This window comes from Spirillospora sp. NPDC052269 (assembly GCF_040679435.1).
Classification (GTDB): domain Bacteria; phylum Actinomycetota; class Actinomycetes; order Streptosporangiales; family Streptosporangiaceae; genus Spirillospora.
In genome coordinates this window covers 326493-441835 of sequence record NZ_JBFAUU010000004.1, presented here as the reverse complement: position 1 = coordinate 441835, position 115343 = coordinate 326493, and the positions used below count along the sequence as shown (strand labels likewise).

Annotated in this window: 96 protein-coding genes, 1 tRNA gene and 1 pseudogene (1 of these 98 only partly in view); 62 read left to right on the top strand and 36 right to left on the bottom strand. The window is 71.1% G+C overall.

Annotated elements, in window-relative coordinates; translation table 11 throughout:
• Positions 1–605, bottom strand: the 5' portion of a protein-coding gene (locus tag AB0L06_RS10975; RefSeq protein WP_500230772.1) for an alpha/beta fold hydrolase. Its footprint begins 220 nt before the window's first position; the window shows 605 of its 825 coding nt (coding positions 1–605); it begins with the start codon at positions 603–605; its stop codon lies off the left edge, out of view.
• Positions 606–707: 102 nt separating this feature from the next.
• Here AB0L06_RS10975 and AB0L06_RS10970 point away from each other — a divergent pair, with 102 nt between their 5' ends.
• Together AB0L06_RS10970 and AB0L06_RS10965 are read left to right on the top strand one after the other, a co-directional pair.
• Positions 708–1448 carry a TetR/AcrR family transcriptional regulator gene (locus AB0L06_RS10970; protein ID WP_500230771.1) on the top strand — a complete coding sequence of 247 codons (741 nt, stop codon included), beginning with the start codon at positions 708–710 and terminating at the stop codon, positions 1446–1448.
• Positions 1438–2838, top strand: a complete 1401-nt coding sequence (locus tag AB0L06_RS10965; protein WP_500230770.1) for an FAD-binding oxidoreductase — start codon at positions 1438–1440, stop codon at positions 2836–2838. The genes AB0L06_RS10970 and AB0L06_RS10965 overlap by 11 nt, the downstream gene beginning before the upstream one ends.
• 9 nt (positions 2839–2847) lie before the next feature.
• On the opposite strand, the gene AB0L06_RS10960 is transcribed toward AB0L06_RS10965, so the two are convergent.
• Positions 2848–3510 carry a TetR/AcrR family transcriptional regulator gene (locus AB0L06_RS10960; protein ID WP_500230769.1) on the bottom strand — a complete coding sequence of 221 codons (663 nt, stop codon included), beginning with the start codon at positions 3508–3510 and terminating at the stop codon, positions 2848–2850.
• Positions 3511–3588: 78 nt separating this feature from the next.
• On the opposite strand from AB0L06_RS10960, the gene AB0L06_RS10955 reads away from it, so the two are divergent.
• On the top strand, positions 3589–4566 hold the full coding sequence (locus AB0L06_RS10955; RefSeq protein WP_500230768.1) for an MBL fold metallo-hydrolase: 978 nt from the start codon (positions 3589–3591) through the stop codon (positions 4564–4566).
• The gene (locus tag AB0L06_RS10950) at positions 4563–4979 is read left to right on the top strand and encodes a carboxymuconolactone decarboxylase family protein (protein ID WP_500230767.1); all 417 of its coding nucleotides are present in this window, start codon (positions 4563–4565) and stop codon (positions 4977–4979) included. Before AB0L06_RS10955 ends, AB0L06_RS10950 begins: the two co-directional genes overlap by 4 nt.
• Here AB0L06_RS10950 and AB0L06_RS10945 read toward each other — a convergent pair.
• Positions 4976–5629, bottom strand: a complete 654-nt coding sequence (locus AB0L06_RS10945; RefSeq protein ID WP_500230865.1) for a TetR/AcrR family transcriptional regulator — start codon at positions 5627–5629, stop codon at positions 4976–4978. The two genes, AB0L06_RS10950 and AB0L06_RS10945, sit on opposite strands and share 4 nt — an antisense overlap.
• 104 nt (positions 5630–5733) lie before the next feature.
• On the opposite strand from AB0L06_RS10945, the gene AB0L06_RS10940 reads away from it, so the two are divergent.
• The 5 genes from AB0L06_RS10940 to AB0L06_RS10920 are packed head-to-tail and all read left to right on the top strand — an operon-like array spanning position 5734 to position 12109.
• Positions 5734–6507, top strand: a complete 774-nt coding sequence (locus AB0L06_RS10940) for an enoyl-CoA hydratase/isomerase family protein (RefSeq protein ID WP_500230766.1) — start codon at positions 5734–5736, stop codon at positions 6505–6507.
• Positions 6504–8903, top strand: coding sequence for an NHL repeat-containing protein (locus AB0L06_RS10935; protein WP_500230765.1), 2400 nt, complete (start codon positions 6504–6506; stop codon positions 8901–8903). Before AB0L06_RS10940 ends, AB0L06_RS10935 begins: the two co-directional genes overlap by 4 nt.
• Positions 8904–8940: 37 nt before the next feature.
• Positions 8941–10713 carry an AMP-binding protein gene (locus AB0L06_RS10930; protein ID WP_500230764.1) on the top strand — a complete coding sequence of 591 codons (1773 nt, stop codon included), beginning with the start codon at positions 8941–8943 and terminating at the stop codon, positions 10711–10713.
• Positions 10710–11108, top strand: coding sequence for a hotdog family protein (locus tag AB0L06_RS10925; RefSeq protein WP_500230763.1), 399 nt, complete (start codon positions 10710–10712; stop codon positions 11106–11108). The genes AB0L06_RS10930 and AB0L06_RS10925 overlap by 4 nt, the downstream gene beginning before the upstream one ends.
• Positions 11105–12109, top strand: a complete 1005-nt coding sequence (locus AB0L06_RS10920) for a 3-oxoacyl-ACP synthase (RefSeq protein WP_500230762.1) — start codon at positions 11105–11107, stop codon at positions 12107–12109. The genes AB0L06_RS10925 and AB0L06_RS10920 overlap by 4 nt, the downstream gene beginning before the upstream one ends.
• A gap of 56 nt (positions 12110–12165) precedes the next feature.
• Here AB0L06_RS10920 and AB0L06_RS10915 read toward each other — a convergent pair whose 3' ends face one another.
• The gene (locus AB0L06_RS10915) at positions 12166–13569 is read right to left on the bottom strand and encodes an MFS transporter (protein WP_500230761.1); all 1404 of its coding nucleotides are present in this window, start codon (positions 13567–13569) and stop codon (positions 12166–12168) included.
• A 199-nt stretch (positions 13570–13768) separates the two neighbouring features.
• On the opposite strand from AB0L06_RS10915, the gene AB0L06_RS10910 reads away from it, so the two are divergent.
• Positions 13769–14899, top strand: coding sequence for a GDSL-type esterase/lipase family protein (locus AB0L06_RS10910; protein WP_500230760.1), 1131 nt, complete (start codon positions 13769–13771; stop codon positions 14897–14899).
• 19 nt (positions 14900–14918) lie between these two features.
• On the opposite strand, the gene AB0L06_RS10905 is transcribed toward AB0L06_RS10910, so the two are convergent.
• Both AB0L06_RS10905 and AB0L06_RS10900 read right to left on the bottom strand, forming a co-directional pair.
• Positions 14919–15920, bottom strand: a complete 1002-nt coding sequence (locus AB0L06_RS10905) for a DUF5954 family protein (RefSeq protein WP_500230759.1) — start codon at positions 15918–15920, stop codon at positions 14919–14921.
• Positions 15921–16023: 103 nt separating this feature from the next.
• Complete coding sequence (locus AB0L06_RS10900) at positions 16024–16989, bottom strand: bile acid:sodium symporter family protein (RefSeq protein WP_500230758.1); 966 nt, start codon at positions 16987–16989, stop codon at positions 16024–16026.
• Between the two features lie 120 nt (positions 16990–17109).
• Between AB0L06_RS10900 and AB0L06_RS10895 the strand changes: the two genes are divergently transcribed.
• On the top strand, positions 17110–17661 hold the full coding sequence (locus AB0L06_RS10895) for an RNA polymerase sigma factor (protein ID WP_500230757.1): 552 nt from the start codon (positions 17110–17112) through the stop codon (positions 17659–17661).
• Positions 17658–18674 (top strand): CU044_5270 family protein, encoded by a 1017-nt coding sequence (locus tag AB0L06_RS10890; protein ID WP_500230756.1) that lies wholly within the window; start codon positions 17658–17660, stop codon positions 18672–18674. Before AB0L06_RS10895 ends, AB0L06_RS10890 begins: the two co-directional genes overlap by 4 nt.
• Positions 18675–18839: 165 nt before the next feature.
• Here AB0L06_RS10890 and AB0L06_RS10885 read toward each other — a convergent pair whose 3' ends face one another.
• The gene (locus AB0L06_RS10885) at positions 18840–19619 is read right to left on the bottom strand and encodes an ABC transporter ATP-binding protein (protein WP_500230755.1); all 780 of its coding nucleotides are present in this window, start codon (positions 19617–19619) and stop codon (positions 18840–18842) included.
• Positions 19612–20529: an ABC transporter permease gene (locus AB0L06_RS10880; RefSeq protein ID WP_500230754.1), complete on the bottom strand. Its 918-nt coding sequence runs from the start codon at positions 20527–20529 to the stop codon at positions 19612–19614. Before AB0L06_RS10880 ends, AB0L06_RS10885 begins: the two co-directional genes overlap by 8 nt.
• Positions 20530–20647: 118 nt before the next feature.
• On the opposite strand from AB0L06_RS10880, the gene AB0L06_RS10875 reads away from it, so the two are divergent.
• The 6 genes from AB0L06_RS10875 (at position 20648) to AB0L06_RS10850 (ending at position 37151) form a co-directional block, all read left to right on the top strand.
• Positions 20648–21268 (top strand): TetR/AcrR family transcriptional regulator, encoded by a 621-nt coding sequence (locus tag AB0L06_RS10875; RefSeq protein ID WP_500230753.1) that lies wholly within the window; start codon positions 20648–20650, stop codon positions 21266–21268.
• A 98-nt stretch (positions 21269–21366) separates the two neighbouring features.
• Complete coding sequence (locus tag AB0L06_RS10870; RefSeq protein ID WP_500230752.1) at positions 21367–21618, top strand: hypothetical protein; 252 nt, start codon at positions 21367–21369, stop codon at positions 21616–21618.
• A 122-nt stretch (positions 21619–21740) separates the two neighbouring features.
• Positions 21741–23660: a CLIPPER-2 domain-containing protein gene (locus AB0L06_RS10865; protein WP_500230751.1), complete on the top strand. Its 1920-nt coding sequence runs from the start codon at positions 21741–21743 to the stop codon at positions 23658–23660.
• Positions 23661–23863: 203 nt separating this feature from the next.
• The gene (locus AB0L06_RS10860; protein ID WP_500230750.1) at positions 23864–27172 is read left to right on the top strand and encodes a CLIPPER-2 domain-containing protein; all 3309 of its coding nucleotides are present in this window, start codon (positions 23864–23866) and stop codon (positions 27170–27172) included.
• A gap of 230 nt (positions 27173–27402) precedes the next feature.
• Complete coding sequence (locus AB0L06_RS10855) at positions 27403–36408, top strand: CLIPPER-2 domain-containing protein (RefSeq protein ID WP_500230749.1); 9006 nt, start codon at positions 27403–27405, stop codon at positions 36406–36408.
• Positions 36405–37151 carry a L,D-transpeptidase gene (locus tag AB0L06_RS10850; RefSeq protein ID WP_500230748.1) on the top strand — a complete coding sequence of 249 codons (747 nt, stop codon included), beginning with the start codon at positions 36405–36407 and terminating at the stop codon, positions 37149–37151. The genes AB0L06_RS10855 and AB0L06_RS10850 overlap by 4 nt, the downstream gene beginning before the upstream one ends.
• 10 nt (positions 37152–37161) lie before the next feature.
• On the opposite strand, the gene AB0L06_RS10845 is transcribed toward AB0L06_RS10850, so the two are convergent.
• Positions 37162–37806, bottom strand: a complete 645-nt coding sequence (locus AB0L06_RS10845) for a LuxR C-terminal-related transcriptional regulator (protein WP_500230747.1) — start codon at positions 37804–37806, stop codon at positions 37162–37164.
• Positions 37794–38915: a sensor histidine kinase gene (locus AB0L06_RS10840; protein WP_500230746.1), complete on the bottom strand. Its 1122-nt coding sequence runs from the start codon at positions 38913–38915 to the stop codon at positions 37794–37796. The genes AB0L06_RS10845 and AB0L06_RS10840 overlap by 13 nt, the downstream gene beginning before the upstream one ends.
• 146 nt (positions 38916–39061) lie before the next feature.
• On the opposite strand from AB0L06_RS10840, the gene AB0L06_RS10835 reads away from it, so the two are divergent.
• Positions 39062–40270: a serine hydrolase domain-containing protein gene (locus AB0L06_RS10835; protein ID WP_500230745.1), complete on the top strand. Its 1209-nt coding sequence runs from the start codon at positions 39062–39064 to the stop codon at positions 40268–40270.
• 118 nt (positions 40271–40388) lie between these two features.
• Positions 40389–40883 carry a plasmid transfer protein KilB gene (kilB, locus tag AB0L06_RS10830; RefSeq protein ID WP_500230744.1) on the top strand — a complete coding sequence of 165 codons (495 nt, stop codon included), beginning with the start codon at positions 40389–40391 and terminating at the stop codon, positions 40881–40883.
• 62 nt (positions 40884–40945) lie between these two features.
• On the opposite strand, the gene AB0L06_RS10825 is transcribed toward kilB, so the two are convergent.
• The gene (locus AB0L06_RS10825; protein WP_500230743.1) at positions 40946–41569 is read right to left on the bottom strand and encodes a 2'-5' RNA ligase family protein; all 624 of its coding nucleotides are present in this window, start codon (positions 41567–41569) and stop codon (positions 40946–40948) included.
• Here AB0L06_RS10825 and AB0L06_RS10820 point away from each other — a divergent pair.
• The 6 genes and pseudogenes from AB0L06_RS10820 to AB0L06_RS10795 all read left to right on the top strand — a co-directional run.
• A pseudogene (locus AB0L06_RS10820) lies at positions 41544–41816 on the top strand (serine hydrolase); the annotation flags it as partial. The gene AB0L06_RS10825 and the pseudogene AB0L06_RS10820 overlap by 26 nt on opposite strands.
• A gap of 151 nt (positions 41817–41967) precedes the next feature.
• Positions 41968–42423 carry a DUF7878 domain-containing protein gene (locus AB0L06_RS10815; protein ID WP_500230742.1) on the top strand — a complete coding sequence of 152 codons (456 nt, stop codon included), beginning with the start codon at positions 41968–41970 and terminating at the stop codon, positions 42421–42423.
• Positions 42424–44738: 2315 nt separating this feature from the next.
• Positions 44739–45146, top strand: coding sequence for a hypothetical protein (locus AB0L06_RS10810; RefSeq protein WP_500230741.1), 408 nt, complete (start codon positions 44739–44741; stop codon positions 45144–45146).
• The gene (locus AB0L06_RS10805) at positions 45139–45960 is read left to right on the top strand and encodes an endonuclease/exonuclease/phosphatase family protein (RefSeq protein WP_500230740.1); all 822 of its coding nucleotides are present in this window, start codon (positions 45139–45141) and stop codon (positions 45958–45960) included. Before AB0L06_RS10810 ends, AB0L06_RS10805 begins: the two co-directional genes overlap by 8 nt.
• Before the next feature lie 122 nt (positions 45961–46082).
• Complete coding sequence (locus AB0L06_RS10800) at positions 46083–46316, top strand: hypothetical protein (RefSeq protein WP_500230739.1); 234 nt, start codon at positions 46083–46085, stop codon at positions 46314–46316.
• A 317-nt stretch (positions 46317–46633) separates the two neighbouring features.
• On the top strand, positions 46634–47851 hold the full coding sequence (locus tag AB0L06_RS10795) for a helix-turn-helix domain-containing protein (RefSeq protein ID WP_500230738.1): 1218 nt from the start codon (positions 46634–46636) through the stop codon (positions 47849–47851).
• A 231-nt stretch (positions 47852–48082) separates the two neighbouring features.
• Here the strand turns inward: AB0L06_RS10795 and AB0L06_RS10790 are convergent, their stop codons facing one another.
• Positions 48083–48463, bottom strand: a complete 381-nt coding sequence (locus AB0L06_RS10790) for a GntR family transcriptional regulator (RefSeq protein WP_500230737.1) — start codon at positions 48461–48463, stop codon at positions 48083–48085.
• A gap of 127 nt (positions 48464–48590) precedes the next feature.
• Between AB0L06_RS10790 and AB0L06_RS10785 the strand changes: the two genes are divergently transcribed.
• From AB0L06_RS10785 to AB0L06_RS10745, 9 genes are all read left to right on the top strand, one after another.
• Complete coding sequence (locus AB0L06_RS10785) at positions 48591–48932, top strand: SCO3933 family regulatory protein (protein WP_500230736.1); 342 nt, start codon at positions 48591–48593, stop codon at positions 48930–48932.
• Position 48933: 1 nt separating this feature from the next.
• Positions 48934–50274, top strand: coding sequence for an FtsK/SpoIIIE domain-containing protein (locus AB0L06_RS10780; protein ID WP_500230735.1), 1341 nt, complete (start codon positions 48934–48936; stop codon positions 50272–50274).
• Positions 50275–50351: 77 nt separating this feature from the next.
• Positions 50352–50573: a hypothetical protein gene (locus tag AB0L06_RS10775; RefSeq protein ID WP_500230734.1), complete on the top strand. Its 222-nt coding sequence runs from the start codon at positions 50352–50354 to the stop codon at positions 50571–50573.
• Positions 50573–51322 carry a DUF2637 domain-containing protein gene (locus tag AB0L06_RS10770; RefSeq protein ID WP_500230733.1) on the top strand — a complete coding sequence of 250 codons (750 nt, stop codon included), beginning with the start codon at positions 50573–50575 and terminating at the stop codon, positions 51320–51322. Before AB0L06_RS10775 ends, AB0L06_RS10770 begins: the two co-directional genes overlap by 1 nt.
• Positions 51323–51339: 17 nt before the next feature.
• The gene (locus AB0L06_RS10765; protein WP_500230732.1) at positions 51340–51729 is read left to right on the top strand and encodes a hypothetical protein; all 390 of its coding nucleotides are present in this window, start codon (positions 51340–51342) and stop codon (positions 51727–51729) included.
• Positions 51729–52019, top strand: a complete 291-nt coding sequence (locus AB0L06_RS10760; protein WP_500230731.1) for a hypothetical protein — start codon at positions 51729–51731, stop codon at positions 52017–52019. The genes AB0L06_RS10765 and AB0L06_RS10760 overlap by 1 nt, the downstream gene beginning before the upstream one ends.
• A gap of 104 nt (positions 52020–52123) precedes the next feature.
• Positions 52124–53512, top strand: a complete 1389-nt coding sequence (locus AB0L06_RS10755) for a replication initiator (RefSeq protein WP_500230730.1) — start codon at positions 52124–52126, stop codon at positions 53510–53512.
• 7 nt (positions 53513–53519) lie between these two features.
• The gene (locus tag AB0L06_RS10750) at positions 53520–53717 is read left to right on the top strand and encodes a helix-turn-helix domain-containing protein (RefSeq protein WP_500230729.1); all 198 of its coding nucleotides are present in this window, start codon (positions 53520–53522) and stop codon (positions 53715–53717) included.
• Positions 53717–55000, top strand: coding sequence for a tyrosine-type recombinase/integrase (locus tag AB0L06_RS10745; protein ID WP_500230728.1), 1284 nt, complete (start codon positions 53717–53719; stop codon positions 54998–55000). Before AB0L06_RS10750 ends, AB0L06_RS10745 begins: the two co-directional genes overlap by 1 nt.
• Positions 55001–55101: 101 nt before the next feature.
• On the opposite strand, the gene AB0L06_RS10740 is transcribed toward AB0L06_RS10745, so the two are convergent.
• Together AB0L06_RS10740 and AB0L06_RS10735 are read right to left on the bottom strand one after the other, a co-directional pair.
• Positions 55102–55175, bottom strand: a tRNA-Pro gene (locus AB0L06_RS10740).
• 102 nt (positions 55176–55277) lie between these two features.
• A complete protein-coding gene (locus tag AB0L06_RS10735) occupies positions 55278–56186 on the bottom strand; it encodes a metallophosphoesterase (RefSeq protein ID WP_500230727.1) in 909 nt (302 codons plus the stop codon).
• A gap of 101 nt (positions 56187–56287) precedes the next feature.
• On the opposite strand from AB0L06_RS10735, the gene AB0L06_RS10730 reads away from it, so the two are divergent.
• Positions 56288–56746 carry a GatB/YqeY domain-containing protein gene (locus tag AB0L06_RS10730; RefSeq protein ID WP_500230726.1) on the top strand — a complete coding sequence of 153 codons (459 nt, stop codon included), beginning with the start codon at positions 56288–56290 and terminating at the stop codon, positions 56744–56746.
• 116 nt (positions 56747–56862) lie between these two features.
• Here the strand turns inward: AB0L06_RS10730 and AB0L06_RS10725 are convergent, their stop codons facing one another.
• Positions 56863–59172 (bottom strand): penicillin-binding protein, encoded by a 2310-nt coding sequence (locus AB0L06_RS10725; protein ID WP_500230725.1) that lies wholly within the window; start codon positions 59170–59172, stop codon positions 56863–56865.
• A 339-nt stretch (positions 59173–59511) separates the two neighbouring features.
• Between AB0L06_RS10725 and AB0L06_RS10720 the strand changes: the two genes are divergently transcribed.
• Positions 59512–59823, top strand: a complete 312-nt coding sequence (locus AB0L06_RS10720; protein WP_026412288.1) for a WhiB family transcriptional regulator — start codon at positions 59512–59514, stop codon at positions 59821–59823.
• Between the two features lie 538 nt (positions 59824–60361).
• On the opposite strand, the gene bagB is transcribed toward AB0L06_RS10720, so the two are convergent.
• Positions 60362–61522 carry an ATPase BagB gene (gene bagB, locus AB0L06_RS10715; protein ID WP_500230724.1) on the bottom strand — a complete coding sequence of 387 codons (1161 nt, stop codon included), beginning with the start codon at positions 61520–61522 and terminating at the stop codon, positions 60362–60364.
• A gap of 148 nt (positions 61523–61670) precedes the next feature.
• Positions 61671–62666 carry an ATPase BagA gene (gene bagA / locus AB0L06_RS10710; protein WP_500230723.1) on the bottom strand — a complete coding sequence of 332 codons (996 nt, stop codon included), beginning with the start codon at positions 62664–62666 and terminating at the stop codon, positions 61671–61673.
• A 255-nt stretch (positions 62667–62921) separates the two neighbouring features.
• On the opposite strand from bagA, the gene AB0L06_RS10705 reads away from it, so the two are divergent.
• Positions 62922–63986, top strand: a complete 1065-nt coding sequence (locus AB0L06_RS10705) for a slipin family protein (protein ID WP_500230722.1) — start codon at positions 62922–62924, stop codon at positions 63984–63986.
• A gap of 135 nt (positions 63987–64121) precedes the next feature.
• On the opposite strand, the gene AB0L06_RS10700 is transcribed toward AB0L06_RS10705, so the two are convergent.
• The gene (locus AB0L06_RS10700) at positions 64122–65363 is read right to left on the bottom strand and encodes an MFS transporter (protein WP_500230721.1); all 1242 of its coding nucleotides are present in this window, start codon (positions 65361–65363) and stop codon (positions 64122–64124) included.
• A gap of 74 nt (positions 65364–65437) precedes the next feature.
• Between AB0L06_RS10700 and AB0L06_RS10695 the strand changes: the two genes are divergently transcribed.
• A complete protein-coding gene (locus tag AB0L06_RS10695) occupies positions 65438–65929 on the top strand; it encodes a MarR family winged helix-turn-helix transcriptional regulator (protein WP_500230720.1) in 492 nt (163 codons plus the stop codon).
• 78 nt (positions 65930–66007) lie between these two features.
• Here the strand turns inward: AB0L06_RS10695 and AB0L06_RS10690 are convergent, their stop codons facing one another.
• Entirely contained in the window at positions 66008–66937 is a 930-nt protein-coding gene (locus tag AB0L06_RS10690; protein ID WP_500230719.1) for an NADP-dependent oxidoreductase, read from the bottom strand.
• A gap of 151 nt (positions 66938–67088) precedes the next feature.
• Between AB0L06_RS10690 and AB0L06_RS10685 the strand changes: the two genes are divergently transcribed.
• The 5 genes from AB0L06_RS10685 to AB0L06_RS10665 all read left to right on the top strand — a co-directional run bounded on the left by AB0L06_RS10685 (position 67089) and on the right by AB0L06_RS10665 (position 70079).
• Positions 67089–67529: a winged helix-turn-helix transcriptional regulator gene (locus AB0L06_RS10685; protein WP_500230718.1), complete on the top strand. Its 441-nt coding sequence runs from the start codon at positions 67089–67091 to the stop codon at positions 67527–67529.
• A gap of 5 nt (positions 67530–67534) precedes the next feature.
• A complete protein-coding gene (gene sp36 / locus AB0L06_RS10680; protein ID WP_117357377.1) occupies positions 67535–67693 on the top strand; it encodes a Sp36 family protein in 159 nt (52 codons plus the stop codon).
• A gap of 2 nt (positions 67694–67695) precedes the next feature.
• Positions 67696–68157: a RidA family protein gene (locus AB0L06_RS10675; protein ID WP_500230717.1), complete on the top strand. Its 462-nt coding sequence runs from the start codon at positions 67696–67698 to the stop codon at positions 68155–68157.
• 134 nt (positions 68158–68291) lie between these two features.
• On the top strand, positions 68292–69161 hold the full coding sequence (locus AB0L06_RS10670) for an NUDIX hydrolase (protein WP_500230716.1): 870 nt from the start codon (positions 68292–68294) through the stop codon (positions 69159–69161).
• A 126-nt stretch (positions 69162–69287) separates the two neighbouring features.
• Positions 69288–70079: an MBL fold metallo-hydrolase gene (locus AB0L06_RS10665; protein WP_500230715.1), complete on the top strand. Its 792-nt coding sequence runs from the start codon at positions 69288–69290 to the stop codon at positions 70077–70079.
• A gap of 79 nt (positions 70080–70158) precedes the next feature.
• On the opposite strand, the gene AB0L06_RS10660 is transcribed toward AB0L06_RS10665, so the two are convergent.
• Entirely contained in the window at positions 70159–70845 is a 687-nt protein-coding gene (locus AB0L06_RS10660) for a Crp/Fnr family transcriptional regulator (RefSeq protein WP_026412280.1), read from the bottom strand.
• A gap of 483 nt (positions 70846–71328) precedes the next feature.
• Between AB0L06_RS10660 and nth the strand changes: the two genes are divergently transcribed.
• Positions 71329–72075 (top strand): endonuclease III, encoded by a 747-nt coding sequence (nth, locus tag AB0L06_RS10655; protein ID WP_500230714.1) that lies wholly within the window; start codon positions 71329–71331, stop codon positions 72073–72075.
• A gap of 95 nt (positions 72076–72170) precedes the next feature.
• On the opposite strand, the gene AB0L06_RS10650 is transcribed toward nth, so the two are convergent.
• Positions 72171–72743, bottom strand: coding sequence for a TIGR03086 family metal-binding protein (locus AB0L06_RS10650; protein ID WP_500230713.1), 573 nt, complete (start codon positions 72741–72743; stop codon positions 72171–72173).
• 388 nt (positions 72744–73131) lie between these two features.
• Here AB0L06_RS10650 and AB0L06_RS10645 point away from each other — a divergent pair, with 388 nt between their 5' ends.
• Positions 73132–73731, top strand: coding sequence for an NUDIX hydrolase (locus tag AB0L06_RS10645; RefSeq protein WP_500230864.1), 600 nt, complete (start codon positions 73132–73134; stop codon positions 73729–73731).
• A 154-nt stretch (positions 73732–73885) separates the two neighbouring features.
• Positions 73886–75085, top strand: a complete 1200-nt coding sequence (locus AB0L06_RS10640) for a MarP family serine protease (RefSeq protein WP_500230712.1) — start codon at positions 73886–73888, stop codon at positions 75083–75085.
• Between the two features lie 17 nt (positions 75086–75102).
• On the opposite strand, the gene AB0L06_RS10635 is transcribed toward AB0L06_RS10640, so the two are convergent.
• From AB0L06_RS10635 to acs, 5 genes are all read right to left on the bottom strand, one after another.
• Positions 75103–75621 (bottom strand): DUF309 domain-containing protein, encoded by a 519-nt coding sequence (locus tag AB0L06_RS10635; protein WP_500230711.1) that lies wholly within the window; start codon positions 75619–75621, stop codon positions 75103–75105.
• A 2-nt stretch (positions 75622–75623) separates the two neighbouring features.
• Entirely contained in the window at positions 75624–76547 is a 924-nt protein-coding gene (locus AB0L06_RS10630; protein WP_500230710.1) for an alpha/beta fold hydrolase, read from the bottom strand.
• Between the two features lie 13 nt (positions 76548–76560).
• Positions 76561–77025, bottom strand: coding sequence for a phage holin family protein (locus AB0L06_RS10625; protein WP_500230709.1), 465 nt, complete (start codon positions 77023–77025; stop codon positions 76561–76563).
• A gap of 136 nt (positions 77026–77161) precedes the next feature.
• On the bottom strand, positions 77162–78364 hold the full coding sequence (nhaA, locus tag AB0L06_RS10620) for a Na+/H+ antiporter NhaA (protein WP_500230708.1): 1203 nt from the start codon (positions 78362–78364) through the stop codon (positions 77162–77164).
• A 293-nt stretch (positions 78365–78657) separates the two neighbouring features.
• A complete protein-coding gene (gene acs / locus AB0L06_RS10615; protein WP_500230707.1) occupies positions 78658–80625 on the bottom strand; it encodes an acetate--CoA ligase in 1968 nt (655 codons plus the stop codon).
• 393 nt (positions 80626–81018) lie between these two features.
• On the opposite strand from acs, the gene AB0L06_RS10610 reads away from it, so the two are divergent.
• The 9 genes from AB0L06_RS10610 (at position 81019) to AB0L06_RS10570 (ending at position 93534) form a co-directional block, all read left to right on the top strand.
• Positions 81019–81819, top strand: a complete 801-nt coding sequence (locus tag AB0L06_RS10610; RefSeq protein WP_500230706.1) for a Fic family protein — start codon at positions 81019–81021, stop codon at positions 81817–81819.
• A 987-nt stretch (positions 81820–82806) separates the two neighbouring features.
• Complete coding sequence (gene ssd / locus AB0L06_RS10605) at positions 82807–83880, top strand: septum site-determining protein Ssd (protein WP_500230705.1); 1074 nt, start codon at positions 82807–82809, stop codon at positions 83878–83880.
• 25 nt (positions 83881–83905) lie between these two features.
• Positions 83906–85075: a TadA family conjugal transfer-associated ATPase gene (locus AB0L06_RS10600; protein WP_500230704.1), complete on the top strand. Its 1170-nt coding sequence runs from the start codon at positions 83906–83908 to the stop codon at positions 85073–85075.
• Between the two features lie 8 nt (positions 85076–85083).
• On the top strand, positions 85084–85782 hold the full coding sequence (locus AB0L06_RS10595) for a type II secretion system F family protein (RefSeq protein WP_500230703.1): 699 nt from the start codon (positions 85084–85086) through the stop codon (positions 85780–85782).
• A gap of 2896 nt (positions 85783–88678) precedes the next feature.
• The gene (locus AB0L06_RS10590; RefSeq protein WP_500230863.1) at positions 88679–89158 is read left to right on the top strand and encodes a type II secretion system F family protein; all 480 of its coding nucleotides are present in this window, start codon (positions 88679–88681) and stop codon (positions 89156–89158) included.
• Between the two features lie 324 nt (positions 89159–89482).
• Positions 89483–89677: a DUF4244 domain-containing protein gene (locus AB0L06_RS10585; protein ID WP_500230702.1), complete on the top strand. Its 195-nt coding sequence runs from the start codon at positions 89483–89485 to the stop codon at positions 89675–89677.
• A gap of 26 nt (positions 89678–89703) precedes the next feature.
• Positions 89704–90051 (top strand): TadE family type IV pilus minor pilin, encoded by a 348-nt coding sequence (locus AB0L06_RS10580; RefSeq protein WP_500230701.1) that lies wholly within the window; start codon positions 89704–89706, stop codon positions 90049–90051.
• A gap of 819 nt (positions 90052–90870) precedes the next feature.
• The gene (locus tag AB0L06_RS10575) at positions 90871–91407 is read left to right on the top strand and encodes an Rv3654c family TadE-like protein (protein ID WP_500230700.1); all 537 of its coding nucleotides are present in this window, start codon (positions 90871–90873) and stop codon (positions 91405–91407) included.
• 285 nt (positions 91408–91692) lie between these two features.
• Complete coding sequence (locus tag AB0L06_RS10570) at positions 91693–93534, top strand: hypothetical protein (RefSeq protein ID WP_500230699.1); 1842 nt, start codon at positions 91693–91695, stop codon at positions 93532–93534.
• A gap of 754 nt (positions 93535–94288) precedes the next feature.
• Here the strand turns inward: AB0L06_RS10570 and AB0L06_RS10565 are convergent.
• Complete coding sequence (locus tag AB0L06_RS10565) at positions 94289–97090, bottom strand: DEAD/DEAH box helicase (RefSeq protein WP_500230698.1); 2802 nt, start codon at positions 97088–97090, stop codon at positions 94289–94291.
• 256 nt (positions 97091–97346) lie between these two features.
• On the opposite strand from AB0L06_RS10565, the gene AB0L06_RS10560 reads away from it, so the two are divergent.
• Both AB0L06_RS10560 and AB0L06_RS10555 read left to right on the top strand, forming a co-directional pair.
• Complete coding sequence (locus AB0L06_RS10560; protein ID WP_026412268.1) at positions 97347–97700, top strand: STAS domain-containing protein; 354 nt, start codon at positions 97347–97349, stop codon at positions 97698–97700.
• Between the two features lie 16 nt (positions 97701–97716).
• The gene (locus tag AB0L06_RS10555) at positions 97717–98163 is read left to right on the top strand and encodes an ATP-binding protein (protein ID WP_500230697.1); all 447 of its coding nucleotides are present in this window, start codon (positions 97717–97719) and stop codon (positions 98161–98163) included.
• Between the two features lie 196 nt (positions 98164–98359).
• Here AB0L06_RS10555 and AB0L06_RS10550 read toward each other — a convergent pair whose 3' ends face one another.
• The 4 genes from AB0L06_RS10550 to AB0L06_RS10535 all read right to left on the bottom strand — a co-directional run bounded on the left by AB0L06_RS10550 (position 98360) and on the right by AB0L06_RS10535 (position 102157).
• Positions 98360–99664 (bottom strand): ABC transporter permease, encoded by a 1305-nt coding sequence (locus AB0L06_RS10550; RefSeq protein ID WP_500230696.1) that lies wholly within the window; start codon positions 99662–99664, stop codon positions 98360–98362.
• The gene (locus AB0L06_RS10545) at positions 99661–100392 is read right to left on the bottom strand and encodes an ABC transporter ATP-binding protein (protein ID WP_500230695.1); all 732 of its coding nucleotides are present in this window, start codon (positions 100390–100392) and stop codon (positions 99661–99663) included. Before AB0L06_RS10545 ends, AB0L06_RS10550 begins: the two co-directional genes overlap by 4 nt.
• Positions 100393–100532: 140 nt before the next feature.
• A complete protein-coding gene (locus AB0L06_RS10540; protein WP_500230694.1) occupies positions 100533–101627 on the bottom strand; it encodes a peptidoglycan-binding protein in 1095 nt (364 codons plus the stop codon).
• Positions 101624–102157 carry a hypothetical protein gene (locus tag AB0L06_RS10535; RefSeq protein ID WP_500230693.1) on the bottom strand — a complete coding sequence of 178 codons (534 nt, stop codon included), beginning with the start codon at positions 102155–102157 and terminating at the stop codon, positions 101624–101626. Before AB0L06_RS10535 ends, AB0L06_RS10540 begins: the two co-directional genes overlap by 4 nt.
• 163 nt (positions 102158–102320) lie before the next feature.
• Here AB0L06_RS10535 and AB0L06_RS10530 point away from each other — a divergent pair, with 163 nt between their 5' ends.
• The 4 genes from AB0L06_RS10530 (at position 102321) to AB0L06_RS10515 (ending at position 108147) form a co-directional block, all read left to right on the top strand.
• The gene (locus AB0L06_RS10530; RefSeq protein ID WP_500230692.1) at positions 102321–102977 is read left to right on the top strand and encodes a response regulator transcription factor; all 657 of its coding nucleotides are present in this window, start codon (positions 102321–102323) and stop codon (positions 102975–102977) included.
• On the top strand, positions 102974–104353 hold the full coding sequence (locus tag AB0L06_RS10525; RefSeq protein WP_500230691.1) for a sensor histidine kinase: 1380 nt from the start codon (positions 102974–102976) through the stop codon (positions 104351–104353). The genes AB0L06_RS10530 and AB0L06_RS10525 overlap by 4 nt, the downstream gene beginning before the upstream one ends.
• A 488-nt stretch (positions 104354–104841) precedes the next feature.
• Positions 104842–107331: a sodium-translocating pyrophosphatase gene (locus AB0L06_RS10520; RefSeq protein WP_500230690.1), complete on the top strand. Its 2490-nt coding sequence runs from the start codon at positions 104842–104844 to the stop codon at positions 107329–107331.
• 345 nt (positions 107332–107676) lie between these two features.
• Positions 107677–108147 (top strand): SixA phosphatase family protein, encoded by a 471-nt coding sequence (locus AB0L06_RS10515; RefSeq protein WP_500230689.1) that lies wholly within the window; start codon positions 107677–107679, stop codon positions 108145–108147.
• A 68-nt stretch (positions 108148–108215) separates the two neighbouring features.
• On the opposite strand, the gene AB0L06_RS10510 is transcribed toward AB0L06_RS10515, so the two are convergent.
• The 5 genes from AB0L06_RS10510 to AB0L06_RS10490 all read right to left on the bottom strand — a co-directional run bounded on the left by AB0L06_RS10510 (position 108216) and on the right by AB0L06_RS10490 (position 115253).
• Positions 108216–110558, bottom strand: coding sequence for an FUSC family protein (locus AB0L06_RS10510; protein WP_500230688.1), 2343 nt, complete (start codon positions 110556–110558; stop codon positions 108216–108218).
• Positions 110559–110793: 235 nt separating this feature from the next.
• The gene (gene serB, locus AB0L06_RS10505) at positions 110794–111999 is read right to left on the bottom strand and encodes a phosphoserine phosphatase SerB (protein ID WP_500230687.1); all 1206 of its coding nucleotides are present in this window, start codon (positions 111997–111999) and stop codon (positions 110794–110796) included.
• 96 nt (positions 112000–112095) lie between these two features.
• Positions 112096–113124, bottom strand: a complete 1029-nt coding sequence (locus AB0L06_RS10500) for an S-adenosylmethionine:tRNA ribosyltransferase-isomerase (protein ID WP_500230686.1) — start codon at positions 113122–113124, stop codon at positions 112096–112098.
• Between the two features lie 90 nt (positions 113125–113214).
• Complete coding sequence (locus tag AB0L06_RS10495) at positions 113215–114702, bottom strand: MFS transporter (RefSeq protein ID WP_500230685.1); 1488 nt, start codon at positions 114700–114702, stop codon at positions 113215–113217.
• A complete protein-coding gene (locus tag AB0L06_RS10490) occupies positions 114699–115253 on the bottom strand; it encodes an SDR family NAD(P)-dependent oxidoreductase (RefSeq protein WP_500230684.1) in 555 nt (184 codons plus the stop codon). The genes AB0L06_RS10495 and AB0L06_RS10490 overlap by 4 nt, the downstream gene beginning before the upstream one ends.
• Between the last annotated feature and the right edge of the window lie 90 nt (positions 115254–115343).

Below are 115343 nucleotides of genomic sequence, written 5' to 3'. Positions count from 1 at the left end.
GGCGCGGCGCTAAGGGCGGCGACAGGGATTCCGGCTTCCCAGCAGACGCGTTCGTTGACCGCGCTCGCGGCTGCGCGGAGCCGCGCCACGGTCGGTTCCATGGGAGGCAGGCCGACGGAGTCGGTCGCGGCGCGCAGCCACTGCTCCGGGGTCAGTTCGGGGAGGTCCGCGTACGCCTCGCGGTTGGCGCGGAGCGCGTCCGCGACCTGGGGATCGTCCGCCGCGGCCTGGTAGCAGCCCGGCTCGATCAGCGTGAGGGACCGGACGGCCTCGGCCCGGCGCGCCGCCGCGACCATCGCGCCGACCGCGCCGTACGAGTGACCGACCAGGTGTGCGCCGCCTTCGAGGAGTTCGGCGATGTCGTCGGCGTCGGCGAGGTGGTCGCTGCGGAACGCGGGCCCGGCGTCCGGGCTTCCGCCGTGCCCGCGGCGGTCCATCAGGACGAGCCGGAACCGGTCCGCCAGGCGGCGCTGCGCCGCGAACCCGGAGACCGGGTCGTCGCCCCAGCTCATCGATCCGTGGACGAAGACCGCGCGCGGCCCGTCCGGCGGCCCCAGGACGGTCGCCCGGACCGTGCCGGGCAGCGTCCCGTTCGCACGGAACATGATCTGACCTCCTTAAACGCCGTTCAATACCCTTGAACCCTGTATAGGACTCCCGAGGCCGCCCCGTCAACCCCCGGCGCCGGGGCCGGTAGCGTGGACGGCGTGCCGTCCTCTGACTCCGTGTGGCTCCGGCCGGACCGCCCGCCGCGCGACCGGCGGCTCGACCGCGAGCGGATCGTCGGCGTCGCGGTCGCGCTGCTCGACGCGGGCGGTCACCGCGAGCTGTCGATGCGCCGCGTCGCGGACGCGCTCGGCGTCACCGCGGGCTCGCTGTACTGGTACGTCCGCACCAAGGACGAGCTGCTCGAACTGGCCCTGGACCACGTCCTCGGCGAGATCGCGGCCGACCCGGACGAGACCGACTGGCGGCTCGCGGCCGCCGGGCTGGCGCGGAGCCATCGCGCGATGCTGCTCCGGCACCGGTGGGCGCTGTCGGAGCTGACCGTCCGGCCGAACCTGGGGCCGAACGCGTTCGCGCTGGCCGAGGCCGGGCTGCGGGTCATGTCGCGTGCCGGGTTCGCGGGCGACGGGCTGGACGCCGCCCTGGCCGTCGTGAACGACCACGTCGTGGGCGCGGTCGTCGCCGAGCTCGCCTGGCGGGACGCCCTCCGCGACGCCGGGACGAACTGGACCGAAACGGTCGGCGAGTACCTGCGCGAGGCGGTCGGCGGACACCCGCTGCTCGCCTCGCGGATGGCCGCGTCGGGCGACGCCGACGCTGAACGGGAGAGCGAACGGCGTTTCGCGTTCGCCCTCGACGTCCTGCTCGACGGCCTCGCCGCCCGCCGTCCGCAGAGCGATGACGACATGAGCGGTGAGAGTGGGGGACGTCGTGTCCGCTGAACGGTTGGGCCGGGCGCTGCCCGGGAGCACTCTGGTCACCGACCCCGACGTGCTGGCGAGCCTCGGGCGGGACGAGGCGGAGTGGGCGCCGATGGGGGCGCCGGTCGCCGCGCTGCGCGCCACGAACGCCGACGAGGTCTCGCGCGCGGTCGCGGCGTGCGCCGAGCTGGGGATTCCCGTGGTTCCGCGAGGTGCGGGGACGGGGTTGTCGGGCGGCGCGAACGCCGTGGACGGCTGCCTGGTGCTCGACCTGTCGAGGATGGACGCGATCGTCGAGATCGACACGGAGAACATGGTCGCGGTCGTCCAGCCGGGCGTGGTGAACGACGACCTGAAGGCGGCCGTCGCCGCGCACGGGCTCTGGTATCCGCCGGATCCGGCGAGCGCGCCGTGGTCGACGATCGGCGGGAACGTGTCGACCAACGCGGGCGGCCTGTGCTGCCTGAAGTACGGCGTGACCCGCGACTACGTGCTCGGCATGGAGGCCGTCGTCGGCGGTCCCGGCGGGGAGTACGGCACGCGGCTGAGGCTCGGCCGCCGGACGACCAAGGGCGTCGCCGGATACGACCTGACCGGCCTGTTCGTGGGCTCGGAGGGCACGCTCGGCGTGATCACCGAGGTGACGCTGCGGCTGCGTCCGGCCCGCCGGGACGCACCGCGCACGGTCGTGGGCGCGTTCGGCGACCTGGTGTCCGCCGGACGCGCCGTCGCCGAGGTCACCGCGCGCGGGCTCGTCCCGGCCGCGCTGGAACTGCTCGACCGGTTCACCCTGGAGGCGGTCGAGAAGTGGAAGCACCTCGGGATCGGGGCGGACGCCGAGGCGCTGCTGCTGGCGAGCATCGACACGCCCGGCGCGTCCGGCGACGAGGACGCGGCGGCGGTCGCGGCCGCGTTCCGGGACGGCGGTGCGGTCTGGGCCGAGCAGTCCACCGACCCGGTCGAGGCGGAGGCGCTGTTCCAGGCGCGCAAGCTCGCCTACCCGGCGCTGGAGCGGCTCGGCCCGCTGCTGACCGAGGACGTCTGCGTGCCGCGTTCGCGCGTCCCGGAGATGCTGGTGCGCACCGAGGAGATCGGCCGCAGGCACGGTGTCCTGATCTCGACGATCGCGCACGCGGGCGACGGCAACATGCACCCGCTCCTGGTCACCCCGCCCGGCGACGACGCCGCGCGCGAGGCCGCGCAGGCGGCGTTCGAGGACCTGCTCACCGCCGCGATCGAGCTCGGCGGCACGGTCACCGGTGAGCACGGCGTCGGCCTGCTGAAGCGGCACGGCATGCAGCGTGAGATGCCGCTCGGCGTCCGGGCCATGCAGAAGGCCGTCAAGGACGCGCTGGACCCGCTCGGCCTGTTCAACCCAGGCAAGGTCATCGGCGACGACCCCGACCTGTGACCGCGCCGGTCAGCGCGGAGGGTGCTCCGGGCTGACCGGCGAGCCCGGAGGGTTCTCGGGGCTGAGGCCCTTCAGCAGGACGGCCAGGCGGTTCTCCAGCGTCTCGGCCAGCGGGAAGGCGGCGCCGCCGGCCAGCCAGCGGCCCAGCGTGCCGAGGTAGGAGTCGTAGAGCAGCTCCCCGGCGACCTCGGGCGGGACGTCGGGACGGAGCTCGCCCCGCGTCCGGGCGCGTTCGAAGGCGGCCGTGAAGGGGACGGGCACGGTGGCGCCCTCGGTGAAGACGGCGTGCAGGATGCCGTTGTCGTGGAAGTCCTTGGTGAGGGCGTAGGCGCCGCCGGTGGGGGCGTTGTCGCCGTCGGCCCCGTTGAAGGACGCCAGGACGCGCAGCAGCGAGGCCAGCAGCTCGAACGGCGACGTGTCGGCGCCCGCGACGGTGACGAGCTCGGCCAGGCGCCGGTGGCGCAGCTCCACCCAGCCCCGGACGAAGTCCTCCTTGCGGGGGAAGTGGTTGAACGCGGTCTGGCGGCTCACGTCCGCGCGCGCGGCGATGTGGTCGTAGGTCGTCGCGGCGTAGCCCTGCGCGGCGAACAGCTCCAGCGCCGCGTTCAGCAGCCGCTCGCGCGTCTCGCGCCTGCGGCGTTCGCGCCGTCCCTCCGCACTCGTCACGGTCACCTCGGAAAGGGTACTTGCCCTCAAAGTTGTACTGGAGTACATAATTGTACTTGAGTACATCTTCGTGAGGGGTGGATCATGATCGTTCCGTTCCGCCGGGGGCTCTCCGAGGTCGCCGCCGGCACGCACGCCTACCTCCAGCCGGACGGCTCGTGGGGCTGGAGCAACGCCGGGCTCGTCGTGTCCGGGGGCGAGGCGCTGCTCGTCGACACGCTGTTCACCGTCCCGCTGACCCACGTGATGCTGGGGGAGATCGCGCGGGCCCTGCCGGACGTCCGGATCCGCACGCTGGTCAACACGCACAGCGACGGCGACCACTGGTGGGGCAACCAGCTCCTCGCGGACGCGTCGCGGGACGTCGGGGTCGTCGCGCCGGAGGTCGAGATCGTCGCGTCGGCGGCGGCCGCGGCCGCGATGCGCCGCGACAAGACGCACGAGCTGCTGACCTCGATGCCGCCGGACGCGCTGCCGCGCGTGCTGGCGCGGATGGTCGAGACGTTCGACTTCGCCGGCATCGTCCCGGCCCTCCCGACGCGGACGTTCTCCGGGGAGCTCGAGCTCAGGGTGCGGGAGCGGACCGTCCGGCTGATCCAGGTCGGGCCCGCGCACACGGCCGGTGACGTGCTGGTCCACGTCCCGGACGCCGGCGTGCTGTTCGCCGGGGACATCCTCTTCGAGGGCGGGCACCCCGTCGTGCACACCGGTCCGATCGGCAGCTGGATCGCGGCCTGCGAGCTGATCCTCGCGCTCGACGCCGACACGATCGTGCCCGGTCACGGGCCGGTCGTCGGCAAGCCGGAGGTGCGGCGGTTCCGCGAGTACCTGGTCCGGGTCCGCGACCACGCCGTCGAGTGCCACGAGGCGGAGACGCCGTTCGAGGAGGCCGTCCGGTCGATGGACCTGAGCGGGTTCACCCACCTCGCCGACCCCGAGCGGCTCATGCTCAACATCGGCGCGGTCTACCGCGAGCTGAACGGCGACGGCACCCCGGACGAGCACGAACTCCTCGCCCGCCTGGACGAGTTCGCCGCGCCCCTGGCCGGTGAGCGGGCATGAGCGAGCTGCACGTCGACGACCTGGTGCCCCTGCTCCTGCGGGCGGGGCAGGGGGAGATGCCCGCGCGTGAACGCGAACTGGCGATCCTGCGGATCACCTACCTCACCGAGACGGCCGGGGAGTGGGAGCGGCACGTCCGGCTCGGCCTCGACGCCGGGATCGGCGTCGACGAGATCGCCGCAGTGCGGTGCGGCCCGGAGCATCCCGACTGGTCCTGGGCGGAGGCCGTCCTGCTGCGCGCGGTGGACGAGCTGCACCACGACGCCGCCCTGTCCGAACCGACCCGGGAGCTGCTGGGCATCCACCTGGACCGGCCCCAGATGCTGGAACTGATCGCCGTGGTCAGCGTGTACGTGCTGGCCGGTTACGTCCTCGAGAGGAACCGCGTCCGGCTGGACGACCGCCTCAACTAGGGCGTGGCTCGGCGGTCCTTGGGGCGGACGCCGAGGCCGCGCAGGACGAAGACGTACAGCTCCTCGAAGACCTCGTCCGGGATCTGCCGGGGGCCGGACTCCTCCCACAGGATCCAGCGCATGCCGATGAGCTCGCCCACTCCCATCAACGCCCAGGCCAGGACCTCCGGGTCGGCCTGGGCGACCACGCCGTCCGCCATCGCGGCGCGCAGCGTCTCGACGTAGCCCTCGGCGATCCGCGCGTAGTGCCGGTGCATGGCGCGCGGCGAGACGAACTCGGCCGAGCGGATGATCCGGTAGAGCGCCGGGTGCTCGGCGGTGAACGTGAAGAACGCGGCGAAGCCGAGGCGCTCGCGCTCGGCGTGCGTGGCCCCCTGCCCGGACGCCTCCCGCATCGCGTGCCGGACGCGCCGGTTCAGGTCGTCCACGAGCTCGTCGAAGATCTGCTGCTTGCCCTCGAAGTAGAGGTAGAACGTGCCCTGCGACACCTCGGCGGCCTCGGTGATCTTCACGATGGACGCCTCGTAGTAGCCGAGCTCGGAGAACACCCGCTCGGCCGCGTCCAGCAGGCGGCGGCGCGTGCGCTCGCCGCGCCGGGACAGCGGCGTGCCCTTGGTGCTGGTCAGCGGCGTTTCGACCGGGTTCTCCATCACGCACTCCACGTTACAGGTGAATCACTTCTCATGTTGGTCTTGACCGGGATGTGTCGTGTGTCCAAGACTGCGAGGTGAATCACCTCTCATGTTGGAAGGCGGTGGCGGGTTTGCCGGTCGGACGGGAACGCGTCGGCCCGGTCGCGACGCTCACGCTGCGGCGGCCGGACCGGCATAACAGCCTGGTCCCGGAACTGCTGCGCGATCTGCTCGCGCGGCTGGACGAGGTCGCGGCGGACGACCGGGTGCGCGCCGTCGTGCTCGCCGCCGAGGGGCCGTCGTTCTCCACGGGCGGCGACGTCCGCGAGTTCGCCCGCCGTGAGGGCGACGAGCTCGTCCGCTACGCCGAGGAGATCGTCGGGCTGCTGAACGCGGCGGTGCTGCGGCTGCTGCGCCTCGACCTGCCGGTCGTCGCCGCCGTCCACGGCCGGGTGACCGGTGGGTCACTCGGGCTGGTCCTGGCGTCCGACATCGTGCTCGTCTCCCCGGACGCGTCGTTCGCGCCCTGGTACACCACCGTCGGCTACGGCCCGGACGGTGGCTGGACGGCCCTGCTCCCGCACCGGATCGGGACGGCCCGCGCGTCCGCCGTGCAGATCCTCAACGAGACCGTGTCCGCCGAGGACGCCGTGGCCTGGGGCCTGGCGCACCGGATCGAGGACGACGTCCGGAAGGCCGCCCGGGACGCCGCGCTCCGCGCCGCCGGGCAGCGCGCCGTCGCGGTCACCAAACGCCTGCTCAACGCCGACGCCCATACCGCCGGAGTGGGCGGGATCGCGGCCCGGCTGGACGCCGAGCGCCGCGCCTTCGTCGCGCAGATCGCCACGCCCGAGGCCCGCGAGGGCATGTCCGCATTCCTGGGAGGCCGTGCATGAGGATCCTGAGCAACCGTGTCGGAGCGGCGAGCCTGCTGGCCGCGCTGACCGCCGGACTGGCCGTCGCGCCCTCGCCGGCGCACGCGGCGACCGTGACGACGTTCGCCGACGAGGACCGGTCGTCCGAGCTGACCGGCGAGGCCGTCAACCAGAAGTACCAGTTCGACAGCCCGACGACCGTCACGACCGACAAGGACAGCATCACCGGCGATCCCGCCAAGGCCCGCGTGTACGTCGCGGACATGGGCGCGCACGTCATCCGGGTGCTCGACCTCAACGGCAAGATGATCGGCAAGCTCGACGACGGGACCGCGACGCTCGCCTCGGACAGCCCGGCCACGTCCGTCCCGAAGATCACCGCGCCGCTCGGGATCTCCTTCCTGTCGAAGTCGGAGGCCGGAGACGCCCGGCTCGCCGGGCTGTACGTGAACGACGTCGGCGTGTCCAAGCTGCACTTCTTCCGGACCGACCCGTCCGACCCGGCGAAGTTCCAGTACGTCACGTCCTACGGCACCGAGGGGACGGGCGGCGGCGACCAGCTGCGGATGCCGCGCAACCTCAGCGTCACGCCCGGCGGCTTCATGTACGTCTCAGACGAGTTCAACCACCGCGTCAAGGGCTTCAAGCTCGACCCCGCGACCTGGACGGCGCAGCCGGTCCTGACGATCGGCGGCCAGGGCGGTCCGATCATCCCGGGCACCGACAAGGACTACGGGACGAACTCCACCAACTACGACGACTACTCCAGCGCGCCGCTCAAGCGCGACGGCTTCCGCATCCCGCAGGGCATGACGTACTGGCGGTCTCCGGACGGCGGCCACACCTATCTCTACGTCGCCGACAACGGCAACAACCGCGTGAAGATCTTCCAGGTGGGGACGGACGGCGCGCTCACCCTCGTCGACATCCTCGGACGGTTCAGCAACAGCGGTAGTAGCGACCACCTGAAGCGCCCGCGCGGCGTCCGGACGGACGCGGCGGGCAACCTCTACATCGCCGACAGCTTCGGCGGACGCATCCTGAAGTTCGCCAACACCGGCGCCGGCGGGACGGTCGCCTACCGCTCGTCCAAGAGCGCCGACGCGCCCGCGACCTGGGCGTACGGGCACCTCGGCATCCACCAGGTCGAGATGCGGACGCCCGCCACCGCGCTCAACGAGGACCAGGCGTTCCAGCTCCCGAACGACGTCGTCCCGGTCGAGAAGCCGGACGGCACGCGCGTCACCGAGAACATCTGGGCGTGGGGCGTCTACTACACGGGCGCGAAGGTGCTGCTGGTCAGCGACACCGGCAACCACCGGATCAAGAAGTGCTGGGAGAACTCGACCGGCACCACGATCCTGCGCTGCTCGGTTTCGGAGGGCGTCGGAACGGCCACCAGCAACGAGTTCTGGGGCCATCCGCGCGACCTGCCCGGCCAGCTGCACGCGGCGGGCGCGCTGGACGACCTGCCCGCCCACGACGGCAAGCCGGAGTCGCTGCTGGTCACCGACGTCCCGAACTCGGTCGTCCACAACTACGGCCTGGACGGCAAGTACCTCGGCAAGTTCGCGGACGTCTCCTACGGCTCGACCGGCCTCAGCGTCGCGAACGGCGAGGTCGGCGTGCTCGTCGCCGCCGACGCCGCGCTGCCCTACCCCTACACGGGCGACAGCTCGCTGCGGATCTACGCGCCGGACGGCACGCAGAAGACCGTGTTCAACCTGTCGTACCGGACGTCCGGCGCGTCCAAGATGAGCTTCACCTCGGGGAACTTCCCGGTCGCGGTGAAGATCGACGGGACGGCCGTGTACGTCACGTCCAACGGCGGCTACCTGTACCGGTTCGACCGGAGTTCGTCCGACCTGACGCTCGCGTGGGTGAAGGGCGGCGCGGACGCGTCGAAGGGCACCGACTCCGCGGCGTCCGCGACCTGGAAGCTCGGCCCGAACTTCTACGGCGAGGGCGCGTCCGGCACGTTCGACCAGATCCAGGACGTCACGGCGGGCGGCGGACGCGTCTACGCGGTCGACCGCCGCAACCAGCGCGTCCAGGTCTTCGACGCCGCGACGGGGAACCACGTCGGGAAGATCGGCAAGGGCGGCGGCACCTACGACCACCCCGCGTCGATCACCGCCGACGAGTTCTTCCTCCCGACCGGCATCAGCCTCGCCCCGAACGGCGGCGGGATGCTCGTCGGTGACGGCTACGCGATGATCGCGCGCGACTACGCCGACCCGACGGGCCTGGCCCCCGGCGCGAACGGCCAGATCAGCCCCGCGTTCCGCGGCTACTACGTGGACACGCACCTCGGCACGCGGCCGGGCGGCATGTTCGCCGTCCAGCACGTCGTGCGGACGAGCGCGGGCGTCTTCGTGGACTCCCTGATCTCCAACCGCATCACCCACATCCAGTAGTTCCAGAAGCCGGTAGTTCCAGAAGGAAGACATATTCGTGGACATCCCTGACCTGCTCGGCGTGCGCGCGGGCCTGTCGCCGGACGCCACGGCCCTGGTCGACACGCTCAGCGGACGCGGGTTCACCTACGCCGAGGCGTCCGAGCGGGCCGCCCGCACCGCCTGGCGGCTGCGCGAGGAGCACGGCGTGCGGCCCGGCGACCGGGTGGCCGTCCTGTCCGGAAACCGGGTCGAGGTCATCGAGCTGCTCGTGGCCTGCGGACGGCTCGGCGCGCTGATGGTTCCGCTGAACTGGCGGCTGTCGGTGGACGAGCTGACCGTCGTCATGGCCGACTGCGCGCCGGTCCTGCTGGTCGCCGACGACGCGCGCGCCGAGGCGGCCGGACGGCTGAACGGCCGGTTCGCCCGCATCGGCGACCTGGCCGAGGACGCGGGCGGGGCCGTCGGCCCGAAGGCGTGGCACGGCGAGTCCGACCCCTGGTACCTGCTCTACACCTCGGGGACGACCGGACGGCCCAAGGGCGTGATCCAGACGTTCGGCATGGCCGTCGCCAACCACCTCAACATCGGCGTCGCCGTCGGCCTGACCAGCGCGGACACCACGCTGAACGCGCTGCCGACGTTCCACACCGGCGGCATCAACCTGTACACGCTGCCGACGCTGCTCGCGGGCGGGACGGCGATCGTCCAGCACGAGTTCGACCCGTCCGCCGCGCTGGAGCTCCTGTCGACCCGCGCGACCGCGTTCTTCGGCGTCCCGACGATGTACCAGATGCTGCGCGACCATCCGGACTTCGCCAAGGCGGACCTGGCGGGCGTCCGGTCGTGGGCGTCCGGCGGCGCGTCGATGCCCGTCCCGCTGCTGACCGAGCTGGCCGAGCGCGGGATCGTCGTCCGGCAGGGCATGGGCATGACCGAGACCGGGCCGACGCTGTTCCTCATCGACACGGAGAACGCGCTGGTCAAGGCCGGTTCGGTCGGCAAGCCGCAGCTGTTCACCGAGGTCCGGCTGGACGGCGGCGGCGACGAGGGCGAAGTGCTCGTGCGCGGGCCCGGCGTCACGCCCGGCTACTGGGGCCTGCCCGCCGAGGCGGCGTTCACCGCCGACGGCTGGCTGCGCACGGGCGACGTCGCGCGCCGCGACGCGGACGGCTACTACACGATCGTCGACCGCGTGAAGGACATGTACATCTCGGGCGGCGAGAACGTGTACCCGGCCGAGGTCGAGACCGTCCTGCTCACCCACCCGGACGTCCGGGAGGCCGCCGTCGTCGGCGTCCCGGACGAGCGCTGGGGCGAGGTCGGACGGGCCGTCCTCGTCACGGCCGCGCCCGTCACCGAGGACGGGATCCGCGCGTACTGCCGCGAGAGGCTGGCCGCGTACAAGGTGCCCAAGCGCGTCGAGACCGTGGACGCGCTGCCGCGCAACGCCACCGGGAAGATCCTCAAGGCGCGGCTCCGTCCCGAGACGTGGACGGAGGAGTTCACCGTCGAGCAGGCCGACTTCGACCGGTTCGCCGAGCTGAGCGGCGACGACAACCCGATCCACGTCGATCCGGAGTACGCGGCGACCACCGTCTTCGGCGGGACGGTCGCGCACGGCGTGTTCCTGTACTCCCTGATCAGGACCGCGATCCGGCGGCGCCGCCCGGGCGCCGACCTGGCCGCCACGACGCTGAGGTTCCCCGCGCCGACCCGCGCCGGGCAGCGCGTCACCGTCACCGCGCACGCCCTGGGGACCACGGTCACCGCGACCGTCGCGCGCGGCGACGGCACGACCGTCTGCGAGTTCGAAGGAGAGACCAAGTGACCCGGGGGAAGCCCGCGACCTGGTGGGACGGGGCCGTCGGCCGCCGCGCCGAGGTCACCCGCGCGTTCACCCGAGCCGACCTGGCCGGATACGCCGAGCTGACCGGCGACGAGCTCGGCGAGGCGGTTCCGGAGCCGCTGATCGCCGGGATGTTCTCCACGCTCCTCGGCACGTCCCTGCCGGGCAACGGGACGATGTACCTGAAGCAGCGCATGGACTTCCCCGGCCGGGTGGGCGCGGACGAGACCGTCCGCGCGGAGGTCGTGATCACGGCCGTCCGTCCGGAGAAGGCGCTCGTGGACCTGCGGACCGTCGCGTCCGTCGGCGACCGCGTCGTCTGCGAGGGCGAGGCGCTCGTCATGGCCCGCCAGCACCCGCGCGGGGAGGAGGCGTGAGCGTCCTCATCGCGGGAACCGCTTCCTACCTGCCCGAACACGTCATGACGGCCGCCGAGATCGCGTCCGCGAGCGGCGTCCCCGAGGACGTCATCGTCGACCGCTTCGGCCTGCGCGGCAAGCACGTCGCCGGGCCGGACGAGCACGTCAGCGACATGGCCGCGACGGTCGGCGCGCGCGTCCTTGCGGAGACCGGAACCGACCCCGCCGACGTGGACGCGGTCGTCTACTTCGGCTCCACCTGGAAGGACCACCCGGTCTGGCAGGCCGCGCCGCGCGTCGCCGAGCTGCTCGGGACGCGGCACGCGTTCGCGCTCGAACTCGACTACGTGTCCTGCGGGGCCCCGGTCGCGCTGCGCGTGTGCCGCGACCTGATGATCGCCGAACCGCACCTGCGGAACGTCCTCGCGGTGGGGGCGTGCCGCGAGTCGTACCTGCTCGACTACGCCAACCAGCGCTCGCGCTTCGCGTTCACCTTCGGGGACGGCGCGGCCGCGGCGCTGCTGCGACGGGACGAGGGCGTCGCCGAGGTGCTCGCCTCCGACATGGTCACCGACGGTTCGTTCGCGCACCAGGTGCGGGTCCCGGCGGGCGGCAGCGTCGAACCGGCCAGCCGCGCGACCGTCGACGCCGGACGGCACTTCCTGGACGTCGCCGACCCCGCGTCCATGAAGGAGGGCCTGGACAAGGTCTCGCTGCCGAACTTCCTCGCGGTCGCCGAGGGCGCGCTGAAGCGTTCCGGCCTCACACCGCAGGACGTGGCGCGACTCTGCGTCCTGCACATGAAGCGGTCGATGCACGGCGCGCTGCTCGACACCCTCGGCGTCCCCGAGGAGCGCACGCTCTACCTGGACGACACGGGCCACATGAGCGGCGTCGACACCCTGCTCGCCCTCGACCGGACGGCCCGCGCGGGCCTGCTGACCTCGGGCGACGTCGCGCTGCTGCTCGCCGCCGGGACCGGCTACACCTGGGCCGCGACCGCCGTCCGCTGGAACTGACCGACATGGGAAAGGCCCCGCCGATATCGGCGGGGCCCTTCGTGCGTCGGCCGGGCTCACCGGGCCTTGGGGAGGGCCTGCACAAGGGCCGCGGCGAGGACGTCCAGGACGAGGAGGAAGACCAGCCCGGCGGTGAAGGCGTGCGGGACGCCGCCGTGGGCGCCGTAGAAGACGACCCCGACGAGCGCGACGCCGATCGCGCCGCCCGCCTGCTGCGCGGTGCTCAGCACACCGGACGCGGCGCCCGCGTGCTCGGCGTCCACGCGGCTGAGGACCAGCGCGGGCAGTGGCGCCATGACCAGGCCCATCCCGGCGCCCGCGACCACCGAGCCGGGGATGATCCATGCGACCGTGCCGTGCATGCCCAACTCGGCCGAGGTGGCCGCGAGGATCCCGTAGCCGAGGGCCATGGCCAACGCGCCGATCGCGACGGTCTGCCGTCCGAGCCGTTCGGCGATGGCCCCGGCGCGCGCCGAGGAGACGAAGTAGCCGAGGCCCAGCGGGAGGAAGATCAGGCCGGACTCCAGCGCCGACAGCCCGCGTCCGAGCTGCAGGTAGAGGGCGAGGGTCAGGAAGAACGCGCCCGTGGTCATGGCCTGGACCAGTGCGACGAGCGCGCCGACCGGGAACGAGCGGTGGTGGAACAGCGCTGGGGAGACCAGCGGGTTCGCGGCGCGGCGCTGGTGCAGGGCGAAGGCGGCCAGCAGGACGACCGCAGCGCCGAGGCACTCCCAGGTCCACATCGGCCAGCCCTGCTCACGGCCCTGGACGAGCGGGTACACGATGGCGACGAGGCCGAGCGAGGCGAGGGCGGTGCCGATCGGGTCGAGCCGGGACGCGCCGTTCGCACGGGACTCCGGGACGAGCCGGGGGATCATCGCGAGCGCCGCCGCGCCGACCGGGACGTTGATCCAGAAGATCGCGCGCCAGCCCATCCCGAGCACGTCCGCCTTGATGAGGACACCGCCGATGAGCTGCCCGAACACCCCGCCGAAGCCCATGGCGACCCCGTAGGCGTTGAAGGCCTTCGCCCGCGCCGCGCCGGTGTAGACGGTGTTGAGGATGCCGAGCACCTGCGGCATCAGGACCGCCGCGCCGACGCCCTGCGCGACCCGCGCGCCGATCAGCATTCCGGCGGACGACGCCTCCGCGCAGGCGGCCGAGGCGAGGGTGAAGAGCGCGAGCCCGACGGCGAACATCCGGCGCCGTCCGTAGAGGTCGCCGAGGCGGCCCGCGGTGATCAGCCCGGCGGCGAGCGCGACGCCGAACCCGGCGACGACGAACTGGATCTGCGACGGGGTCGCGTGCAGGTCCCGCTGGGTGGCGGGGATCGCCACGTTGACGATGAAGAAGTCGAGGGTGGTGATGAAGATCCCGCTGAGCAGGACGAGCAGGGTCCCCCAGCCGGGGGCGGCGGCCGCCCGGGCGGGGGCCGATGGCGGTGCCGAGACGGCGGTCATGTCGCGCTCCTGCGAGTTGCTGTTTCGCTGATGACCGTGAGCCTGCCGCCGGACCCCGTGGCGCGGCGATTACGCGGGACGTCATGGAACGTCCTCAGATCTCGGCGGAATTCGCGACCGACCCCGGCCAACCGGGAATCAGCGCCGGTCGTCCCGGGTTTCCAAGGTCGACATTTGGGACGAACGAGGCGAGGCGTACATGTCGCAGCAGTGGGTGGCGGGCTTCCGCTCGGCCGTGATCAGCCCCTACGAGAAATTCCAGCTCGTGGAGCCGCGCGGGTTCGCGGACCAGACCGTCCGAGAGCCGCTGCTGCTGGCGGGCGGCGGCGAGCGGATCCGGGTCCGGCTGACCAACCGGTTCGGGCGGACCCCGCTGCGGATCGGCGCGGCCCGCGTCGCGCTCCAGGCGAAGACCGACGCGATCGTCCCCGAGACCGACCGCGAGCTGCGGTTCGACGGCCGGGCCGAGGTCACGATCCCGCCCGGCGGCGAGATCGTCAGCGACGAGGTGCCGCTGGCCGTCCAGGCGGGCAACCTGCTGTCGCTGAGCCTCTACCTCCCGGAGGAGACCGGGCTCGCGACCCACTCGCACATGCCGATGGAGCGTTCGTACTCCGCGTCCGGGAACCAGACCGCCGCCGTCGAGCTGGACGCGCCGGAGACCTTCGAGACGCGCGTCTTCGTGACCGGCGTGGACGTCCTCGCGCCGGAGGGGACGCCCGTCGCGGTCGCGTTCGGCGACTCCTGGTTCGGGGGGACGGGCACGACGGTCGGCGGCGACCACCGCTCGGTGGACGCCCTCAACGACCGACTCGACCGCGGCTGGGTCGTCAACCAGGGCATCGGGGGCAACCGCCTGCTCTCCGACGAGATCGGCGAGCGCCCGCTGTCCCGGCTGGAGCGCGACGCCCTGTCGGTGCCGGGCGCGACGCACGTCCTGATCCACTTCGGCATCAACGACCTCGGCTTCCCCGGCGCCTACGGCCTGCCGATGCCCACGGCCGAGGACCTGATCGCCGGGTTCACCGAGCTGGCCGTCCGCGTCCACGCCGCGGGACTGCGCGTCATCGCCGGGACGATCGGGCCGTTCGGCGGCGCGATCTACGAGGGCGTCAGCTCGCCCGAGGGGCTCGAGATCCGCCGCGTGGTCAACGAGTGGATCCGCACGGCGGACGTCTTCGACGGCGTCTTCGACTCGGCCCGCGCGGTCGAGGACCCGGACGCCCCCGGCTACATCCGCCCCGACCTGGACGCGGGCGACGGCATGCACCTCAACGACGAGGGCGCCCGCGTCATGGCCGGAGCCGTGGACCTCGCCGACCTCTGGTGACGCGCCCTCCGGGGAAGCGTCAGCCGTAGCGCTCCTGGTCGGACGGCCGGGGCGGCTCCGGGCCGTCCCGGCCGACGCGGATCATCCGGCCGATGCGGACGATCCGGAACCGCCGTGACTCACCGCAGATCGTGACGTTCCACTCCGGCCCGGGCCCCGCGTCGATCCGCGCCGCGGCGGACGTCCAGTCGGCGAGCTCCTCCTCGGACGGCGGGTCGCCCTGGAACTCGCGCAGCATCGGCAGCAGCTGGGTGAAGTGCCCGCTCAGCCGCTCCTTGGCGCTCGCCGGGCCGTGCCCGCCGGTCAGCGGCTCCCAGCCGCCCCCGGCCGTGACCTCCACGACCGAGAACGTCGGCGGCAGCATCACGACGCCCGGATGCGTCCGGCAGGCGTGCCGCGCCTCGGCCTCCACCTGCTCGGGCATCGTCCCCGGGATCGGCCCGAAGGAGGTCAGGTTCAGGCGCAGCTGCGCCTCCCAGAACCCGGCCGGCGCGGCCGGGTCGATCGGATGCCCGCGCAGCAGGGACGACTCGTCCGGCGGCTCGGCGTCGCTCGACCGCGGCGGCTCCATCCCGTCCGAGTTGATCAGGACGAACTTCTCGATCCGGATCATCCGGTAGCGGCGCTCGCCGATCTCCCACTCGTCCTTCGGCAGCTGCTCGCCGTCCTCCGGATCGAGCCGGCCCGCCGCCGCGAGCATCGCCCGGACGGTCGACGCGTCCCGCTCGCGCCGCACCCCGCGCGCCACCGGCCCCTCCACCGCACCGGCGGACTTGCGCAGCGTCGAGGCCAGGTCGACGCGCGCCGAGCACGGATCGCTCGCGCCCGTGCACAGCACCCACCAGCCGTCGCCGTGCTGCTCGGCGCTGCCGAAGTCCGGCGACCCGCCGGGCAGCATCTTGGGGAAGGCGCGGATCCGCTCCCCGAGGTCCGCGTCCCGCATCGCCGCCATCGGTTCCAGCTCCGTGCTGACGTTGATGGTGTCGAAGCCGCGCATCAGCGGGAACGCCCCGACGTTCACCGCCGGCCGTCCCGTACCCGAGTGTCCATGAACTCATGGTGACGCGACCCGTACCCTTCGTGCCCGCGAATCCGGGAAACGGTCAGGAACCCCGGAAATCCGGTCAGTCCTCGGCGGGACGGCGCGAGAACCAGGCCGCCACGAGCGCCCCGGTGACGTTGTGCCACACCGAGAAGATCGCCGCCGGGAGCGCCGCGAGCGGGCTGAAGTGCGCGGTCGCCAGCGCCGCGGCGAGCCCGGAGTTCTGCATCCCGACCTCGAACGTCAGCGCGCGGCCGCCGCGCTCGCCGAGCCGTCCGGCGCGTCCGGCGAGGTAGCCGAGCAGCAGCCCGAACCCGTTGTGCAGGACGACCGCGAGGAACACCACGCCCGCCGCCGAGGTGATCGTCCTGGCGCTGCCCGCGACGACGATCGCCACGATCACGCCGATCGCCGCGACCGACACCCACGGCAGCACCGGCGCCATCCGCCTGACCAGCCCGCCCGCGACCGTCCGCAGTACGAACCCGGCCACCACCGGGACCAGCACGGTCTTCAGGATGTCGGTCACCATCGACCCGGCGTGCACCGGCAGGTACTCGCCCGCCAGCAGCAGCGTCAGCGCGGGCGTGAACAGGGGCGCGAGCAGCGTGGACACGGTGCCGATCGACACGGCGAGCGCGACGTCGCCGCGCGCGAGGAAGGCCATGATGTTGGACGCCGTCCCGCTCGGCGCGCAGCCGACCAGGATCACCCCGGCCGCGAGCTGCGGCGACAGCCCGAGCGCGTTCGCGATGAGCCAGCCCAGGCCCGGCATGATCACGTAGTGCGCGACCAGCCCGAGACCGACCGCCCACGGCCTCCGCACGACGCCCCGGAAGTCCTGGCCCGTCATGGTCAGGCCCATGCAGAACATCACGACGCCCAGCAGGTAGGGCACCGCCTCCTTCCCGCCGCGCAGGGTGTCCGGCATGAGCAGCCCGAGCCCGCCGGCCAGAAGCACGAGGACGGGGAAGACGGTGACGGCGCGGCGCGCCCGGTGGTCGTTGGGCGCGGTGTCCCTCGGTGTGGACGTTTGTTCTGTCTGCACCCGTCTGAGGAAATCGGCTCCGCCCGGCGTGGCGCAAGACGAGTCCGGTGACCCTGACGTAATCCTGGGCCGCCTTCTCCGACTTCTCGGCGTTACGGCCCCGAGCAGAGAGGAGGTGGCGTGGACGAGCGCGAAGCCAGGTTCACCCGCCTCTACGAAACGCATTACCGCAGCGTGTTCGGCTATGTCGTGCTGCGCGTCGAGCGGCACGCCGCGGAGGACGTCACCGGCGAGGTGTTCGCGGTCGCGTGGCGCAAGGTCGACGAGATCCCGGACCGGGCGCTGCCGTGGCTGCTCGGCGTGGCGAGGAACCTCGCCCGGCAGTCGCACGGCGCCACCGACCGCACCCGGCGCCTGGTCGACCGGCTGGCCGTCCTGACCGAGACCGCGTCCCCCGGCCGGGACGCCGCCGACGGCGTCATCGCCCGCGACCAGGCCCTCGCCGCGCTGGCCGCGCTCTCGGCCAAGGAGGCCGAGGCCGTCACGCTGACCGCGTGGCACGGCCTCGACCCCGCCGAGGCGGCCCGCGTCGCCGGCTGCTCCAGGGCCGCCCTCCTTGTGCGCCTGCACCGGGGCCGCCGCCGCCTGGCCGCGGCCCTCGACGCGTCCGCCGCCGGGAGATCGACGCCCGAACCGACCGTCCGCCCCCGAGTCAGCACGGAGAAGCCGTGAAGAACGACCAGGTCACCGACGTGATCAACACCCTGAAGCCGGCGGTCGACGACCTCGCCGACGCCGCCTTCGAACGCCGCCCCGCCCCGTCCGTCCTCCGCGCCCACGCGATGACGGCCCACCACACCCACGTGAGGGCACCGTCGCGGCGACGGCCCGTGTGGCTTGCCGGTGCGGCGAGTGTGGCCGCGGCGGCCGTCGCCACGGTCGCGGTGTACTCCATGGGAACCGGCACCAGCCGGCCTGCGACGCAAACCCGGCTCACCGCCGCCACCACCTTCCTCGACAAGGCGGCCGACGCGGCGGCGAACCGGCCCAACCCGCGCCCGGGCCCGCACCAGTGGCTCTACATCTCGTCCACCACCGTGGGCACCGGGTGGCCGCTGCGGCACGACGCCCAGTGGCTCCGTGCCGACGGCAGGAAGCTGGCCTTCTTCCAGGACGGCAAGCTGATCCTGAAGAACACGACTCCCGGCTACAGCGTGCTGGCGTCGTACGACATGCTCGCCAAGCTCCCCACTGACCCGCACGCGCTGCTGGCCGAGATCGCCAAGCTGCCGTCCACCGGCCCCGGCGTCGGCGACGGCAGGCTGGTCCAGCCGATCCTCGGCGCCCCCAGCGTCACCCCTTTCCTCCGCGCCGGAAGCCGGGGCAGCAGCGAGTCCCTCAACCGGAGCAGCAGCGAGTTCCTGACGCTGGCCTACCTGATCTGGAACTCCCCGGTCGGCGCGCCCCCGGCGACCCGGGCCGCGCTCTACCGGGCGCTGTCGGAGATCCCCGGCATCACCATCGACCCGAACGCCCGTACCCTCACCGGCCGCCACGTCGTCTCCCTCAGCGGCCTCCTCTTCGACCCCAAGACCTACGAACTGGTCGGCTCCCGCTCAGTGGCGAACGCCGACCTCACCACCGACTGCGACGTCCACAACGTCTGCCACACCGTACGGCCCGGGACCGTGACGTCCGAGGATCTCAAGACAGTCCGCCACGTGGCCGCTCCCGGCGATCGCTGAACCGCTGACCCGTCACCCGCTCCCTCCTCGCCCGTGACACCCTGGGCGAGGAGGGAGAGCTGATTCTCGTCGAGATATGACCACGACCCGGGATCCGCGAGCAGGCCACCGCGTTCGCCCAGGCCCCTCGTCGGCTCACGGGCGGAAGTGGAAGCGCGGCCCCGCCTAGCGGCGTGCCTTGGCGAAGTCTTCGTAGGCGGTCAGGACCTCTTCGGTCGGGCCGTCCATGCGGAGGACGCCGGACTCCAGCCACAGCGTCCGGTCGCAGGTCTCACGGATGGTGCCGTTGTTGTGGCTGACGAGGAAGACGGTTCCGGCCTCCCGGCGGAGCTCCTCGATGCGCTCCTTGCTGCGCCGCTGGAAGCCGCTGTCGCCTGTGGACAACGCCTCGTCGATCAGCAGGACGTCGTGCGTCTTGGCGGCGGCGATGGAGAAGCGCAGGCGGGCGGCCATCCCGGACGAGTAGGTGCGCATCGGCATGTGAATGAAGTCGTCGCGCTCGTTGATCCCGGAGAACTCGACGATGCCGGGGTAGCGCTCGCGGGTCTGTTCTGGGGACATGCCCATGGCGAGGCAGCCGAGCGCGACGTTCCGCTCGCCGGACAGGTCGTTCATCAGGGCCGCGTTGACGCCGAGCAGCGACGGCTGGCCGTCGGTGTAGACGCGTCCGCGCTCCGGCGGGAGGAGCCCGGCGATCGCCCGCAGCAGGGTGGACTTGCCGGATCCGTTGGTGCCGACCAGCCCGACCGCCTCGCCCCGGCGCGCGACCAGGCTGACGCCCTTGACGGCGTGCACCTCGCGCGTCCCCGGCAGGGCGCGGCGGGTGGCGAGGCGTCCGAGCGCGGACGTGGCGCTGCCGCGTCCCGTGCCCGATCCGTGCACCCGGTAGACGACATGGACGTCCTCCACGATCACCGTGGGCGGAGGTTTGCGCTGCTCAGCCACGACCGTATGCCTCCTCGGCCTTCCAGAAGTAGACGTATCCGCCGATGCCGGCCACCAGGGCCCAGCCGAAGGCCAGCGCCCACACGTGCGCGGGCAGGCTGGACGTCGGCACCGAGCGCATCAGCGCGTAGCGCGTCAGGGCGATGTAGACGTGGGCGGGGTTGGCCTCCAGCAGCGCCCCGGCCCAGGCGGGCGCGTGCTTGGTGAGCGTGGTCAGGGCGTAGAAGACGCCGGAGAAGTACAGCCAGGTGCGCATGACGAACGGCACGAGCTGCGCGGCGTCGGTGAACTTCGCCCCGACGCGCGCCATGGCCAGCGCCAGGCCCATGTTGAACAGCGTCTGCGCCAGCAGGACGGCCGGGACGAGCAGCCAGCGCGCGGTGAGCGGCTCCCCGAACGCCAGGACGATCACCGCGAGCACCCCGGTGGAGAACAGCGTCTGCTGCAGCTGGTTGAGCGTCAGCGCGATCGGCAGGCACGCGCGCGGGAAGTGCAGCGCCCGGATCAGGCTCAGGTTCCCCTGGACCGAGCGCGTCCCGGCGAGGACGGTCGACTGCGTGAAGGTGAAGACGAACACGCCGGTGCACAGGTACGGGATGAAGTGCGCGACCCCGTGCCGGGTGCCCATGAGCACCCCGAAGATCAGGTAGTAGACGCCCGCGTTCAGCAGCGGTGTCATCACCTGCCAGAGCTGGCCCAGCTTCGCGGTCGCGTACATCGAGGTGAGCCGGGCGGTGGCGTAGGCCGTGACGAAGTGCCGCCTGGACCACACCTGCCGGGTGTAGTCGAGCAGGCCCGGTCTGGCCCCGCTGATCGTGAGGCCGTACCTGGCGGCCAGTTCGTGCGGCGGAAGATCGTCCTCGTCGGCCTCGGGGGACGGCGGTGACGTGCGGATTCCCGGATGGATCATGGTGCTCGCCTTCGGCACGATGGATAGAACGGTACCGTTTCGTCGCTTCGCTTTCACCGTAGGGCAGCCAATGGACGGAACGCAACCGTTCCGTCCACTCGGGATAGGCTCGGCGTCCATGACGACCCAGCCCCGACCTCGCCGCGCCCCGAGCGGAGCCGCCGTCCTGCGCGAGGACATCACCGACTCCCTCCGCGCCGCGGTCTTCGAGGAACTCGCCGCTTCCGGCTACGGCCGCCTGTCGGTCGAGGCCGTCGCGCGCCGCGCCGGGGTCGGCAAGACGGCGGTGTACCGGCGCTGGCCGTCCAAGCTGGAACTCGTCATCGACGCCGTCTCCGCCGTGGCGGCGCTGCGCATCCCCGTCCCGGACACCGGTTCCCTGCTCGGGGACGTCCGGACGTTGCTGAAGATCCTCAGTCGCGCGCTCCGGCACCCGCTGGCCGCCCAGATCGTCCCGGACCTGCTGGCCGAGGCCGCCCGCAATCCCGAGATCGCGCGGACGCTGGAGAAGGCGCTCCGCGACACCCAGCGCGACATCACGTCCAAGGTCTTCGGCAGGGCCGTCGAGCGGGGCGAGCTGGAAGGGGGCGGCGCCGAGACGGCCGGCGCGGACCTCGCGCTCGACCTGCTGACAGGCCCCCTCTACTGGCGGCTGACCGTCCTGCGCACCGCCCCCACCGGCGCCTACCTGGACGAACTCGCCGCCACGGTCGTCGCCACCCTGGCCGCCCGCCCCTGAGGAGCCGGTCCTTGACGATCAACGTCCGGGGCTGCCGGGACACCAACGACACGCAACCAATACCGGCCAACGTCGAACAGGTGTTCTAGTATGAGGCCATGCACCTCGACCAATCCGTCACCGCGGTGACCAACGCGTCAGGGCGGCCCGTCCGCCTCACGCGCCCGGACGGCAGCCACTTCGGCGTCCGCCGCGTCATGGCCGAATGGCAGCCGCCCGGCGCCCCGCGCCTCCTGCGGCTCCAGGTCACCACGCCCACCGGCGCCCTGGCCATCGCCGAGGTCACCGCGTCCGCCCCGGACGTGTCGGACCCAGCGCCCGCCTGGCGCCTGCGCCAGCTCTGGACCTGACCCGCTGGAGGGCGTCCGACCTGCGGAAACATGGCTTTCGCTTGCCCCTGAATGGGCCGCTCGCAACGATCTGTGGCGGATAGAGTGCGCCGCGTAGTGATCATGTCGGGCCTGGGGGAGTCATGGGCGGTCCACACCGCGGCGGAGTGTTCCGCCACCTGAACGGGACGAGAGCGTTCTTCGCCGCCGCGCTCTGCGGCGCGCTGGTGTCGACCGCGGTCATGCCCGCGGCGACCGGCCGGAGCAGGGCGGACGCGGCGACGCGGAAGCCCGTCGCCCCGGCCGCGGTGGCGCAGACCGAGCCACGGCTCGAGAAGTCCTTCGCGGCCAGTACGGCTCAGGTGGGGGACCGCGTGCGCATCTACTACACCATCACCAACACCGACGACCTGGGCTACAAGCAGAACCTGTCGTTCGTCGACACGCTTCCGGACGGCATGGTGGTGGCGAGCCCGATCGGCACCTACTGGAACTGCCAGAGCGGCGCCATCTGGGGCAACGGCGGGCAGGTCACCCTCACCGGGGGCATCATCAACGCGGGCGTGCGCTCCTGCCAGTTCGCCATCGACGTCACGGCGGTCCGTCCCGGCACCTTCACGAACGATGCCTCGAACATCACCGCCGTCGGCGGGATGCTTCGTCCGACGGGCTCCTCGACCATCGTCTTCAACGAGGGCCCCCTCGCCTCGCTCGCCTTGACGAAGTGGTCCGACCAGAACACCTTCAGCGCCCCGGGCCAGCGCCTCGACTATTGGTACCGCGTGACCAACGACGGGAACCAGCCCCTGACCAACGTGTACGTCCTGGACGACATTTTCGACCCATCGCAGGTCCACTGTCCGACCACGTCCTTGGCGCCCGGCGCGACGATGGACTGCCGCTCTCAGTACATAACGGCTCAGGCCGACGTGGACCGGGGCCACATCAGGAACACGGCGCTCGCCATCGGGTGGGATGCCGTCGAGGCCAGGTACATCGGGTCACCAGAGGCGAGCTACAACATCAACGGGCTCGTCGAGCCGTCGATGCGGATCGAGAAGGAGGCCGACACGGACCGCGTCACCGGCCCCGGCCAGGACATCACCTACCGGTACCGCGTCTTCAACACCGGGAACGTGGCCCTCAGCGATGTGGGTGTCTCGGACGATCTGGCCGGCTTGCCGCCGGTGACCTGCGAGGAGACGACGCTCGCCCCGGGCGGGTCCACGACCTGCACGTCCGTCTACCGGACGACCCGGGCCGACGCGGACCACGGATCGGTCCGCAACGCCGCGACTGCCCACGGCACCCCGCCGGGCGCGTCCGGACCCGTGGTGTCGACGCCCGCCTCCGTCACCGTGGCCGTCGAGCACGGCCCGGACATCGCCCTGACGAAGTCGGCCGACCGGGACTCCTTCTCCGCCGCGGGCGAGACGATCACGTACCGGTACCACGTCACCAACACGGGCAACGTCGACCTGAACCGCGTGGGGATCGTGGACGGCCTGCCCGGACTGTCCGGCATCTCCTGTGAGGCGACGACGCTGGCGCCCGACGAGAGCACGGACTGCTCGGCGACCTACCGGACGACCGGGGACGACGTGAGCCGCGGCTCGATCCACAACGTCGCGACCGCGCTCGGCACACCGGTGGGCGCCGAGGAGCCCATCACGTCGGCTCCGTCCGAGGTGACCGTCCACGGCACCGCCGCCAAGCCCGCGCTCACCATCCACAAGACGGTGCGTCCGAGGACGTTCTCCAGGGTGGGCCAGACGCTGCGCTACTCCTACCGGGTGACCAACGCCGGAGCCGTCACGCTCGATCACGTCCGCGTCGAGGACGAGCTGCGCGGCCTGTCGGCCGTCCGGTGCCCGAAGCGGACCCTCGCCCCGAGCGAGTCGATGACCTGCACCGCGACGTACCGCGTCCGCGCTGGAGACCTCAGGGCCAAGGCCGTGCGGAACCGCGCCATCGCACAGGGAACGCCGCCGGGAACGCGCGTTCCGGTGGCCTCCCGGCCGGCCGGGGCGGTGGCCTACGCGCAGGTTCCCGTGACCGGATAAGGCGGACACGACCCGTCCTCTCGACGGCACGCGAGGGCCTGCTCCCGATCGTGGGATCAGGCCCTCGGCATGCACTGAGTACCGTCACATCTTCGTCTGACCTGCGTAAACATGACTGCCATCCGGCCCCCAAAGGGTGATTCGCAACGATCTGTAGTGGGTAGGCTGCGCCGCGTATCGATCATGCTGGGCCTGGGGGAGACATGGGCGGTCCACGCCGCGGCGGAGTGTTCCGCCACCTGAGCAAGTCGAGAGCGTTCACCGCCGCCGTGCTCGGCTGCGTGCTGGTCACGACGGTGGCCATGCCCGCGACGACCGGACGGAGCCGGGCGGACGCGGCGACGAGGCGGCCTGCCGCTCCCGCCACGGTGCCGGGCATGCCGGGCATACCGCAGCCGGGCACTGTGGCGTTCAACGAGGACTTCGAGAACCGCCAGTCGCCCCTGCCGGTCCGGCTGAACGACTACACCGGCACGACCGGCATGACGTACACCGCCGACCAACCCTGGCTGGAGAACTGCAACGGCTGGATCGCCGCCTTCGCGGACCCGGCCGGCGGCAACGCGGCCGTCGCGCCCCAGGTGGCCGACTGCAATCCTCTGGGTGGCCCTGGCACCCCGGGGACCACGGCGTGGAACGACGTCCGGCAGCTCGCCCAGTCGCTGGGCGTCCTCAACGGGACGAGCCCCGCGAGTGCCAACCATGCCGTCAGTGCCTTCACCAACGGCCATATCAACAGCGGCAACCCCGGGCCGAACTTCATCGAGTTCCAGACGGGCTCGGAGATCCCGCTGGCCTCGTACGGCCGGTTCCTGACGTTCTCGGTGAACGCCGCGGAGATGAACTGCGCCGTGAGCGCGAACCACGCCCTGCTCGACTTCTACCTGTACCACGGGGCGGCGGAGACAAAGGTCGCCACCCAGTCGGTCGACCCGTGCGCCCAGGGGACGCAGCTCACACCGGGATTCTGGACGGAGACGTTCATCGGTGACGCGCCGGTGCTCTGGACCGACCCGTCGGTGGGCATCAAGATGCGCAACGCGCAGGGCAGCGGCGCGGGCAACGACCACGCGTTCGACGACATCCGGCTGCTGGACATCTCGCCGCAGCTCGACAAGCAGTTCGAGACCGGCTCGGCCCGGGTGGGTCAGCCGGTGCGCCTGACCTTCACGGTCACCAACACCGCCGACCTGCTCGCCAAGAACGGCTGGTCGTTCACCGACACCCTGCCGTCCGGGATGCGGGTGGCGAACCCGGCGAACGCCAGCACGGACTGCTCCGCCGGGACCATCAACGCCAATGCGGGCGACACCCAGGTCTCCATGACCGGCGGCGTCCTGAACGCGGGCCAGGCGTCCTGCCGGATCGCCGTCGACGTCACGTCCGACACCGCCGGAACCTTCCTCAACAACGCCTCGAACATGACCCAGCTCGTCGGCCTGAACCCGCCGGGCGAATCCGACGTCGTCTTCAACGAGCCCCCTGCGGCCTCGATCGACCTGGTCAAGACGGCCGACCAGGCGACCATCGCCTATGTCGGCCAGACCATCACGTACCGGTACCAGGTCACCAACACCGGGGAGACCGCCCTGGCCGACGTGGGGGTCGGCGACTTCCTGCCCGGCATCGGCCCGATCACCTGCGCCGCGACGGTGCTGGCGCCCGGGGCGTCCACGTCCTGCTTCGCGAACTACAGCGTGACGCAGGCGGACCTGGACCGGGGCTACATCCGCAACCAGGCGAACTCCTACGGGCGCGATCCCATCGACGGCCGGACCGTCACGTCGCCTCAACGGGACGTGACCATCCCGAGCATCGCGTCACCGGGGATCACGATCAACAAGCAGGTCGCCGAGAGCTCCTTCTCCTCAGCGGGCGAGACGCTCCACTACTCGTACGCCGTCACCAACACCGGGATGGTGACGCTGAACAACGTGGGCGTCGCCGACCCCCTGGCCGGCCTGTCGCCCGTCACCTGCCCGACGACGACCCTCGCGCCGGGCCAGAGCACGACCTGCACCGCCGTCTATACCACGACGCAGGCGGACGTGGACAGCGGCATCATCTTCAACGTCGCGAACGCGTACGGCACGACACCCGACGGCAGCTTCCTCTACTCGCCTCCGGCGGACGCCTACATCCCGTCCACGCCCAACCCGTCGATCGCGATCGAGAAGTGGGCCGATCCGTTGTCCTTCGACGCCGCGGGTGAGCCGATCTCCTACGGCTTCTTCGTGACCAACACGGGCAACCTGACCCTGAGCAACGTGGGGGTCGTCGACAATCTGCCGGGCCTGACGGGGATCACCTGCGACCGGACGACGCTGGGGCCGGGTGAGGTGGCGAGCTGTAGGGGCAACTACACGACGACCCAGGCCGACCTGGAACGCGGTTCCGTCGTGAACTATGCGGTCGCCCAAGGCTATCCACCGGCTTCGGCCAACCTGGTGGAGTCGCAGCCCGACTCCGTCGCAGTGGTGGCCCAGGCGGCTCCTGGCCTCACCCTGACGAAGACGGCCGACAGGAGCACCGTCTCCGCGGGCGAGACGATCACCTACCGGTACCACGTGGTCAACACGGGGAACGTGACCCTGAACGACGTCGGCATCACCGACACCCTGCCCGGCTTGTCGAGCGTCACCTGCGAGGCGACGACCCTGGCGCCGGGTGAGGACACCACCTGCACCGCCACCTACACGGCGACGCAGGCGGACGTGGACCGCGGCTCGATCCACAACACCGCGGTCGCCGTCGGCACTACGCCGGGCGCGACCGAGCCCACGGAGTCGGGGCCGTCCGAGGTGACCGTCGAGGCCAGGTCCAATGAGACGGGGATATCGGTGCGCAAGAGCGCCTCCCCGACGACGTTCTCGCAGGCCGGCGAGGAGATCCGCTACACCTACCGGGTGACCAACACCGGGCGGGTGCCGCTCAGCGGCGTCGGCGTCACCGACCGGCTGCACGGCCTGTCGGGCGTCTCCTGCCCGCAGACCGAGCTCGCGCCGGGCGCGAGCATGGACTGTACGGCCACCTACCGGACGACCCAGGACGACGTGAACCGCGGCTCGATCCGCAACGTCGCGACGGCGCACGGCAGGCCGCCCGGCTCCGACCAGCCCATCGAGTCCGGTCCGTCCGAGACGACCGTGCACAGCACCGCCAAGCAGGGGCTCACCATCCGCAAGACGGTCCGTCCGAAGACCTTCTCCAGGGTGGGGCAGCTGCTGCACTACGCCTACCGGGTGACCAACACCGGGACCGTCGCGCTCGACGGCGTCAGCGTCGCCGACAGGCTGCACGGCCTGTCCACGATCCGCTGCCCGCAGCGGACGCTGGCGCCCGGCGAGTCGATGACCTGCACGGCGACCTACCGCGTCCGTGCCAAGGACCTGAGGTCCCTGGCCGTGCGGAACCGCGCCGTCGCCGAGGGGACGCCGCCGGGTTCGCGCGTCCCGGTGGTGTCCAGGCCGGCCAAGGCGGTCGCCTACAGGCACATCCCGGTGACCGGCTGAGACCGGCGCGGTGACCGGCTGAGACCTGGCGCCGACCGTCCTTCAGAGAGCTGACGAGGGCCTGCTCCCGATCCCGGGACCAGGCCCTCGCCCCGTTTCTGTGGATGTTGTCCAAAACGCCCCTGACCAGCGAAAACATGCGGTCCTCCGGATTGTGGCGCGAAGGTTCCCCGTGATCGGTAGCGGGTAGATCACGCTCCGTATTGATCATGCTGGCGTCTGGGGGAGACGTGGGCGGTCCACATCGCGGGGTGTTCCGCGCGCTGACCAGGACTCGGGCGTTCACCGCCGCCGCGGTCTGCTGCGTGCTGCTGTCGACGGCGGTCATGCCCGCGGCGACCGGTCGGAGCCGGGCGGACGCCGCGATGAGAAGGCCCGTCATCCCGGCGACGACGCCGGGCATGCCGGGCGTGCCGCAGCCGCCCAAGGTGGCGTTCTACGAGGACTTCGAGAACCGCCAGTCGACCCTGCCCATCCGGCTGACCAGCTACACCGGCACGTCCGGCATGACGTACACGGCCGAGCTGCCGTGGCTGCAGAACTGCAACGGCTGGATCGCCGCCTACGACGACCCGGCCGGTGGCAACGCGGCCGTCGCGCCCCAGGTGGCCGACTGTGATCCTCAAACAGGTCCCGGCACCCCGGGGGCCCAGGCGTGGAACCACGTCCGGCAGCTCGCCCAGTCGCTCGGCGTTCTCAACCAGACGAACCCCACGAGCGCCAACCATGCCGTCAGCGCCTACACCAACGGGCATGTCAACAGCGGCAACCCCGGGCCGAACCACATCGAGTTCCAGACCGGACACGAGATCCCGTTCGCCGGGCCGAACGGCCGGTTCCTCGCGACCTCGCTGAACGTGTCCGAGACCAGTTGCGACGTGAACCCGAACCACGCCCTGCTCAACCTCTACCTGACCCAGGGGGCGACCGACACCCCCGTGACCAGCAGGCCCATCGACGCGTGCGCGAACGGACCCCAGATCTCACCGGGGTTCTGGGCGGGCACCTTCATGAGCGACATGCCGATGCTCTACAGCGGCACGAGCGTCGGCATCAAGATGACCAACGCCCAGGGCAGCGGCGCCGGCAACGACCACGCGTTCGACGACGTCAAGCTGCTGGACGTCACGCCGCAGCTCGACAAGGAGTTCATGGTCGACACGGCGCAGGCCACCCGCCCCGTGCAGCTGCTCTTCACCATCACCAACACCGACGACCTGCTCGCCAAGAAGGGCTGGTCGTTCACCGACACGCTGCCACCCGGCATGAAGGTGGCCTACCCGGCCAACGCCGGCACGGACTGCCCCGCCGGGATCGTCAACGCCAACCCCGGCGACACCCAGGTCTCCTTGACCGAAGGTCTCCTGAACGCGGGCCAGGCGTCCTGCAGGTTCGCCGTCGACGTCACGTCCGACGCCGCCGGAACCTTCCTCAACAACGCCTCGAACATGACCCAGCTCTTCGGCCTGAACCCGCCGGGCGAGTCGACCGTCACGTTCACCGAGGCCCCCGCGCCCTCGATCGGCATCCTGAAGGACGCCGTCCCGGACAACTTCACCGGCGCGAACCAGACCATCAACTACCACTACCGCGTCACCAACACCGGGAACACGACGCTGATCAGCGTGGGCGTCAAGGACGACCTGCCCGGCCTGTCCTCGATCACCTGCGACACGACGGTGCTGGGCCAGGGACAGAGCACGGACTGCACCGCGACCTACACGACGACGCAACAGGACGTGGACAACGGATATGTCCACAATGTCGCGTACTCCTACGGAAACGATCCCGTCACCCTTGAGCCGGCCGTCTCGAGTCCGGCGGACAACACCATCAGGGCCCCGGCCGAGCCGTCGATCGGAATCACGAAGGAGGCCGATCCCGACCACTTCGACGGGCCGGGCCAGGGCATCACGTACCGCTATTACGTCACCAACAGCGGGAACGTGACCCTCACCAACGTCGGCGTCGCGGACGACCTGGACGGCATGTCACCCGTGACATGCCAGGAGACGACGCTGGCGCCGGGGCAGAGCACGCTCTGCACCGCGGGCTATGTGACGACCCAGCAGGACATGGACGCCGGGTCCGTCCACAACTCGGCGATCGCGCACGGCTTCGCGCCCGGCGCGACGGATCCGACCGTGTCGCCGCCGGCGGACGTCACCATTCTGACCACCGCCAACCCGGCGATCGAGGTCGTGAAGTCGGCCGACCCGATGACCTTCTCCGCTCCCGACCAGATCATCATGTACCAGTACCACGTCACGAACACCGGAAACGTGACCCTGGACAATGTGGGAATCAACGACCCCCTCCCAGGACTTTCGGGGGTGACGTGTGATCGGCAGACCCTGGCGCCGAATGAGAGCACGGACTGCCACGCCTATTACGGAACGACGCAAGGCGATCTGAACAACGGCTCCATCAAGAACTCGGCGACTGCACTCGGCACAGCGCCCGGTGCGACCGAGCCCACGGAGTCCGGACCGTCCAGCGTCACGGTGACCGCCGAGGCCAACCCGGGCATCACCGTGGCGAAGTCGGCCGATCCGGACTCCTTCTCCGCCGCTGACCAGGACATCACGTACAGCTACCACGTCACGAACACCGGAAACGTGACCCTGGACAACGTGGGCATCACCGATGACCTGCCCGGCCTGTCGGGGGCCACGTGCGGCCAGACGAGCCTGGCGCCGGGAGCGAGTACCGACTGCACCGCCACCTACCGAACGACGCAGGCGGACGTGGACGCCGGTTCCCTTCACAATTCGGCGACCGCCCACGGAACGCCGCCCGGCGGCACGGAGATCGAGTCCCCTCCGTCCGAGGTCACCATTCTGGCCACCGCCACCCCGGACATCACGGTCATGAAGACGGCCGACCGTTCGACCTATTCGTCCGAGGGCGAGACCATCGCGTACGGCTACCTCGTCACGAACACGGGAAACGTGACGCTGGACAACGTCGGAATCACCGATGATCTGCCCGGCCTGTCATCGATCTCGTGCGATGCCACGACGCTGGCGCCGGGTCAGAGCACGGACTGCCACGCCACCTACACGGTGACCCTGCAGGACCTGCTCGCCGGTTCCATCCACAACACCGCGACATCCCACGGCTTCCCGCCCGGCGCTTCGGCGCCGATCGAGTCGGCGCCGTCCGAGGCCACCGTCAACGCCGTCATCAACCCTGAACTCACGATCCAGAAGACGGCCGATCCGACCAGCTTCTCCGCGGCGGGCCAGAACATCACTTACAGCTACCACGTCACCAACGGCGGGAACGTTCCACTGACCAACGTCGGCGTCACGGACGACCTGAACGGCCTGCCGCCGGTCACCTGTGCCACGACGACGCTGAACCCCGGTGAGAGCACGGACTGCTCGGCCGTGTACATCACGACGCAGGCGGACATGGACAGGGGCTCGATCTACAACGTCGCGACCGCGCACGGCACGCCGCCCAACGGCGTGCCCATCGAGTCCGGCCCGTCGGAGGCCACCGTCCTCGCCGTCCCGAACCCGGCGCTCAGCCTGACGAAGTCCGCCGACCCGCCGTCCTTCTCCGCCGCGGGCCAGGACATCACCTACAGCTACCACGTCACGAACGACGGCAACGTGACGCTCGACGGCATCAGCATCACCGACGATCTGCCCGGCGTGTCCACGGCCACCTGCGCGCAGACGACGCTGGCGCCGGGTGAGACCACGGACTGCACCGCCACCTACCGGACGACCCAGCACGACGTCGACTTCGGCGCCGTCTACAACGTGGCGACGGCGCACGGCGTCCCGCCCGGCGCGACCGTTCCCATCGACTCGCCGCCGGCGGACCTCACGATCTACGCGACCGCCAACCCGGCGATCACGGTCCAGAAGACCGCCGACCCGATGACCTACTCGGCGCCCGGCCAGACGATCACGTACGGCTACAACGTCACGAACACCGGAAACGTGACCCTGGACAACATCGGCATCGCGGACGACCTGCCCGGCGTGTCCACGGCCACCTGCCAGCAGACGATCCTGGCGCCAGGCGTGAGCACGGACTGCCACGCCACCTACGTCATCACGCAGGACGACCTGAACAACGGCTCCGTCCACAACACGGCGACCGCGCACGGCACCGCGCCGGGCGCGACGGTGCCCACGGAGTCCGGGCCGTCCGACGTCACGGTGACGGCCGAGTCCAACCCGGGGATCACCGTCGCGAAGTCGGCCGACCCGATGACCTACTCGGCGCCCGGCCAGACGATCACGTACGGCTACAACGTCACGAACACCGGAAACGTGACGCTGAACAACGTCGGCATCACCGACGGCCTGCCCGGCCTGTCCGCGATCACCTGCAACACGACGACGCTGGCGCCCGGAGAAGGCACGGATTGCACCGCCACCTACACGACCACCCAGGCGGACGTGGACGCGGGCTCCATCCACAACTCGGCCACCGCGCACGGCACACCCCCCACCGGAGGACCGATCGAGTCGCCTCCGTCCGACGTCACGATCTCCTCGACCGCCAACCCGGCGATCACGGTGCGGAAGACCGCCGAACCGACGACCTTCTCCGCCGTCGGCGACACGATCACGTACGGCTACCACGTCACCAACGACGGCAACGTGACGCTGGACAACGTCGGCATTGCGGACGACCTGCCCGGCGTGTCCGCGGCCACCTGCCAGCAGACAACCCTGGCGCCAGACGAGAGCACCGACTGCACGGCCACCTACACGACGACCCTGAACGACCTGATCAACGGCCAGATCCGCAACGTCGCGACCGCCCACGGCACGGCGCCCGGCGCGACCCAGCCCACGGAATCGGAGCCGTCCGAGGCCATCGTGTACGTCGCTTCCAACCCGGAGATCACGCTCGAGAAGTCGGCGGACCCGACGACCTACTCGGCGCCGGGCCAGACGATCACGTACACCTACCACCTCACGAACTCGGGCAACGTGCCCCTGGGCGGTGTGGGTGTCGTCGACAACCTGCAAGGACTGTCGGCGGTCACGTGCGGACTGGCGACGTTGAACCCGGGGGAGACCACGGACTGCGTCGCGACCTACGTGACGTCCCAGCAGGACGTCGACAACGGTTCCATCTTCAACGTCGCGACCGCGCACGGCACCGCGCCCAGTGCGACGGCGCCCACGGAGTCCGCCCCGGCGGACGCCACGGTGACCGCCACCACCAGTCCCGGGATCACGCTCCTGAAGACGGCCGACCCGATGTCCTACTCGGCCCCGGGCGAGACCATCACCTACGGCTACCACGTCACCAACGACGGCAACGTGACGCTGAACGACATCGGCATCACCGACGACCTGCCGGGCGTCTCCACGGCCACGTGCCCGGTCACGTCCCTCGCGCCGGGCGAGAGCACCGACTGCACCGCGACCTACACGACCACCCAGCAGGACGTGAACAACGGCTCGATCCACAACACGGCGACCGCGCACGGCACGCCGTCCGGCGCTCCCGTACCCATCGAATCGGGACCGTCCGACGTCACCGTGACCGCCGACGTCAACCCGTCGATCACCGTCCAGAAGTCCGCCGCCCCGGACTCGTTCTCGGCCGCCGACCAGACGATCACGTACGGCTACCACGTCACCAACACCGGAAACGTGCCGCTGACCGGCGTCGCCATCACCGACAACCTGCCCGGCCTCTCCGCCGTCACCTGCGGCGCGACGACCCTGGACCCGGGCGGGAGCACCGACTGCTCCGCGACCTACACGACCACCCAGGCGGACGTGGACGCGGGCTCCATCACCAACTCGGCGACCGCCCAAGGCACGCCGCCCACCGGCGGGCCGATCGACTCGCCGCCCTCGGACGTCACGATCTCCGCGGCCGCCAACCCGGCGATCACGGTCGAGAAGTCGGCGAGCCCGATGACCTACTCGGCCCCGGGCCAGACCATCACGTACCAGTACAACGTCACCAACACCGGCAACGTCACGCTGGACAACGTCGGCATCACCGACGACCTGCCGGGGGTCTCGACGGCCACCTGCCCGTCGACCACGCTCGCGCCCGGCCAGAGCACGAACTGCTCGGCCACCTATGTGACCAGCCAGCAGGACCTGAACGACGGCTCGATCCATAACACCGCGACGTCCCACGGCACCGCGCCCGGCGCGACCGTGCCCACGGAGTCCGGCCCGTCCGACGTCACCGTCACCGCCATCGAGAACCCGGGCATCACGATCGCGAAGTCGGCCGACCCGATGACCTATTCGGCGCCCGGCCAGACGATCACGTACGCCTACCGCGTCACGAACACGGGCAACGTGCCCCTGACCGGCGTGGGCATCACCGACAACCTGCCCGGCCTCTCCGCTGTCACCTGTGACCTGACAACACTGGACCCGGACCAGGCCACGGACTGCAGGGCCACGTACACCACCACTCAGGCGGACGTGGACGCGGGCGCGATCAACAACTCCGCGACCGCCCACGGCACCGCCCCACACGGGACGATCGAGTCGCCCCCGTCCGAGATCACGATCTTCTCGCCCGCGAACCCGGCGATCACGCTCGAGAAGTCGGCGGACCCGACGACCTATTCGGCCGCGGGGGAGACGATCACGTACGGCTACCACGTCACCAACACCGGCAACGTGACCCTGGACAACGTCGGCATCACCGACGACCTTCCCGGCGTCTCCGAGGCCACCTGCCAGGCGACCACGCTCGCCCCCGGCGAGAGCACGGACTGCGCCGCCACCTACCTCACAACCCAGCAGGACGTGCTCAACGGCTCGATCCGCAACGTGGCGACCGCGCGCGGAACGGCGCCCGGCGCGACGGCGCCCACGGAGTCCGGCCCGTCGGACGTCACCGTGACCCTGTCCGCGAACCCGGGCATCACGGTGCAGAAGACGGCCGACCCGATGACCTTCTCGGCCGCCAGTCAGACGATCACGTACGGCTACCGCGTCACCAACACCGGCAACGTCCCGCTGACCGGCGTCGGCATCACCGACGACCTGCCGGGCGTCGCCACGGCCACCTGTGCCGCGACGACCCTGAACCCGGGCGAGAGCACCGACTGCTCCGCCACGTACACGACCACCCAGGCGGACGTGGACGCCGGTTCGATCCACAACTCGGCCACGGCCCACGGCACGCCGCCCACCGGCGGGCCGATCGAGTCGCCCCCGTCCGACGTGACGGTCCTGGCCACCGCCGCCCCGGCGATCCAGCTCCTGAAGACGGCCGACCCGCTGACCTACTCGGCGCCCGGCCAGACCATCAGGTACACCTACCAGGTCTCCAACACCGGCAACGTGACCCTGGACAGCGTGGGCATCACGGATGATCTGCCGGGAGTGTCCGCGGCCGTGTGCCCGCAAACGACACTGGCGCCGGGAGCGACCACGGACTGCTCCGCCACCTACGTCACCACGCAGGGCGATCTGAACAACGGCTCCATCCACAACACGGCCATCGCTCACGGCACAGCGCCCGGCGCGACGACGCCAACGGAATCGGCGCCGTCGGACGCCACCGTCTACGCCGTCGCGAACCCGGGCATCACGGTGGCGAAGTCGGCCGACCCGATGACCTTCTCGGCCGCGGGTCAGACGATCACGTACACCTACCGCGTCACCAACACGGGCAATCTGCCCCTGACCAGCGTGGGAATCACCGACGACCTGCCCGGCGTCTCCGCCGTCACCTGTGACCTGACAACGCTGAACCCAGGCCAGAGCACGGACTGCACCGCCGCCTATCAGGTCACGCAACAGGACATGGCCAACGGCTCCATCCGCAACTCGGCCACCGCCCACGGCACGCCGCCCGGCGCGACGACCCCGACGGAGTCCGAGCCGTCCGAGGTCACCGTGACCGTCGCCCACCAGCCGAGCATCTCGGTGCGGAAGTCGGCAGACCCGGCGACCTTCTCGGCCGCCGGCCAGACGATCACCTACGGCTACCGCGTCACCAACACCGGCAACGAGCTGCTGACCAGCGTGGGAATCACCGACGCCCTACCCGGCGTCTCCGCCGTCACCTGTGACCTGACAACGCTGGACCCAGGCCAGAGCACCGACTGCGCCGCCACGTACACGACCACTCAGCAGGACGTCGCCAACGGTTCCATCACCAACTCGGCGACCGCCCATGGCACGACGCCCGAAGGCGAGCCGATCGAGTCGCCTCCGTCCGAGGTCACCGTCGAGATCGAGGCCATCCCTGCGATCACCGTCACGAAGTCGGCCGCCCCGACGACCTTCTCGGCCGCGGGCGAGACGATCACGTACGGCTACCGCGTCACGAACACCGGAAACGTGCCTCTGACCAGCATCGGAATCACCGACAACCTGCCCGGCCTCTCCGCCGTCACGTGCCAGTCGACAACACTCGCACTCGGCGAGGGCACCGACTGCGCCGCCACCTACGTCACGACCCAGGCGGACGTGGACGCGGGCTCCATCACCAACTCCGCGACCGCCCAAGGCACCGCGCCCGGCGCCACCGAGCCCACGGAATCGGAACCGTCCGAGGTCACCGTCCACGCCGGCGCCGCCCCGACGGCCGGGATCACGGTCCGCAAGAGCGCCGCCCCGACGACGTTCTCCCAGGCAGGCCAGGAAATCCGCTACAGCTACCGCGTGACCAACACCGGCGAGGTGCCGCTGACCGACGTCGGCGTCACCGACCAGCTCCACGGCCTGTCAGGCGTCACCTGCCCGCGGACGACGCTCGCGCCGGGCGACAGTGAAACCTGCACCGCCACCTACACCACCACCCAGGACGACGTGAACCGCGGCTCGATCCGCAACGTCGCGACCGCCCACGGCACGCCGCCCGGCGCGACGACACCAACACAGTCGGGGCCGTCCGAGGCGACCGTCCACGGCACCACCAAGCCCGGGCTCACCATCCACAAGAAGGTGCGTCCCAAGACGTTCTCCAAGGTGGGCCAGACACTCCACTACTCCTACCGGGTGACCAACACCGGAACCGTCGCCCTCGACAACGTCCGCATCGAGGACAAGCTGCACGGCCTGTCCGCGATCCGGTGCCCGAAGCGGAACCTCGCGCCGCGCGAGTCCATGACCTGCACCGCGACCTACCGCATCCGCGCCAAGGACCTCAGGAGCCTGGTCGTGCGAAACCGTGCCATTGCCAAGGGAACACCACCGGCATCCCGTGTCCCAGTGGCCTCCAGGCCCGCCAAGGTGGTTGCCTACGGCCACGTACCCGTAACCGGATGACGGACGAGACCATGGCGCAGCTACCCCAGGCACTTCTCATCGGCACGGCGGCGACAGTCACCGCCGCCGTGCTGGCAGCAGGCTTCCCCTCTCCCGCGGACGCGTTCCAGCGAGGGGGCACCGGAGGCCAGACCAAGGCCGCAGGCACACAGGTGGCCACGCTCAACACCAACGCGCACCGGTACGCCAGTCCCGGAAAGCGTGCGAAAGGCAAGATCCGGTCCCGCTGGTTCGGCCGCTCCTCCGCGCTCCCGGTGATCGAGACACGCCCCGGCTGGGTCCGCGTCCGCCTGGCACAGCGACCGAACGGCTCGACCACCTGGCTCCGCAACGAGGACGTGAAGCTCGGCAACACGCCCTACCGCATCGTCATCGACCTCTCCAGCAAGCACCTGAACCTCTACAAGGACGGCCGCCGCATCATGTCGGCGCCGGCAGGAGTGGGAGCTCCCGACGACCCGACCCCCACCGGCAGGTTCTTCGTGGCCTTCCGCCAGGGCCCACCCCGTCCCAACAACGGGTACGGCCCCTTCATCCTCGTCACGTCCGCCCACTCCCGCCGCATCTCCAACTGGGAGCGCTCGGGCGACGCCGTCATCGGCATCCACGGCCCCCTCGGCGGCGACCGGGCCATCGGAACCCGGGGCGCCCGCATCTCCCACGGCTGCATCCGCCTCCACAACAGATCCCTGCTCCGCCTCCGCCGCGTCCCCCCGGGCACCCCGGTGGACGTCGTCCGCTGACCCGCGACGGCTAGTCGCGGCTGAGGTAGGTGAGGACGGCGAGGACGCGGCGGTGGCCGCTGTCGTCCGGGGAGAGGCCGAGCTTGGCGAAGATGTTGCCGATGTGCTTGTGGACGGCGTTCTCGGTGATGACGAGCCGGGACGCGATCGTGGCGTTGTCCTTGCCCTCGGCCATCAGGCCCAGGACCTGGCGTTCGCGCGGCGTCAGGACGGCGATCGGGTCGTGGACGTCGCGGGTGAGGAGCTGCGCGATCACCTCGGGGTCCATGACGGTGCCGCCGGCGGCGACCCTCCGCACGGCGTCGACGAACTCGCTCACCCGGCTCACCCGGTCCTTGAGGAGGTAGCCGACGCCGCCGCGTCCATCGGAGATCAGCTCGCCGGCGTACTGCCGCTCGACGTACTGGGAGAGGACGAGCACGGGCAGGCCGGGGTTCTCGCGGCGGGCCCGGAGGGCGGCGTGGATGCCCTCGTCGCGGAAGTCCGGCGGCAGCCGGACGTCGACGATGGTGAGGTCCGGCCGGTGCTCGGCGACCGCCGCGAGGAAGCCGGGGGCGTCCTCGGCGATCGCGGCGACGTCGAACCCCCTGGACGTCAGCAGCAGCTCCAGCCCGCTGGAGAGCAGGACGTTGTCCTCGGCGATCACGACCCGCACGGCAGGCTCACCGTGATCGTGGTCGGGCCGCCGACCGGGCTGTGGACGCGGAACGTGCCGTCGAGCGCCAGGACCCGCCGCCGGATCCCGGCGATGCCGGTGCCCCGCGTCTCGTCCACGCCGCCGATCCCGTCGTCGGTGACCTCGACCGACAGCCGGTCGCCGTCGCGTGCGACGCGGACGGCGGTCCGGGTGGCCACGCTGTGCTTGGTGGCGTTGGTGATCGTCTCCGCGATGGCAAAGTAGGCCACGGCCTCGACCGCGGCGGGGACCGTTCCGAGCTCCCCGATGTCGAGGGTCGTGGTGATCGCCGACCGGGTGACCAGCGCGGTCAGCGCGCCGTCCAGGCCGCGGTCGGCGAGGATCGGCGGGTAGATCGTCCGGATCACCTCCCGAAGTTCCACCATGGCCTCCTCAGTCCCCTCGTGCGCCTCCCGCAGGAGCCTCTCCACCATCCGGGGGTCCTCGCCCAGCGACTCACGGACCACGCCCAACCGCATCGCGATGGCCACCAGCCGAGCCTGGGTGCCGTCGTGCAGGTCGCGTTCGATCCGGCGAAGCTCCGCGCCATGCGCGTTCATGGCCCCGGCCCGGGTCTCGGTCAGCGTCTCCACACGCTCCGCCAACCGCTCCGCGGCCGAAGGCATCAACAACGCAACGCAAATCCGGGCGTGCAGCCGCGCCAGCAGCGGAACCAGCCAGTACGTCAGGGCCGCCAAGACGACGAACTGCCCGACGCCCAAGGTCAACGCCGTCCCCCACCCGGACAGCGGAACACCGGCCCCGAAGCCGCCCGCGCGAGTGCCGTCCGGCAACGCCCACCAGAAGGGCACCGTGACGGCCGTGGCCACCGCGTTCCCGGCGCACAACACCGTGACGAGCCCGAACGACAAACTCGTCACGATCCAAGTGCACAACCACCCCAGCACACGCCAGGCGCCGACGCGGACGGGCCCGGACCCCGGAGAGGCCAGCAACCGGTCGGCACGGCCCCGATGCCAGGACGCCCAGGCGCGCGTCGTCGGCGGGACGACGAGGACGGGCAGCACGAGCAGGGCGACCGCGGCGGTGAGCAAACTCCCCAGCAGATAACCCAGACCACGCACCATGGCCGATGGTCGACCGCCCCCAAGATGGTTCATTCGCACAAGTTTGAGCCATGGCGTCCGATGTCGGCACTACAGCCAACTACCCCTTCTTCTCACAGGTGAGCTGTATCGTCCGCGTCCCGTCGCCAGACCTAGCGTCACCACCCATGACGACATCACCGACTCGGCGTGGCCGATCCCTCCTGGCCCTGGCAGCCATCGTGGCCGGAACCCTCTCCACCGGCTGCACGTCCGGCGCGAGCGCCGCCGGCGGGCACACCGACCAGAACCGGCTCGAGCGCGACGCCGCCGCGATCACCGCCCTCGGCGTGACGGGCGTCCAGGCCCGCCTGATCACCCCCGAGGGCCGGAACCTGACCGCCACCAGCGGCGTCGCCGACACAAGAACCCAAAGCCCGGTCTCCCCGGACGGCTACTTCCGGATCGCCAGCGTCACCAAGGCCTTCACGGCCACCGTGATCCATCAGCTGATCAGCGAGAACACGCTCCGCCTGGACGACACCGTCGAACGATGGCTCCCCGGCGCGGTCTCCAAGAACGGCAACAACGGCCGCAAGATCACGATCCGCCACCTGCTCCAGCACACCAGCGGCATCCACGACGACTACCCCGACTACACCTCGGCGGAGGACTTCCACCAACACCGGAACGACACCTACACGGCCGAGCAACTCGTCGCCAGGGCCATGAACCACCACCCGGACTTCCGGCCCCCCGGCAAGGACTGGATGTACTCCAACACCGGCTACGCCCTGCTCGGCATGATCATCCAGCGGGTCACCGGACACCCCTGGCACGAGGAGGTGCGGACCCGGATCGTCCGCCCGCTCGGTCTCCAGCACACCTTCTGGCCGGGCAAGTCACCCACCCTTCCCCAACCGCACGCGCACACCTACCAGCAGTTCAAGCCCGGTGAACCGATCGTGGACGTCACCGAGCAGGTCGCCCTGGCCAACAACGGAGAAGCCGGACTCGTCTCCACGACCGCCGACCTCAACCGGTTCTTCCGCGCCCTCCTCGGCGGCAGACTCCTGCCCCCGACGCAGCTGGCACAGATGAAGCAGACCGTCCAGATCAACAAGCGGTTCGAACCCCTCATGCCAGGCGCCCGCGACGGCCTGGGACTCTTCTCCCACCCCCTGACCTGCGGCGGCACCTACTGGGGCCACGAGGGCGGCGACCTCGGCTGGATCACCGCCACCGGCACCACCGCCACCGGCCGCACCGTCACCGTCTCCCTGACAGGCGTCCAAGCCAAGTCCCAGGACGACGTCGTCCGCATCTCACAGGCCGAGAACAAACTCGTCGACGACGCCCTCTGCGCGCCCCCGAAGCCCGACCACGCATCACCCTGACGCCCCGCCGCCGCCGACCACACGCGAAGCCGCAGCCGCACCGGTCGGCGAGGTCGGGCCGTCACCTCCCCAATGAAGGGACTGCAGGGGCCGCCTCAACCGTGTTCAACTATGCGATATGGGTGCAGCGGTAACGAGCCTGATCGCGGTGGTGGGAACTCTTCTCGGCTCCTTGGTCACGTACTCCTTCCAACGTCGGATCTCGGAACGAACAGAGAAATTCTCGTTGGAGCGGCAACTGCGAGAACAGCAAGTCTCGGTGCTGAGTGAATTCGCCCGTGCGGTGGCCGACTACCGAGGCGGCCAGACCGACCTCTGGCATCGCGCGAACGAGAACGCCGGCAGCGCCGCCCACGAGGAGGCACGCCTGCGTTCCCATCGGCTGCGCGCCGTGGTCAACCAGGAGTTGTATCGCTTGAAGATCCTGGTATCTGATCCAGCGCTGACCCAAGCCGCCGAGGCGGCGCTCGCATCCATTTGGAACCTGCCCGACCATGAAGATCGGCGGTCTTTCGAAGACGGTCGCTTGCAGTCCAGTCACGCCATCGATCAATACGTCCAGCTGGCCAACCGCTACGTCCAGGTCAGCTTCACCGGACGAGAGCCACAATAACCACGCACCAGCGCTCGAGACCGCAGAACCATTCGAACGGGTCGTAGCAAGACAGACCCGAGTCAGTCAGCGCTCCCGCAAGTGACGGCGGCCAGCGGCTGCCAGGCCCAGGACCGTTCGGGACCGATCTGGTTAACCAGCTCCAGCGTGTCGAGGGTGAGAGAACGGCGCGGTAGCCGTCGGCCAAGGGCGGTGATCAGCGGACCGGCAGGTCGTGAGGCCGTGCTGTAAGCCAGGGTGATGTGCGGAATCCAAGGCACCTGAGAGTCCAAGTCGTCTCGACCGGCGATGGCGCGGGACGCGGCCCGGACCGCATGGCGAAAAGGCCGCAGCGCCTCAAAGGGCTCGACGAGCAGAACGATGGCCTCGGGGTGGTAGGCCACGCTGCCGATCTCGACACGGGCGGGCGCGATGGCGGCGAGGCGCTTGCGCGTCTCACGGAGCACCTTCTCCGGGACCGTGTCGGAGGGTGGACCCACGACCATTGCGGTGATGTGAAGCCACTCCAGCGGGGTGAAGTGAAGATCGGCGGCGAAAGGCGCGAGACGCTCCTGGGCAAGCCGGGCCAGAGCGACGGCCTCGGGCTGATCGCCCACAAGGATGTGCCAGTAGAGGACTTCCTCACCCGGTAGTTGGTCACGGCGCTTCTGCCAACGGTCGATCATTCGGGTCGGCAAGGGGCTCACAGCTGCTCCTGCAGGACGTGAGGGAAAACGGCGGCGCTGCCCCATCGGCCATGCCGGCCTTCGTGCCACGCGGACGTCGGCCCCGGATGGTTATCTCCGGATCGCCAGCGTCACCAAGGCATTCACGGTCACCGCGATCATGCAGCTGGTCAACGAGAACAAGCTCAGCTTGAACGACACCGTTGAACGATGGCTCCCCGGCGTGTTGTCCAGGAACGGCAACAAGAGGCCGCAAGATCACAATCCGCCACCTGCTCCAGCACACCAGCGGCATCCACGACGACTACGGTCACGCGACGCCTGTGCCGCGACCGGTGGCCCCCGCCCGCCCATGGTCGACCGCGTGCCGCGGTATGGGGGCGACATCAGTGGAACGTATGCCGACCTAAGCTCGGAGTGTGATCTCCTTCGAGAATCTCCATGCGACGGATCTGTTGCGTCTGTGCCCGGAGGCGCAGACCTGGGGACGCGCCGAGGTGCTACGGCACACTGCGGAGATCATGTGCCATGTCGAGGCCGAGGTGAAGATCTTCGAGCGGGATGACACGATCTTCGCCGAGCAGGATGTTCCGGTCGTCCTGCTGGCGACGGAACTGGCGGCGTGGCGACGGGTTGCCGAGCGGTTGCGATCTGACTACCGGTCGAGTGATCTTCAGGGGCTTGAAGAGGGAGCCGTTCTCATCAGGAGCGACGGTGAAAGATGGTGCCTCGGCTCGGTCTTCGCGCCGGACGGTTGGACGCGTCCAATGTCGGGCGGCGACCTGGCTGCCCTGGTGGACTCTTTCGTGCAGCAGGTGATCAGTAGGAGTCGCGTTGAGCTAGGCCTCGACCTGGCACCACTCTTCGGCGGATAGGGCGGCGGGCCATTCGGTGATCAGGGCTCTGCCGTCGCCCCGGTCCTTCAACCCCAGGACCGTCGGAGAACCGCGGATTTGTGCCGACGGAGCGGGATCGACGACAGTCGGCCCGTTCGTTCCGGAGTCGAACGGGGGTCAAACGATCAAGGGGCCGGTCTCCTTGGAGACCGGCCCCTTGCTTCAACCTGTCGGGGTGGCGGGATTTGAACCCACGACCTCTTCGTCCCGAACTATCGGCAATCTTGGTTCAACGCCCTCGGTGCCAGGTCGGCGAGTGTGGGGACGTGCGTGCTGATGAGGGACTGTGAGCCTCTGTTGCTGTACTCCGGCGCTGTACGAAACCCGCCCTGACCAGGGGGGAGCGTCCGGCGAACTGAGTCGCTCATGTACAGCATCCGCGTTCCTCGGACCCTGCTCTTGCTGGCTGGTCTCGTCTTCGACGTCATCGTACGTGCCGCTACGTCCGCGAGCCGCACGGATGCGGAGACGTGAGGGCCGCGGCTTCCCTGTCCGCCCACATGGTTGGGGCCGGTCGATGGCCGTAGGCCACCCCGAAGGGGCGACCGAAGGGAGTCAGCCGGCGCCGTTGCGGCAATTCCAGATCAAGCGTCGCCAACGTAGAAGCCGCTGCCCGGAACCAGCCGTTCCCAGCCTGCGCGCTCGTCGTAGCCTGCGCACCGGTCCGGAGTGCTCATTCGCGCGGATGGCCCGTACCCCGTGACAGACAGATTCGCGCGAATGAGTGCTCCGGTGCGCGGGGGGCTGGGGGCTGCGAAGCCCCCGCTTCGGGCACGTTCAACCGGTCACGTCGGCTGGCTCGGTCACGTGCTCGTCGGCCTGGTCCTCGTCGCCGGATGCTGCTCACGTGCGGTGGCCATGGCGCGGACGGTGCGGGCATGGCCCCGGTGAGGTTCCTCCGCCTGGATGGCGGCCCGATCTGTGTCCAGGGGCGCCGTCAGCGGGCTTCGCGCCGGGACCGGCCCGGAGAGGCCGCACGCCCGGCGCGAAGAGCCGAGGGCGGCGGCCCCGGCGGCCCGCTTGCGGGCCGCCCTTGAAGACGTAAAGAAAGTTCTCATCCGGCCTGCGCCGAGCCCGCCGGAGTCGACATGTTGCCTGGTCAGCGGCCTGTGGTGTCAGTTTTCCTGCTTGATCGCATGATCGCCGGTCGTAGCTTCCGTGTGAGCGATCCGTAGCGGAGGGCGATATGGCCAATCCCAGGGCACGGCTGGAGAAGCTCGGTGCTGCTCTTGAAGCAGCGGGGCTGAGGACGCGTCTCGCGATGGAAGATCCGCCACTGCTGCACGTCAAGTACCTCGGACCTCCGGAGGCCCAGGAAACGATCGGGTGCGGCGAGAGGGACGGAGCGCTCTGGTTTCAGTGGGCGGCACAGGAGGTTCTGCTCGGTAGGGCCGACGACATCCCTGGTGCAGCTCAGCGAGTGAGCTACGTGCTGGGAGCGTGCGATGGGTGAGCGGCCGTTGAGTATGGCTGAGGCGGCGGCGTGGGCTCCGGCGGCGCGTGCGCTGGTGGTGGAGTTGGCCGCGCGTGGCCTTGCCGCGAGGGTGCTTGGGCATGGTGCGGTGTGGGCGCGGAACCCGGTTGGGGAGCCTGCCCCTGACGACCTCGTGGGCGCGGCGTTGTCGCCGGGGCTGAACCAGGAGGTGTGGTGCCGTCCGGACTGGCCGGATCGCCGGTTGTGGTGGTTCTGGGCCTGGTCAGGGCCGAACCGTGGCGACTCGCCGGAGTTGGAGCCCTTGTATCCGGCGACTGAGACGACGTTGACGGCGGACGCTATCGCGCGGGTGTTGGCGGTTCCGTTCGCTGACGGTGGGGCCTCGTGATGGGCGGCCAGTGGTCCCGTCCGTCCCCCGGCGAGGTCCCTCGCGATTCCTGCGGTCGAACGTTGGCCGGGGCGGTCGGTGGTGCCGGTGGTGGTCCTGGTGTGCGTGCTCCTGCGGCGGGGGTGAGTGCTGGGCAGATCGCGCGGGCGATTCAGGGGGAGTTCGGGTGGGTGGAGTCTGCGTGGTTCGGCGAGCACACGCGTACGTGGTGGGCGGTGGTGCGGGTGCGTGGCGGGTCGCGCCTGGTGGAAGCGATGAGTCCTCGGGAGTTGCGTGATGCGGTGGTTCAGGCGGACCGGTGGCCCTGGCCGAGTGCAGGCCCACGGGCCACAGGACCCCAGCCCACAGGAGCACAGCGGGCCGTCCGCCGTCCCCCCGCCTAGCGACCAGGCGGACGAGTTGCCGCCCGTTCAGCGGGACTCACCATCCGTCCCCGGGGAGCCAAGCGGAGCGCTGCCGCTGGCTGAGGCAGTGCTCGATGCGGCGTCGGAGCTTCGAGACGCGGTCGGCGCTCCGGTGCCAATGGAAACCGCAGGGCTCGTCCTCGACCTGATGTTCGGGGCCTTTGATCAGTTCCTCGGGGTCCTGTCGAGGATTCAGGACGCGATGCAGTCCGCCTATGACGCCACCGTGGCGACCGGCCCTGTCTGGGACGACGCGGACGCCGCGCGGGTGCGAGCCAAGGCGCAAGCGCTGAACGAGGCCATGTCGAACCTGGCCTCGTGTCGCGACACCCTCGGCGGCGCTCACATGCTCCTCAGCCACTCCACCTTCGCTCTGGCCGACTACACCGCACCGGGCGACATGACAGGGGAGACGGCAGAAGACCCGGCGGGAGATTCCGCCGGAACCGACAAGGAGGCAAAGACCGATGAGTGACATGCCGATGATGGGCACGCTGCGGGTCACGACGTGGAACCTGAACAACGGCGGGATCGACGGCGGCACCGACGACTCCCGGCTGCGGGGGATCCTGGAGCAGATCGCGGCGGTCGGCCCGCATGACGTGGTGTTCCTCCAGGAATGCAAGTGGAGACATGACGGGTCCCTGCGTCTCCACCAGGTCGCCGAGTATCTGGACATGTCCGGCGGCCGGTACTTGGTGGCCGCTCCCCTCTATGGGTGCGACCTCGCGATCCTGGTGCGGGAGACCAGCACGCTGCGTGTCGTGCGGGAGCGTCACGAGACGGGCGCGGGCCCGTGGTTCCACGCCCTGGCCCGGGTCGAGATCAAGATCGGGAACAGGACCGCGACACCGCGCCGCGTGGACCTGTGCGGGATCCACCTCGCGCCGTCCAACCCCAGTACCCGCACGTTGGAAGCCGAGATGTTCAACCTGCTCGGCAAGGTCAACGCGATCGCGGCCGGTGACTTCAACGCCCGCGCCCTGGCCGAACGCGACCTGCCCGAGGACCTGGACCTGTCCAACGGCAAGATCCTCCGCAAGCTCGACACCACCCCCGCCCAGATCATCGCCGCTGCGGGGTTCGTCGACCTGGGCGAACAGGCGGGCGACCTCACCCCCACCGTGGGGCACGGCGCCAAGACCAACGTGCCGCACCGGGCCGACCGCATTCTCACCAACATCGAAGGCGTCCAGGTCATGGAACACGCGGTGCTGTCCGCCGAGGTCGGCGGCCGTCGCCTGTCCGACCACGACGGCGTCACCACCCTGATCCGGGTCCCGCTGTGAGGTGGCCACGCATCCGACGGACCTGGTTTCAACGGGACGGCTCAGGCCCAGATATGGGCTGGATGCTCGAACCCGACAACTGGGAAGACGTAGAAGCCAGCGCACGGCGGGCACGCAAGGCAATGGCCGGATCCCCGGTCACGGCGGGCTGGGTCCTCGACGTCCAGCCTCACCAGGTGGAGGGATACATGGGCGTCTCGCTGTGGGTGACCCTGCTCGGCCTCGGGGGCCGGGTGAACGGACGCCGGATCTGGATCGAGGCATCCGCCATCCAAGACCTCCTGAACGTGGCCGACCGGATCCGCTCCCAGGAGTTCCGCGAGGCCATGGGCGACCTCGGCGACACCTACACCTGAGCCGGAGTCACCTGGCCTGACAGCCGAAGCCTGCTGCGGAATGTTCTTGACGATGAAGCGCGCTGCCCACGCGGCGCGCTTCATCGTTGCTTACGGTCGTCGTGCGGCTACGTGAGTCAGAAACCCGGCCTCCTGCGCCAACTTGTCCTTGGCGCGGCTCGCTCCGGCTGTGCTTCAGTGGTGCGTGTGACAGTTGGCAGATTTTCTGCGACGGGGTCTCTCCAGGTCAGAAGCACTGCGGGACTGCTGCTGTCACTTTTTCTGACAGTGAGGGTGGCAGCGGACCCTAACTTGCCAGTGTGGCGAAGGGAGTGCTCGTGTCGGAGCAGATGACCACTGGGCAACGGGTCGCTCGTGCGCGTCGTCGGAAGGGTTGGGATCAGGCGACGCTCGCGGACACCATGGAGCGCTCGGTCAGCTGGGTGACCAAGATCGAGAACGGGCGGTTGCCGCTCGATCGCGCCAGCGTCCTGGCGAAGCTCGCCGAGGCGCTCGATGTCGAGATTCCCGAGCTGACCGGACAGCCCTACCGGCATGAGACGGCAGAACTCGACTCCGGGCACGCGACGATCCCTGAGCTTCGGCTCGCGCTCCAGCAGGCCACCATGCCGGGTGGTGCCGCCCTGATCCGGGGCCGGGAGCCGAGCACCCTGGAGGAGCTTTCCGGTCAGGTGGCACTGGCAGAGAAGCTGCGGCAGGATGCGCGGTTCTCGGCGCTCGGCGACATCCTCCCTCAGATCATCACGGACCTGACGCTCCACACAGCCGACCGCACGGCACCGAACCGGGATCGGGCAGAGGCGCTGATGCTCCGGGCCTGCCACATGGCGCGCGTGACGTCCAACCTGCTCGGTCATCACGACCTTGGGTGGACGGCGGTTCAGCGGGAGCTGGTAGCCGCCGATCGAGTCGGCGCTCCCGAACTCGTGGCTGCGTCCGCGTGGGATCTGTGTGGGGTCTGGCTCCATGAGGCATCTCTGGACGGGGCCAAGTCCGCTGCCCTGGCCGCCCTGGACGACATCGACGAACACATGGGCTCAAGCGAGCCGACCCTTCAGGCGTTGTGGGGCGCTCTGCACCTGCGGGCCGCTGTGTCGTATTCGCGGCTGCTCAACCGTTCGGAGGCGGAGGCCCACCTCGGGGAGGCGGAGCGGGTCGCTGCCTCACTCCCTCCGAACGGGAACGTCTACCAGACGCAGTTCAACCGGGTGAACACGCGGATTCACGCCGTTGAGATCAGCCTCGAACTCGGCCGTCCGCGCGATGTCGTCTCCCGATCGGAGTTGGTAGAGGTCGCGGACATCGCCTCTGGGGAGCGTCAGGCGCACTACTGGACCTGCCGGGCGGCTGGGATGGCCATGAATCGCAAGGAAGACAAGGCGGTGGACGCGCTGCTGACGGCCGATCGGATCGCACCTCAGCACGTGCGCAACCGTCCCCTCGTCCGGAACCTGGTGCGGGACCTGCGGAGTAGCGGCAAGCACTCGAAGGGGAGGGAGATCAGGGCCTTGGCTGCCAAGATGGCGCTCGACTGATCCCGAGTCCGAAGCCTGTGACCCGCTTCACATCCCGTGCTGTCACCTTGCCGGGACGTTGGAGACCTACTCAGGAGTGGAAGCGCACCCATCGGTACACATCGGGAACGGTGATGGTCACGAACACTGGTCTTACCGAGATTGAGCGTCAGCGGTTGCAGAGGGAACTCGCGGAGATCGCTGCCGAGATCGCTGAGATTCAGCGGATGACGCAGAAGATCCAGGCTCGGGTCACAGGTCCTTCGTCCGCTCGTCAAGCTCGTCCAGCCTGATCCGCTGCTGCCGGAGACTCTCCCTGATCTCCTTGAGCTGGGCCCACAGGAGTGTGAACTCCTGGCTCGGCTCATGGGGGGAGTCTCCGGCTTCTTCATGCTCGGGCTTCGAGAGGACGACGCTCGGGCTTCCCTGCCTGCTCTGGATGAGGTGCTCCTCGCGGAGCACGGTCAGGGCCCGCTCCACGGTGGCCTTCGCCACGCCGTACCGGTCAACGAGTTGAGCGATCGACGGTAGGGGCTCGCCAACCGGCAAGCGGTCTGAGGCGATGTCGTTCCGCAGGTCATCGGCGATGCGTACGTACACCTTGCGCCGGTCCACGGACCCGTTACTTCCCATGTCAGCAGACTACCCGGCTGACGCAGGTACCTGCGTTCCCAGGAAACTTCCGGCCAAGTGCTTGACGTTCCTACTTTCCTAGGTAACCTATGAAAGTAGGAAGTCGGTTCAAGCCTGGAGGTTGGACATGCGCAACATCCCCGTCGACACCACGAACCTCGCGTTCGTCTGCGTCTCCCCGCCGCGCCCGAAGCTGGTCAACCAGGAAACGGGAGAGGTCAAGGTCGACAAGAACGGCGACGCCGTCTACCAGGTCGGCCTGTCCGCCGCGAACATGGAGGGCCGCGTGGACCTGGTCACCGTCGCCGTGACGGGAGACCCCGGCGTCACCCTCGGACAGGTCGTCACGCCGGTTGGCCTCGTCGGCTTCTACTGGGAGCAGACGATCAACGGGTCGAGCCGTTCGGGAGTGTCGTTCCGCGCGGAGCGGATCGTTCCTGTCGGTGTCGAGACTGCGGCGGCTGCCTGACATGAGCGAGACGACGCTCTACCTGGTGCTTGGGGTCCTGGCCGCTGCGGCGGCCGGGCTCTGGGCCTGGCGTCACTGGCACCCGCTGTCCTTCTGGTACTGCGTGGGGTTCCCGCTGCGGGCGGTCTGGGTCTACCTGACCTGGAGGGCCGTAGCCTCCGGCTGCAAGGTGACCCGTACGAAGCGGACCTGGCGATTCACACTGGACTCGCTCCCGGTCATCGGCACGGCAAGCCGTACGGCCGGGATGGTGGTCGAACGTCGGCGGTTCCGCCTGGTGGACGTCCAGCAGGCTCCCCGGCTTGGCCTCGTCCTGCCGACGCCGTCCGGTTGGCGGCTGCGGGTCAAGCTGCACGAGGGCCAGATCCCCAGCGACTACAGCGCGGTAGCGGAACGCCTGGCGCACTCCTGGAAGGTGCATGGAGTCCGGGTGTTGCCGCACAAGCCGGGGAAGATCACGCTCCTGGCGACTCGGCGCGACCCGCTGACGAAGGTCACCGCCAACAGTGCTCCTCCGACGCTCCTCGTCGTGCGGCCTGGCGTCCTGGAGAACGGGGAGCCCTGGGTCATCGACTTCCGGACCGTGCCGCACTGGATGCTGGTCGGCGCGACGCAATCCGGGAAGTCGAACCTCGCCAACGCCCTGATCAGGGACCTGGCTCCTCAGCCTGTTGGCATCGTCGGCCTCGACCTCAAGGGCGGCGTGGAGTTCACCCCGTACAAGCCGCGGCTCTCCGCCCTCGCCACGACACGGAAGGAGTCCGTCGAGCTGCTGGAAGACCTGGTGGACGAGTTGGGACGCCGGATGGACATCTGCACTGCCAACGGCGCGCGCAACATCTGGAAGCTGCTGCCCGACCTGCGGCCGATCCCCATCGTCGTCCTGGTGGACGAACTCGCGGAGCTCTTCCTGATGGCGGACAAGTCCGAGAAGGAGGAGGTCGCTCGGACGGCAACCGCGCTTCTCCGGATCGCGCAACTCGGACGTGCCTTCGGCGTCTTCCTCGTCCTCTGTGGCCAACGCATCGGCTCGGACCTCGGTCCCGGCGTCACCGCCCTGCGCGCTCAGCTCTCCGGCCGCGTCTGCCACCGCGTCAACGACCCCGAAACCGCCAACATGGCCCTCGGCGACCTGGACCCGGCGGCCCTGGAAGTGGCGCGCGCCATCGCTCCCGAAACCCCCGGTATCGCGGTCGTCGTCGGTCAGGACGGCACATGGCATCGGGCACGGTCCGTCTACGTCGCTGAGGAAGAGGCCGAACAGGCCGCCCGCGACTGCGCGCCGCTCGCTCCCACTTGGGACGAACTCCTCGGTCGCCCGGCGACCCTCAACGCCGCGTAACCCGCCTCACCCCTACGGCCTGGCGTGGGCCCTCATCACGCCACGTCCCTACCCGACCCATGCCTGAGGAGGCTCCTATGGCTGCTCGCCTCTTGTCCGTCGTGCCGTCCCAGCTCGCCAGCTCGGTGGCGATCGAGTGGGACGCAGACCCCGGCCTGCACCTCGCCCGCTGCGATTCCTGTGCCGCGCACCTGCGCTCCTCCTGGCTCGGCGCGGTGGAGGTGTGGGCCGAGGAGCACCGTTGCGACCCCGAACTTGCGACGCTCCTCGCGGAGACCAACCTCCGGAGGGCCGCCTGATGCGGCGTCTCGCCGGGGCGTTGGCCGACTCAGGGCCGGTGCTGATCCTCGCTGGGATCGCTGCGGCGGGATCGTTCACCCACATCCGCGATACCGCTCGCCAGCACGGTCAAGGCGGCTGGATGGCTTGGGCCGTGGCGGTCTGCATTGACCTGACCTGCGTCATGGCGGCCCGTGAGAGGGAGCGAGACAAGCGCACTGCCCGACCAACAGGGCGGCTGTCCTGGCCGACGGTCGTCCTGACTGGGGGCATCCTGCTCTCCCTCGCCGCGAACCTCGCTCAGGCTGACCGGAGCATCTGGGGGTGGCTCACGGCGGCCACCCCTGCCGGAGCCTTCCTCGTCGCTGTCTCCATGCTGGAACGCCGGGCTGCTGGTGCGAGCCGCGAGGCTGCTGGGGGCTCTCCGGTGTCGCTGGTGCCGCCCTCGTTCGGCAACGCGGAAGCCGAACCACCCTCGCCAATCCCGGCCCGCGAGGTCTCGCGTGCCACGGACATCCCGGCCGCTCACGACCAGGACGACCGCGAGAACGCGCCGGTGGAGACCCCCGTCCCAGCTCGGGCTACCCCTCGGCCGGCGGCGCCCACCAAGCCCGCTCCGGCAACGCCGCTGCTCGCCTTCGCTCGCCGCGTTGCCGACGAACACCACACCCAGCACGGACAGACGATCACCGCTGACGCCCTGCGCGCTCGTCTGGGTGTCTCCGACCAACTCGCCCGCGACCTGCTCGGCCACCTGGCCGCCGCCTGACCCAAGGAGATCACGCCATGACCGACCTCATTCGGCCCTACCAGCTCTTCGACCGCCTCGGCCTCATCATGGGCCTGCGCGCCCTGGCCACCTTCCTGGAGAACAACCCGGCTGTTCCGGTGCCCGGCGGCACCGTCGATCTGACGCACTTCACCCCGAGGGCCGTCAGCGACCCGTGTCAGCGGGCCCAGATCGACGCCATCGCCGCCCTCCTGGACGTCACGGCGGGGGAGTTGATCGAAGGCGGGCACTACGTCGCGGCCAAGCACTTCGGACCGGTCGCATACCGCGCGGTGTTCATCCCCACTTCCCACCGTCACGCTCACAGGGCGCTGATGTCGTACGCCGAGAACTTCGACCAGGCCACCGTCGAGGAGCGGAACGCCGAGCCCGGACGGGTCGCCTGATGGCCGCCGAGAAGGTCGCGGAGGGTTGGCGGCTGCGGTGCCGCTCCTGCTCCACCACCGCCCCCATCACCTGGACGGCCCTGCTCAGCAAGCGAACCGGCCCGAACTGTTCGGCCTGCGGAGCGGACGGAGTGACCGCCCAAGACGCCGTCACGGGTCAGGCGATCGCGTTCCCGCGCCCGCTGGTCCCGCCCGTCGAGTGGTGGCAGTGCTGCAACTGCGGCGGGACGGGCCTGGACGCCTACGGCGACGCCTGCTCTCACTGCGAGGGCCTCGGCCACTGCACCTGACTTCAGCCGCCCCCGGCGTGGTCGCACGAGCCGCCAAGCACATACATGCCACGTCGGGGGCCATCTCCTCAACCGCCTGTTGATCGGATTGGAGACACCCCATAGTGCCTCACCCCGTCGTCACACCTGATGACGCCCGGCTGATAGCGCAGATCCTCGACCGCCCGGACTTCGACCGCTGGGCCTCCCGTGCCCGATCCACGGGCGGGTGCTCGCAGCCGATCTTTCTGCACGGAACCGTGGACCACGTTCACACGGCGACGGGGGAGAGCCTCCACCACTACAGCACGGGCAGTGAGCCGGACGGCGCGCTCCCGGTCGCCTGCAAGACCCGGCGTGCGACGCGTTGCCCGGCCTGCGCCGAGATTTACCGCGCAGACACCTACCAGCTCATCCGCGCGGGCCTGGCCGGTGGCAAGGGCGTCCCGGAGACGGTGACCAAGCACCCGGCCGCATTCGTCACCCTCACCGCACCCTCGTTCGGCCTCGTACACGCTCGCCGGGAACGGTCCGGCGGACGCGTCGAACGCTGCCACGCCCGCCGCGACGCCGAGACATGCCCGCACGGCGTTCGGATGTCGTGCACCGCCAAGCACGCGGCAGACGATCCCCGCCTCGGCGCTCCGCTGTGCCCGGAGTGCTACGACTACTCGGGCTCGGTGCTCTTCAACGCTCTGGCGCCTGAGCTGTGGCGACGCTTCACGCTCGCGCTCCGTCGCTACCTGGCCAAAGCGGCGGGCCTGACACTCAAGGAATTCCGAGAGTCGGCGGTGATCTCGTTCGCCAAGGTCGCGGAGTACCAACGGCGCGGTGTTGTCCACTTCCACGCGGTGATCCGCTTCGACGGTCCTGCCGGACCACAGTCGTCTCCGCCGTCCTGGGCGACTCTCAACCTCTTGGAGGCGGCCGTCCGGCACGCCACGTCGGCCGTGTCCGTCGCCACCCCGGACAGTGCTGAGGTTCCTTCTCGCTCGCTGGCCTGGGGCTCCCAGGTCGACATTCGGGCTATCACCACCTCTGGTGCGCTGACGGAGGCGGCCGTTGCGGGCTACATCGCCAAGTACGCCACCAAGGCCGCCGAGTGCGTTGGCGCCCTCGACCGACGCCTTCACCCTGCCGAGGACCTGGCCGCGCTGCCGGTCACGCCTCACGCCCGCCGGTTGATCGCCGAGTGTCTCCGCCTCGGCGACCTGGACGAGTTCGCGGACCTGCGGCTCGTCCAGTGGGCTCACATGCTCGGCTTCCGGGGCCACTTCTCGACCAAGTCCCGCCGGTACTCGACCACTCTCGGCGCGCTCCGTCAGGCGCGCATCGACTTCGTCCGCCAGCAGCGTCCCGGCTGGCAGCCGCCCGATGAGCAGGCCGCCGAGATCGTCGTCCTGGCCGAATGGCGGTTCGCCCATCAGGGGCTCACACGTGGTGAGGCGCTCGTTACCGCTGCCCTCACCGGAAGACCCGTCCTCATCCCGTCCGCCTCATCACCTGCCGCTTAGGAGCCGCATGGACAGCCCCAACCTCATGGGCAGCCTCGTCCTCACCGTCGATGAGGCCGCCGAACGGCTCCGAGTGAGCCGCTGGACGCTCTACAACCTCATCCGCTCCAACCAGCTCCGGACGGTCAAGATTGGCCGCCGTCGCCTGGTCCCCGTGGAAGCCCTCGCCGATTACGTCGGACACCTCATGGAGGAGGCCGCCTAATGCCCAAGACCACGACCGCCACACCGGAGGAGCCGGACGGCCCGAAGAAGCGCAAGAGCCGGGGACGTGGACGCGCCAACGGGGAAGGATCGATCTTCCCGTACCGGAACGGCACCTACGCCGCTTACGTGTGGGTCACGACTCCGGCCGGTGACCGTAAGCGCCGGTGGGTCTACGGGAAGACCCGTGCCGAGACTCACGAGAAGTGGCTGAAGCTCCATGCCGAAGCGAGCAAGGGCGTTGTGGCCACCAAGGTCCCGGCCTTGGTCGAGTACCTGTCGTACTGGCTGGAAGAGGTCGTGGTCCCGCCGGACTTCGCGCCGCTGACCTGCTCGACGTACGAGACCCTCGTCCGGCTCTACATCGTCCCCGGCCTGGGCAAGAAGCGGCTCGACAAGCTCACGGTGCGGGACGTCCGGGCCTGGCTCAACGAGACCCGGAAGACGTGCCAATGCTGCGCTCAAGGCAAGGACGCCCGTCGCGACGAGAAGAAGCGGCGCTGCTGTGCGGTCGGCAAGTGCTGCGAGCGCGTCGCATCCGAGCGGACGATCCGGGACGCCTGGACGGTCCTCCGTAGCGCGCTGTCGAACGCCATCCGCGAAGAGCTGATCTCGAAGAACGTCGCGGCCCTGGTCCGCGTCTCCAAGCCGCGTTCGCGCAAGAACAAGCCCTGGACGGTCGAGGAGGCGCGGCAGTTCCTCGAATCCGCGCGGGACTCGGGGGATCCGCTCTACCTCGCTTACGTCCTGGTGCTCATCCTCGGACTCCGGAAGGGGGAGGTCCTGGGCATCCCGAAGGAGTCGATCGACCGTGAGGCGGCAGAACTCGACGTGTCGTGGCAGCTCCAGCGTGTTCGCCGCGAGCTTCTCCACCGCGAGACCAAGACGGAGGCATCGGACGCCAAGCTCCCACTTCCCGCCCTCTGTACGGCGGCGCTGAGCGCGCATGAGGCACGGCAGGAGCAGCGGAAGAAGGCGGCGGGCGACGACTGGACGGAGACCAAGTTCCTGATCACCACGCGCTACGGGACCCCGGTTGACCCCCGGAACTTCAACCGGGAGTTCACTGAGCGGTGCCGAAGGGCGGGAGTCCGCCTGATCAAGGTCCACGACACCCGGGCGACCTGCGCCACACTGCTCGCGGCCCTGGACGTGCACCCCCGCGTGGCCATGCGCATCCTGCGCCATGCCCAGATCGACGTGACGATGGAGGTCTACACACAGGCCACCGACGAGAAGACGGTGGAGGCGCTGAAGCGTCTTGGGGACGCGTTCAGGCTGTAGTCGTCAGGGCGCGTTGCTGTACTTCGCTGCTGTACGAGGGTCAAACGATCAAGAGGCCGGTTCTCCGTGTGGAGAACCGGCCTCTGACCTGCATCAACCTGTCGGGGTGGCGGGATTTGAACCCACGACCTCTTCGTCCCGAACGAAGCGCGCTGCCAAGCTGCGCTACACCCCGGTTGGTGGCTGCCCGGGAGTCGTACGTTCCTCCCGGCGCCTGAACCAACTCTAGCGGATGTCGGGGAGTGCTGTGGACGGGTTATTGGGGTGAAGTGGGTCCCTATGCCGGGTCGGGACGGGGGACGAGGGTCAGCAGGGTGGCCTCCGGAGGGCAGCAGAAGCGCACCGGGGCGGTCGGAGAGGTGCCGAGGCCGGCCGAGACGTTGAGCCAGGCGCCGGAGTAGGGGTGCAGGCCCTTCACGCGGGGGCGGTCGATGCCGCAGTTGGTGGCCAGGGCGCCGTAGAAGGGGACGCAGACCTGGCCGCCGTGGGTGTGGCCCGCGAGCATGAGGTCGTAGCCGTCGGCGACGAAGCGGTCCAGGTTGCGGGGCTCCGGGGAGTGCAGGACGCCGAGGTGGACGTCGGCCTGGGGGTCCACCGGGCCCGCGATCATGTCGTAGCGGTCGCGGTTGATGTGCGAGTCGTCGATGCCGCCGAACTCGACGTCCAGGTCGCCGACCTTGAGGCGGCCGATGCGGTTGTTCAGGTCGAGCCAGCCCGCGGCGCGGAGCGAGGACGCCAGCTCGCGGTACGGGAGGTCGGGCTCGCCGCGGCGCTTGGCGTAGTCGGACTTGCTGGTGCGCCAGACGTAGCGGAGCGGGTTCTTGAACGTCGGCGAGTACAGGTCGTTCGAGCCGAAGACGAACGCGCCCGGACGGTCGAGAAGGGGCCCCAGGGCGTCCAGGAAGGGGCCGACAGCGTCGCGGTGGCCGAGGGAGTCGCCGGTGTTGACGACGAGGTCGGGCTCCAGGGCGTCCAGGGAGCGGACCCAGTCGATCAGGCGGCGGCGGCCGGGGGTGAGGTGCGCGTCCGACACGTGCAGGACGCGTACGGACGGGCGGCCCGGCGGCAGGACAGGGACGTCGACCCGGCGTAGCCGGAACCAGTTCCGCTCCACCAGTGAGGCGTAGCCGAACGTGGCGGCGCCCGCGCCCGTCAGGGCCAGGGGCACGCTGTAGAGCTTTCGCACGGTTCTCCCTCCGGCGGATGGTCCCTGCCAATGGTTCCAGAGTCCTGGGCCACGCGGTAATCATGGTGAGGCCACAGGGGCCGAGCGGGCATCATGTGACCATGAGTGCCCTGAAAGAGAAGCTGGAGGCCGACCTCTCGGTCGCCATGAAGGCCCACGACAAGGTGCGCACCCGCACCCTGCGGATGGCGCTGACGGCGGTCAAGAACGAGGAGGTCGCCGGGAAGCAGGCTCGCGAGCTGTCCGACGACGACGTGGTCAAGGTGCTGACCCGCGAGGCCAAGAAGCGGCGCGAGGCCGCGCAGGCGTTCGCGGACGCGGGCCGGACCGAGCAGGCGCAGGCCGAGCGCGACGAGAACGAGGTGCTGGACGGCTACCTGCCCGCGCAGCTCAGCGACGTCGAGCTGACCGCGCTGGTCGCCGACGCGATCGCCGAGACCGGCGCCGAGGGCCCGCGCGCCATGGGCCAGGTCATGAAGGTCGTGAATCCCAAGGTCGCCGGGCGCGCCGAGGGGGGCCGCGTCGCCGCCGAGGTGAAGCGCCAGCTGACCCCGTCCTGACCCCGGACGCCCCCGCCGCACACCGGGTGCGGCGCTGGGAACGGCGCGGTGTCGAGAAACGTGGAGGCCCCGGCAGCGGAGCGCTGCCGGGGCCTCGTCGTGTCCGTGGCCGTGGATCAGAAGGGCCAGGGCCACCCGTTGGCGCCCTGGGTGGGCTGCCCCTGGCCGGGCTTCTGGTTCTTCGCGGAGCCGTTGCTCAGGTAGATGATGACGACGGTGTTGGTGTCGGCGTCCGAGCCCGCGCCCGGTGAGGTGGACGCGACCGTGCCCTTGGGCTGGTCGGAGTTCACCGGCTTCGGCGAGACCTTCACCTGGAACCCGGCGGACTTGAGCGCGGCCTGCGCCGCGCCGACCGACTGGCCCTTCAGATCCGGGATCTTGGTGGTGTCGCCGAAGTTCTTGGTGGGCGAGGTGAAGCCGGGGCCGGGCTTGCCCGCGAGGGCGCCGCGCATGGACCGGGCCCAGATCGGCGCCGGGATGTCGGCGCCGTAGACGCCGTAGACCGGATGCTGCCAGGGGCCGCGGAAGTCCCAGTAGGCGACCGCGGCGGCCAGGTTCGGGGTGTGGCCGGCGAACACGGCGCAGGTGAAGTTCTCACAGGTGCCGGTCTTGCCGGCGGCCGGACGGCCGATCCCGCCGATGTTCCTCGCGGTGCCCTTGGTGAGGACGCCGGTGAGGATCGAGTTGACCTCGTCCGCGACGCTGGAGTCGACGGCCTGGTGGCAGTCCTGCGCGGGGAGCTTCAGCGACTTGCCCTGCGGGTCGACGATCTGGGTGATGGCGACCGGCGCGCAGTACCGGCCGCGCGCGGCGAAGCCCGCGTAGGCGGCGGCGAGGTGCACCATGTCGATGTCGTTGGTGCCGAGCACCTGGGACGGGTTGGGGTCGAGCGGCGCGCCGGTGGCCTTGCGGAGGCCGAACTTCTCGGCCATCTTCACCGCGTTGCAGACGCCGACCCGCTTCTCCAGCTCGGCGTAGAAGGTGTTCACCGAGTGCCAGGTGCCGCTCTTGAGGTTGAAGTTGCCCGCCTCGGAGTCGCCGGCGTTGCTGACCGAGGGCCAGGGGCCGCCGCCGCTGAGCTTGCCGATCTTGCACATCGGATAGGTGACCGAGGTGGTCTGCGGCGAGTTGATCGTCGTGTTGACCGGGACGCCCTGGTCGAGCGCCTCGGCGAGGGTGAACACCTTGAAGGTCGAGCCGGCGGAGACGCCCGCGCCGCCGCCGTGCGCGGTGTCGGCCGCCAGGTTCAGGCTGGTGCGGCCCTTGGAGCCGCCGAACCGCTTGCTCTGCCCCACGGCCAGGAGCTTGCCGGTGCCGGGCTGGACCATCGCCTCGGCCGCGACCCGGTTGCCGCTCGGCGCGACGGTGCTCCGCAGCGCGGTGTCGAGGGAGTGCTGGGCGTCCATGTCGAGCGTGGTGCGGACGGTGTAGCCGCCGCGGTTGAGCTTGTTGACGAACTCGACCTGCTGCTTGCCGGGGAGCGACCAGTACTTGCCGTCCGAGAGCACGTTGAGCATCTCGTACTTCACGTACTCGCAGAAGAACGGGGCCTTGCTGGTCTCGCAGCCGCCGGTCGGGTCGGTGCGGTTCAGCTTGATGGGCTTGGCGACGGCGGCGTCGGCCTGCGCCTTGGTGACGTGGTTGAGCTGCTGCATGCGGCGCAGGACGGTGTCGCGGCGCGACTTGGCGGCCTGCGGGAACCGGATCGGGTCGTAGGCGTTCGGGTTCTGCGTGATGCCCGCGAGCAGCGCCGCCTGCTCCAGCGTGAGCTGGGAGGCGGGCTTGGTGAAGTAGCGCATGGACGCGGCCTGGATGCCGTACGCCCCCGCGCCGAAGTAGGCGATGTTGAGGTAGCCCTCGAGGATCTTGTCCTTGGACATCTTGCGCTCGATGTCGAGCGCGTAGCGCAGCTCGCGCAGCTTGCGGCCGGCCGTCGGGGCGGTCGCCTCCTGGTACTCCTTCTGGTTGCGCGCCCGGTCGACCAGGATGTTCTTGACGTACTGCTGCGTGAGGGTGGACCCGCCCTGCGTGCCGTCGGACTCGACGTTCGACGCCAGGGCGCGGACGGTTCCCTTGAAGTCGAGAGCGCCGTGGTGGTAGAAGCGGTAGTCCTCGATGTCGACCATCGCGGTGCGCATGATGGGCGTGACCTGGTCGAGTCGGACCGACTCGCGGTACCGGTCGAAGAAGGTCGCGATCTGGGTGCCGGCCGCGTCGTAGACCACCGTCTTCTCGGACGGTGGTGTCGAGTCGAGCTTGCTGTCCATGCTCTCGAAGTTCTCCGCGGCGTCCCGCGCCGTCATGCCGGTCGACCCGACCCCCGGCAGGACGATCAGCGCGACCAGGACACCGGCGGCGACACTCGCCGCGAGCAACCGGATCAGCGTGGAGAAGACGTTCCCCCGACCCTCGTTCGCATCATGCACCCGACTAGAGTACGCGGGACGACCAGTGCATTCGGGACGGGTTGCCCCGCCACGCCGCGATTTAGCCCGAACATGGTCCTCCCTACCGGTGCGTTCCCCTAGGCATGCCCCATGTGTGTGGCAACCGGGCGCATGGCTCACGCGTCAAGTACAGGTAACTAGTCCGTTCCGGCGGTATGGCCCCGGTGGGCTATATCGAGAATGGGCCCATCGGGGACTGTTGAATCGTCCCTCGCTTCCGTAAGTTCTTCCCCACGGCTTTCGTTTGGCGGCCTGACGTCCGCGCCCGTCTGGCCATAGAGCGCAAATCGACACAGACCCTAGGGGAGTGGGGCCAAGATGTGGATCACGGATTGGACCGCCCGCGCCGCCTGTCGTAACGCGGATCCGGACGCCCTGTTCGTGCAGGGTGCGGCGCAGAATCGGGCCAAGCTCATCTGCCGTGGCTGCCCGGTGCGGACCGAGTGCCTCGCCGACGCCCTCGACAACCGGATCGAGTTCGGTGTGTGGGGCGGGATGACCGAGCGGGAGCGGCGCGCGCTGCTCAGGCGGCGACCGGACGTGCACTCGTGGCGCGAACTGCTGGAGACCGCCAAGGAGGAGTACGAGCGGTCGGTCGACGGCGACGAGAGCGAACTCGTCGCGAGCTAGACCCGCGCCCCGCGTCCGGCGAGGGGGAGTTCGCGCAGCGTGCGGAGACGCGTTCCTGGGAGGGCGGTCGGCGGCAGCCGACCGGACAGGCTGATCCCGCGCACACGAACCCACCCGCGTATGAGAACCAGCGGACGTGGACGTGAACACCGCGGACGCGCGAGCGCCGGGCATCGCCCCGGACGTGGACGCGACCGCACCGGACGCGAGTGCTGACGACATGGCGCACGGCCGCGGACCCGAATCGTCCCCGAGACGGGTCCGCGGCCGTTGTCGTCCCTGGTCAGGCCGCGATTTCGGACGCACTCGAAAGAGAATGCGCGCCTTCCGCAACGTGCTCTGGCCGCATCCGGTCACGGGCTTGTGGTTTGTGCGCCGCCTGCTACGGGGAGCGCCGATCCGGCGCACATCACGACCAGGGGACGACGAATGCCCGGCGGGAGCCATTCGCCCGCCGGGCATTCGCCGTTAATACGGATGTATGCCGACGATTGCGGCGCGTCTCGAATTCCCCGGAAGGAACTCGTAAACCCCCAGGTCAGGCAGCCGGGGATCCGGTCGAGTGGCGTTCGCCCGCCAGGTCGGCGCCGACACGGCGGAGGCCGTCGAGGTCGTGGACGTCCTCGGCCTGGGCGGGGACGGCGACGACCGGGACGGTCGGGTGCGCGGACGAGAAGTGCTCGCGCAGCCGGGCCTCGCGCGCGGCGAGCTGGACGCGGGCCGTGTGCAGGCGCAGCAGGGAGGCGGTGAGCGGGTGCTCGCCGCGCTCCTCGAGCGTCTCGGCGGCGGCCTGGGAGCGCGCGGCGGACAGCAGGTCGTCGGCCTCGTGCACGCGGTTGACGACCAGTCCGGCGAGCGGCATGCGCTCCTCGGCGAGCCGTTCCACGAAGTAGGACGCCTCGCGCAGCGCGTCCGGCTCGGGGGCGGCGACGACGAGGAAGGCGGTGCCCGGCGTCTGGAGCAGCCGGAAGGTCTTCTCTGCGCGCTCGCGGAACCCGCCGAACATGGTGTCGAACGCGGCGACGAAGGTCTGCACGTCGCGCAGCAGCTGGACGCCCAGCACCTTGTTGATCACGCCGGTGAACATGCCGAACCCGGCGCTGATCACCTTGACCCCGAACCGGCCGCCGGTCTTGGCCGGGGCGGCGAGGATCTTCATGAACCGGCCGTCCAGGAAGCGGCCCATCCGCTCGGGCGCGTCGAGGAAGTCCAGCGCGTTCCGGGACGGCGGGGTGTCCACGATGATGAGGTCCCACGCGCCGGAGCGGTGCAGCTGGCCGAGCTTCTCCATCGCCATGTACTCCTGCGTCCCGGACAGGGACGAGGAGAGCGACTGGTAGAAGGGGTTGGCGAGGATCTGGCGGGCCCGGTCCGGGTCGGCGTGCGCCTCGACGATCTCGTCGAAGGTGCGCTTCATGTCGAGCATCATCGCGTGCAGCTCGCCGTCGCCGCCGACCTCGATCCGGCGCGGGCTGTTGTCCAGCTCGGACAGGCCCATCGACTGGGCGAGCCGGCGGGCCGGGTCGACGGTGAGGACGACGACGTCGCGGCCGCGGCGGGCGGCGCGCACGCCGAGCGCGGCGGCGGTGGTGGTCTTGCCGACGCCGCCGGAGCCGCAGCAGACGATGATCTTGGTGCGCGGGTCGTCCAGCAGCTCGTCGACGTCCAGCGCGGGCGGGGTCTTGGCGGTCGGGCTCATCAGGCAGTCTCCGTCGAACCAGTGGTCGTGCGGCGCGTCCGGACGCCGCCCTCCTCCTCGCGTGCCCGCGCGTCCGCCGTTCCCCCGCCCGTCTCGTGCGCGTGTGAGGGGCGCACGGGACAGGCGGACGAGGCGTACGGGCGCGGGGTCATGCGGCGCCTTGGGCGCGGAGGGACTCGGCCAGGTCGTAGAGACCGGCGAGGTCCATGCCGTCCGGGAGCAGCGGGAGCGTGTAGCGCGGGAGGTCGAGGCTTTCCAGTCGCTCCTTCTCGCGGGACTGGAGGGCGGTGCGGCGGGCGTGCTCGGAGGCCTCGGCGGTGAGGACGGCGGCGATCTGCTCGGCGTCGTGCTCCAGCCCGGCGGCCTTCACCCCGCGGACGATCTCCTCGGCGTCCAGCCCGCCCTCGGCGGCCGCGGCGAGGGCCTCCGGCGGCAGGACGGGCTTGTGCTCCATGTTCACGATCACGCCGCCGACCGGGAGCCCGGCCTCGCGCAGGTCGTGGATGCCGTCCATGGTCTCCTGGACGGGCATCTCCTCCAGCAGGGTGACGAAGTGGACGGCCGTCTCCGGGCTGCGCACCACCTTCATCACGGTGTCGGCGTGGTTGCGGACCGGGCCGACCTTGGCCAGCCCGGACACCTCCTCGTTGACGTTGAGGAACTTGGTGATGCGGCCGGTCGGCGGGGCGTCCATGACGACGGCGTCGTAGATGAACGAGCCGTCCCGGTTCCGCCGCCGGACGGACTCGGAGGTCTTCCCGGTGAGGATGACGTCGCGCAGGCCGGGCGCGATCGTGGTGACGAAGTCGACGATGCCGAGCTTGGTCATCGCCTTGCCGGCCCGTTTGAGGTTGTAGAACATCTCGAGGTACTCGATGAGCGCCTCCTCGGTGTCCACGGCGAGCGCGTGGACGTCGCCGCCGCCCGGGGCGACCGCGACCTTGCGCTCCTCGTAGGGCAAAGGCGGGACGTCGAAGAGCTGGGCGATCCCCTGCCGCCCCTCGACCTCAACCAGCAGTACCCTGCGGCCCCCTGCCGCCAGGGCCAAGGCGAGGGCCGCGGCCACGGTGGTCTTGCCCGTGCCGCCCTTCCCCGTGACCACGTGGAGGCGTACGCCGTCCCAGTCGGTGTCTCTCGCGCTCACCCGATCGACCATATCGTTCGCTCGGCAAGGACTTCAGAGCCCGGCTCCCGCTGCATAAGTGATCCCTGACACGATGCCCTCTCGGGGCGCGGACCGTTGTTTCGGACGTGCCCACGCGGTTAGCTGGGAAACGCGAACCGGACACAGGTCCGGCGTGCCCGATCACCGGGACCGGGCGCGGCGCGGCCGCGGGAGGCCCGGTGCGCGGGGGTCCGGACGTCGGACCCGGGCAGTTCGTCTGAAAGGTGGCCCGCCATGGAGGTGGTCCTCTTCCTCGTCATAGTGGTCGGGGTGCTCGCGCTGATCGGACTGGGGTCGTCGGCCCGGATCGTCCAGCAGTTCGAGCACGGCATCGTCTTCCGGTTCGGTCAGGTGCAGCGCGGCAGTGGGCTCCGCCCCGGCGCGGTGCGCAGGCCCGGCCTGACCTTCATCGTGCCGTTCGTCGAGCGGATGCAGAAGGTCAACCAGCAGACGGTGACCATGGGCGTGCCCGCGCAGGAGGGCATCACCCAGGACAACGTGAGCGTGCGGGTGGACGCGGTCGTCTACTTCCGGGTGGTGGACCCGGTGAAGGCGATCGTGAACGTGCAGAACTACGGCTACGCGGTGTCCACCGTCGCGCAGACCTCGCTGCGGTCGATCATCGGCCAGTCCGACATGCAGGAGCTGCTGGGCGAGCGCGAGAAGATCAACACGCGGCTGCGCGGGATCATCGACAACATCACCCAGGACCCGTGGGGCATCCTGATCGAGCGCGTCGAGATCAAGGACGTGTCGCTGCCGGAGGGCATGAAGCGGTCGATGGCCCGGCAGGCCGAGGCCGAGCGTGAGCGGCGCGCCCGGATCATCACCGCGGACGGCGAGTTCCAGGCGTCCAAGCGGCTGGCCGCGGCGGCCGAGATCATGTCGCAGGACCCGGCGGCCCTGCAGCTGCGCCTCCTGCAGACCGTCGTCGAGGTGTCGGCGGAGAAGAACAGCACGCTGGTCATGCCGCTGCCGGTCGAGATCCTGCGGTTCTTCGACCGTGCGGCCGGTCCGGCGGCGTCGGCGCAGAGCGGCGGCGAGAGCGGGCCGAAGCAGGACCTGAGCGAGCGCCTGGCCAAGGCCGAGCAGGACCTCGCCAAGGCCACCGAGAAGGGCTCCGAGATGGAGGCGGTCAAGGACGTCCCGCCCGTGCTGGGCCTGGACGAGCCGCAACGCCATGAGCTGGACGAATCCAAGCAGCACGAAGAGGAAGCGCCGGAGCTGACGCGTCCGGAGTACCCGCGCCCCATCGAGGGCACCGACGACGGGCAGTCGGACACCCGTCCTCCGCAGTAGGGCCCGTGGCGTCCCCGGTCTCTCAAACGCACCGGGGACGCCCACCCCACGCGCGCCCGCGGTCGTGCTGCGTGCACTCGCGGTCGGCCGGGATGGACGCCTGCCCCGTGCGTCCTGCCGCGTCTCGTGCGCGCGTTAGGCGGGTTGGTGCTCGAGGACTGGTGTGGGGTTTGGTGCGTCCAGGGTGAGGCGGCGGACGCCTGGAGCGGCCAGCGTGCCCAGGCAGGACGTGGCGACTAGTGCGGCTGCGACCAGGAGCGGGGCGCGCGGGCCCCATATGGAGGCCGCCCAGGGGCCGAGCGAGTAGCCGAGCGGCGCGGCGGCCAGGGACAAGAGCCAGTCGTAGGAAGTGACCCGCGCGAGGGTTCCGGCGGGGATGACGGTCTGGACGGTCGATTCCCAGGTCGGATTGAGGAATCCGAGGCCCGCCAAGGCTAGGGCGTAGCAGGGCACGAAAACCGGGGCTGGTGCATAGAACGCCAGCACGGTCAGCGGAATCGCGTAGGCGGCGAGCCCCACGTTGGCGACGGCCACTGGACGACGCGGTCGGTAGCGTCCCGCTATCAGGGACCCGATGACGAGCCCGACCGCGCCGGCCTCCGTAGTGACGATCCAGATGGTCTCGCCGCCGAGCCGCTGGATGGCGATCACCGGTGCGAGGGTGAGCATGACGCCCTGCGCGCCGTTCCACATCGCGTGCGCAACGAGGCTCGTCCAGTACCAGTCGCGCGAGCGGACCTCCTTCCAGCCCTGCATCAGGTCGGCGCGTAGGGAGGTCGCCGGTTCCTCAGTGGCCGGGGCCTTTCGCTGGATGCGCGCGGACGAGATCAGGGCGGCGCTCGCTCCGAAGGACACCGCGTCGAGCAGGAACGTCCAACCGGGGCCGATCGTCAGCACGAACGCGCCCGCGATGGCCGGGCCGAGCAGCCTGGTCGCGCCCGCGACGGTGCCCAGGAGCGCGTTCGCGCGGGGCAGGGCGTCCGCCGGGACGGTCCCGACGATCAGCGGTGACAGCGCGGGGAGGGCCAGCCCGGTCGCGACGCCGCCGACCGCTTGCGCGGCCGCCAGTTGCCACAGGGCCGGATGCCCGCTGAACAGCAGGAACGCCGTGCAGAGCTGGGCCGCGCAGGCGAGCGTGTCCGTGGTGATCGCGATCGGGCGGGCGCCCCGGCGGTCGGCCAGCACGCCGCCGAGGGGGAGCGCCACGAGCCGGGGGATCATCGCCGAGGCCAGCACGATCGCGAGCGAGGAGCCCGACCCGGTCACCCGCAGGACGGCCAGCGCCAGCGCGGCCGGGACGACGGCGTCGCCGGCGAGGGAGAGCGCCCGGGCGCCGAACAGCAGCCGGAAGTCCCGGCCGCGAAGGGGGTGCGTCATGGCGACCGAGATTAATTCGGCGCAGAACTATTCGTCAACGAATAATTCTGCGGGCGAACCGGTATCCTCTCCGCATGGCGAAGCGCGACCGGGTGGACGAGCACGTGGACCGGTGGACACCCGTCCTCCCCCACCTCGATCCCGACGTGGAGGGTGCGATCACCCGCATGCACAAGATCTCCGCGCACCTGCGGAAGATCCGGGAGCGGGCGCTCGCGGACCACGACCTGCAGCTGCACGAGTACGACACCCTCCAGGCCCTCGGCGGACGGGACGGCCGGGCCGCCCCGTCGCAGATCGCGGCCGACCTCGGCATCGCGCCCAACTCGGTCACCGGACGCCTCGACGGCCTGTCCGCGCGCGGCTTCGTCCGCCGCACCCCGTCCGAGGTCGACCGGCGCCGCGTGATCGTCGAGCTCACGGAGGAAGGACGCGCCGTCTGGCTCGGCGCGATGTCCTCCCAGGGCGACGAGGAGCACCGCATCCTCGCCGCCCTGGACCCGGACGAGCGCCGCCAGCTCTCCGACCTCCTCCGCCGCGTCATGCTCATCGCCGACGGGCGCTGAACATCGCCGACGAGGGCTGACCATCGCGGACGGGCGCTGACCAGCGCCGATTCGTCGTGATCGGCGCTGGTCGACTGCTCAGGGCTGGAGGACGAGGCGCCCCCGGAGGCCGCCCTCGGCGAGGCGGATGTGGGCCTTCGCGGCGTCCTCCAAGGGCAGGACGCCCGCGACGCGGGTCGTGAGGCGTCCGGCGTCCGCGAGGGCGACGAGGTGCTCGAGCTGTGCGGTGTCAGCGTGGAACCAGACGTTCTGGACGCGGGTCCCGCGAAGGTTCACCGGCACCGCGTCGCCGCCGTTGACGGAGACGAAGGCGCCGCGGTTCCGCAGGGCGTCCAAGGCGCGGACGCCGAGGCAGGCCGCGTCGAGGACGCCGTCCACCCCGCCGGGGACGAGGTCCCGGACGGTCCGTGCCAGGGGCTGGTCGCGTGCGACGAAGTGGGTGGCGCCCGCCTCGCGCAGCGCCGCCTCGGTCGACGCGGACGCCGCGGCGACCACGTGGAGCCCGCGCAGCGCGGCCAGCTGCACCGCGAACCCCCCGACGGCTCCAGCGGCGCCTGTGACCAGCACAGTCGCGCCGGGACGAAGATCCAGTAGGTCGAGGCCCTGGAACGCGGTCAGGCCGTTCAGGGGCAACGTGGCGGCGTGCGCGGCGTCCAGGGTCCGGGGCGCGCGGACGACGGCGTCCGCGGGAAGGACGATCGCCTCGGCGTACGCGCCGGTCGGCACGGGCAGCAGGTCGCGGAGGCCGACGACCTTGTCGCCGACGGCCAGCCGGTCGACGCCCGCGCCGACGGCGTCGATCTCGCCCGCCGCGTCCAGGCCGAGGCCGAGGGGGAGGTCGGGGGCCAGGGCGGCGAGGTGGCCCTCGCGGGCGGCGAGGTCCACGGGGTTGACCGTGGCCGCCTCGATCCGGATCCGCACCTGCCCCGCGCCCGGGACCGGCTCCGGGACGTCCGCGACCCGCAGCGTCTCCGGGCCGCCGTACTCCGTCACACTGATCGCACGCATGCCAAATACTCCCTGGTCAGAGGTTTGTTTGGGGAAAGGCCCCGGTGTTGACGAGCATGCGCGGAAGACTCGGCGGCCGGAAGAGGTTACTTCGGAGTGCGTACCCGACCCGGGGGTGCGGTGCGCGCCGGAAGCCGAAGGTGGGGGGACCATGGCCACGATGACCGCCGAGCAGCGCCGCGCGGAGGCGAAGGCCGAGTTCGACGCGTACATGGAGACGTGCCCGACGAGCCGCCTCATGGCCGTCCTCGGTAACAAGTGGACGACGATGCTGCTGGCCAGGCTCGCCGACCACGGCACGATGCGGCATGCCGAGCTCGCCCGGTCCGTCCCCGGGGTCAGCGCGAAGATGCTCACCCAGTCGCTCCGCGCGCTGGAGCGGGACGGCCTGGTCACGCGGCACGTCACGGCCGCGGTCCCGGTCCAGGTGGACTACACGCTGACCGTCCTCGGGGAGAGCCTGATCCCGATCGTCGCGACCGTCCAGAGCTGGGCGGACCGTCACATGCCCGACATGGAGGCCGCGCGCGACCGCTACGACGGCGCTCGGGCCGGGCAGGCCGTTCCGGCCCCCACGCGATCGCTAGGCTGAGCGCCATGAAGAAGTGGGAGTACGCGACCGTTCCTCTGCTGGTCCACGCGACCAAGCAGATCCTCGACAACTGGGGCCAGGACGGGTGGGAGCTCGTCACGGTGCTGCCCGGCCCGAACCCGGAGAACCTGGTGGCCTACTTCAAGCGCGAAGTGGAGCCGTAAGCGTGAGCACTCCCGAAGAGCGGATCACTCAGCTGGGGCTCGAGCTGCCCGAGGTGGCCCGGCCGCTGGCCGCCTATGTCCCGACCGCCCGCACCGGATCGCTGGTCTACACGGCCGGCCAGCTGCCGCTCGTCAAGGGCGAGCTGCCGGTCACCGGAAAGGTCGGCGCCGACGTCACCCCCGAGCGGGCCGCCGAGCTGGCCCGGATCTGCGCGCTGAACGCGATCGCGGCGCTGAAGGCCGAGGTCGGCGACCTGTCGCGGATCGTGCGGATCGTCAAGGTCGTCGGGTTCGTCGCGTCCGTCCCGGACTTCACCGGCCAGCCGCAGGTGGTCAACGGGGCGAGCGACCTGCTCGGCGAGGTGTTCGGCGAGGCCGGCGTGCACGCGCGCAGCGCGGTCGGCGTCGCGGTCCTGCCCAAGGACGCGCCGGTCGAGGTCGAACTGATCGCCGAGATCTCCTGAGCCCGGCCGCGGGGATCTCCTGAGCCCGGCCGTGGAGGTCTCCTGAGGCCGGTCTCCGGGGTCCTCTGATCGCCGAGGCGGCCCGTCCTTGATCGCCGCGCCTCCGGCCGCACCACCTGGACACCCTTGACGGAATGTCATTCGGTATGCCCGAATGGGGCGTCATGAACGGGTTGAGGTTGCCGGCGGAGTTCCGGGAGCAGATCGAGGGCATCGCGGCCGGGACGATCGAGCCGGTCCGGCCGCGGCACGCCGCCACGGTGGTCGTGCTCCGCGACCACGCCGAGCACGGACTTCAGGCGTTCATGCTGCGCCGCGTGGGCTCGATGGCGTTCGCGCCGGGCGCGTACGTGTTCCCCGGCGGCTCGGTCGACCCGCGCGACGGCGAGGCGAGCCCGGCCTGGACCGGGCCGTCCCCGTCGGAGTGGGGCCGGGCCTTCGGGGCGGACGAGCCGCTCGCCCGCGAACTGGTCTGCGCGGCCGTCCGGGAGACCTTCGAGGAGACCTGCGTCCTGCTCGCCGGGCCGACCGGCGAGTCGGTCGTGGACGACACGCGTGGCGACGAGTGGGAGCGGGGCCGCAAGGCGCTGCTCGACCGCTCCCTCTCGTTCGCCGGGTTCCTGGACGAGCGCGGTCTCGTCCTTCGCTCGGACCTGCTGCGTCCCTGGGCGCACTGGATCACCCCCGCGATCGAGCCGAAGCGCTACGACACGCGGTTCTTCGTCGCGGCGATGCCCGCGGGGCAGCGCGCGCGTGACGTGAGCACCGAGGCCGATCGGGTCGCGTGGGTGCGTCCGGCCGAGGCCGCCGCCCGCGCCCGCGCGGGTGAATGGCCGATGCTGCCCCCGACCATCGCCACGCTGGACGACCTGTCCCATTTCGAGACGGTCGCGGACGTCCTCGCCGCGCCGCGTGAGATCAGCGTCCTGGAGCCGGAGGGGCGGATCATCGATGGCGATCCCTACCTCGTCCTGCCCGAGGACGTGGTGCGCTACGACGCCTAGACCGGCATGACGGGGGCGCGGGCGCGGCTGGCCTGGTCACTCGGGCTCCGCCTCGCCGGAACGTCCCTGCCGCGACGGCTGGCCCGCCTCGGGCTCGGCCCGGGACGGTCGGGCAGGATGGGACAGATGAGGGATATCGACGGGACCGGCACCGATCGGGCGAGATGCGTGCTCGCTCCGAATCCGTCCCCGATGACGCTGGACGGCACGAACACCTGGCTCCTCGGCGAACCCGGCGCCGAGGAGGTCGTGGTCGTCGATCCCGGCCCCAAGGACGGCGCGCACCTGCGCCGCGTCCTGGCCGAGGCCGAGGCCGGCGGACGGCGCGTCGGGCTCGTCCTGCTCACGCACGGCCACCCGGACCACTCGGCGGGCGCGGCGACGTTCGCCGGGATGGCCGGACGCGACGTCAAGGTGCGGGCGCTCGACCCCCGGCACCGGCTCGGCGACGAGGGCCTGGTCGAGGGCGACGTGGTGACGGCCGGCGGTCTCGACCTGCGGATCATGGAGACGCCCGGCCACTCGGACGACTCGCTGACGTTCTGGCTGCCCGCCGACCGCGCGATCCTGACCGGCGACACCGTGCTCGGCTACGGATCGACCGTCCTGGAGGGGAGGCTCGGCGACTACCTGGCATCCCTCGACCGGCTGCGCCGTTTCGCGGACGACAACGACGCGGTCGCCGTCCTGCCGGGCCACGGCCCGAAGCTGGACGACCCGCTCGGCGCGATCGACCACTACATCCAGCACCGCCGGGAGCGGCTGGCGCAGGTCGAGGCCGCAGTCGAGGCCGGGGCCCGGACCTCCCGCGAGGTCGTGGAGATCGTGTACGCCGACGTGGACCGCAACCTGTGGCCCGCGGCCGAATGGTCGGTCCAGAGCCAGCTCGACTACCTGGCCGACCGGAACAAGCGCTGAACACGCGCGAACGCGCGCGCACGAGCCGGGCTCGTGCGCGCGCGTTCGCGGTCGTGCGTCGCCTCGAAGAGGCGGTGTCCTACTTGGAGCGCTTGCGGAGGCGCTCGATGTCGAGGATGACGACGGCGCGCGCCTCGATGCGCAGCCAATTGCGCTGGGCGAAGTCGGCGAGGGCCTTGTTGACCGTCTCACGCGACGCCCCGACGAGCTGCGCCAGCTCCTCCTGGGTGAGGTCGTGGTGGACGTGCAGCCCGGCCTCCGACGGCTGGCCGAAGCGCTCGGCCAGGTCGAGCAGCGCCTTGGCGACGCGGCCCGGGACGTCGGTGAAGACCAGGTCGGCCATCACGTCGTTGGTCTTGCGGAGCCGCTGGGCGAGCGCGCGGAGCAGCTGCACCGCGACCTCCGGGTGGCCCGTCAGCCACGGCCGCAGGTCGTCGTGGCCGAGCCCGGCGAGGCGGCACTCGGTGACGGCGACCGCGCTGGCCGTGCGGGGCCGCGGGTCGAACAGCGACAGCTCGCCGAACATCTCGGACGGACCGAGCACGCTCAGCAGGTTCTCCCGGCCGTCCGGCGCCGTCCGGGTGAGCTTGATCTTGCCCTCGAGCACGACGTACAGCCGGTCGCCGGTCTCACCCTCGTTGAACAGCGTCTGACCGCGGGCCAGCCGCACCTCGGTCACGTTGGCGCGCAGCGCCTTGGCACCCTGCTCGTCCAGGGCCTCGAACAGCGGAGCCCTGCTCAGAACGTCCACGTCGCGGTCGGTCACGCTTCTCCTCCTCGAACACCCACATGCCTAGTGTGACGTACGTCCCACCGCGTACGTGAAGGCAGGGTCCACGGCGCGCCGAAACCGGACGGTTCGGGCCGTCCGCGCCGCCGTGTGCAGCGGTGCCTCCGGCTGATCGTCCCCGCAGCGGCGTTCCGTCGCCTGAACGTCACCTGCGCATCCAGTGTACGGATCCGCGGGTGAATGCGGTCACAAACGTACCGTTTCTCCTCTTCGGACGTGGTTACCCGCCAGTCACATGCTGTTCCCCAGGGGGTCTTCAAGGCGTTGCATCGCCGTTGTCCAAGGGGAAGCGGACGATCCGACAGGTTTCTCATGCGCGTACGGGTGCGGGCGTGGCCGGTGACGCTCGCCACGTCCGCCTGACGATGGGCGCCGCCTCCGGCCACAGGCCGACGCCTTCTCGGACGGGGAAATCCGCTACAGGCACGGGTTTTGGCATCTGGTTCTAGGCTGAACGCCATGGCGACGAACACGGAGAACAGGCCGCGTCCTCGTGCGCGCAAGTGGCAGGAGGAGACGCGACTGGGCCTCGTCCGGCGCGCGCGAAGGATCAACCGGGAATTGGCCGAGCTTTACCCGGACGCGCACTGCGAGCTGAACTTCACGTCGTCCTACGAGCTGCTCATCGCCACCGTCCTGTCCGCGCAGACCACGGACAAGCGGGTCAACGAGACGACGCCGGGGCTGTTCGCCAAGTACCCGGCGCCCGAGGACCTGGCCGCCGCGAACCCCGAGGACCTCGAGGCGATCCTCAAGCCGCTCGGGTTCTTCCGGTCCAAGACCAAGTCGATCATGGGGCTGTCGAAGGCGCTGGTCGAGTGGTACGACGGCCAGGTCCCCGGAAGGATGAAGGACCTGGTCACCCTGCCCGGCGTCGGGCGCAAGACCGCGAACGTCGTGCTCGGCAACGCCTTCGGCGTCCCGGGGATCACCGTCGACACCCACTTCGGCCGCCTGGCCCGCCGGTTCGGCTGGACGACGTCCGACGACCCGGTCAAGGTCGAGCAGGACGTCGCGGACCTCATTCCCCGCAAGGAGTGGACGATCCTGTCGCACCGGATGATCTGGCATGGCCGCCGCGTCTGCCATTCGCAGCGTCCGGCGTGCGGCGCGTGCGCGATCGCGCACATGTGTCCGTCCTACGGCGAGGGGCCGACCGACGCCAAAACGGCCGCGAAGCTCGTTCGCGACCGTTCCTTCGCCTGAGAGTCCCGTTCGCGCCGTTTCTCCGCGTGAAAGGACTCCTGCCTAGGGGCGGCGGCTGAAAAGCGATCTCCGAGCCGTCCGCCTGGGCAGCGGGTTCAGGACGTCCAGTGCGGGTCGCGGCCCAGGTAGCGCATGAGGGACGCCACCTCGTCGCCGGACGAGGCGGGCAGCGCGGGCGCGTAGGCGCCGAAGGCGCGCAGCGGCTCGACGATCTGCTGCGCGACGGGCAGGAGGTCGCGCGCGAGCGTGGTCGGCAGCGGCGAGGGCGCTCCGGCGGACTTCGCGAGGTCCCAGGCGTGGACGGCGGCGTCGAGGGCGCACGTGCCGACGCCGAGCCCGGCGGGCATGTCGTTCGGCGGGACCGGAACGCGGACCTTCTCGTAGCTGGTGGCGACGTCCGCCCACGCCTCGGCGGAGAGCTTGAGGGCCGGTTCGAGGAGGTCCCCGGCCGGGCCGTCGAGGGTCCCGGACGGCGAGAACGGGTCGAAGGACGGCCCGGGCCCGCCGGTGAGGAAGGACGCGAACGCGATCTGGTCGCCCGCCGCGTGCTGGAGCACCTGCGCGGCGGTCCAGTCCGCGCAGGGCGTCGGGGCGTCCCAGTCGGCGACGGCGGCCACCGCGGCGCGCAGCGCGTCGTGGGACTGCGCCAGGATCGGCCAGTTGGTCATGTCATCTCCTGCCGGGTCGGTGCCCGGCCGCAAGACGATCAAGCCGGTCATCGGGGTTTCTATCGCGAATCCAAGCGATTTGGCAGTGCTTCCGGGCATCGACTTCCGAGGTCGGACGCGGGTGCGCCGATCGGGTGCGCGGCGCGGGGCGGGCGTGCCAGGGTGAGGCGCGGCCGATCCGGGGAATCCGTGTCGGGTTTCCGGGGATCTGCCGCGGGTGCGGGCGGTCGTGACCGGTTTTGAGCGGCCCGGCCGCCGGTTTTCGGACGGTCGAATGTCGGACGGCGGGAAGCAACGGGCCCGCCTCCGGGTTGGGAGAGATGTGATCGACGCCGCTTCCCCCTCGTTTCCGCTCTGGCTGGAGCGCTTCGTCCGTGAGGCGCCCCTGATGTCGGCGCCCGAGGGCATGCCGTCGGCGGCGGTGGGCGGTCGGCGCGCTGCGGTGCTGATCCTGTTCGGCGACGGCCCGCACGGGCCCGACGTGCTGCTCACCGAGCGCGCCGCGACGCTGAACAAGCACGCCGGGCAGCCCGCCTTCCCCGGCGGCCGCATCGACCCGGAGGACGACGGCCCGGTCGCCGCGGCTCTGCGCGAGGCGCAGGAGGAGGCCGGGGTCGTCCCGGCGGGCGTGGACGTGCTGGTCACGCTGCCCGAGCTGTACCTGTCCCACAGCGAGCACCTGGTCACTCCGGTGGCCGGCTGGTGGCGCGAGCCGTCCGAGGTCGCGCCCGGGCATCCCGACGAGGTCGCGACCGTCGCGCGCGTCCCGATCGCGGAGCTGACCGACCCGGCGAACCGGCTGACCGTCCGGCATCCGTCCGGGCTGCGGCTCGGCCCGGCGTTCCGCGTCGGCGGCATGCTGGTGTGGGGGTTCACGGCGGGCCTGCTCACGGCCGTCCTCACGGCGGGTGGTTGGGACCGTCCATGGGACACCGGTCACGTGGAGGACCTCCCGCCCGAGTGTCTCTCCCTCTCGGGCCGGGGCTGACCCGAGGCGCGCACGCGCCCGACACACCGGGCGCTACGGTGTCCGGTGACCGCTCGTGCGCGCGCGTGCATCGCCCCGGATGACTACACACGTCCGGTGAAACTGGTACAGCGAGGGGACGTGCGCAGCCCCGTCGTCGCTATACGGTGAAGCGGTGCTGGGCGACCACCTTCTGGACCTCATCCTGCTCGTGCTGATACTGCTGTTCGCGGTGTCCGGCTACCGGCAGGGCTTCATCGTGAGCCTCCTGAGCTTCGTCGGCTTTGTCGGCGGCGGAGTCCTGGGCGTTCTGATCGCCCCGCCGATCGCCGAGGCCACGGTCAGCGGCGCCGCGCAGCAGGCGCTGCTCGCCATCGTCATCGCGTTCCTCGCGGCCACCCTCGGGCAGTTGCTGGCGTCCTCGCTGGGGGCGGTGCTGCGCAACCGGGTGACGCACAACAACGCGCGTACGGCGGACGCCGTGGGCGGCGGCGTCGTCTCGGTGCTGTCGCTGCTCATCGTCGCCTGGTTCTTCGGGTCGCTGGTCGCCAACTCGGAGTTCAAGTCGGTGCGGACGCAGGTCAAGGGCTCGTCCATCATCAGCGGCGTCAACGACGTGATGCCGCAGGAGGCGCAGACCTGGTTCTCGTCCTTCCGCGGATTCGTCGCCAGCAGCGAGTTCCCGCAGGTGTTCAACGGCCTCGGCGGCGAGTCGGTCGCCAAGGTCCCGCCGCCCGACGACGCGATCCTCAACACCGGCGCGCTGCGCGCGGCCAAGCAGTCGATCATGAAGATCATCAGCACCGCGCCGGACTGCCAGCGCAAGATCGAGGGCACCGGTTTCGTGTTCGCGCCGGAGCGCGTGATGACGAACGCGCACGTGGTCGCGGGCGCGCGAGGCTCGTCCCGGGTCGAGTCCCTGGACGGTACGCACCGCAGCGGCAGGGTCGTCCTGTACGACCCGCAGCGCGACGTGGCCGTCCTGTACGTGCCGGGGCTGAAGGCGACCCCGCTGAAGTTCGCCGGACCCGCGCACGTACGAGACGACGCCATCATCGCCGGGTACCCGAAGACCCGCCCGTCGTTCACCGCGCTCGCCGCCCGCATCCGGGCCCGGCAGATCTCCAAGGCGCCGGACATCTACCACTCGCCGCAGGTCACGCGCGAGATCTACGCCATCCGCGGTGACGTGGAGCAGGGCAACTCCGGCGGTCCGCTGCTCTCCAGCGGCGGGCAGGTCTTCGGCGTCATCTTCGCCGCCGCCCTCGACTCGCCGCAGACCGGCTACGCCCTGACCGCCAACGAGGTCGAGCCGGACGCGCGCGCGGCCCAGGGCGCGACCATCTCGGTCTCGACCGAAGGCTGCGCCGACTGACGCCCTCCCGGCAGCAGCTAGCGAAGCCGTAGCCGGACCACGGTGTCGAGCGGAAGTTCCTCTGCGAGGGCCCGGACGGCCGACGTCAGCCTCGGAATGTCGATGCCGTGCGTGTCGTCCGCGTTGCTGCCGTACTCGTCCAGGCGGTCGGCGGCGCGTGACAGGAGTGCTTGAGCGCCGCGTGGGTTGCCTCTGCGTAGGTGGGTGATGCCGACGGCCACCTGCGCCAGGGCGCGCCACAGCTCGCGTTCGCTTTCCGGGGACGCCTTCCAGACCGCTTCCAGCACCTCGTGCGCGTGGAACGGGCGGTCCGCGTCCAGGAGCCGCTGAGCCTCTGCCAAGGCCTCGTCCGGCGGCAGGTCGAAATCGTCCGGCGTGGTGGGGATGCCTGGCGCGCCGTGAGGGAGCGGACGTCCGTAGGCGTCCCTGGGGCGTGCGTTGCGGGCCCGTCCCCGGGCATCCCGATCCCGCTCACCCTGTGTGTCCGGGGCGGGCCGGTCGGGCCGCTGGGGGTCGGGCCGCTGGGGGTCGGGCATGATCAGCGTTCGGGTTCGGGGTCGTTGAGCCAGCCGATGAGCTCGGAGTCGAACGCGCGGGGGCGTTCCTCATGCGGGAAGTGGCCGGTGCCCTCGATGAGCTTCCAGCGGTAGGGCGCGGTGACGTACCGTCCGGAGCCCTGGGCACTGGCGGGGAGAGTGCAGCGGTCGAGCGCACCGTGCAGCTGAAGCGTCGGGACCTGGATGGGCGCGCGCATGCGGCGCGCATAGCGGATGCCGTCCGGACGAGGCTGCGAGCGGACGAGCCAACGGTGGTACTCCAGCGCGCAGTGGGCGACACCGGGGATGCGTATCGCGTCGCGCACGAGGCGCTCGGTGCGTTCGTCCGGCCAGCCCGGACCGGACCAGTCGTGCAGGAGCCGTCCCACAAGAGCGGCGTCGTTCTGGACGAGACGACGCTCCGGCCATACGGGGACCTGGAAACCGAGCGTGTGCCGGGTCGCCCAGAGCTGCCGGCTCGGATTCCCCCGGATCGCCTGGCGCAGCCGAAGCGGATGCGGCGCGCCGACCGTCACCAGCCTCTGGACGACCTTGGGGTGGTAGGCCGCCATCGTCCACGCGAGCAGCCCGCCCCAGTCGTGGCCCACCACGATCGCGTTGGCGTCCCCGAGCGCGCGCACGAGGCCCGCCGCGTCCGCGGCGAGGGTGACCAGGTCGTAGCCGCGCGGCGGCTTGTCGCTGGCGCCGTAGCCGCGCAGGTCGACGGCCGCCGCGCGGAACCCGGCGGCGGGCAGCGAAACGAGCTGGTTGTGCCAGGTCCACCAGAACTCGGGGAACCCGTGCAGCAGGAGCACGAGCGGCCCCTCACCCGCCTCCGCGACATGGAAGCGGGTGCCGCCCGCGCTCACCGAGCGGTGCGTCCAGGGACCGTCGATCTCGACCAGCGAGGCGTCCGGTGCGGCCATGGTGGGCGTCCGCTCAGTCCTTCAGGGCCCGGCTGGGCGTGCCGCCCTCGACCGTGTCGGCGTCCTCGTCCCCGTCGCCGCGGTGGCGGAGCATCTCGAAGTCGGCGCGCAGCTGCGCGCGCGTCCGCTGCGCCCCGCGGATCTTGCGGATGCGCAGGTACCCGAGTCCGACCAGGGCGGCCGCGATCAGCGCGTAGACGCCCGCGACGATGAGGAACGCGGCCCAGTGCCAGACGCCGGCGGCGACCAGCCCGTAGGCGGCGGCGATCGACAGCAGGATCACGATGAGCCCGGCGCACAGCCCGGCGATCGCGAACATGCCGCTGCCCAGCGCGGCCTTCTTGGCGTCGTCCTTCAGCTCCAGCTTGGCCAGGTCCAGTTCGGCCCGGATCAGGCTGGACACGTTGCTGGACGCCATCGCGACGAGCTCGCCGAGGGACTTGTCCTCCACGCGGTCGCCCGGCAGTGCCTCCGACATAGCGTTCTCTCCTTCCAGGACCCCGGTCACCAGGGCCGAACCCAGCCTGGCAGCTCGTCCGCCGCCTCGGCCAACCGGCCCGTCCGCACGGGCCGTTCGCGCCGGCGGCCCGTGCCGTCCGAAACGCCGGTGGACATCAGCCCGCCTTCACCGAGCGGGCACGCTGCCGCACCCGATGCCGGAAGACCGCGGACGCGGTCACCGACGCGATGAGGCTCGCGATCAGGACCGCTGTCGTCACTCTCTCGAATTGTGCCGGGTCGGGGTAGGCCAAACCGCCGATCAACAGTGAAACGGTGAAGCCCACTCCGGCCAGCGCCGCCACCCCCGCGAGCTCCCGCCAGTGCAGCCCGGCGCCGAGCGAGGCCAGTCCGAGCCGGACGGCCGCCCACGCGCCGCCGAGGACGCCGACGAACTTGCCCACGACCAGCCCGACGATCACGCCGATCGCCACCCGGTCCTGGAACACCGCGGCGAGCGCCCCGCCGCTGAGCGCCACACCCGCGCTGAGGAACGCGAACAGCGGGACGCACAGCCCCGCCGAGACCGGCCGCAGGACGTGCGTGGTCCGCTCGGCGTTGGTGGGCCGCTCGTCCGGCGTCTGCTTGGTGGACGTCAGCATGCCGAGCGCGACGGCCTCGACGGTCGCGTGGATGCCGCTGCGCTGCACGAAGTACCACCCGAGGAGCGCCAGCGGGACGTACACCCACGGCGTCCGGACGCCCCTGGCCTGGAGCACCCCGTACACCGCGACGAGCGCGACGCCCGCCAGCAGCGGCGCCGGCGCGAGGCCCGAGGTGTAGAAGAGCGCGATGATCGTGATGGCGATCAGGTCGTCCACGATGGCGAGCGTCAGCAGGAACGCGCGCAGCGGGCCGGGGCAGTCGGAGAACGTCACCGCGAGCACGGCCAGCGCGAAGGCGATGTCGGTCGCGGTCGGGACGGCCCAGCCGCGCATCCCGTCCCCGGTCCCGGCGGTGATCGCCAGGAAGATCAGCGCGGGCACGGCGACGCCCGTGGCGGCGGCGATCACGGGCAGCGCGGCGTTCCGGGGGTCGCGCAGCGCGCCGTGCGTGAGCTCCTCGCGCAGTTCGATCCCGGCGATGAAGAAGAACACCGCGAGCAGTCCGCTGGACGCCCAGTGCGACAGGTCCATGTGGTGCAGGCCGAGCCAGGCCGGGCTCAGCTCGAAGTCCTGGAGGCTCTTGTACGCCGCGGACCAGGGCGTGTTGGCCCAGATCAGCGCGGCGACGGTCGCCAGGAGCATGATGACGCCGCCCACGGTCTCCGTGCGCAGCGCCTCGGTCACGTTCTTGGCGTACCGGACGGTGGGCCGCACAGCTCGGCTGTCTCGTGCGCGCGTCAAAGCAATCCCCCGAGTGGCAGGCGAAGCGTCGTCAGGGGACGTGGCCGACCTCGTGCACGCACGAGACGGATTCGTCCCCTCGCCGACCAGACTTCCCGGCACACCTGGTCTCGAGCGTACCGGCATGATCGTCGCCTATGTCCCTTGTGCCCTCCTCTGACCACGCGAAACGGGCGCCGACATGGTGTCGGCGCCCGTTCCTCGTGTGCGCCTGAGGAGCGCGCTATCGGCCTTTACGCCCTCTTGGCGGCCGTTCGCGCCCGCCCTCAGTCCTCGGACTTGGCGCTGGGGAGCTTCTCGGCGATGAGGTTCATCACGGTGCTGTCGGCGAGCGTGGTGACGTCGCCGACGCTCCGGTTCTCCGCGACGTCCCGCAGCAGGCGGCGCATGATCTTGCCGGAGCGGGTCTTCGGCAGCTCCGGGACGATCATGATCTGGCGCGGCTTGGCGATCGGGCCGAGCGTGTGCGCGACGTGGTTCCGCAGCTCCTTCGCGAACTCGTCGCCGTCGACGTCGTCGCCGGCCGAGCCGCGGGGGATGACGAACGCGACGATCGCCTGCCCGGTGACCGGGTCGGTCGCGCCGACCACGGCGGCCTCGGCGACCTTCGGGTGCGCCACCAGCGCCGACTCGACCTCCGTGGTGGAGATGTTGTGGCCGGACACCAGCATCACGTCGTCCACCCGGCCGAGCAGCCAGAGGTCGCCGTCCTCGTCCTTCTTCGCGCCGTCGCCGGCGAAGTACAGGCCGTCGAAGCGCGACCAGTACGTCTTGACGTACCGGTCGTCGTCGCCCCAGATCGTCCGCAGCATGGACGGCCAGGGCTCCTGCAGCGTCAGGAACCCGCCGCCGCCGTTCGGCACCGGCCGCGCCTGGTCGTCCACGACGTCCGCGGCGATGCCCGGCAGCGGGCGCATCGCCGCGCCCGGCTTGCCCGCCGTCACGCCCGGCAGCGGGCTGATCATGATCGCGCCGGTCTCGGTCTGCCACCAGGTGTCCACGACCGGGCAGCGGTTCGCGCCGATGTGCTCGCGGTACCAGACGTAGGCCTCGGGGTTGATCGGCTCGCCGACCGACCCGATCACGCGCAGCGAGGACAGGTCGTACTGCGCGGGGATGTCGTCGCCCCACTTCATGAACGTCCGGATCGCGGTGGGCGCGGTGTAGAAGATCGAGACCTTGTACTTCTGGATGATCTCCCACCAGCGGCCCCGGTGCGGCGTGTCCGGGGTGCCCTCGTACATGACGGACGTCGCGCCGTTGGCGAGCGGCCCGTACACGATGTAGGAGTGCCCGGTCACCCAGCCGATGTCGGCCGAGCACCAGTACACGTCGGTCTCTGGCTTCAGGTCGAAGACCGCGTGGTGCGTGTAGGCGACCTGCGTCAGGTAGCCGCCGGTCGTGTGCAGGATGCCCTTGGGCTTACCCGTCGTCCCGGACGTGTAGAGGATGTACAGCGGGTGCTCGGAGTCGTGCGGCTCGGCCGTGTGCTCGTCCGCCTGGCGGTCCACGACGTCGTGCCACCAGACGTCCCGGTCATGCTCGGCCACCGGCTCGCCGGTGCGGCGGACGACCAGGACCTTCTCCACGGACGGAGTGCTCTGGACGGCCTCGTCCACGGTCGGCTTGAGGGCGGACGCTTTGCCGCGCCGGTATCCGCCGTCCGCGGTGATGACGAGCTTGGCGGCGGCGTCGTCGATGCGGGTGCGCAGGGCGTCCGCACTGAACCCGCCGAAGACGACCGAGTGGGTTGCCCCGATGCGCGCGCACGCGAGCATCGAGATCGGCAGCTCGGGAATCATCGGCATGTAGATGGCGACACGGTCGCCCTTGCGGACGCCGAGCTCGAGGAGTGCGTTCGCCGCCTTCGCGACCTCCTTCTGGAGGTCGGCGTAGGTGAGCGTGCGGGTGTCGCCCGGCTCGCCTTCCCAGTGGTAGGCGACACGCGCGCCGTTCCCGTTCTCCACATGGCGGTCGACGCAGTTGTAGGCGATGTTGAGCTCGCCGCCCACGAACCACTTGGCGAACGGGGGATTGCTCCAGTCGAGCACCTCGTCCCAGCGCTTCGACCAGGCGAGCCGGTCAGCCTGCTCGGCCCAGAAGCCCAGGCGGTCGGCCGCGGCCCGCTCGTAGGCCTCGGCGGTGACGTTGGCGGACTCCGCGAGCTCGGCCGGCGGGGGGAAGCGCCTCGTCTCCTGCAGGAGGTTCGACAATGTCTCTTGGCTCTCGCTCACGCGTACTCCTCGCTGTTCAAAGAGGGGGGCGCACCTTCCACGGCCCACTCCATCAGCGATCGTCCGGTGCGGACAAGGGCTTGCCGGTTTTGTGGGCGCAAGGGGCGAAAGGGGCTCCCCGGCTTCGGGTTGGATGCTATGTGATGCCAGCCACACGTGCCCTTCCCAGGTCCGGCCTTGGGGAATCCGTGCATGATCCGATGTCTGGGGACGGTAGTTGAAGTGCCGGACTGACCTGCGGTGATGTGGTCGGGTTGGGCTCTGGATTACTTGAAACAAACTTTCCGATTTCGGTCTTCGGGGGCGTGTGGGGCGCGCGGTGCCGGAGGCGGTCGGAGCGTGGGCGGAGGGCGGCGGACGGGGCCGCCGCGGTGACCGCATAAGGTCGGGCGCGTGACCGATGTCGATGCCTTTGCCAACGTCGCGGACCTGCCCGGAGTGGAGGAGGCCGTCGCCGACGCCCGCAAGGCGGTGGACCGCCTGCTGGGCCACCGCATCCTGAGGCGGCGCAGTGCGGAGGTCTCCACCGAGTCCGCCCTGCGCGGGGCTCGCGCGTCCGCGGAACTGGAAGGCGCGTCCGTCACGCTGGACGAGCTGCGTTCCGCGGCCGAGGGGCATGCCGCGCCCATCGTCCAGGGCTCGCTGCGCGTCAGCGCCGAGCTGGGCTCCCTGGCTGAGACATGGCGCAAGGCGCCGCGTCAGGTGCTCGCGCGCCTGCACGTCCTGGCCACCGCCGATCTGCTGGACGAGTCGGCTCTCGGGCGTCCGCGCACCGGCGAGGTCGAGATCTCCGATCCCCTGGGGCTGGGGGCCCCGCCGTCCCCTGTCGAAATGGCCCGGCGCCTGGACGCGCTGTGCGACCTCCTGGTCCGTCCGAGCAAGGCTCCGGCCCTGGTCATCGCCGCTCTGGTGCACGGTGAGCTGCTGACGATCCGCCCGTTCGGCGTCGCGGACGGCGTGATCGCGCGCGCGGCGCAGCGGCTCACGTTCGTCGCGCGTGGCCTCGACCCCAAGTCCCTGACCGCGCCCGAGGTCGGCCACCTCGAACTCGTGGCCGAGTACCCGGACGCCCTGCGCGCCTACGCGTCCGGCACGTCCGAGGGCGTGGTCCAGTGGATCCGGCACTGCGCCGACGCCACGGTCGCCGCCGCGCGCGACTCCCAGGCCATCTGCGAGGCCTACCTCCGCGGCTGACCGGGAGAGGCCCGGACGAGAACCTGTGAAGGTGGTCGGGGTGGGGGAGCAAATGAACGGCACCCCGCGCTCGGCGGGGCGCCGCCCTGGTCACGTCACACCGGGTTACCAAGCGTGCAACTGATATCCGTCTGAGCGGGTCAAGCCCGACTCGACGCGCCTCCCGCGGCTAGTCGCGCGTGGGTACCCGGCTGCCGTGCGCGGACACCTGGTCCGTAGAACCTGTCTACGCCTCATTTATCGAGGTGACAAGCCCTCAATCGGTAAAGGAAACGTTCCTGTGGAGTCCCTCTCGCGAGGGGCGGGGGAGCGGCCGGAGGGGGGCGTTGTGGCGGCTCGGACGCTTCGGCCGGCTTGGAACGCGCCATTCTCTGACGCTTCGCGAACGCCGATTCCGATTACACAGAGTGATCATTTCTCTTTTTGTCCACTCGTGCCCGCTCGTGTTCGCGCGCGCCCCTGCGGGCGGACTCGCGCGGGCCTGTCCGGCTCTACGCCCGGCCCGGCGGGGGGCGAGTGAAGGCCCCATGCGCGCGGGAGTACGGTCTTCCCAACCAGGCTAGAAAAATTCGTCCTCGCAGAGGGACTTTCCCGCTCGACGGAACTCTCGACGATCGGGCAGCATATGTTGTATCTGCCTAGACTGTAGATGGCGAGATTGCTACTCCCGTAGATCAAACTGGTGTACCACTTAGTGCGATCTGCCCGAGACTTTTCTGGGATAACGGGCCGGCTCTACCCCCCCGGAGCCGGACCGTTCGGCGACCCCCGCCCTCCCCCCCGGCGGGGGTCGCCCTTCGTGAACGGCCCGGGTGGCGGTCACCGCCCCCCGGAACCCCACCCGGGCCTTCACAACTCTCCTCAACACGCGATTGACCTGTTGTTCCTCCCGGCTGAACGGAAGTTATCCACAGTTCGGGAGTGCGCTTCCGAGTGGCGTGGTGCGCGGCGCATCGTGGAACTCCACCGATGCGAGAGGAGAGCGCGATGACCGCCGCGCTGATCGTCACCGAGGACCCGGCCACCGCCGACGACCTGCTGCGCCTCGCCGCCGCGGCCGACGCGCCCGCCGAGGTCGCAGGCTCCGTGGGCGACGCCCGGGCGGGCTGGTACCAGGCCCCGCTCGTGCTCGTCGGCGCCGACGTTGCGGACGGCCTGGCCGCCGCCGGGCCGCACCGCCGCTCCGGCGTCGTGCTGGTCGCCCGCCCCGGCGAGGGCGCCGACGTCTACCGCCTCGCCCTCGGCGTCGGGGCCGGTGACGTCGCCCTTTTGCCGGACGACGAGCCCTGGCTGACCGACGCGATGGCCGCCGCGGCCGAGCCCGCCGACGCCCGCGGCCTCATCGTCTGCGTCACCGGCTCGCGGGGCGGCGCGGGCGCGAGCGTCCTGGCCGCGGTCCTGGCCCACTGCTCCGCGCGGGACGGCCTGCGCACCCTCCTCGTGGACGGCGACCCGCTCGGCGGCGGCGCCGACCTTCTCCTCGGACTCGAGGGCCACGAGGGCGCCCGCTGGCCCGACCTCGCCCAGCGGCAGGGCCGGATCAGCGTCGCCACCCTCCGCGACTCGCTCCCGAGCACGGGCGACCTGTCGGTTCTGTCGTGGGGCAAGACCGCGCCCGTGGCGGTGACCCCCGAGGCGGTGCGCTCCCTGCTCGACTCGGCGTCCCGCGGCTTCGACCTGACCATCGTCGACGTGCCCCGCTACCTGGGCGACATCGGCCGTCCCGCGCTGCGCGCCGCGCACACCTGCTACCTGATCGTCCCGGCCGAGGTCCGTGCGACGGTGGCCGCCGACGTCCTGGCTGGCTTCCTGCGCCGCGAGACCGCCGACGTCCGCCTCATCGTCGGCGCCCGTCCGTCCGGCGGCCTCCGTCCGGAGGCGGTGGCCCGGCATCTCGACCTGCCCAGCGTCGGCACCCTCGACCGCGACCGCCGCGTCCCGCCGGCCCTCGAACAGGGCGGCGTGTCCCGAATAGCCCGGCGAGGTCCTCTGCGCGACCTCTGCGACCACCTGCTCGACGCGCAGTCCCCTGCCCCGGCCGCCCCCTCGAAGGCCGCCTGACGTCGGCCTTCGCCGAGGAGTGAGCATGATGAACGCCAAGTTCTCCGAGGCCGTGCGCGGCAGGCTCGCCGAAGGCGGTGTCGAACCCACGGCCGGCCGGGTGGCGGCAGCCCTGCGCGCGGAAGAGCGCCTGCTCGGCGACCGCGAGGTGCTGGTCCTGGCCGACGAGTTACGCGCCGAGTTCGTCGGCGCCGGCCCCCTGGAGCCGCTGCTGCGCCTGCCGGAGGTCACCGATGTGCTGGTCAACGGCCCTGACGAGGTGTGGGTCGACGCCGGTTCCGGGCTGGTCCGAACGGGCACCCGCTTCGCCGACGAGGCCACACTGCGCCGCCTCGCCCAACGCCTCACCGCCGCTGCGGGCCGCCGTCTGGACGACGCGTCCCCGTATGCCGACGCCCGCCTGCCGGGCGGGGTGCGGCTCCACGCCGTCCTGCCGCCGGTCGCCCCGAACGGCACGTGCCTGTCCCTGCGCCTCCCTCGGCGCCGCGCCTTCACCCTGGACGAGCTGGTCGCGACCGAGACCGTCCCGCCCGCAGGGGCGGCGCTCTTGGCCGCCCTGGTCAAAGCCCGTGCGGCGTTCCTGATCAGCGGCGGCACCGGCACGGGCAAGACGACGCTGCTGAGCTGCCTACTGGGCTTGGCCGACCAGTCCGAGCGCCTGTTGCTGGTCGAGGATTCGGCCGAACTGAGTCCCGACCATCCCCATGTCGTCCGGCTGGAGACGCGACCGCCGAACGTCGAGGGCGCGGGTGGCGTGACACTGCACCAGCTTGTCCGGCAGGCCCTGCGCATGCGTCCGGACCGTCTGGTCGTGGGTGAGGTCCGAGGCGCAGAGGTCGTCGACCTGCTGGGCGCCCTGAACACCGGCCACGATGGCGGCTGCGGCACCCTGCACGCGAACGCCGCGACCGACGTCCCCGCCCGCCTCGAAGCCCTGGCCTGCGCCGCGGGCCTGAGCCGCGAGGCCGTCCACAGCCAACTGGCCGCCGCCCTGGACGTGGTCGTCCACCTGGTCAGGGTCCCGGGCACCGGCAAACGCCAGGTGGCCGAGATCTGCCTGCTGGATCGCGCCGCCGACGGCCTGGTCACGGCTGCTCCCGCGGTGTCCTTCACCTCGTCCGGCGCGCTGGAGCCCGCCCAGGCGGCTCCTGCCCTGTCCCGCCTCCTCCACCCGCACTGGCCGCTGCCATGGTGACCGCCGCCATGATCTGCGCAGCCCTGGCCGCGTGGCTGTTCTACGCCCCGTCCCGGGCGGCCGTCCGCCTGCGACGAGCCCTGCCATCGCCCGCCACGTCCACCCTGGTCACGACCCTGCTCGGGCGGGCCGCCGCCACGCGCACGTCCTTGCTCGACAAACGCCGGGCCCCTGCCCGGTGGCGGGCCACGGTGATCGAACTCTGCGAAGGCATGGCCGCCGAACTCACCACGGGCAGCACGCCTGAGGAGGCCTTCTCCACCACGGCCTCCGTCCTGAGCTCTTCCATGGCCAGGGCCTTACGCGCCCCGCCCCGACACGACCCCATCAGGCACCTGGAGCACCTCGCGGCCACCCGACCAGGGGCGGAGTCCCTGAGACTCCTCGCCGCGACCTGGCGCCTGGGCGCCGAACGAGGCGGCACCCTGGCCACCGTCCTGGACGGCCTGGCCGCCGCCCTCCGCGACGAGGAATCCCAACGCCAGGAGATATCCGTCCACCTGGCCGCCCCCAGAGCCACAGCCCGCCTCCTGGCCGTCCTTCCCGTCCTGGGCCTGGCCATGGCCACGGCCCTGGGCACCAACCCCCTCCCCTTCCTCCTCACGACCCTGCCTGGCCTGGCCTGCCTGACCACCGCCCTGGCCTTGGACGCCATCGGCCTCTGGTGGACCCACCACTTGGCCACCAAAGCCGCCATCCACCCCTGACCACCGACCCGCCTTCCAACCGGAGCCCCCATGCACCACCGACCACGGCACCGCCCACCTCGCTCCGCTCCCACCCGCCGTCCAGACACCCTCGGGCGACCCTTTCCGCCCACAGGGCTTCACCTGCGCAGCGACAACCAAGCAGGCCCGGACGAAGTCGACACATCGCACACCGCGCCCATCCGGCGAGAACGAATCTCGACCGACCCCAGGCGGCCACGACCACCCCCGCCCATGCCGTCGACATGCCCCGCGCAAGGCGCACCCTCGACGCTGGCCCGCGGAACCATGCCGGGATGCCACCCCAGAGCTCCGACACCAGACCATGGCAGCACGACCTGCCAAGGCACGCACCCAAGACGTCGCGCCAGAACATCCCCGAACACACCATGCGAAGAACACCACCGGTCCACGCCACTCGGACGGGCTCTGGACGCGTCACCTGGGCGCGAACCTACGCACGCCACCTGGGTGAGGCACCCGAATGCGGTGTCCAAGCACGCCGTCCAAGCACGCCGTCCGAGCACGCCGTCCGAGCACGCCGTCCGAGCACGCTGCCCCGGGCGGGCTTCGGGCGGGCTTCGGGCGCGTCACCTGGGCGCGAACCTGTGCACGCCACCCAGGTGAGGCACTCGGATGCGGTGTCCGGATGCAGCGGCTGAATGCGGTGCCGAGCGCCCCGTCCGTGCGCCCTGTCCGTGCGCCCTGTCCGTGCGCGCCGTCCGTGCGCGCCGCCTGGGCACGGTGTCCGGATGCGGCACTCGGATGAGGCGTCCGGATGCGGGTGTCCGGATGCGCCGTCCGGGCACGCCATCCGGAGTATGCGTGCGTAGCACGCTCTCCCGAGGCACTCCGTCTGGTTCGCGGGGTTTCGGGGCGTGCCGCCTGAGGCATGCAGTGGGGTGTGCCCAGGACAGGCACGTGGATGCTGACGGCGCGGCCCTGTCCAGATGCTGGCGGCCACGAACAGCCCGAGACATCTGTGTACTGCGGACGGCCAGACTCCTAGGCATGGGCATGGCGTGCTGTCTGGCCCGGTGCAATACCGGAGACCTGACTTGCCCGGCTTCCGGCGGTGATCGCGCACTGTTCGGCGTTGGCGCAGCACACCGCCACGGAATGCGGCCTCTGTGGGCGCGGTATCTGGGCCCACCGCCTGAGCATGGCGCGCAGTACGCACGGGGCGCCGTCCAGGGACAGCGTTCAAGGGGGCACTGCCTGAGGTGTGCCGCGCAGGGCCTCGTGTGCAACACGATGCCCTGCGCTGGGCACGCCATGTGGGCACGCCATGTGGGCACGCCATGTGGGCACGTCGCGTGGCGCCCGGGCCAGGTCGTGCAGGCCCAGGTCGTGCAGGCCACGTCGTGCAGGCCACGTTGTGCGGGGAAGGTCGTGCGGGGCACGTTGTGCGGGGCAGGTCGTGCGGGCCCACAGGTATGCGGGGCACGTCGTGCAGGCCACAGCATGCGGTGATACCGCGCCCTGGGCATGGGGCGTGGCCAGCGCCCGCGGCGCAGTGCGCAGGGCACGGTGCCCGGGGTCCGGGGGGTGGGCACAAGGCATGGGCGCGTGCGTTGGGCACGGGGTGGGGCAGGGCAGGGCAGGGCAGGGACGATGACCGAGTCCCGGTAGACGGAGTCGTAGAGGGCGAGCAGCACGGGGCATCGGCGTGCGGGGCCCGCTGGCTGAGGTATGCCGCGCAGTACGCCTTGTGGGCGGCACGTCCTGCATGGAGCGCGGCGTCAGGGACGCCACTCAGGGACATCGCCTGAGCCACGCCGCGCGGGGCGTTCTGCGCAACACGCTGTGCGCGGGGGAGTGGCGCTCGGCGCAAGGTGTGCGGGGCGCGGGCTGCGGGGGTGCGGGGTGTCATGGGTGGGCCGCGCGCTTTGCCAGGCGTCGTGCTGGGCTGCGTGTCTGGCTGGTTGTGACGCCACTGGCCCGGATTGTGCTGGAACGCTCGCCGAAGTCCGTCTGCCCATGGCTAGGAACGCGTCCAGTAGCGCCTCGGACGTCCGTGGTGGGTCGGCAAGGTCGTCGCCCCTGGTCCGGCATGCCTCGCCTTGCTCAGGTTCTTGCCTGGTGGAGGTCTCTGGCTCAGTCCAGGCCACGGCTTCGGGGGTTCCACTTCGGACTCTTCTGGACTCCGGGATGCGTGAAGGTGTCGCCGCTGAGGCAGCGGCCTCTCGGACCACCGCATGCGGGTGTCCCATCTGGTTGTGCGTGACCTACCTCGAGTCAACGACTACATCGCTCAGGAGTACACATGCTGTGGACAGCCGCTCTCTGCTTCGCCATCTGCGCGTTCGTGGCCTCGAAGCCTTCTCGGTCGGCTGCTCGACGGCTTGCTTCCGTTCGCTCGTCCAACGGAGCAGGCCGGCAGGCGGAGCAGGACGAGAGCGGGCGCGCTGCAGGCTGGAAGAACCTGTGGGGCAGGCTGTGGCGGCGAAGACCTGGCCGAAGCGCAGCTCCCCCGTTGGAGGCGCGACGCGGAGCTGTGAAGTTCAGGGGGCCGGGTGGCGATGGCGCTCATCGCGACTTCACTCCCATGGCATCCCGTGTTCTCGCTGCTCAAGGTGGGTACCGCGGTGCTGGCGTCGATGCCCTTCCTCAACGTTCGGGAGGAGGCTTGGACGGTCGGGCAATGCCAGCGCGGATGGGCGTCCGCGGGACGGACGGGGGTTGGAGGGGTCGCGGCCTCCGCAGGCTGAGTACCGGCGTTGGCCTGGGGCGGAACGGCTCATCGTCGACTGGCGCGGGGACGGAGCGGGAGTGGGCGCTTCGGGGTGCGGCAGCGCTGGCACCTGCGCTGGTCACAGCGTGGGTGATCGGTGGGTCGGGTGGGTGGGTCGTTGGAGCGATCGTGGCGGTAGCCCTCACCAGGTGGTCGGTGAACATGGGGAAGGCCGACGACCGGGAACGGCGGAGTCGGATCGTTCGTGAGCTTCCGGTGACGGTCGACCTGCTGGCCGCCTGCCTCAGGGGTGGGATGCCGTGGGACGAATCGGTCGAGGCCGTCGCGTCCACGATCGGCGGTCCCCTGGGCGAGGAGCTGGGCGCCGTCTCGGTCCAGATTCGCCTGGGGGCCGACCCGGTGCGTGCCTGGCTCGACCTGGGCGAACGGCAACCGGTGCTGGCGCCGCTGGCACGCGCCGCAGTTCGCGCGTCGCGCAGTGGGACGGCGTTGTCGCTCTCGTTGGAACGCCTCGCTCAGGAGCAGCGGCGGACGGCGAGAACGGTGGCCGCCGAGCGGGCGCGCTCAGCGGGTATTCGCGCGCTGATGCCGTTGGGCTTGTGCTTTCTTCCGGCCTTCGTGTTGCTGGGGATCGTCCCGGCCATTGTTGGAATCGCTTCGTCGATGTCGCTCCCATGGTGAGAACTTGGCTGCAATTCTCACGCGAGCTCGAGGGCCCCTTCCGGCACCGTGATTTCTCCGGAGTGCGCAAGTGCTCTCCGCGCGGCCGGAGTGTCGCGGCTTATGTCTCGGGATGGCTCTGCTTCTGGACGTGCGGCGCTGGTTGAGGAGATGCAACGCGTCCAGTGGTGCGGGTGTTGATTTCGCCTTGACCAGCGAGTTTGTGACCTGGTCTACGGGGTTGGGCGGAGTTATCCACAGTTCGGTGGTCGGCTTGGGATGGGGGTTCCCGTGGAGCAGGCTGGTCACAGGGCGTGAGAGGCGCCCGACCGAGAGGAGAGCAAGATGACGAGCATCGCTCGGATGGTCCGACGTTGTCGCCGTGTCGCCGGTGACGCGGGCATGTCCACGGCCGAGTACGCGGTCGGCACGATCGCCGCCGCTGCCTTCGGGGGCCTGTTGTACAAGATCGTGACCAGCTCTGAAGTGCAGAAAGCCCTCTTAGGGATCATCCAAAGAGCCCTGCAGACTGCCGGGTGAACATGCGGCGGCGGTGTGATCGCGGCATGGCCACTGCGGAGATCGCGGTTGCCCTGCCCGCGCTGGTCTTCGTCACGGTGCTCGCGCTCTGGGCGGTGGCGGCCGCGTCCATCCACATGTCGTGTGTGGACGCGGCTCGCGCCGGAGCCCGTGCCGCGGCGCGCGGCGAGTCCCTCGACGCCGTTCGGTCCCTCGTGACTCGTTCGGCCCCTCGAGGGGCGACGGTCTCCGTGCGGCGTGACGCCGACCGCGTCCAGGTGACGGTTTCGACGGCCGTGCGTCCACCAGCACTGGCTGCCCTGCCGCCCCTCGACGTCCAAGGGCATGCCGAAGCCGAGACCGAGCCAGGCGCACAGGCCGGACCGGAGGGCTAGCTGGATGCTTCCCAGGCTGTGTTCCTTGGCCGTAGCCATGCCCGCGACGATCCACGTCCGCTAACCCCTCTGGATCACGACCAACACCGACACCGAGATCCCCCAACTCGCTGCACGACCTCGCTCCCACCGTCACCGTCAGCGCCGCAGGCGCCTTCGGGAGGCGGCGTTCAGCCCGCCTGCACCGCTACTGGCGCCCTGATGTCCCGTGCCCTCCCCGAGCAGTGCTCCACGGAGTGGCGTGGAGTGGTGCCACACCGTGGCCCGTGGCCCGTGGCCCGTGGCCCGTGGGCCATGGGCCATGGGCCATGGGGTGCGGCCCCTGGGCGGTGGGCCATGGGCGGTGGGCCATGGGCGGTGGGCCATGGGTAGGCCGTGGGCTGGGAGCAGTGGCCGTGGCCGTGGGCCGTGGGGCGTGGGGCGTCGGCATGGGCCGTGGGCCGTGGGCCGTGGGCCGTGGAGCGTGGGCCGTGGGCCGTGGGGCGTGGGGCGTCGGCATGGGCCGTGGGGCGTGGGGCGTCGGCATGGGCCGTGGTTCCGTGGGGCGTGAGGTGTGGGCGTGGGCCGTCGAGCGCGGGGCGCGGGCCGTAGACCGTAGGCCGTGGGAGGTGGGGCGTCGGGCGTCGGCATGGGCCATCGGGGGCGTGTCGTGGGCGGTGGGGCGCGTGTGCCGCGGGCCTGTGCGCTGCGATGCCTTGTGTGCCTGGGTGAAGAGCTGCAGGGGAGGGTGCGGCGTGAGGAGGGCAGGGGAGAGCGCGGTGTGAGGGGGGCAGGGGAGGGCGCGGTGTGAGGGCGCGTGGAGGGGCGCCGGAGAAGTGCATGGAGAGGCGCTGGAGGGTGCATGGAGAGGGGGCGGAGGAGTGCATGGAGAGGGGCGGAGTGCATGGCGAGGGGGCGGAGTGCATGGAGGGGCGCTGGAGGGGTGCGTGGAGAGGGGCGGGTTTGGGGGGTGGGGTTGTGGAGCGGGGTGGTGTGGCGGTGAGGGGGCGTGGGGGAGGGGTGGATCGCGGGGCGGGGACGGTTTGGGTGTTGGCGTTTCTGGGGGTGATTTGGAGTGTGGGGGTGGCGGCGATGGTGGTGGGGGGTGTGCGGGGTGCTCGGCATCGGGTGGAGGCTGCGGCGGATCTCGGGGCGTTGGCGGGGGCCGGGCGTGTGAGTGAAGGGGAGGGGGCGGCGTGCCGGGTGGCGCGGGAGGTGGCGGCCGATTCCGGCGGACGGGTCGCGTCGTGTGTGGTGCGTGGGAGGATCGTGGAGGTCTCGGTGGACGGCGTGGTGCGGCTGCCGTTCGGGATGCGTGAGGTTCGGGTGGTGGCGCGGGCCAGGGCTGGTCCTGTCGGACGCGACGGCGTACCCTGACCGGTCTCGACTCTTGAACCGGATGTCAATAGGGAGCCGGAAGGGCGACAGGGGCCGGTGGCGGCCAAAGTCGTGTGGCTTTGTCACTCTTCCGTGACTTTCGCTACCAAGTAGTACGTTACGCTGCCGTAAGCCCAGAGTTATCGCGTGAAACGGTGGCTGCTACGGCCCCTCGCCCCTCCCGAGGCCGGACACTCCCCAGACGGGCTCGGCTGCGCGGACGGTGCGGGTCCGGTCGGGTGCTGTTGGAGGTATGTGGCTGTGACGAGGATTCGCAGGATCGGCGTGATCGCTCTCGCGACGCCCCTTGCGATGGCCTTCCCCGTGATCGGCATGATGCCCGCCGGGGCGTCCAACGGGATCACCGCGCCGCAGAACGGCAGCGTCATCACCAGCGGCTCCCAGGTGACCGTCCGCGCGACGTACGACTTCGCGTTCCAGATGCAACTGCGGGCCAAGACCCCGGGGTCGGGAGACACCTTCCTGACGTCCGGCGGTGTCATGGACCACTCGCTCTCCGCGCCGCTCTCGCTCGACCGCAACGGCCGCTACACCGTCTACATCAAGGGCAGCACGACCGGACACGTCTACGCGTCCAGCACGTTCACGGTCCGGATCGCTCCGTCCCCGCCGAGCGGCGTGTCCGCGTCGGTCTCCGGCAACAGGATCAAGGTCAACTGGAACCTCGGGCTCGAGGACGACCTGACGGGTTACACCGTGAAGGCGCCCGGCGGAGGCTCGAAGAGCGGCAGCGTCGGAAGCCTGTGCTCCGGTTCCAGCTGCTCGGCGTCGATTCCGGTCGGCTCGGCGAGCGGGTCGGTGTCGGTTCAGGTCCAAGCGCGTCGGTCGACCGGGCTGGGGGGATCGGTCGCGTCCCCGGCCTCGCTGGCGACCGTGTCCGTCGGTGGCGGTGGGAACGGGCCGAACACGAGCGTCCCGCCTGGTACCACCGTGCCTCCGTCGGGAGACAACGGAACCAACAGGAACACGCCGCTCACGCCGTTCAACAACCAGTCGCCGGTCACGCTGCCGTCCGTCCAGCCGTCCGACGCGACCTCGGGGTTCACCTACCCGACGCCGCAGGTCGCGTCCAGCCAATCTCCGAAGGCGGAGAACGCCGCCGCCTCCACTCAGCTCCAGTGGGGCCGCAGCATCGGCATCGCGCTCGTGCTGCTCGTCGCCGCCGCCCACCTCGGCACTTGGACGCGCCGCCTGCGCACCGTCCAGGCGGGAGTGAGCGAGAAGGGCATGGCCGCCCGCCTGGCGCGCAGTGGCTCGGCGCGTAGTCGTGTCCGCAACGCCAAGCAGCACATCGCGCAGGCGGAAGCGATGGCGAAGACCACCGTCCTCACTCCGCCTGGGCCTGGCGCGTCCGCCGCGTCGTCGGGCGAGGGCACGATGGGCGTCGGCGGCGTCGGCGGCGTCGCAGGTGGGGCCGATGCGGGTGCGGCTGACACGGGTGTTGCGCAGCCTGGAAGCACCGCTGCCCTCAAGGCGCTCCCGGGTGCAAGTTCCGCTGACGGCGCTTCGAGTGCGTCGAAGGGGACGACCGGGACGCCGAGTGTTGTTCAGGGGGCTGCTGCGAACTCCGGTCCGCGTCGGTCGTCTCGCCGTCCGGCTCGGCTCGGCAAGCGTCGTGGCGGTGTCGACGTTCGCATCGCGGACAAGCGCGCAGGTGCCCCGGCCGTCGACCCGATGTCCGGCGACTCCGCTGCAAAGCAGGCTGACGACTCATCCGCTGGTCTGCCGATCGGCGCCGAAGCCGGGACCTTCGGGGCTGCGGCGGTCGACGCACCGACCGGCTCGACCAGTGGCCGATTCGGTGACGCGGCGGCACCGCGCACCCCGGCCGCGGACGTCCCGGCCGCGGGTGTTCCGGCGCCACGCACCTCGGCCGCAGGTGTTTCGCCCCAGGACGCGCAGGACCAGGGGACGCCAGACGCGGGTGCTTCTGTTGAGGGCGCTGCGGAGTCCGGAACGCGTCCGCTGAAGCAGCGGGACATCTTCAGCGTGGCTTCGGCCGTCGAAGGCGTTTCCGAAGAGCCCGACGCGTCCACGACGGATGCCCCGTCCTCGGAGAACAAGCCCAAGGGACGCCGCTCCGGACGCGGCCGACGTCACAAGTAGCCCGGTCGCCGGGAGCCTTCGGTCGAAGGTGCCCTTGTCGGCGCTGAAGGCTGTGCCCGGCCAGGAAGCTCCTCCTTTGGCCTAGGGCGTGTCTCAAAGTCGGCGCCCGTGCCTGGGCGTCGCGCAGTAGGGCAGGTGGCTTTGAGACACGCCCTAGGCCTACACGCGCCAGTGCAGTGTTTCTTCGACTGCTGCAGGCAGTGGCTCAGGTCTGGCCGCAGGTGTGCAGACCCTCGCGAGGCCCGATCGCCACCCACGCTCACATCCGCGCACTCCGGCACCCGCATCAGCAGGGCTCCGTCTTGCGGGCGGCACAGTCGCCAGCGGCGGGTCGCGTCCTCGGGAAGGACCCGGCAGGCGGACGCGCCGCCGTCCGCCTGCCGTCCCACTAGTTTCGCGCCGCCGAGTTACATACCAGCACCTGCACCGGCACCCGCGTCAGTCTCTCGACACCCGGACCCGGCTCGGTTTCGCACCGGCAGGCTCCGCCCGCACTCGCACACTGCCTTTGTACTCGCGCCGGCAGCCGCGTCGGTTCCGATGTCGGCGCTCGTGTTGGCAGGCCCTCGTCGGTACCGGCACCCGTGTCGGCAGGTGTCCGCCCGTGCCCATATCCGCCTCGGTGCTTGCACCGGCACCCTCGCCTGCTGGCGCTCGGGCTCACGTGGGCGCTGGAACTCGCATTGGCGGCTTGTGTTCTTGTCGGGGTGGTTGGTGGGGCTTGGGGATGTGCTCGGCGGTAGGGGTGGTGGGGTTAGGGGGATTGGGGGAGGAGTTGGGCCAGGAGGGTCAGGGCGCCTTGTTTGTCCAGGGGGTCGTTGCCGTTGCCGCACTTGGGGGACTGGATGCAGGAGGGGCAGCCGGTGTCGCATTCGCAGGAGGCGATGGCGTCGCGGGTGGCGGTGAGCCAGGAGCGGGCGTCGCGGTAGCCGCGTTCGGCGAAGCCGGCGCCGCCTTCGTGGCCGTCGTAGACGAAGACGGTGAGGAGGCCGGTGTCGGGGTGGACGGCGGTGGAGACGCCGCCGATGTCCCAGCGGTCGCAGGTGGCGAAGAGGGGGAGCAGGCCGATGGAGGCGTGCTCGGCGGCGTGGGCGGCGCCGGCGAGGTCGAGGTCGCCCAGGGCGTCGACCTGGCCCGCGGAGAGGGTCCACCAGACGGCGCGGGTGCGGAGGGTGCGCGGGGGGAGGTCGAGGGGTTTCTCGCCGAGCATCTCGCCGGTCTGGAGGCGGCGCATCTGGTAGGCGACGACCTGGTGGGTGACCTCGACGGTGCCGTAGTGCAGGCGGGCCTCGCCCCAGGGGGTGGAGCGGAGCTCGTCGACGATCCGGATGTCGGTGACGTCCCGGGCGGTGGTCGAGTAGTCGGGGTCGGCGGCCTCGACGAGGGCGACCGAGTCGTCCAGGTCGAGGGTCTGGACGACGAAGGACTCGCCCTGGTGGAGGTAGACGGCGCCGTCGTGGACGGTGGTGTGCGCGGACGACTCGTCCACGGTGCCGAGGAGGCGGCCGGTGGCGAGCTCGACGACCTGGACGGGGGCGCCGCCCGCGCCGCGGATGTCGGCGAGGTCGGCCGGGTTCTCGCGGCGCGTCCAGAACCAGCCGGCGGGACGGCGGCGGAGCATGCCGCGGTGGACGAGGTCGGGGAGCAGGTCGCCGGTGGTCGGGCCGAACAGGTCGAGGTCGGCGTCGGTCAGCGGGACCTCGGCGGCGGCGGCGCACAGGTGCGGGCCGAGGACGTAGGGGTTGTCCGGGTCCAGGACGGTGGCCTCGACCGGGGTGCCGAAGATCGCCTCGGGGTGGTGGACGAGGTAGGTGTCGAGCGGGTCGTCGCGGGCGACGAGGACGGCCAGGGCGGACTGCCCGGACCGTCCGGCGCGTCCGGCCTGCTGCCAGAGGGAGGCGCGGGTGCCGGGCCAGCCGCAGACCAGGACGGCGTCCAGGCCCGAGACGTCCACGCCGAGTTCGAGGGCGTTCGTGCTGGCCAGGCCGACCAGCTCGCGGGAGCGCAGCGACTTCTCGAGCGCGCGGCGCTCTTCGGGGAGGTATCCGGCGCGGTAGGCGGCGACCTGGCCGGACAGCTCGGGGGCGGCCTCCTCCAGCGCGCGCTTGGCGCCCAGCGCGACGGACTCCGCGCCGCGCCGGGAGCGGACGAACGCCAGCGTCTGGACGTCCTCGACGACGAGGTCGGCGAGCAGGTCGGCGGCCTCGGCGGTGGCGGTGCGGCGGACGGGCGCGCCCTGCTCGCCGCGCAGGTCGGTCAGCGGCGGCTCCCACAGCGCGAAGGTCGCGGGACCGCGCGGGGACGTGTCGTCGTCCACGGCGATCACGTCCAGGCCGGTGAGGCGGGACGCGGCGGTCGCGGGCTCCGAGGTCGTCGCGGACGCCAGGACGAACGTGGGGAACGCGCCGTACCGAGCGCAGACGCGGCGGAGGCGGCGGATGATCTGCGCGACGTGCGAGCCGAACACGCCCCGGTAGCCGTGCGCCTCGTCGATGATCACGTAGCGGAGGCGGCGCAGGTACCCCGACCAGCGGGCGTGGCCGGGCAGGATCGAGCGGTGCAGCATGTCCGGGTTGGTCAGCACGTAGTTGGCGTGCTGCCGGACCCAGCCGCGCTCGTCGCGGGGCGTGTCCCCGTCGTAGGTGGCCGCGCGCACCCGCGGCAGCCGGAGCGCCCGCACCGCCCTGAGCTGGTCCGCCGCGAGCGCCTTCGTCGGGGAGAGGTAGAGCACGGTGCCCTCGCCCACGACCCGTCCGAGCGCGCCGCCGGCTCGTTCGCCCGCGGCCTGCTTGCGCGCGCCGCGAGGACGCCCGCCCGCGGTCTGTCCGAGCGCACCCCCGGCACGTTGAGCCGCGGTCTGCTCGGGTGCGCCGCCGGGGCGTTCGCCCGTGGCCCGTCCGAGTGCGGCCCCGGCAGGCTCGCTTGCGGCCCCGGTGGGTTCGCTTGCGGCCCCGGTGGGTTCGCCTGCGGCTCCGGTGGGTTCGCCTGCGGGTGGGGGGAGCGTGTTCGTCGGCTGCTCGTGCGGTGGTGCGGTCTCTTCGGGGGTGGGATGCGTCGCTGTGAGACGTGCTGAGGCGTTGTCCCCGGTTGAAGGAACGTCGGTGGGGGCGGGCTCGTTGTCGTTCATAGGAACGGCATCGCGTGCGGCCCGGCTCTGGGGCGTTTCGCCGTCGGCGCGCGCGTCCTGCGCTGTTGCGGGGACGTGGGCGGCGGCGGGGGACGGCTCGGCGGTGCGGGGGGCCGGAACGGTGTGGTCGGTGTGGATGGCGGCCAGGGACGGGAGGAGGTAGGCGAGGGACTTGCCCGAGGCGGTGCCGGTGGCGATGATCACAGACCGGCCTGCGTGGGCGAGTTCGGCGGCGGCGGCCTGGTGGTGCCAGGGGGCCTCGATGCCGGCGGCGGTGAGACGCTCGAGCAGCTCCGGCGGCGTCCAGGACGGCCAGGGCGCGCGACGACCCTGACGTGCGGGGACGTTCTGGACATGCGTGATCCGCCCACGGCGGGTGGGGTCGGCGAGGAGGCGGTCCAGGGGCGCGGGAGATCTTTGGCCGGGCATGAGGTTTTCAGTTTGCCAGCCGGGGGACAACGATGAGAACGCCCCGCCGCCGGAGGCTGGCCTCCCCATGCCATGACCGGCAGATCACCAGGTCAGACGTGATGGCGCGAAGTTTCGCCCCAGTAGGCGATAACCTGCCTCCAGGGCGGCGGAGCGTGGTTGAATCTCGACGGAGTTCCGTCGTTCCGAAACCGGCCGTATCCGGGGGATCGGGGCGCGCGGAGTGCAAGTTTTGCTGCACGGCGCTGGAGGACCTGTGGACCTGAAGGTGAACGACTACACCACCGATGACGGCCTGACCGTCATCACCGTGGAAGGCGAGATCGACGTCTACACGGCCCCCAAGCTTCGCGAGAAGCTGATCGACCTGGTGAACAAGGGCAAGTTCCACCTGCTGGTGGACATGGAGAAGGTGGAGTTCCTCGACTCGACCGGTCTCGGGGTCCTGGTCGGCGGCCTGAAGCGGGTGCGCGCGCACGACGGCTCGCTGGAGCTGGTCTGCACCCAGGAGCGCATCCTCAAGATCTTCCGCATCACCGGGCTGACCAAGGTCTTCGGCATCCACAAGACGATCGCCGAGGCCGAGGAGAAGCGCAAGGGCGCCAAGTAGGCGGCCTGACAGAGAGATGGCGACCGTTGAACTCTCTTTCAGCGCGCTCCCCGTCCACGTCAGGACGGCCCGTCTGATCGTGACCGCCGTGGCCAGACGCAGTGGCGTCGACGAGGCGATCATGGACGAGGTCCGGCTGGCGGTCGGGGAGGCGTGCTCGCGGGCGGTGGAGGCACACCGCCTGCACTGTCCCGACGAACCGGTGCGGCTCGAGCTGAGTGACACCGGACACCGCTTCCAGGTGATCGTCAGTGATTCGGTCCCGGCGGACGAGGCGGAGGGCGGACCTCCCTCGGCCCCGCGGCCGGACGACATCCCGGCCCTGGCTCTGGCCGGAGACGCCGACCTGGGTCTCGCCGTCATCGCCGGGCTGGCCGATGACGTGGAGATCTCGAACACCCCCAAGGGCGTCCAGATCAGGATGAGCTGGCCGGCCGAGCGGCCGGCGGCTCCGACGATCTGACCGGCTTCCCCCGGAGCCGGACGCACGACGTCATGCGACAAGGCCCCGTCCTCAGGTGAGGACGGGGCCTTCTCGTCGTACGCGACAGATCCTTCTCGTCGTGCGCGACAGATCGAGCTTGTTGCGCGACAGATCCTGCTCGGCGTGCGCGACTGATCGTGCTCGTCGCGGACAGCTGATCGTGCGCGAGGGGCCCTCAGGGGCTGGTCAGGGCCTCCGTCGGGGGGAGGCGGGCGGCCCGGATCGCGGGATAGAGGCCGGCGATGGCGCCGATGACGAGCGTGGCGGCGAGCCCGCCCGCCATGGCCCAGGGCGGGACGACCGTCGGCCAGTGCTGCGCGACCGCGAAGCCGAAGGTGACGAGCGCGCCGAGGGCCACGCCGCCGATCCCGCCGAGGGCGGCGAGCAGCTGGGACTCGGTGAGGAACTGGAGCCGGATCTGGCCCCGGGTGGCGCCGAGGGCGCGGCGCAGGCCGATCTCGGCGCGGCGTTCCAGGACGGAGATCACCATCGTGTTCGCGACGCCGACGCCGCCGACCAGCAGGGCGACGCCGCCGAGGCCGAGCAGCAGCGCCGTGAAGGTCTGGTTCGCGGCGTGCTCGGCGGCCAGCGCGTCCGACGGCCGGGACACCTCGATCTCGTTCGGCGACTCGGGGTTGGCGGTCTGGGCGAGCAGGTTCTGGACGCGCTCGACGGCGTCCTTGGCGGTCCGCGTGTAGACCGTGGTGGCGTGGCCGTCGAAGCCGAGCCGGGAGACGGCCGCGTCCCAGCCGACCAGTGCGGACGAGTCCAGTTCGGGCGCGAGCGCGTTCGGGGACAGGACGCCGACGACGGTGAACCAGCGTCCGGCCAGCCACACCTGGCCGCCCGCGCCGGTGACGCCGAGCCGGTCGGCCGCGGCGGAGCCGAGCACGACGGCCGGGTAGCGGCCGGTCGCGGCGTTCAGCCAGGTCCCGGAGCGCAGTTCGAGGCCGACCGTGCTCGGAAGCCGCAGGTCGGCCGCCATGACGGCGATCCCGCCGGTCTCCTCGGGGTCGATGTGGTCGTTGCGGTAGACGTGCGTGTCGGGGACCTTGCCGGTGGCGGCGGCGGACTCCACGTCCGGCATCCTCGCGATCATGCCCGGCGCGGTGAACGGGAGCTCCGCGTTCCCGCCGAAGAAGTCGTGTCCGGGACTGACCGTCAGCAGGTTGGTGCCGAGCTGGTCGAGCGTGGCCTGGAGCTGCGCCCGGCTGGACGTGGAGATCCCGACGACGCCGATCATGGCGGCGATGCCGATGGCGATGCCCAGCGCGGAGAGCACGACCCGGAGGGGGCGTGTCCGCAGTCCGGCCGCTCCCACGCGCAGGACGTCCCGTGCGCCGAGGCGTCCGGCCCGTTCCAGGCGCCTTCCGCGCTTCGGCCGCAGGCCGTGTCTCGACCGCCGCTCGCGTTTCGGCCGCTTGCCGCCACGTTCCAGGCGGCGCAGGGCGCGGCGCGGGGGTGCGTCGGCGGCGGTCATGCGGGGGACTCCGCGGTGTCCTGGACGACGCGTCCGTCCCGCATGGTGATGTTGCGGGGGACCTGGGCGGCGATGTCGCGGTCGTGGGTGATGAGGACCACGGTGGTGCCGCCGCCGGACAGCTCGCGCAGCAGGTCCAGGACGACCGCGCCGGACGCGGTGTCGAGGGCGCCGGTCGGCTCGTCCGCGAGCAGTAGCCCGGGGTCGCCGACGACGGCGCGGGCGATCGCGACGCGTTGCTTCTCACCGCCGGAGAGCTGGTGCGGGCGATGTCCGAGGCGGTGTCCGAGGCCGACGCGTTCCAGCGCCTCGCGCGCGCGGGCGCGTCGGCGGGAGATCGGGACGCCCGAGTAGAGCAGGCCGTCCGCGACGTTGTCCACGGCCGGGACGCCGGCCGCCAGGTGGAACTGCTGGAACACGAACCCGATGCGGCGGGCGCGGAGCGCCGACAGCCGCCGGTCCGAGAGGCGGGACACGTCCTGGCCCTCGAACAGGACCGTCCCGGACGCGGGACCGTCGAGCGTGCCGAGCAGGTTCAGCATCGTGGACTTGCCCGATCCGGACGGTCCGACCACGGCGACGAACTCGCCCGGCGAGATCGTCAGCGAGACGGCGTCCAGCGCGGTCACGCCGCCGGGATAGGACTTGGTGACCTCGCGCAGCTCGACCACCGCGAACCCCGGCCGCCCGTCACGGGTGTGAGCCGGTCCGTCCGGCGAAGTGGACACGTCCGGTGGAGGGGATGCCTCCGGTGGAGGGGATGTGTCCGGCGAGTGGGGCGCGTCCGCCGTCATGCCCGGTTCGGTTCCCGGCGGGATCACCCGTTCGGGGCGGGTCGTCATGGAGGGGAGGGTTTCGTTGGGGAGGCTCATGTGGGCACCACCACCTTCATGCCCGGGGTGATTCCGGAGCCGCTGACCTCGACCTGGCCCTGGGCGAACACGCCGGTGTCCACCTTGACCGTCCGGACGGGGGTGGACGCGCCGGACACGACCTGCACGCCGTAGCCGCCGCCCGGTAGGGCGACGAGCGCGCCGACCGGGACGGCCAGCACGGACGCGTGCTTCGACGCGGTCAGGTAGACGTCCACGGGGGCCTTGTCGTAGGAGCCGAGGGCGCGCTGGCGGCCGACCTCGACGGTCACCTTGACCGTGGTGGCCGCGTCGGCGCGGGCCTGGGTGGCGACCTTGCCGACCGAGCTGATCGTCCCCTTGGTGGAGCCGCCGTCGGGCAGGTCGATGGTGACGCCCGCGTCGACCTTGGCGAGCTTCTGGTACTTGACGTCCAGGTCGATGGTGACGACGCGGGTGGTGCCGGTGTAGGTGAGCAGCTGGCCGGACGCGGGGCCGCCGGTCTGCGCGCGGCGTTCGGCGACGCGGAGCTCGTCCCGCGCGACGACGACGCTTCCGGGGGTGATCTGGCCGGTCTCGTCCATGCCCATGTCCTCCTGCCACTGCTTGACGGCGGTGGCGGTGGACGAGGTGTACTCCTTGTCGACGGTGAATCCGCCGTAGCCGAGCGCGGCGAGGTTCCGTTCGAACTGGAGGACGTCGGCGCCCGAGACCCCGTCCTTGAGGGTGCGGTAGAGCGGCATCCTCCCGTACAGCAGCGGCACCGGACGGTTGTCGACGCGGTAGGCGGGCTCGCCGCGCGAGATCTTCGTGCCCGGCGACGGCAGCCAGGTGACCGTCCCGCCGGACGATCCGCCTCCGCCGTGGGACCCGCCGCCCCCCGAGCCGTTCGACGGGGCCGACAGCGTGGTCGTGTCGCCGTAGCCGAGGGTGCCGTCGACCTTCTGCGTCTCGGTGAGCGTCGTCCGCTCGACGGCGGCGGTCGCGGGCACCCTCGGACCTCCGGCCGGTCCGTGCCCGCCCCCGCCGCCGAGCCCGGCCGTGGCGAGGCCGGCGCCGCCGACCGCCGCCACGGCCAGGACGCCCAGCATGATCGAGCGGGACCGTCTCACTTCTTGACTCCGGGCTGGAACTGCTGGCACGCCTGGTTCGCGGCCTTCATCTTCGGGTCGTCCTCGGGGCTGCTGTTGCCCTTCTCGCCGCCCTGGCCGGGCGGCCTGCTCGCCCGGAGCATGAGACCGCCGTTCGGGTCCGGGTCCTGCATGTCGATGCCGTGCTGGCGCATGCACTGGGCGAACTTGCGCATCTTGTCGAGGTCCTCGGGGCTTGCCTTGCGCGGCTTGCCGCCGTTCGGCATGAAGTGCTGGCACTCCTTCTGCGCGGAGTCCATCTGCTGCTTGACGTCCGCGCCCTTCGGGCCGGCCGTCTGCATGACGGTGATCCTCCCGTCGCCGTCCGGGTCCTTCATGTTGACGCCGTGCTCGCGCATGCACTTGGCGAAGTCGCGCATCTTGGTGGTGTTGTCGGCCTTCTTCGCCGCCTCGTTGGCGAGCTTGTTGTCGGAGCCGCCGCCTCCGCAGGCCGCGAGGCCGAGGGCCAGAACGGGTACCAGCAGCAGGCCGGCGATCCGTGGGGTCCGCATCGTCGTCTCCTCGTCCGCGCCGGGTCGTTCCCGGCGATCGACGAGAAGTCCAGCGGGTGGCCGGTAACCCGGTCGTAACCCCTTCGCGTTATGCGGACATTACGCGTGATCCAACAGGCTCGTCCGAGGACGCGGCGATGCGCCGGGCGGGGAGGGCGGGGCTGTGCGGGTGTTGGTGGCCGAGGACGAGCGGATGCTCGCCGACTCGATCGCGGAGGGGTTGCGCGCCGAGGCGATCGCGGTGGACGTGGTGTACGACGGGGACGCGGCGCTCGAGCGGCTCGGCGTGAACGACTACGACGTGCTGCTGCTCGACCGGGACCTGCCGGTCGTGCACGGCGACGAGGTGTGCCGAGCGGTCGCGGGCTCCGAGGCGCACGTGCGGGTGCTGATGCTGACCGCCGCTTCGTCCGTGCGCTCGCGGGTCGAGGGGCTGAGCCTCGGCGCCGACGACTATCTGCCGAAACCGTTCGCGTTCGAGGAGCTGCTCGCGCGCGTGCACGCGTTGGGCCGCCGTGCCAGGCCCGCCGATCCGCCGACGTTCGAACGCGCGGGGATCCGGCTCGACCCGTCCCACCACGAGGTGTTCCGGGACGGACGGTACGTCCACCTGGCGCGCAAGGAGTTCGGGGTCCTCGCCGAACTGCTGCGCGCGAACGGCACGGTCGTGTCCGCCGAGCGCCTGTTGGAGAAGGTGTGGGACGAGCACACCGACCCGTTCACCAACACCGTCCGGGTGACCCTGATGAAGCTGCGGCGCAAGCTCGGGGAACCTGGCGTGATCGAGACCGTCCCGGGAGTGGGGTACCGGATTCCATGAACGCGACCATCCGCATGAGGCCGACGATCCGCGCACGGCTGGCCCTGCTGTACGGCGGCATGTTCGTCGCGGCGGGGATCGTCCTGCTGGCGGTGACCTACGTGCTCGTCCAGAACAGCCTGCAGGGGCCGCGCGGGCAGCTGATGAACCAGGTCTACACGTCCGCGCAGGCGATGGACGGGCGCGCGCCGGTGCCGGGCCCGGATCCGCTGCGGCTCTCGCAGTCCGTTGTGGGCGGGACGCCGGATCCGCTGGTGCTCATGCAGCGAGACGTGGCCGCCAAGAAGCCGCAGAAGTCGGTGTTCAAGATCGATGGCGGTGTGCTCGGAGTGGACGGCAAAAGCGTCGGCGGCAAGGGCAGCGGCGTCGTCGGCAGCGGCAACCTCGGGATGAAGACCGCCTACCTGGTTCAGCAGAAGCGGGTCGGCGGCGCGGCGAACGACTTCCAGAAGGCGACGCTCGAGTCGGTGCTGACGCAGGGGGCGATCGCGCTCGGCCTGGTGGCGCTGGTCGCGCTCGGGCTCGGCTGGCTGATGGCGGACCGGGCGCTGCGGCCCGTCCAGCGGATCACCGAGACCGCCCGGCGGGTCGCGCGCAGCCACGACCTGACCGAGCGGATCGGCTACGACGGTCCGCGCGACGAGGTGCGCGAGCTGGCCGACACCTTCGACACGATGCTCGGCCGGCTGTCCCGGTCGTTCGACGGGCAGCGCCGGTTCGTCGCGAACGCCTCGCACGAGCTGCGCACCCCGCTCGCGATCAACCGGACGCTCGTGGACGTGGCGGTGCGGCGGCGCGGCGCGTCCGAGGACGTCCGGCGGCTGGGCGAGTCGCTGCTGGTGGTGAACGAGCGGCACGAGCGGCTGATCGACGGCCTGCTCACCCTCGCGGGCGGCGAGAACGAGGTGACCGAGCGAACGCCCTTGGACCTCGCCGACGTCGCCGAGCATGTGGTGGACCTCGCGGCGGCCGCGAACGGCGAGGCGGCCGATCGGGACGTCACGGTGCGCGGCGAGCTCGCCCCCGCGCCGACGGACGGCGATCCGGTGCTGCTCGAACGGCTCGTCCAGAACCTGGTGGAGAACGCCGTCCGGCACAACCACCAGGGCGGGACGTGCCGGGTGATGACCGGCGTGCACGACGGCTGGACGGAGCTGGCGGTGACCAACACCGGTCCGGTCGTCCCGGCCTACGAGATGGAGACGATCTTCGAGCCGTTCCGGCGGCTGGGCGCGGAGCGGGTGCGGTCGGACCGGGGCAGCGGCCTCGGGCTGTCGATCGTCCGCGCGGTGGCGGGCGCGCACGGCGGAACGGCGGTCGCCTCACCGAATCCGGGCGGTGGTCTCCGGGTCACGGTGCGCCTGCCGAATTCGTGACACGCGTGAACTCGGAGGCTCATGTTGCGCATGGGAGGAACGGTTATGAGATCGTTCCCTTGTCGATCTTCGCGGCGTTCGAATAACGGCCGGAGGTCAATTGTCGATTTCGGATGCCTATAACTGGGAAGCGTGGGGTTCCCGGGGAGTACGTGACGCAATTATGGCTATGAGGTAAGAGAAAGCTTACCCGTCTGACCAGCCCTGACGGACGGACCGGGGCGGACGCGAGCAAATCCCGGGCCCTCGGGTATTGCCATTCCAGTCCGCCTCCGGGAGGTCTCGGACGGTCTTCTCAAACCCGTCGCCACCTGCGTACACTCCCGGCACCCGCGTAGCCGTGCGCAGTGACTGATTCGGCGTTGCCGCCGAGGGGTGCAGGGGGCCCGTCCCTCCTCGGAGACATTGAACCGGCCGCTCGCGGGGTACGCGGTAAAGATCGTCCGAATGGACGATCCGGATCGCCACGCCCCTGTCGAGGAGGACGGATGTCTGGGCTTTCCCTGTCAAGCCCGGCCGTTGCGAAAGCCGCGGACGTCAGTCTCGGCGGCGGTGACCTCACTTTGGTGGTCGTCGTCGCCGTGGTCGCGCTGCTGGCACTGGCCGTCGCCGCAGGACTGGTACGGGAGGTCCTGGCCGCGGGCCAGGGCACCGAGAAGATGCAGTCCATCGCGAGGGCCGTCCAGGTCGGCGCGCTCGCCTACCTGAAACGCCAGTTCCGCACGGTCGCCATCTTCGTTGTCGTGATCCCGTTCCTGCTGCTCCTGCTGCCCGCCGACAGCACGGGCGAGCGGATCGGCCGGTCGGTCTTCTTCGTCGTCGGGGCGCTGTTCTCAGCGGTCACCGGCTTCACCGGCATGTGGCTGGCGGTGCGCGGCAATGTGCGCGTCGCCGCCGCCGCCCGGGACGCCGACGGCGGAGAGCGCAAGGCCATGCGCATCGCCTTCCGCACCGGCGGCGTCGCGGGCATGTTCACCGTCGGGCTCGGCCTGTTCGGCGCCGCCGTGGTCGTCCTCGCCTACAAGGGCGAGGCGCCGAAGGTGCTCGAGGGCTTCGGCTTCGGCGCCGCGCTGCTCGCCATGTTCATGCGGGTCGGCGGCGGCATCTTCACCAAGGCCGCCGACGTCGGCGCCGACCTGGTCGGCAAGGTCGAGCAGGGCATCCCCGAGGACGACCCGCGCAACGCCGCCACGATCGCCGACAACGTGGGCGACAACGTCGGCGACTGCGCCGGGATGGCCGCCGACCTGTTCGAGTCGTACGCGGTCATGCTGGTCGCCGCGCTCATCCTCGGCACCAACGCGTTCGGCAACGAGGGCCTGGTGTTCCCGCTGATCGTCCCGATGATCGGCGTGATCACCGCGGTCGTCGGGATCTTCGCGGTCGCGCCGCGCGCGGGCGACCGGTCCGGGATGTCGGCGATCAACCGCGGCTTCTTCATCTCCGCGATCTTCTCCGCCGTGCTGGTCGCGATCGCGACCTTCGCCTACCTGCCGTCCTCGTTCGCCGACCTGCACGGCGTGACCGACCCGAGGATCCGGGGCCTGGACGCCGACCCGCGCTGGGTCGCCCTCGGGGCCGTCGTGATCGGGATCGTGCTGGCCAGCGCGATCCAGCTGCTCACGGGCTACTTCACCGAGACCAACCGCAAGCCGGTCAAGGAGGTGACCGGAAGTGCTCGCACCGGCCCCGCGACCGTGATCCTCTCCGGGATCTCGCTCGGCCTCGAGTCGGCCGTCTACACCGCCCTGGTGATCGCCGCCGCCGTGTACGGGGCGTTCCTGCTCGGCTTCGGCAACACCACGGTCGCGCTGTTCGCCGTGGCGATGGCCGGAACGGGCCTGCTCACCACGGTCGGCGTGATCGTGTCCATGGACACCTTCGGCCCGGTCTCCGACAACGCGCAGGGCATCGCCGAGATGTCCGGCGACGTCCAGGGCGAGGCCGCCGCCGTGCTCGAGCGGCTGGACGCGGTCGGCAACACCACCAAGGCGATCACCAAGGGCATCGCGATCGCGACCGCCGTGCTCGCCGCGACCGCGCTGTTCGGCTCGTTCCGGACGACCGTGGTGAACGCGCTCGGGCACGCCTCGCCCTCGGCGAGGTCCGCGCTCGGCGACTTCAGGGTGTTCTCGCTGTCGATCGACAACCCGAACGTGCTGATCGGTCTCGTGATCGGCGCGGCCGTGGTGTTCCTGTTCGCCGGACTGGCGATCATGGCGGTCGGCCGGGCGGCCGGACGGGTCGTGGTCGAGGTCCGCAACCAGTTCCGGACCCGTCCGGGGATCATGGACGGCACGGAGGTGCCCGACTACGACCGGGTCGTGTCGATCTGCACCCAGGACGCGCAGCGCGAGCTGGCCACTCCGGGACTGCTCGCGATCATGACCCCGATCGCGGTCGGGTTCGCGCTCGGCTACGCGCCGCTCGGCGCTTACCTGGGCGGCGCGATCGCGGCCGGTGTGCTGATGGCGGTGTTCCTGTCCAACTCCGGTGGCGCCTGGGACAACGCCAAGAAGCTCGTCGAGGAGGGCAAGCTCGGCGGCAAGGGCTCCGAGGCGCACGCCGCGACCGTGATCGGCGACACCGTCGGCGACCCGTTCAAGGACACCGCGGGCCCCGCGATCAACCCGCTGATCAAGGTGATGAACCTGGTCGCGCTGCTGGTCGCGGACGCCGTGGTGCGCTACGCCGGGAACACCCTGCTGCGCGTCGTGGTCGCGCTGGTCGCGATCGCCGTGGTCGTCGCCGCGATCGTCGTGTCCAAGCGCCGCGCCGACCCGATCGGCGAGATGGCCGAGGCCGATGAGGCCGATGGGGCCGTAGAGGACGGCGCGTCCGGGAGCGTCCGGGCGTCCGCCGGGACGCCCTCCGTGCCCGGGCCCGCCACCGAGGCGTCGGTCGGACGCGGCGGAGAGCCTGCCGCGGCCGAGTCCAACGGCGCGTCCCGCGCCGCCGACCCCTCGGCGAAGGAGTGACCGGCTGAGACCGTCTGGCGCCCCCGTCCGGCTCGCCCGGGCGGGGGTGCTTCGCGTCCGGGCGCCGGACGGGCCGTGGCCTGGCCGGGCGGAGGCGTCGGCCTTCCGGACGGGGCGTGGTCCGGCCGGGTGGACGGGCCGTGGCCCGGCCCTGGAGCCGGGGCACGGAGGGGCGGCCGTACGCTTGTACGACACCACACCGATCTGCGGGAGGCGCGGCCTTGAGCGGCGAGAAGTCCACCCTGTCCGGCCCGAAGGGGTTCACCTTCGTCTTCGTCGGGATGCTGGCGATCATCGGCGCGCTCTTCCTGCTCGCCTACATGGTCGCGCCGTAGGCTCCGGGACATGCCCACGTTGATCGTGCTGCGGCACGCCAAGGCCGAGGACGGTTTCGGGAAGGCCGACGCCGCCCGGGAGCTCACCGGACGGGGACGGCGCGACGCGTCCGCCGCCGGAGAGTGGCTCCGCGCCGGCGGCCACGCGCCCGGCCTGGTGCTCTGCTCGCCCGCCGTCCGCACCCGCCAGACCCTCGACGAGCTGAAGATCGACGCGGACGTCCGGTACGAGCCGCTGATCTACGCCAACGACGCCGACGAACTGCTCCAGCTCGTCCGGGAGGCGGGTGACGAGACCGGCACGCTGCTGCTCGTCGGGCACAACCCGTCGGTGCACCAGCTCATCCACGACCTGGCCCCGGACGAGGCGCCGGACGGATTCCCGACCTGCTCGCTCGCCGTCATCGAGCTGCCGGACGCCTGGAGCGCCGTCCGCGCCGGCACCGGCGACCTGACGACCTACCGCGACCCCAAGAGCTGAACCGCTCCTAGGCGTGTCTCAAAGCCACCTGCCCTACTGGGTCACGGGCGCCGACTCTGAGACACGCCCTAGCGGGATTCCTGGAGCCGCTCGTCCGGCTTCGGCTCGGCGCCCGGGGCCGGCTTCGGCTCGCTCTCGGTGGGCAGGGCGGCGTGCAGCGCGCTGCCGACCAGGGTGTCGGTGTCGCGGCGCAGGGAGCGCAGCGCGTACCGGGTGCCGGAGACCTCCAGCAGGGTGTGCCGCAGCGGCGTGAAGTCGTCCGGCCCGACACCCCCTTTGACCTCCTCGCGGCGGCGCCGGGCGATCGCGGCCAGGTGGTCGTCGAGGTCGGCGAACTCCTCGTCCAGCCGCTCCTCGGTGGACGGGCCCTCGGCCGCCGCGGGGTCGGGCGCCGGGTCGGCCATCGCCGCGGCCGACTCCTCCAGCAGGTCGGCGATCCGGTCCAGGATCTCCGGGACGGGACCGGCGTCGACCTCCCGCTCGCGGGTCATCCGGCCGACCGCGATGAGGTGGTCGCGGATCCGGTGCGCGGCGGCGATCGCGCCGCGCAGCTCGCGGATCCGCCGGTCGTCCGGGACCCGCTCGCGGCCGAGCAGGGTGCGTGTCTCGGCGACCTCCCCGGCGCTCTCCTCCGCGGTGACGATCTTGTCGTGCGGCAGCTGCTCGCGCTCGCCGACGACCACCTCGGCGGTCGCCCGGACCAGGTCGGCGTGCATGCGGAGCAGATCGCGCAGCTGGCGCGGCAGCCGCTCGGCGTGCCCCATCGGCCACAGCAGCCGGACGGCGAGGACGGTCAGGACGCCGCCCGCCAGGGTGAGCGCGATCCGCTCCCCGGCGGCCACCCAGTTGGACGGCGTGGAGAAGTCGAGCAGCATCAGGCCGAGCGGTGTGCCGAACAGGAACCAGTAGGTGATGGTGATCTGCCGCACCGTGAACGCGACCAGCGCGAACACGAACACGATCGCCGCTGTGGAGAGCTGGTCCGGGGCGAGCGTGAGCAGCACCGCCGCGATCGCCGACCCGACGCCGGTGCCGATCACGCGCTCGATGACCCGGTCGATGGTCTCGCCGTAGGTGCCGCGCAGGCTGAGCATCGCGGTGATCACCATCCACTGCCCGTGCTCCAGCCTCAGCGCGGCCGAGATCGACATGGCGGCGAACGCGGTGACGAAGATCCGCGAGACCTGCCGGAAGGTCGGCGACCGGGTCCGGACGGCCCGGATGATCCGGTCCCAGAGCGACACCGGGTCCGGCGTCGGGAGCTGCGGCGGCCCGAACCCGAGCCGCAGCCCGGCCTTCACCAGCCGCCGCGCGGAGTCCTCGGCGCCCGCGATCCGGTCGATGGCCCGCAGGATCTGGTCGATCAGCGCGACCGCGACCAGGTCCTCCTCCCCGGTCATCCCGGCGCGGCGGATCCGGTCGCTCTGCCGGGCCAGCCGCCGGATCGCGGCCGAGTCCAGGTCGCCGAGCGGCGCGCCCAGCGGGGACGCCCCGGCGGTGCGGATCGCGCCCGACAGCAACCGCAGGCGGGCGGCCAGCGCGGAGATCGCGACGTGCGCCTCCAGCTCCCACTCGCGGTTGCGGTCCGGCGGACGGCCCCGCTCGGCCTCGACGAGGGCGCGCAGCGCGACGGTCTCGTGCAGGATGCGGGACAGCGCGTCCAGCAGGCGCTCCGGACGCGTCGGCTCGTTCCGGCCGTGGCCCGTCCGGTACAGGGCGTAGGTGGCGCGGGCGTCGGTCAGGGCCTCGGCGGCGGAGCGCCGCTGCTCGTCCCAGTCGACGGTGTGGACGACGGCCGCGAGGTCCGGGTTGGTGATCTCCATGGCGTCCAGGGCGGCGGCGTCCGTGGTGCCGATCTCCTGGGAGACCGCGTCGAGCGCCCCGGCGACCTCGTCCGCCGCGTCCGCGATGGCGTCCCGCAGCGGACGCAGCCGCCGCGCGGGCCAGGGCGCCAGCACGATCACGCAGAACAGCAGCCCGCCGAGCAGCTCCAGGAATCCGACGTACACGACGTCGTCGGCGGGCGGGCGGACGGCCGCCAGCAGCACCGCCAGGCCCGCGGTCGAGCCGATCCAGCTCACCGCCGACCCGAGCGCCACCACCGGCGGGACGGCCCACACCGACAGCCAGACGTGCCCGCTGAGCAGCCCGCCGAGGGCCGAGCCGACCGCCACCAGCACGACCGCGCCGCCGAGGTTGCGGGCCTGCGCGCCGTACGGCCCCTCAGGCGCGCGCTGCGCCACCAGGAACGCGCCCAGGGCGATCATCGCGCCCGTCGCGGCGCGTTCGGACAGCACCCCGATGACCAGCGGCGCGGTCACCGCGAGCGCGGCCGAGAGCCCGTAGAAGGGCGTCGCCTCGCTCCCGAACGAGCCGATCGAGGCGTACGCCTGCCGGACGCGCTTCAGCACCGCGGCACCGCTCCCCCCGAAACCCGCGACGGACCGAGGGAGGTATACCCCGTCTCACCTGGGTGATCACCGTCTCGCCCGGCTCATCACCGACGCACGGTGTCTATCTGGTCACCTTCCGTCCCGGAACGGGGTGGGCGCGATCGGGCGGGTCCGGGCCGTTTCGCGCGTCCAGGAAACCTTCAGGAGGCTTTCATGACCGTCGCGGAGTCGCGGTGGCCCCGCCGTCCAGGTGTCAGTCGATGGACGGGTCGGCGGCGTCGGCCGCCTCGACGTCCTCGCGGCTGATGCCCAGCAGGAACAGGATCGTGTCCAGGTACGGGACGTTCACGGCGGTGTCGGCGGCCTGCCGGACGACCGGCTTGGCGTTGTAGGCGATGCCGAGGCCCGCGGCCTGGAGCATGTCCAGGTCGTTCGCGCCGTCGCCGATCGCGACCGTCTGGCTGACCGGGATCCCGGCCTCCCGCGCGAACCGCCGCAGCGCGGCGGCCTTGCCCGCCCGGTCGATCACCGGTCCGACGACGCGTCCGGTGAGCCGCCCGTTCTCGACCTCCAGGGTGTTGGCGGCCGAGTAGTCGATCCCGAGGTCCTCCACGAGAGCGTCGGTGACCTGCGTGAACCCGCCGGAGACGATCGCGAACTTGTAGTCCAGCCGCTTCAGCGTGCGGACCATCGTGCGCGCGCCGGCGGCCAGCTCGATCTTCTTCCGGACGATCTCCAGCGCCGCCGCGTCCAGCCCGGCCAGGAGCGCGACCCGCTCCCGCAGGGAGCCCTCGAAGTCCAGTTCGCCGCGCATCGCGGCCTCGGTGACCTTGGCGACCTCGTCCAGGCAGCCCGCCTCCTCGGCGAGCAGCTCGATGACCTCGCCCAGGATGAGGGTGGAGTCCACGTCCATGACGATCAGCCGCTTGGCCCGGCGCTGCAGCCCGCCCGGCTGGACGGCCACGTCGACCTGCCGCTCGGCGGCCTCCTGGGCGAGCGCGGCGCGCAGGGCGCCGGCGTCCGCACCGGACACGTCCATCTCGATGCAGGTCACGGGGTATCCGGCGAGCCGCTCGATGCGGTCGATGTTGGCGCCGTTCGCGGCGATCCGCCCGGCGATCCCGGCCATCGCGGCGGGTAGCAGGGGTGCGCCGAGCACGGTCACGTGCAGCCGCCCGCGGCGCCGGGGCACCGCCCGGTCGCGCCCGGTGGACAGCTCGACCTCCATGTCGAGGTCCGTCGCGACGCGTTCGGCGGCCGTCCAGACCCGTCCGATGTCGGCCCCGTCGGCGTAGGAGACCAGGACGCCGAGGACGAGCCGGCCGCGGATCACGACCTGTTCCACGTCGGCGACCGTCACCGGGAACCCGGCGAGGGTGGCGAAGAGACGCGACGTGACCCCGGGGCGGTCGCGGCCGGTGAGCGTGATGAGGAGCGTGCGCTGTGCTGTGCCGTCCATGCTGTTCACCACGGTACCGGCCGTTCCGTGCGCCCGTCTGTGACGTCCACCATGCGGACGCCGAGCGTTCAGCCGGTCCTGCCCGGGGTTCACGCGTTAGTCAGGCAGGACGAGATTGAGGTCACCGAATTCGTGCCAAAGGTAACGCTCGTCGAGGGCGGCGGCATACAGGTCGGCCAGAAGCGGGCGTCCGGCGATCGCGGTCAACATCATCAGATGGGACGATTTGGGCTCGTGCAGGCCTGTGAGCAGGCCGTTCACGACCCGGACACCGCGCTCGGGAGTGACGACGTGCTCCGTCCAGCCGGTGAGGGGACCGCCCGCGGCGACGGTCTCCAGGGCGCGGACGACCGTGGTGCCGACGGCGATCACCCGTCCGCCGTGATCACGGACGTGCCCGACGAGGTCCCAGGTCGGCTCGGGGACGCGGTAGCGCTCGGCGTACGGCGGCTCGTGCGCCTCCGGGGACGCGACGCCGGTGTGCAGGGCGAGCGGCGCGACGAGGACGCCGCGCGCGACCAGCCCGGTCACCAGCTCGGGCGTGAACGGGCGGGCCGCGCTCGGCATCTCGGCCCCGCCGTCGTCCCGGTCGAGCGCGAACGCGGTCTGGTAGGCGGCTGGGGGCCAGTCCCGCCGGACGTAGCCGTACCTGATCGGAACCCCGTTCCGCCGCAGGTAGGGGACGACGTGGGTGCTGAGCCGGGCGTGCCACAGCCGGTCGCTGTGCCGCCGGACGAGCGTCAGCGTCACGCCGTCCGGCATCGGGATCCACTCTCCGGGGCTGCCGCCGTAGTACGGCAGGCTCCCCTTGCCGGAGCGCCGCCGCAGCTCGACGAGCCAGTCCCGGCCGGAGTCGGGGCCGTCCAGGTCGGGGACGGGCGTGGAGAAGTGCACGGCGAGCCGGTCCAGCCGGACGGCCGCGGGCAGCGTCGCGGACGTGTTGACCACCAGCAGGTCCCCGGGCCGCAGGAGGGCGGGCAGGTCGCGGAAGGCGTGGTGGGTCACCGCGCCGGTCGCGTTCCGCCCGACCAGCAGCCGGACGCCGTCGCGGGTCCGTCCGCGCTCCTCGGGCGGCTCGTGGGCCTCCAGGTCGGCCGGAAGAGCGAAATCCAGGGTTTCGGACATGACGAACTCCAGGGTCGGCCCTCGCTGATAGACGGGGACCGGGAGAAGGAAGGAGGCGCTTCCTGACGCGATGTGGCGCGTCGAGTCCGGCTAGGACGTCGGACGCGGGGTGAGGCGGGTCGCGGCGATGACGGCGACGGAGGCGAGGGCGGTCATCATGACGCCCGCGACCGCGAGGCCGGTGCCGAGGCGGTCGGTGCCGATGGCCGCGACCAGGGCGCTCGCCGCGCCGACGAACAGCGAGGATCCGAGGTTGTCGGCGATCTGGAGCGCGGACGAGTTGACGCCCTGCTCCTCCTCGGGCGAGTTGTTCAGGATCAGGACGCTGAGGCTGCTGAGCGCGAAGCCCATGCCCGCGCCGCCGATGGTCCAGGCGGGCGCGGCGGCCCATCCGCTGAACTGGACGGCCACGGCTGCCGTCGCGATCCCGATCGTGACCAGCACCGCGCCCAGCCGGACGAAGAACTGCCGGGGCCGCTTGGACCGGCCCTGGAACTGCGACGCCCCCGACCAGCCGAGCGCGCCGAGGGTCATCACGACGCCCGCCTCGGCCGGGCTGAACTTGTGCAGGCTCGTCAGCGCGAGCGGGATGAACACCTCCATCCCGAAGAACGCGCCCGACAGCAGGCCGCGCACCAGGACCACGCTCGGCAGCCCGCGCCGGAACAGGAGCGTCCCGGCCGGGAGCATTTTCGGCAGACCGAAAACCAGCCCCGCCAGTCCGGCCGCCACGCCGAGCGCCATGATGATCCCGGGGTGCTCGAAGCCGTACAGGAGCACGCCCGCGCCGCCCGCGACGGCGACCGCCGCCACGTACCGGGCGGCCGGGGTCCGGCCCGCCGCCCGCTCGCTCGGAAGGACGTCCCGCAGTGCCGGGACCAGCATCGCCGCGGCCGGGATGACCAGCGGGATCAGTCCCAGGAACACCCAGCGCCATCCGGCGTGCTGGGCGACCAGCCCGCCGACCGCCGGGCCGATGAGCCCCGGCAGCACCCACGCGGCCGCCAGCGCCGCGAACACGCGCGGCCGCAGCTCCTCGACGTAGACGCGGGCGATCAGCACGTACACCGCGACCATCGCGATGCCGGTGCCGAGCCCCTGCAGCGTCCGCGCCCCGATGAAGATCCACATGGTGGGCGCGGCCCCGGCGGCCGCGAGTCCCGCGACGAACAGCGCCAGCCCGGTCATCAGCGGCCGGGACGGCCCGGAACGGTCCACCCAGCCGCCCGCGAGCACCGTGGTCAGCAGGCTCGCGATCAGCGTCGCGCTGAACCCCCAGCCGTACAGCGAGAGGCCGTCCAGGTCGCGCGCCACCACCGGCATGACCGTCCCGACGGCCATCGCCTCGAACGCCAGCAGCGTCACGACGAGCACGACGCCGAGCGTCGGCATCAGCATCCTGCCGCTCCAGACACCGCCCGTGCCCTCCTCGGCGACGCCCTCCGGCGACGGGTCGATCACGGCTTCGGTACGGGCGGCGGCTTCCGTACGGGCGGCGGCTTCCGTACGGGTGGCGTCTGCGATGAGGGTCGCGTTGGACGGCTCGGAGGGGGTTTCGGGTTCCAGCACAGTCGTCATTGTGCAGTCCCTTCCGAAATGGTTTTTTCCGCGAGGTCGGCGACGCGGTGACGGCCGCTCGGGAGGCGCCCGATGATCAGGGTGCGCAGGGCGGCGGCGGCCTCCTCGGGCGGCGGCGCGGCGTCCGCGTCCTCACCCGAGGCGCGCAGCATGTCGGTGCGCATGTCGCCGGGTTCGACCCACCAGACCGCGAGGCCCGGCTCCTCGGCCGCCAGCACGTGCGAGAGCTGCTCGAGGGCGGCCTTCGTGGAGCCGTAGCCGCCCCACGTCTGGTAGCCCTTCACCGCCGCGTCTGAGCTGACGTTGAGGATCGCCCCGCCCCGTTCGCGCAGCCCCGGCAGGAACGCCTGGATGAGCGCCAGCGGCGCGGTGACATTGGTGCGGAACGCGGCCTCGAGATCGTCCAGGGGCTGGTCGGCGAGGCGCGGCAGCGGCGTCGTGCCGAGCGTGCCCGCGTTGTTCACCAGCAGGTCGATCCCGCCCGCCGCCTCCACGGCCCGGACCAGGTCGTCCCGGTGCGCCGGGTCGGTCACGTCGCCGGGGACGGTCACGACGTCCAGCCCGATCCCGTCGGGGGGGGCGGCGGGCGCGGGCCCCCCCCGCGCGGGGGCCCACGGCCCCCCCCCCCCGCGCGCGCGGGG

Excerpts from the sequence above, each read along its gene's own strand:
- AB0L06_RS10955 (WP_500230768.1), top strand. The coding sequence starts at position 3,589 with ATGATCGTTCCGTTCCGCCGGGGGCTCTCCGAGGTCGCCGCCGGCACG.
- AB0L06_RS10950 (WP_500230767.1), top strand. The coding sequence starts at position 4,563 with ATGAGCGAGCTGCACGTCGACGACCTGGTGCCCCTGCTCCTGCGGGCG.
- AB0L06_RS10945 (WP_500230865.1), bottom strand. The coding sequence starts at position 5,629 with ATGGAGAACCCGGTCGAAACGCCGCTGACCAGCACCAAGGGCACGCCG.
- AB0L06_RS10935 (WP_500230765.1), top strand. The coding sequence starts at position 6,504 with ATGAGGATCCTGAGCAACCGTGTCGGAGCGGCGAGCCTGCTGGCCGCG.
- AB0L06_RS10915 (WP_500230761.1), bottom strand. The coding sequence starts at position 13,569 with ATGACCGCCGTCTCGGCACCGCCATCGGCCCCCGCCCGGGCGGCCGCC.
- AB0L06_RS10910 (WP_500230760.1), top strand. The coding sequence starts at position 13,769 with ATGTCGCAGCAGTGGGTGGCGGGCTTCCGCTCGGCCGTGATCAGCCCC.
- AB0L06_RS10880 (WP_500230754.1), bottom strand. The coding sequence starts at position 20,529 with ATGATCCATCCGGGAATCCGCACGTCACCGCCGTCCCCCGAGGCCGAC.
- AB0L06_RS10875 (WP_500230753.1), top strand. The coding sequence starts at position 20,648 with ATGACGACCCAGCCCCGACCTCGCCGCGCCCCGAGCGGAGCCGCCGTC.
- AB0L06_RS10870 (WP_500230752.1), top strand. The coding sequence starts at position 21,367 with ATGCACCTCGACCAATCCGTCACCGCGGTGACCAACGCGTCAGGGCGG.
- AB0L06_RS10865 (WP_500230751.1), top strand. The coding sequence starts at position 21,741 with ATGGGCGGTCCACACCGCGGCGGAGTGTTCCGCCACCTGAACGGGACG.
- AB0L06_RS10860 (WP_500230750.1), top strand. The coding sequence starts at position 23,864 with ATGGGCGGTCCACGCCGCGGCGGAGTGTTCCGCCACCTGAGCAAGTCG.
- AB0L06_RS10850 (WP_500230748.1), top strand. The coding sequence starts at position 36,405 with ATGACGGACGAGACCATGGCGCAGCTACCCCAGGCACTTCTCATCGGC.
- AB0L06_RS10840 (WP_500230746.1), bottom strand. The coding sequence starts at position 38,915 with ATGGTGCGTGGTCTGGGTTATCTGCTGGGGAGTTTGCTCACCGCCGCG.
- AB0L06_RS10835 (WP_500230745.1), top strand. The coding sequence starts at position 39,062 with ATGACGACATCACCGACTCGGCGTGGCCGATCCCTCCTGGCCCTGGCA.
- kilB (WP_500230744.1), top strand. The coding sequence starts at position 40,389 with ATGGGTGCAGCGGTAACGAGCCTGATCGCGGTGGTGGGAACTCTTCTC.
- AB0L06_RS10805 (WP_500230740.1), top strand. The coding sequence starts at position 45,139 with ATGAGTGACATGCCGATGATGGGCACGCTGCGGGTCACGACGTGGAAC.
- AB0L06_RS10800 (WP_500230739.1), top strand. The coding sequence starts at position 46,083 with ATGGCCGGATCCCCGGTCACGGCGGGCTGGGTCCTCGACGTCCAGCCT.
- AB0L06_RS10790 (WP_500230737.1), bottom strand. The coding sequence starts at position 48,463 with ATGGGAAGTAACGGGTCCGTGGACCGGCGCAAGGTGTACGTACGCATC.
- AB0L06_RS10785 (WP_500230736.1), top strand. The coding sequence starts at position 48,591 with ATGCGCAACATCCCCGTCGACACCACGAACCTCGCGTTCGTCTGCGTC.
- AB0L06_RS10780 (WP_500230735.1), top strand. The coding sequence starts at position 48,934 with ATGAGCGAGACGACGCTCTACCTGGTGCTTGGGGTCCTGGCCGCTGCG.
- AB0L06_RS10775 (WP_500230734.1), top strand. The coding sequence starts at position 50,352 with ATGGCTGCTCGCCTCTTGTCCGTCGTGCCGTCCCAGCTCGCCAGCTCG.
- AB0L06_RS10770 (WP_500230733.1), top strand. The coding sequence starts at position 50,573 with ATGCGGCGTCTCGCCGGGGCGTTGGCCGACTCAGGGCCGGTGCTGATC.
- AB0L06_RS10765 (WP_500230732.1), top strand. The coding sequence starts at position 51,340 with ATGACCGACCTCATTCGGCCCTACCAGCTCTTCGACCGCCTCGGCCTC.
- AB0L06_RS10760 (WP_500230731.1), top strand. The coding sequence starts at position 51,729 with ATGGCCGCCGAGAAGGTCGCGGAGGGTTGGCGGCTGCGGTGCCGCTCC.
- AB0L06_RS10750 (WP_500230729.1), top strand. The coding sequence starts at position 53,520 with ATGGACAGCCCCAACCTCATGGGCAGCCTCGTCCTCACCGTCGATGAG.
- AB0L06_RS10745 (WP_500230728.1), top strand. The coding sequence starts at position 53,717 with ATGCCCAAGACCACGACCGCCACACCGGAGGAGCCGGACGGCCCGAAG.
- AB0L06_RS10730 (WP_500230726.1), top strand. The coding sequence starts at position 56,288 with ATGAGTGCCCTGAAAGAGAAGCTGGAGGCCGACCTCTCGGTCGCCATG.
- AB0L06_RS10720 (WP_026412288.1), top strand. The coding sequence starts at position 59,512 with ATGTGGATCACGGATTGGACCGCCCGCGCCGCCTGTCGTAACGCGGAT.
- bagB (WP_500230724.1), bottom strand. The coding sequence starts at position 61,522 with ATGAGCCCGACCGCCAAGACCCCGCCCGCGCTGGACGTCGACGAGCTG.
- AB0L06_RS10705 (WP_500230722.1), top strand. The coding sequence starts at position 62,922 with ATGGAGGTGGTCCTCTTCCTCGTCATAGTGGTCGGGGTGCTCGCGCTG.
- AB0L06_RS10700 (WP_500230721.1), bottom strand. The coding sequence starts at position 65,363 with ATGACGCACCCCCTTCGCGGCCGGGACTTCCGGCTGCTGTTCGGCGCC.
- AB0L06_RS10695 (WP_500230720.1), top strand. The coding sequence starts at position 65,438 with ATGGCGAAGCGCGACCGGGTGGACGAGCACGTGGACCGGTGGACACCC.
- AB0L06_RS10690 (WP_500230719.1), bottom strand. The coding sequence starts at position 66,937 with ATGCGTGCGATCAGTGTGACGGAGTACGGCGGCCCGGAGACGCTGCGG.
- AB0L06_RS10685 (WP_500230718.1), top strand. The coding sequence starts at position 67,089 with ATGGCCACGATGACCGCCGAGCAGCGCCGCGCGGAGGCGAAGGCCGAG.
- sp36 (WP_117357377.1), top strand. The coding sequence starts at position 67,535 with ATGAAGAAGTGGGAGTACGCGACCGTTCCTCTGCTGGTCCACGCGACC.
- AB0L06_RS10670 (WP_500230716.1), top strand. The coding sequence starts at position 68,292 with ATGTCATTCGGTATGCCCGAATGGGGCGTCATGAACGGGTTGAGGTTG.
- AB0L06_RS10665 (WP_500230715.1), top strand. The coding sequence starts at position 69,288 with ATGAGGGATATCGACGGGACCGGCACCGATCGGGCGAGATGCGTGCTC.
- nth (WP_500230714.1), top strand. The coding sequence starts at position 71,329 with ATGGCGACGAACACGGAGAACAGGCCGCGTCCTCGTGCGCGCAAGTGG.
- AB0L06_RS10650 (WP_500230713.1), bottom strand. The coding sequence starts at position 72,743 with ATGACCAACTGGCCGATCCTGGCGCAGTCCCACGACGCGCTGCGCGCC.
- AB0L06_RS10645 (WP_500230864.1), top strand. The coding sequence starts at position 73,132 with ATGTCGGCGCCCGAGGGCATGCCGTCGGCGGCGGTGGGCGGTCGGCGC.
- AB0L06_RS10635 (WP_500230711.1), bottom strand. The coding sequence starts at position 75,621 with ATGCCCGACCCCCAGCGGCCCGACCCCCAGCGGCCCGACCGGCCCGCC.
- AB0L06_RS10630 (WP_500230710.1), bottom strand. The coding sequence starts at position 76,547 with ATGGCCGCACCGGACGCCTCGCTGGTCGAGATCGACGGTCCCTGGACG.
- AB0L06_RS10625 (WP_500230709.1), bottom strand. The coding sequence starts at position 77,025 with ATGTCGGAGGCACTGCCGGGCGACCGCGTGGAGGACAAGTCCCTCGGC.
- ssd (WP_500230705.1), top strand. The coding sequence starts at position 82,807 with ATGACCGCCGCGCTGATCGTCACCGAGGACCCGGCCACCGCCGACGAC.
- AB0L06_RS10600 (WP_500230704.1), top strand. The coding sequence starts at position 83,906 with ATGATGAACGCCAAGTTCTCCGAGGCCGTGCGCGGCAGGCTCGCCGAA.
- AB0L06_RS10595 (WP_500230703.1), top strand. The coding sequence starts at position 85,084 with ATGATCTGCGCAGCCCTGGCCGCGTGGCTGTTCTACGCCCCGTCCCGG.
- AB0L06_RS10590 (WP_500230863.1), top strand. The coding sequence starts at position 88,679 with ATGGGGAAGGCCGACGACCGGGAACGGCGGAGTCGGATCGTTCGTGAG.
- AB0L06_RS10585 (WP_500230702.1), top strand. The coding sequence starts at position 89,483 with ATGACGAGCATCGCTCGGATGGTCCGACGTTGTCGCCGTGTCGCCGGT.
- AB0L06_RS10580 (WP_500230701.1), top strand. The coding sequence starts at position 89,704 with ATGGCCACTGCGGAGATCGCGGTTGCCCTGCCCGCGCTGGTCTTCGTC.
- AB0L06_RS10575 (WP_500230700.1), top strand. The coding sequence starts at position 90,871 with ATGGAGAGGCGCTGGAGGGTGCATGGAGAGGGGGCGGAGGAGTGCATG.
- AB0L06_RS10565 (WP_500230698.1), bottom strand. The coding sequence starts at position 97,090 with ATGCCCGGCCAAAGATCTCCCGCGCCCCTGGACCGCCTCCTCGCCGAC.
- AB0L06_RS10555 (WP_500230697.1), top strand. The coding sequence starts at position 97,717 with ATGGCGACCGTTGAACTCTCTTTCAGCGCGCTCCCCGTCCACGTCAGG.
- AB0L06_RS10550 (WP_500230696.1), bottom strand. The coding sequence starts at position 99,664 with ATGACCGCCGCCGACGCACCCCCGCGCCGCGCCCTGCGCCGCCTGGAA.
- AB0L06_RS10535 (WP_500230693.1), bottom strand. The coding sequence starts at position 102,157 with ATGCGGACCCCACGGATCGCCGGCCTGCTGCTGGTACCCGTTCTGGCC.
- AB0L06_RS10525 (WP_500230691.1), top strand. The coding sequence starts at position 102,974 with ATGAACGCGACCATCCGCATGAGGCCGACGATCCGCGCACGGCTGGCC.
- AB0L06_RS10520 (WP_500230690.1), top strand. The coding sequence starts at position 104,842 with ATGTCTGGGCTTTCCCTGTCAAGCCCGGCCGTTGCGAAAGCCGCGGAC.
- AB0L06_RS10515 (WP_500230689.1), top strand. The coding sequence starts at position 107,677 with ATGCCCACGTTGATCGTGCTGCGGCACGCCAAGGCCGAGGACGGTTTC.
- serB (WP_500230687.1), bottom strand. The coding sequence starts at position 111,999 with ATGGACGGCACAGCACAGCGCACGCTCCTCATCACGCTCACCGGCCGC.
- AB0L06_RS10500 (WP_500230686.1), bottom strand. The coding sequence starts at position 113,124 with ATGTCCGAAACCCTGGATTTCGCTCTTCCGGCCGACCTGGAGGCCCAC.
- AB0L06_RS10495 (WP_500230685.1), bottom strand. The coding sequence starts at position 114,702 with ATGACGACTGTGCTGGAACCCGAAACCCCCTCCGAGCCGTCCAACGCG.